The sequence below is a fragment of the Streptomyces sp. T12 genome (assembly GCF_028736035.1).
GTDB lineage: Bacteria > Actinomycetota > Actinomycetes > Streptomycetales > Streptomycetaceae > Streptomyces.
This window is the reverse complement of sequence record NZ_CP117866.1, coordinates 2,804,900-2,918,521: the sequence shown is the minus strand read 5'-3', so window position 1 is coordinate 2,918,521 and position 113,622 is coordinate 2,804,900. Positions and strand designations below refer to the sequence as shown.

Genomic DNA, 113,622 nt, shown 5'->3' with positions numbered 1-113,622 from the left:
CGATGTCCTCGGTGAGGGACGGCAGATGGGGGTTGAGGCGGCGCAGGTAGGCCTCCAGGCGCGTGAGGTTGTCGCCGATCCGGTCGCCGCGGCCGTCGAGGGCGGTGGCGAAGGCGGAGAGGGTGGCGTTGAGCTTGCCGGGCTGGACGGTTCGCAGCAGGGGCAGCAGGTCGTTCATCAGCTGCTGCACCTCGATGCCGACCCGGGTGCGGTCCTGGGTGATGACATCGCCGGCGCGGATCGGGCGGGCGGACGAGGACCCGGCGCCGGGGGGTGGCACGAGGTCGACGTACTTCTCGCCGAACAGCGTCTTGGGCAGCAGGCGCGCGTGCACGTCGGAGGGGATGTACGCGACGTGCTCGGGCTTCAGCGCGATGTCCAGCGTCGCCTTCGTCCCGTCCGCCCGCACCTCGCGCACCTCGCCGACCAGCATCCCGCGCAGCTTGACGTCGGCCCGCGGATCGAGCTGGTTGCCGAGGCTGTCGGCCTCCAGCGTGATCCGCACGACCGGCGTGAAGGCCTGCCGGTAGACGGCGACCGACAGGGACAGCAGCAGGGCGAGTACGGCGATGAAGACGATGCCGTACAACCGCAGTCTCAGTGCCTTCATCCGGCGGCTCACCCCGCGATCCGTACGGTCGTGCTGGCGCCCCAGATCGCGAGCGACAGGAAGAAGTCGAGGACGTTGATCGCCACGATCGAGGTCCGCACCGCACGGCCCACCGCCACGCCGACGCCCGCCGGGCCGCCGCTCGCGTAGTAGCCGTAGAAGCAGTGGACGAGGATGATCAGGACGGCGAAGACGAGCACCTTGCCGAAGGACCACAGCACGTCCACCGGTGGCAGGTACTGCTGGAAGTAGTGGTCGTAGGTGCCGGCCGACTGGCCGTAGTAGCCGGTGGTGATGGTGCGGGCGGCCAGGTACGAGGACAGCAGGCCGATCACGTAGAGCGGGATCACCGCGACGAACCCGGCGATCATCCTCGTCGTCACCAGGAACGGGAGCGAGGGCACGCCCATGACCTCGAGCGCGTCGGTCTCCTCGCTGATCCGCATCGCGCCCAGCTGGGCCGTGAAACCGGCGCCGACGGTCGCGGAGAGCGCGAGTCCCGCCACCAGCGGGGCGATCTCGCGGGTGTTGAAGTACGCCGAGAGGAACGCCACGAAGTTGGAGGTGCCGAGCTGGTTGAGGGCCGCGTAGCCCTGGAGGCCGACCTCGGTGCCGGTGAAGAAGGACAGGAAGGCGATCACGCCGACCGTGCCGCCCACGACGGCGAGGGCTCCGCGCCCGAAGCTCACCTCGGCGAGCAGCCGCAGGATCTCCTTCTTGTAGCGGCGCAGGGTACGGCCGGTCCACGCCAACGAGCGGCCGTAGAAGGAGAGTTGGATGCCCAGCGCTTCCAGGGAGCGCAGCGGGCGATCGAGAAGTCTCATCGGTTAAGCCCTCAACCCCTCTGCGGGACGACTTGGAAGTACACCGCGGTCATCACGAAGTTGGTCACGAACAGCAACATGAAGGTGATCACCACCGACTGGTTCACCGCGTCGCCCACACCCTTCGGGCCGCCCTTCGCGGTCAGCCCCTTGTACGAGGCGACGATCGCGGCGATCGCGCCGAAGACGAGTGCCTTGACCTCGGCCGCCCACAGGTCGGAGAGCTGGGCGAGGGTGGTGAAGGAGGCGAGGTAGGCGCCGGGGGTGCCGTTCTGCAGGACGACGTTGAAGAAGTAGCCGCCCGCCACGCCGACCACCGACACCAGGCCGTTGAGCAGCACGGCCACCACCATCGACGCCAGCACGCGCGGCACGACCAGGCGGTGGATCGGGTCGATGCCGAGCACCTGCATCGCGTCGATCTCGTCCCGGATCTTCCGCGCCCCGAGGTCCGCGCAGATCGCCGTGCCGCCGGCGCCCGCGATGAGCAGCGCGGTGACGATCGGCGAGGCCTCGCGCAGAACGGCGAGCACGGAGGCCGCGCCGGAGAAGGACTGGGCGCCGAGCTGCCGGGTCAGGCTGCCGATCTGCAGCGCGATGACCGCGCCGAAGGGGATGGAGACCAGGGCCGTCGGCAGAATGGTGACACTCGCGACGAACCACGCCTGCTGGATGAACTCCCTTGCCTGGAAGGGCCGTCGGGGAATCGTCCGGACGACGTCCAGCGCCATCGCGAACAGGCTGCCCGAGTGCCGCAGGGCTCCGGTGGGCGACAGTCTCATGCGTCCGCCACCACCTTGCGGTGCCTGAGCTCCGCCTCCCGCCGGGCGATCGCCTCCCAGCGGGGTGGCCGCGCAATACCTGGACCTGGCAGCAGGCGGGGAGTCAGAGCCTGGCTGCCGGGAGACCGGGTGCCCCTGCCGTCGTCGCCCAGGGCGGCCAGCTCCTGCTCGACCTGGGCGGCGTCCTTCTCCTCCGCCATGCCGATCGGGCCCTGCATGCGGCCGTTCAGGAACTGCCGTACGACGGGCTCGTCGCTGGTCAGCAGCTCCTCGCGCGGCCCGAACATGACCAGCTCGCGGCGGAACAGCAGCCCGATGTTGTCCGGCACCTGGCGGGCCGAGGCGATGTCGTGCGTGACGATCAGGAAGGTCGCGTCGATCTGGGCGTTGAGATCGACTATCAGCTGGTTGAGGTAGGCCACGCGGACCGGGTCGAGGCCCGAGTCGGGCTCGTCGAAGAGGATGATCTCGGGGTCGAGGACGAGGGCCCGGGCCAGTCCGGCCCGCTTGCGCATCCCGCCGGAGATCTCGCCGGGCAGCTTTCCCTCTGCGCCGATCAGCCCGACCATGTCCATCTTCTCCAGCACGATGCGCCGGATCTCGCTCTCGGACTTACGGGTGTGCTCGCGCAGCGGGAAGGCGATGTTGTCGTACAGGTTCATCGAGCCGAACAGCGCGCCGTCCTGGAACAGCACGCCGAAGAGCTTGCGCACCTCGTACAGGTCGTGCTCGCGCAGCCGTGTGATGTCCCGGCCCTGGATCGTGATCGAGCCGCGCTCCGGCTTCAGCAGTCCGACGAGCGTCTTGAGGAACACCGACTTGCCCGTGCCCGAGGGGCCGAGCATGACCGAGACCTCCCCGGCGGGCAGCGTCAGTGAGACGTCCTGCCAGATGACCTGGTGACCGAAGGACTTGGTCAGCCCTTCCACACAGATCTCGACACCCATCCGGTCCACCCTTCAGCCCGTGGAGCAGCTCCAGCAGCTCTGACATCTGCTCTACGGGGAGGGGCGGGGCGTCCGTCGTTTCGGTGGCGGATTTTTTTCGGGCGGGTTTCGAGGAGGGTGGTTTGCGTGGATTTACGGTAGTGGCGTCGCCGTCGGAAGGGGGAGCGAGGCGGAGGGTGTGACCGGCAGGTCGGTGACTTCGGGCAGCTCCGGGACGTCGGGCACCTGCGGGACCGCGACCTCCGGCGCCGACAGCACCGGCAGCGGCGACACGGAGACCTCCGGCACCGACACGTCCGGCACCGACACGTCGGGCGCCGACGCCTGCGGCAGCGACGGCACGGACAGCGGGAGGATCGATTCGCCGGACGGCGACTCGACCGCCTTCCGCTCGGCCGCTGTGGCCGTAGGCGCGTTCCGGTGAGGCGTACGGCCCTCACCACTGCCGTCGGGCCGCAGCGCCTCCGCGCCGTCCGGCGAGGCGACGGCGGGCCGAGGCGCCGTACCGCCTCCGTCCCCGCCCCCGTCGAGCGCGTACGGCAGCACGAACCCCGCCACCGCCAGCGTCGCCGCCGTCGAAGCCACCGCCACGGCCTGGACCCTTCCGCCGCCGCGCGGCCGCCCCCACCCGATCAGGAAGAGAGCGAACCCGAGCGTCGCGGCCAACGACTGCCGCAGTGTCCGCCTGGCCCGGGCCAGCAGCGACTCGACGGTCCGGTAACTGAGCCCCATCCGGACGGCGACCTGCCCGACGTCGAGGTCCTCCGACTTCAGCCGCAGCGCCTCGGCCTGCCGCTCGGGCAGCTCACCACTGCGCACCGCCAGCCACTTCGCCTCGGCCCGGTCGCACACCGCCTCCTCGACGGGCACGGGACCGGGGGCGATGAGCGTCGGGCTGGTGCGCACCTCGGCCTCACGGTTGACCTGCCGGTAGCGGTCGACGCACAGCCGCATCGTCACCGTCGTCAGCCAGGCCGCGAGCCGCTCGTCGTCCAGCTCGGGGCGTTCGGCGGCGCGCAGCATCGCCTCGTGCACCGCGTCCTCGGCGTCCTCCGCACTCATCGACCTGCGCCGGGCCACCTTGAGCAGCTGCTCGCGGTGGCTCCACATGCGCTGCCAACGTTCGTCGGAGGCGTCCCACTCCGCCGCTGTCTCTGCGGGCATGTCCGCAGGCATGTCCGTCGCCATGAGGGCCCCTTTGCGCTCACCGCCGGTCTCGTGCCGTCCGGCGGGGGGCGACATTACCGCCGAGTATCAGCGGTTGTGGAGGGGGTGGCGGCCATCGAGTCCGCGCTGTTACTGGTCAGCGAGTCGTCGCCGGACAGCAGGTCGTCGCCGGGGAGCTCGATGTCCGGGGCGGGGAGGGGGAGTTGCGGCTCCTGCGTCTCCTCGGGGGCGGTGGCGGCCGGACGGGACGGGGTGGGGGTCGGCGAGGCGGGGGTCGAGGGCGTGGGGGACGGGGTGGCGCTCGGACGCCGGGGCGTGGGCGCCGGTGCGGAATCGTCGTCCGGCGCCCCGGGTGACCGCGTCGGCTCGGGGCGGGCCGAGGAGCCGGCCGAGCTGTCCGGCACCACCCGGTGCCCGTCCAGGAAGTACGCGTACCAGGCCCTGACCGTGCGCAGATACGCCGTCGAGTGGTTGTAGCCGAGGATCGCCCGGTCCAGCTCGGCCGGGACGGACAGGTCCCGCCCGCCCGCGCAGAGATACCGTCCGGCGCCGAGCGCCGCGTCGAAGACGTTGTTCGGATCCGCCCGCCCGTCGCCGTTGCCGTCCGCGCCCCACCGGGCCCAGGTCGACGGGATGAACTGCATCGGCCCGACCGCGCGGTCGTACGTCGTGTCCCCGTCGTGGGCGCCGCCGTCGGTGTCCCGGATCAGCGCGAAGGCCACGCCGTCCAGCCGCGGGCCGAGGATCGGCGCCACGGTCGTACCGTCCGACGTCACCCGGCCGCCCCGCGCCTGCCCGGACTCCACCTGCCCGATCGCCGCCAGCACCTGCCACCGCAGGCGACAGCCGGGTGCCTCGCGCGTGAGGCGCTCCTCGGCCCGGCGGTAGGCGGCGAACACGCTCGCGGGCAGCGCGGCGCCCACCTGCGCGGAGGCCTTGTCGCCGGTCCCCTTGGCCGTCCGCAGCGGCGGCAGCTCGCTGCGGTACGGGGTGCCGCCGGACACGCTCGGTCCTTCCTCGGCCGGTGCCTGCCCCGGTGCCGGCGCGGAGGCCCGTGCCGGGACCGCCCCCGGCGCCTGTGACGCGGTGAGTGCCACCAGCGCCGCCAACGCGGCCGCCGTACCTCTGGTGGCTCTGACTCGGTGCCCTGCCACGTTCTTTTCCCCTCCCTGCAGACGACTGTCGTCTGCTCTACGGGGGAGGGCGGCGGGTCCGTCGCCGCCACGGGGAAAAAACACCGATCCGGGCCACTCAAGCCCCGCCCGGCCGTGACATCACCGTTCCGGGCTACTACCGGAGGCCGGACTTCCGCGCTTGCTCTACCCAGGAGTAGTGGACCCCGGCGCTCTGGAGGCAAGACGTGGACGACAACCGCAGACTTCCCCTCGTCTACGTCCGGGGGTACGCCGGCGGGACCCGAGGGATCGACAAGGCCGTGGACGACCCCTTCTACGGCTTCAACGAGGGCTCCGTGCACGTCCGCGTAGGCGCGCACAACCAGCCGCGCTTCCACCAGTTCGAGAGCCCGCTGCTGCGCCTGCTGCGGGAGGAGGGCTACGAACTGCTCGTGAAGGGCGACCAGAACGCCTATCTCGCCGACCATGCGGAGGTTCCCGCCCACACCATCTGGATCCACCGCTTCTACGACCGCTCGGCGACCACCTGGGGCGGCAGCCCGCAGGAGTACCAGCTGGAGCGCGCCGCCGCCGACCTGCTCGACCTGATCGACCGGGTGCGGGACAAGAGCGGGGCCCCCGCCGTCATCCTCGTGGCCCACTCCATGGGCGGCCTGATCTGCCGCTGCCTGCTGCAGAAGGTCCTGCCCGACCGGGGCCGCGCCGCCGCCGACTGCGTCGCGAAGCTCTTCACCTACGGCACCCCGCACGGCGGCATCACCTTCGACGTCGGCGGCGGATGGGCGGAGCGGATCCGGGACACACTCGGCATCCAGGGCGCCGACATCTTCGGCCCCCGGCGGATGTACGAGTACCTCACCCCGCAGGACCGGCTGGACCCCGACGGCCCGCCCGCCGACTGGGACGCCCGCGTGATGCCCACCGGGCCGGGCGCGCTTCCCGTCGAGCGGGTCTTCTGCCTGGTGGGGACCGACCCGGCGGACTATGACGTCGCCCTCGGGCTGTCCTCGGCCGCCGTCGGGCCGCACAGCGACGGGCTCGTGCAGATCGAGCGGGCATATGTGCCGGGCGCCCACCGGGCCTTCGTGCACCGCAGCCACAGCGGGCGCTACGGGATGGTCAACTCCGAGGAGGGGTACCAGAACCTGCGGCGGTTCCTGTTCGGGGACACCAGGATCGAGGCGTCGCTGGTCGACTACCGGCTGTCCGGCGACGAGGACGTCATCTGGCAGGCCGAGGCCCGGCTGTCGGTGCGCGGGCTGCCCGTGGTGATGCACGAGCGGCTCGCCGCCCACTGGTGCCCGATCCAGCTCGACGCGGCCCCGGACGGGCAGGAGGCGTCGGTGTCGCTGGCGACGACCTTCCTCAACAGCGGCCTGAGGCAGGCGACGGACGAGCCGATGCGGTTCATCCTCCAACTGCGGCTCATCTCCCTGCGCGAGCGGCACGGCATCCTCCGTCTCGGCGACCATCTGGAGCAGACCGCCGACTTCGCCGACACCCTCGTCATCGACGTGGGCACGCCGGAGGCCGGCCCCGGCATCTGGGCCGCCTGGAACTCGGACATCGAAGGTGCCATCCGCGACCACCGCGTCGCCGGAGAGCCCCGGGTCGACGAGGACCCCACTCCCGAGCGCTGGGTCGCGCACATCGAACTGCCCACCACCGCCGCACCCCTCGTCGGCGGCGCCGCGCGGATCCGGCTCGTCGCCACGCCCTGGACGTGACGCGGTGAGGCGACCTCGGCTGCGGTTACTTGCCCCAGGCAACCCCCAGGTGCTGCATTTTCCGGGGGATAACCCCCGGCCCCCCAGCAGAAAAGCAGGTCGGCCGACGTGACCGGCGCGGATGACGCGAGGCAGACCTGAGTAAAGTGACCGTATGCCGAAGCCGCCGTCGACCGACGCGGTACCGGATGTCCTGCTCGTCGCCGGTGACCCCCGTACCTCCGATCCGCTCTCCGCGATGCTGGAGCTCGCCGGCTACCGGACCGTCGTGGTGGACCGCGCCACCGAGGCCACCGTCCGGCTCACCGAGCGCCGGTTCGATCTGGTCATCCTCGATGTCACCCTGCCGGACACCGAGGCGCTCAGGCACAGTCGCCGTCTCCTGGCCCCCGACCGCCCGGCCGTCCTGCTGCTCACCGGGAGTGGAGAGTTCCTGGGCAGCCTCCCGGGGGGCGGTCCGGGCGCCGACGGGCAAGGGGGCAGGGCGGGGTCGGGCAGAGTGGCCGAAGTCCTCGCCCGCGCACGGCAGTTGGTGCGGAACGCGGAGCCCGCCGGATGGGACGGCGCACTGCGCTACGGCGACCTCGTGCTGGACCACGCCACCCGCCGGGCCCGGCGCGGTGAGCGCACCATCGCGCTCACGCCCGCGGAGTACCGCCTGCTGCGCCACCTGCTGGTGAACGCCGAACGCGTGCTGTCCAAGGAGCAGATCGGGCGGCACGTCTGGGACGACCCGCCCACCGACGGCGCGATCGAGCGGCTCGTCTCACGGTTGCGCCGCAAGGTGAACGGCGAACAGACGGCGCTGATCCACACCCGGCGGGGCTTCGGCTACTGGCTGGGCTGATCCGCTCAGCAGTACGGCAGTTGTGGTCTGACTCACATTGACCTGGTGTCCGGGAACTGTCTGGGAGCCGTCAGTCCTGTTCGCTTCACTGGTCCTCGACTTCCCCTGTCCCGGCCGTCCCCGCGGCCGGCCCCACGACCGAGGAGAGCATGCCGATGGAGCTGGACTTCGACCCCGAAGCCCTGCGCGCCAAGTACCGCGCCGAGCGCGATCGCCGGATCCGCCCCGACGGCGGCGCCCAGTACCGGCATCTCGCCGGCGAATTCGGCGTGGATGACCAAGACCCGTACGCCGACCAGGAGTTCACCCGCGCGCCGCTGCACGACCGGGTCGAGGCCGTGGTCGTGGGCGGTGGGTTCGGCGGGCTGCTCGCCGGGGCGCGGCTGCGGCAGGCGGGTGTTCAGGAGATCCGGGTCATCGAGCAGGGCGGGGACTTCGGCGGCACCTGGTACTGGAACCGGTACCCGGGCATCCACTGCGACATCGAGTCGTACATCTATCTGCCGCTGCTCGAAGAGCTCGGCTACGTCCCGCGGTGGAAGTACGCGCCGGGCGAGGAGATCCGGCAGCACGCCCAGGCCATCGCCCGGCACTTCGGCCTCTACGACCGGGCCTGCTTCCAGACCCAGGTCACCGAACTGCGCTGGGACGAGGAGCAGTCGGAGTGGATCGTCCGCACCGATCGTGGCGACGAGATGCGGGCACGGTACGTCGTCGTCTCCAGCGGCACCCTCAGCCAGGCCAAACTCCCCGGCATCCCTGGCATCGAGACCTTCCGCGGGCACACCTTCCACACCAGCCGCTGGGACTACGCCTACACCGGCGGCGACGCGAGCGGCGGCCTGACCGGGCTCGCCGACAAGCGCGTCTCCCTCATCGGCACCGGCGCCACCGCCATCCAGGTCGTGCCGCACCTCGGGGCCGACGCGGCGCAGGTGTACGTCTTCCAGCGCACCCCGTCCTCCGTCGACGTACGCGGCAACCGGCCCACCGACCCGCAGTGGGCGAAATCGCTGAAGCCCGGGTGGCAGCGGCTGCGCAGGGAGAACTTCCTCAAGGTCGTCACCGGCGTCCGCCAGGACGAGGACCTGGTGAACGACGCCTGGACGTCCAGCGCCCGGCTCCAGGAGAAGCTCATCCCGACCAACTCCTACGCGGACGTCCCGGCCGAGGAGCGCGAACTCGCCTACGAGATCGCCGACTTCCAGAAGATGAACGAGCTGCGCTCCCGCGTCGAGGCGATCGTCGAGGATCCCGAGACCGCCGAGAAGCTCAAGCCCTGGTACCGCTACATGTGCAAGCGGCCCACGTTCAGTGACACCTACCTGCCGACCTTCAACCGGCCGGGCGTCACCCTCGTCGACACCGCCGACACCCACGGCGTCGAGCGGATCACCGAGAACGCCGTCGTGGTCGGCGGTGTGGAGTACGAGGTCGACTGCATCATCTTCGCGACCGGGTTCGACGTCGGCAGGTCGGGCGTACTGTCCGGGAAGCTCCCGGTGTACGGGCGGGGCGGCGCCGGCCTGCTGGAGACCTGGATGACCAAGGGCTTCAAGACCCTGCACGGCTTCACCACCCGCGGCTTCCCCAACCTCTTCCTGCTCGGCTCGACGCAGAACGCCGCCGCCGTCAACTTCGTCCACATCCTCGACGAACAGGCCTCGCATGTCGCCGAGGTCGTGGCGCAGGCGCGGGGGCGGAAGGCCCGGTACGTCGAGCCGACCGCCGAGGCGCAGGACGCCTGGGTGACGACGATCCGCCAGAAGGCGGCCGACCTCTACAAGTTCCAGGCCGAGTGCACCCCCGGCTACTACAACAACGAGGGCAGCCCGCGGGAGCGCAGCGAGTCGTACGGCGACGGGCCGGTCGCCTTCCACGAGCTGCTGCGGCGCTGGCGGTCCGAGGGCGGCATGCGTGAGGTGCTGGTGGAGAGCGAGGGGTGAGCGCCGCGATGAAACCGAGCGAACCGAGCGAACCGAGCAGGTACGACGCGACCGGCAGGCCGAGTGCCACCAGCGCCCGTTGGGCACTTGAGCGGCTCAACCCGCCCAGTCGGCTGTGGGGTTCCAACGGTGTCGCGTTCGGGCCCGACGGGCGGCTGTACGTCGCCCAGTTCCTCGCCGGGCAGATCAGCGCCGTCGACCCGGCCGCCGGGGAGGTCGAGGTGGTCGTACCGATGGACAGCCCCGTGCAGTCGCCGGACGACCTCGCCTTCGGGGCGGACGGCTCGATGTACATCGCCGACCTGGTGCCGGGGCGGGTGTGGCGCCGCAGCCCGCAGGGGAAGTTCACGCTCGTCTCCGGCGACGTGGACAACCCCAACGGCATCACCTGCATCGGCGACCGGCTGTTCGTGAACGAGATGAAGCCCGACGGCCGCCTGATGGAGCTCTTCCCCGATGACCGGGACGGGCGTGACCCCGTGGTCCTCACCGCGGGGCTCGCCCTCGGCAACGCGATGCAGCGCGGCCCGGACGGCTACCTCTACTACCCGCACATGATGAGCGGCGAGAACCCCATGCTCACCGGCCAGGTCTGGCGGATCCCGCCGGACGGGGGCGCGCCCGAGGTGGTCGCGGACGACGTCCGCCAGCCGGTCGCCGTGCGGTTCGACCAGGGCGGGGTGCTGCATGTGCTGTCCCGGGGCCCGGAGGGCATCGTCACCCGCATCGACCTGCACGGCAGCGGCTCGCGGACGCTGGTCACCAGCGGCGTCGTCGGGCTGGACAACGCGGCCTTCGACGCCGAGAACCGCATGTTCGTCTCCAGCTACTCCAGCGGCGGCGTCACCGAGATGCATCCCGACGGCCGCACCCGCGAGATCGTGCCGCGCGGCCTCGACGGACCGTACGGCGTGACGATCGACCTGGGCGGCAGGGTGTACGCCGCCGACCACTACCGCGTCGCGCGCCCCGAACCCTCGCCGGAGGGCGGCGTCACGACACACTCCCTGCTGCACTTCTCGCACGGCATCGTGTCCGACGGCGAACTCCTGCACATCACCTCGCAGTTCGGGCAGATCCAGACGTACGACCCCGAGGCCGGGACGACGCGGGAACGGGCCGGCGGACTGCGGCGGCCGCTCGGCATCACGGTCGCGCCGGACGGCTCACTCGTGGTCGCCGAGTCGGACGCGGGGCGGGTCGTGGCCGTCGACGAGGCCGATGTCCTCACCGTGCTCGCCGACGGGCTTGACCGGCCCGTGGACGTGGCCTTCGACGCCGAGGGCCGCTGTTACGTCAGCGACGAGCGGCTCGGCGCGGTGCTGCGGCTGGAGGCGCAGGGGCCGCCGACGGTCGTCGTGGACGGGCTCGACGCGCCGCAGGGGCTCGCGGTCCTGGGCGACGAGCTGTTCACGGTGGAGACCGGTCAGCGCCGGCTGCGGGCGGTGTCCCTGACGACGGGGGAGAGCCGCACCGACGCCGAGAACCTGCCGGTCGGGCCTCCACCGGGGGTCGTACCGCGTACGGAGCCCGCCCTCTTCGCGAACGGGATGCCGGGCATGGCTCGCCGGTTCGCGGGCCTGGCGGCCGGACCGGACGGTTCGCTGCTGCTGTCGGCGAACGGAGAGGGGACCGTACTGAGGCTGGAGCCCGTCAGGACGCCGGACCCAGCGAGCGCTCCTTCACCCGCGCCAGATGCCGGGTGAAGACCTCACGGGCGTCGGGGGTCAGTGTGCGCAGGGCGACGAGTGCGGTGATCACCACGTCGCACAACTCGCCCTGCACATCCTCCCAGCTGTGCGTGACACCCTTGCGCGGGTTCTGACCGGTCGCCCCGATGACCGCCTCGGCAACCTCCCCGACCTCCTCCGACAGCTTCAGCATGCGCAGCAGCATGCCCTCCTTGCCGCCGACGGGCCGGTCGGTGTCGAGCCAGGTCCACAGGTCGTCGATGGAGGCCCACAGGTCGGCGGAGGTGTCGGAAGGGGTGGCAGGGGCGGCCTGATCAGTCATGCGGGCAGCTTGGCACAGAGCCACCCGGGGCCCGGAAACTCCGTTGAGATGCCGCCGTACGTCGGGGAGGGTCTGGTGGCATGGAGTACTTCTGCTACCACCGCGATCGGCCCGGCTCGGTCACCTCGCGCGAGGAGCTGCTGGAAGAGCACTGGTCCTACATGGACCGGTACGCGAAGGAGCTGATCGCCCGCGGCCCCACCTTCGCCGACGACGGCGAGACGCCCACCGGCAGCGTGCACATCGTCGACCTGCCCGGTTCCGCCGCCGCCCGCGCGTTCGCCTTCGACGAGCCGAACTACCAGGCGGGCGTGTACCGGGACGTGCTGCTGCGCCGGTGGCGCAATCTGCTGGGGCGCACCATGTGGGACTTCCCCGGTGGCCGGACCGGCGGCCACCGGTACCTGGTGCTCGGCCTCGGCGCGGGAGAGCCCGCCGACCTCACCGTCCCGGCCGACCGGGACGAACTGATCGCGTACGGGCCCCTGCTGTCGGACGACGGCGCCGCCTGGCTGGGTACGGCCGTGCTGCTCCGGGCCCCGGACCCGGACACGGCACGTGCCGTGCTGACCCCGGACCGGTATGCCGACATCGAGGTCCATGACTGGGAGTTCGGCGGGCGGCGGTGATGGCCCCGCTTGGGAACCCACCCATGAAACCGCCCGTGAACCCACCTACTCCCCGAACAGAGCCTCCTGCTCGTCGAAGAGTTCCGCCCCCTCCTCCTTCTCCGCCTTGTCCAGCCTCTTGTTCCGCGCCCCCACGACCAGCGCCGTCACCGCAGCCGTCGCCGCGAGTGCCGTAGGAACCATCCAGCCGCGGTCGAGGACATGGCCGAGGGCGTGGTCGAGGGAGAGCCGGCCGGGGCCCGCGATGGCGAGGCCGGTCGCGGCCAGGGCGAGGGTGGCCGCGTACTCGTAGCCGCCCTCCTGGTTGAAGAAGCCGTTCGGGGCGTGCACCGCGGACGCCCCCGCCATCGCACCGGCCGCCGCCGCACCCGCTCCGGGCGTCGCGAGCCCCAGCGCCAGCAGTGTGCCGCCGCCGGTCTCCGCGAGGCCCGCCGCCGTCGCGCTCGCCTTGCCCGGCCGGTAGCCGACCGACTCCATGAACTGGCCGGTCCCCTCGATCCCGTGCCCGCCGAACCAGCCGAACAACTTCTGCGTACCGTGCGCGGCCAGCACTCCGCCGGCTCCCAGCCGGAGCATCAGCAGGCCCAGATCACGTCGGTCGTAAGCACTCACAGTGCCTCCCGGAACAGACAGCAGGAACAGACAGCAGGAACAGAAAGCAGGAACAGACAGCGGGAACAGACGGCAGGAAGGGGACCCTTGGAGTCCCTCCCGCCCCTCCCGCGTCTCCACCGTCGCACCGACGACACCCGGTCGGCCTGCCCGCGCCGCCGTTCGGGTGGCGGGCCGGCGGGGCCGGTGTGAGGCTGACCGGTATGACGATTCAGACGTCCAAACTCAGCGACCCCGCCGTCCGCGCCTTCGTCACCGCCGTCAACGCCCACGACCGCGAGGGCTTCCTGACCATCCTCGCGCCGGGCGCGACCATGGCGGACGACGGCACCGAGCGCGACCTCGCCGACTGGATCGACCGGGAGATCTTCTCCTCCAACGGCCACATGGAGGTCGACAAGGAGTCCAACCAGGGCCGCGACCTGCTCACCCACTACCGCAACGACACCTGGGGCGAGATGCGCACCCGGTGGCACTTCGAGGTGGAGGACGACGGCAGGATCTCCCGCTTCGAGACCGGACAGGCGTAGCCGGCCGCGGGAAGCCCAAGTCCGTCGACGGGCAGCCCCTCGGCCGGGGCAAGGTCGACGACGAGGAGTCGATCCGGGCGATCCGGCGCGCCCTCGACCTGGGCGTCACCTTCTTCCGCCGACCCGGAGCGCGCCGCCGAACTCCGTGACGCCTGCGAGGAGTTCGTGCGCGAGGGGCTCATACGCGCCTACGCCTGGAGCACCGACGACCCGTCCCGCGCCGCCCTCTTCGCGCAAGGAGGGCCGAGCAGAACGCGGGCGCGATGGCGAAGGGGCCGCTCAGCGCGGAGCAGATGGCAGAAGTCGACCGGATCCTCGGCCGCTGAGCACCGCGGCTGCAGGGACCGGGACTGTGCGGCAGCCGTTCCATGAACCGGTGCGTACCTCGCGGTCCCACGCGAAGTCCACCCCCACCCGGTTCGTGGAACGGCTGCCGCCTCCCCCCTCGGAGTGGTCTGCGGAAGCCCTGTGCTCCATATGTGAAGCTCTGGTGCAGAACGCGTTGAGCATATGCCTCCGATCGGCCCTGATATGTCGGACTTTCATATTCCGCTTGTGCAAGTTGTGGAGGTGAGGGAAGGACCGGGGGGATTTCAGCCACGCCCCACGTACGGCATCGCCGTCGCCAGCACCGTCGCGAACTGCACGTTCGCCTCCAAGGGCAGCTCCGCCATGTGCCGCACGGTCCGTGCCACGTCGGCCACGTCCATCACGGGCTCGGGCACCACCGAGCCGTCGGCCTGCAGGGCACCCGTCTGCATACGCGCGGTCATGTCGGTCGCCGCGTTGCCGATGTCGATCTGGCCGACGGCGATGCCGTAGGGCCGCCCGTCCAGCGACAGCGACTTGGTCAGGCCGGTCAGCGCGTGCTTGGTGGCCGTGTAGGCGACGGAGTGCGGGCGGGGCGTGTGCGCCGAGATGGATCCGTTGTTGATGATCCGGCCGCCCTGCGGGTCCTGCTCCTTCATCTGCCGGTACGCCGCCTGCGCGCACAGGAACGCCCCGTTGAGGTTGGTGTCCACCACGTGCCGCCAGGCGTCGTACGACAGCTCCTCGACCGGCACCCCGCCCGGCCCGAACGTCCCCGCGTTGTTGAACAGCAGGTCCACCCGCCCGAACCGCTCCACGGTGGCGGCGAACAGCGCGGCCACGTCCTCCTGCCGTGACACGTCCGTCCGTACGGTGAGGGCGGCGCCGCCGGGCACCAGCCCCGCCGTCTCCTCCAGCGTCTCGACGCGCCGCCCCGCGAGCGCCGCCGACCAGCCCGCGCGCAGCAGTTCCACCGCGACCGCGCGACCGATGCCGGAGCCCGCGCCGGTCACCACGGCGATCCTCGCGTCCGTCCTCGCGTCCGTTTGCCTGTCGTTCATGGGGCCGCAGCGTACGTGAGGGTCCGCCATCCGGAACTCATTCATCCGCCATCCGGGTGTTGTGTACGCGCCAAGCGAGTGTCGTCCCCGGCCACTCCAATGCCTCATGCATCCATCAGGCAGGGGAGGACCGGATGACCATCACCAGACACGCGCCCCAGCACGCCCCCGAACTGCGCACGGCCGCCCGCCACATCGGCCGCCGCAGCTTCCTGACCGTCACCGGCGCGGCCGCCGCGCTCGCCTTCGCCGTGAATCTGCCGGCCGCGGGCGCGGCGAGCGCCGCCGAGCTCGACGCCCGCCGCATCGACGACGACCCCTTCACCCTCGGCGTCGCCTCCGGCGATCCGCGGCCCGGCTCGGTCCTGCTGTGGACCCGCCTGGCCCCCGCCCCGTACCAGCCCGACGGGGGACTGCCCGCCGAACGGGTCACCGTGCAGTGGGAGCTGGCGCACGACGAGCGGTTCAGCCGGATCGCCAGACGCGGCACCGCCTTCGCGCACCCCGAGTTCCACCACACGGTCCACGTCCAGGTCGGCCGGCTCGACGCGGACCGCGTGTACTACTACCGCTTCCGCACCGGCACCTGGATCAGCGAGACGGGCCGCACCCGCACCGCGCCCGCGACGACCGGAGCGACAAGCTCGCTGACCCTCGCGGCCGTCTCCTGCCAGGCGTACGCCGACGGCTACTTCACGCCGTACCGCCATCTCGCGCAGGACGACGTGGACGTCGTCTTCCACCTGGGCGACTACCTGTACGAGTACGCGGTCAACTCCGTCGGCGGCTACCGCAACTACACCGACCGCACGCTCCCCGCGCTCTTCAACCGCGAGACGGTGACCCTGGAGGACTACCGCCTGCGCTACGCCCTGTTCAAGTCCGACCCCGACCTCAGGGCCGCGCACGCCGCACACCCCTTCGTCGTCACCTGGGACGACCACGAGACCGAGAACAACTACGCCGACGACACCCCCGAGAACAGCGTCCCGCCGGAGGAGTTCCTGCTGCGCCGGGCCTCCGCCTACCGCGCCTACTGGGAGAACCAGCCCCTGCGCAGCCCGCAGCAGCCCAGCGGCCCCGACATGCGGCTCTACCGGCGCCTGCAGTGGGGCCGGCTCGCCCAGTTCGACGTGCTGGACACCCGGCAGTACCGCTCCAACCAGGCGTACGGCGACGGCTCCCAGATCCCCGGCCCGGAGGTCGACGACCCGGCGCGCACGATGACCGGTGCGACGCAGGAGCGGTGGCTGCTGGAAGGGTGGCGCTCGTCGACGGCGCTGTGGAACGTCGTACCGCAGCAGGTCACCTTCTCCCAGCGGAAGTTCGACCTCACCGCGCCGTCCCGGGTGTCGATGGACGCCTGGGACGGCTACCGGGCCTGCCGCCGCCGGGTACTGGACGGGGCGAAGGCCGCCGGGATCGAGAACCTGATGGTGCTCACCGGCGACGTCCACGTCGGGTACGGCTTCGACATCAAGGACGACTTCGACGACCCCGACTCCGCCACGCTCGGCACGGAGATCGTGGCCACGTCGATCGCGAGCGGCCGGGACGGCGTCGACAAGCCCGCCAACTGGGACACGTACATGAAGGCCAACCCGCACATGAAGTTCTACAACGGACGGCGCGGCTATGTGACCGTCGCGCTGGGGGAGCAGCAGGCGCGGGCCGACTTCAAGACGGTGCCGTACGTGACCACGCCCGGGGCGCCGGTCACGACGGCGGCGTCCTTCGTCACCGAGGCGGGGGACCCGGGGCTCACGCCGGCGTGAGTTCGGGGATGCGGTCCTCGCCGGGGGCCTCGCCCGGGTAGCGGACGCCGACGCGGTCCCGGATCGCGTCGAGCGTCCGCATCACGGCGAGCGTGCCGTCGAGCGGGACCAGCGGGGACTCGGTCTCGCCGGCCCGCAGGGCGCGCATCACCTCGGCGGCCTCGTGCCGCAGGCTGCCCCGGGGTCCGTCGGCCGGGTCGGCCGTGAACTCCTCGGGGTCCCGGCCGTCTCGGTGCAGGACGAAGCGGTCCGGGAAGAAGAAGCCGTTCGGTACGTCGATACGGCCGCCCGAGCCGGTGACCGACGCGGCGGTCGCCGTACCGCCGACGATGGAGCAGTGCAGGGAGGCGAGGGCGCCGCCGTCCCAGGAGAGCAGGGCGCCCGTCTGCAGATCGACGCCCTCCGCGGACAGCACCGCACGCGCCGCCACGTCCGACGGCTCCCCGAGCAGCAGCTGGGCGAAGGAGACCGGGTACACGCCGAGGTCCAGCAGCGCGCCGCCGCCCTGCGCCGGGTCACGCAGGCGGTGCGAAGGCGGCAGTGTTCCATTCCTCGCCTCCGGCAAGAGGTGGCCGGCCAGCCCGAAGTCGGCCTGGACATGGCGCACTTCGCCGATCGCGCCGTCGTCCACCAGCGCCTTGAGCCGCCGGACCAGCGGGTTGCAGTACATCCACATGGCCTCCATCAGGAAGCTCCCGCGGGCCTTGGCCAGCGCGACGAGCTCCTCGGCCTCGCGCGCGTTCAGCGTGAACGCCTTCTCGCACAGCACGTTGTGCCCGGCCTCCAGGCACAGCCCGGCGGCGGTGCGGTGCGCCGAGTGCGGGGTGGCGACGTACACGACATCGATGTCGCCGTCCTGGGCGAGCGCGTCCCAGTCGCCGTACGCCCGCGGTATCCCGAACCGCTCCGCGAACGCGTCCGCCGAGGACTGGGACCGCGAGGCCACGGCCACCACCTCCGCGTCCGGCCCCGCGGCGGAGCCGCTCTTGGATGCAGTGATCAGGTCCGCCGTGAACGCGGCCGCGATCCCGCCGGTCGCCAGGATCCCCCACCGCACGCTCTGCTCCGCCATGGCGGCCCCACCCCTCGCTCATGCGACCCTCGGCACTCTGTACGAGCTGAGAGCATAGAGGGCGGATCACTCGGAGAGGGAGGGGCGCATGGCCGACAGCGGGGGGTCGACACAGGACGTGTCGCAGACAGCCAGATCGACGACCACCACGCAACCGCCCACCCGTTCCCTGCGCCGCACCGGCCTCCTCGTCACCCTCGTCCTCGGCGGCCTGACCGCCACGCCCCCGCTGGCGATGGACATGTACCTCCCCGCGCTCCCGGAGGTCACCCGCTCCCTGCACGCGCCCGCCGCGACCGTTCAGCTCACGCTCACCGCCTGTCTGGCCGGCATGGCGCTCGGGCAGCTGGTGGTCGGCCCGATGAGCGACCGATGGGGCCGCAGGCGCCCGCTGCTGGCAGGCCTGGCCGTGTACGTCGTCGCCACCGTGCTCTGCGCGCTCGCGCCCACCGTCGAGTTCCTGGTCGCCTTCCGGCTGGCGCAGGGACTCGCGGGCGCGTCGGCGATAGTGATCGCGCGGGCGGTCGTACGCGACCTCTACGACGGCGTGGCGATGGCCCGCTTCTTCTCGACCCTCATGCTGATCTCGGGCGTCGCCCCGATCGTGGCGCCGCTCATCGGCGGCCAGATCCTGCGGGTGACGGACTGGCGGGGCGTGTTCGTCGTGCTCACGGTGGTCGGGGTGCTGCTCGCCGGCGTCGTCTGGCGCAGGCTCCCCGAGACGCTGCCGCCCGAGGGCCGGCACAGCGGCGGGGTCGGCGAGGCCCTGCGCGCCATGCGCGGTCTGCTCGCCGACGGGGCGTTCGCCGGGTACACGCTGGCGGGCGGGTTCGCGTTCGCGGCGCTGTTCGCGTACATATCGGCGTCGCCGTTCGTGATCCAGGAGATCTACGGGGCCTCGCCGCAGACCTTCAGCCTGCTGTTCGGGCTCAACTCGGTCGGGCTCGTGGTCGTCGGCCAGATCAACGGCAAGGTGCTGGTCGGTCGGGTCAGCCTGGACCGGGTGCTGGGCGTGGGCCTGACGATCGTCATCCTGGCGGCGACCGCGCTGCTGCTGATGTCGCTCGGCGTCTTCGGCGAGGTCGGGCTGGCCCCCGTGGCCGCCGCGCTGTTCGTCCTGATGTCGGCGATGGGCGTCACCCTCCCCAACACCCAGGCCCTCGCCCTCCTGCGCACCAAGAACGCCGCCGGGTCCGCCTCCGCCCTCCTCGGTACCTCCTCCTTCCTCATCGGCGCGATCGCCTCGCCCCTCGTGGGCATCGCGGGGGAGGACACCGCCGTCCCGATGGCGGTCGTCCAACTGGCCGCAGCACTGGTGGCGCTGGCCTGCTTCATGGGAATGTGCCGTCCCTGGAACAGACGTACGGATGCGGAGGGAGCAGAGAACTGAGCGCGCCGAGACTGCGCGGGGACACGCCGGAAAGGGCCGGACTCGACCCCGAGGAGATCCGTCACCTCGTCCACGAGGTCCACGACCTCACCACCGGCCCGCGCCCCTGGGCGGCCGGGGCCGTGCTGGCCGTCGGGCGGGGGCCGTTCCTCGCCGTCGAGGAGGCGGCGGGCTGGGCCGTGCGGTACGCCTCCTACGACGAGGAGAAGGACATCGGGGTGGAACTGCCGCCCGAGGCACAAGTCCCGATGACCACGGACACCCCCTTCGACCTGGCCTCCCTCACCAAACTCTTCACGGCCGTCGCCGCCGTACAGCAGATCGAGCGCGGCACGCTCGGCATCGACGCGCGGGTCGGGGCGTACCTGCCCGACTTCCGCGGGGCCGCCCGGCACGACGTCACGGTGCGTCAGCTGCTCACCCACACCTCGGGGCTGCGCCCCGAACTCCCGCTGTACGACTGTGCCGACGACGCCGAGCGCCTGGAGAGGCTGCGGGCGGAAGTACCGGTCGGCGTGCCCGGCACGTACTGCTACTCGGACCTGAACTTCCTCCTGCTCCAGCACACCCTCGAACGCCTCACCAGCCGCACGCTCGACGTCCTGATCCACGACGGCATCACGCGACCCCTGGGCATGACGGCGACCCACTTCGGCCCGTGCCCGGGGGCGGCGGCCACCGAGGACCAGCGGCGGCCGTGGGCCAAGGCGGACCGGGGGATGCTGCGGGGTGCCGTGCACGACGAGAACGCGTGGGCGCTCGGCGGCGTCGCGGGGCACGCGGGCCTGTTCTCGACGGGCCGCGACCTCGCGGTCTTCTGCCGCGCTCTGCTCTCCGGCGGCGCCTACGGACCCGCCCGGATCCTCGGCCCCGATTTCGTGGAGCTGCTGCTGACCCCACCGGGGCTGGGCTTCGCGATCGACCAGCCGTGGTTCATGGGGGAGCTGGCGGGGCGGGGAGCGGCGGGGCACACCGGGTTCACGGGGACGTCGCTGGTGCTGGATCCGGCGACGGACACGTTTGTGGTGCTGCTGGCGAACACGGTGCATCCGCGCAGGCGTGCGCCGGACAGCCGGCCGAGGGCGCGGGCGGGGACGAGGGTGGCACGGGCGGTCCAGGAGCTGTAGCGGCGAGGAAACCGAGGCTCACCCCGACGCCGTGCACCCTCGTAGAATCGCCGGGTGAACGCCCCCGTATCCCCGGCAGACGCCCTGCGCAGCAGTCTCGCCACCCTCCTCGACGGCCTCCCGCCCCGCCAGGCCGCCCAGGCCGTCGACCGGCTGATCGCCAACTACCGGGGCGCCACCCCCACAGACGCCCCGATCCTCCGCGACCGCGCCGACGTGGCCGCCTACGCCGCCTATCGGATGCCCGCCACCTTCGAGGCGGTGCACTCGGCGCTGGAGGCGTTCGCGGCGGCCGTCCCGACATGGACCCCCACCAGCCACACCGACGTCGGCGGCGGGACCGGCGCCGCGACCTGGGCCGTCACCGCGACCTGGCCCGGCGAGCGCGGCGTCACCGTGCTCGACTGGGCCGAACCCGCCCTCGCCATCGGCCGGGAGATCGCCGCCGCCAACCCGGCACTGCGGGACGTCCACTGGCAGCGCGCCCGGATCGGCTCGGCGCTCACCCTCGACCCCACCGACCTCGTCACCGTCTCCTACGTCCTCAACGAGCTCACCGCCCCGGACCGCGCCGCCCTCCTCGACACCGTCACGGCCGCCGCCCAGGCCGTCGTGATCGTCGAACCCGGCACCCCCGACGGCTACACCCGCGTCATCGAGGCCCGCGACCGCCTGATCGCCGCCGGCTTCCACATCGCCGCCCCCTGCCCGCACAGCGCCGCCTGCCCCATCGTCCCCGGCACGGACTGGTGCCACTTCTCGGCCCGGGTCAGCCGTTCCTCCCTGCACCGCCAGATCAAGGGCGGCTCCCTCGCCTACGAGGACGAGAAGTTCAGCTACGTCGCCGCCACCCGCCTCCCGGTCACCCCGGCCCCCGCCCGCGTCGTGCGCAAACCCCAGATCCGCAAGGGCCAGGTGCTCCTCGACCTGTGCGAAACCGACCCCTCCCTGCGCCGCACCACGGTCACCAAACGGCAAGGTGACCTGTACAAGGCGGCCCGCGACGCGGAGTGGGGCGACGCCTGGCCGCCGGCGGCGCCGTAACCCTCCCGCCCCGCCCCGCGGCGAGACGTTCCGTCTTGTCTACCTGGTAAATTCGACCCATGGCAGCCCAGAAGTCCGCCCCGTCCGCCCAGCCCGCACCCAACTCCACCCGCCGCAGCGAGCGGTCCCGCCGGGCCATCTACGACGCCGCCCTCGCCCTCGTCGCGGAGGTCGGCTACCCCAGGACCACCATCGAGGGCATCGCCGCCCGCGCCGGCGTCGGCAAGCAGACGATCTACCGGTGGTGGCCGTCGAAGGCGGAGGTGCTGATGGAGGCGTTCCTCGACCTCGCGGAACAGGCCGCCCAGGAAGCCGGGCAGGAGCCGTACGTCATCCCGGACACCGCAGACCTCGCGGCCGACCTGAAGGCCGTACTGCGTCTCACGGTCGACCAGCTGAAGGATCCCCACTTCGCCGCCCCGTCCCGCGCCCTGGCCGCGGAAGGGCTGGTCAACGAGCAGCTCGGCCGGGAGTACGTGGCCAAACTCCTCGAACCCTCGCTCCAGCTCTACGTCGACCGGCTGCGCTCCGCCCAGGAGGCCGGGCAGGTGCGCCCCGACCTCGACCCGCGCATCGCCCTCGAACTCTTCGTCTCGCCGCTGGCCCAGCGCTGGCTCCAGCACACGGGCCCGATCTCGTACGAGTACACCGACACCCTCGTCGACTACGCCCTGTACGGCCTCGCCCCGCGCTGAGCCCTTGCGCCGGGGGCGGGTAAATCCCGCTAAAGCACCCCATGGCCCCTGATCCAGGTGCCGTGTACGCCTCGCCCCACCTACCCCGGTTGTCCGCTACGGCCCCCCGGAGCGCAGGATGGTGGGACCATAGGGCATGCTGTTCCGCACGACAGCGAGGCGAGGGGATAGATGAGCGCGGAGTTGGGCGGCCGGACCGGCCTACAGGGCAAACTCTCCCAGTGGCTGCGCGGACGCCGTCCGAAGGAGGCCGCCGACGAGGGCGGCCGGGAAGCCCTGCTGCTCGCCGCCGCCGCGACGGGACTGCCCCTCGCACCCGCCGCGCACCCGGCCGGCTACCGCTGTTCCTGTGACCGGGTCGGATGTCCCACCCCCGCCCGGCACCCCGTGTCCTTCGCCTGGCAGACGCAGTCCACCACCGACCGCGCCCAGATCGAGCGCTGGGCCCGCCACCAGCCCGAGGCCAACTTCATCACCGCGACCGGCATGGTGAACGACGTCCTCGACGTGCCGGTCGAGGCCGGGCGCGAGGCGCTGGAGCGGCTGCTCGCCGCCGGTATCGAGGTCGGCCCGGTCGCCGAGAGCGACGACGGTCGCCTGCTGTTCTTCACCCTCACCCGCGGCACCCCCGAGGACGAGGACGAGTGGTGGCCCTGCGAGCTGGACTGCCACCCCGAGACCATGGACGAACACCCCGGACTGCGCTGGCACTGCCGCGGGTCCTACGTCCTCGTACCCCCCGCGAGGCTGCCCGGCGAGGGCCAGAGCGTGCACTGGGTGCGTGGGCTCGAACACCCGCTGCCCGACCCGCTGAGCCTGCTGGAAACCCTCACCGACGCCTGCGCCCGCTACGCCGGCCAGGAGCCCGACCACGTCTCCGCGGCCTGGCCCCTGCGCCGCTGAGGCGTAGCGGCGGGCGGCGCTACTCGCCCTTCGCCGACGTCAGGCCCTGGGTCCGGCCGATGACCTGCACCTTCCCCGAGCCCTTCGGGTCCAGGGCCACCTCGTTGGAGATGATGTCCATCGTCAGCGACTGCTTTATCTCGCCCTTCGTCAGCGCCTCCACCGCCTTGCCCGGCGAGGGGACGCTGGTGCCCGCATAGGCCGTCCGCTTCTCGTAGTAGCGCGTGGTGAAGAACACCAGCGCGCCGCCGTCCGCGGTGCGCAGCGCCAGCGGGGCGTAGTCGCCGCTCGTCAGCGGCTCGTCGATGAACTGGCTGACCAGGCCCGGCCGCTTGGCGGCCTTCCTCCGGTCGGCACGCCACTCGCTGGTGTGGCGGCCGGGCGCGAAGACGCCCTTGCCGTCCTTGAGGTAGCCGGCGTACGACTTGCTCAAGTCCCCCGGCGGCACGGCCAGTTCGGTCGAGTTCGCGGGGATGGCCTCGGCCCAGCCGTCCTTGTCGGTCTTGAACTTCGGTACGTCGCCGGGGGCCACCAGCGTCAGATACGCGGCCTCCCACGGCTCGTCCAGGCCGCCCCGGGTGAACACGAAGATCCAGCGCGCGCTGCCGAACTTGTTGCCGGCTGCGTCGGCCACGAACCAGCGTGGCCAGCCTGCCTTCTTCGGGATCGTGTACGTGACGTCCGACAGCTCCAGCGGGGTGTGCGCCGCGTTGCCGCCGGGGTTGAGCGCCTTGCCCGCCTTCAAGCGGGCACTGTCGATGTCGCTCAGGGCGCCGGTGACGTAGTCGGCGTCGAGCGAGCTGTCGTACGCCTTGTCCGCCTTGTTGTACGCGCTTGTGAACTGCTGGAGGGCCTTGGCGGCCTCCGCCTTGGTGGCCGAGGGGAGTACTTCCTTCTCCCCGTGGACGACCACGCATCCGCTCGCCGTCAACGACAAAGCGGTCACGGAAGCCGCTATCAGTGCGCTCCGGTCAAGCCTGCGGAGCCTTCGAGGGCCGCGATCCCTGCTCATCAGGTGCCTTCACCTTCCCCTTCCCGGAGGCGAACCCTACCGGGGCCAGGAACAGCGCGAGCGTCGGGACCAGGTACAGCAGCCACACTGTGACCTGGAGGACGGTCGGGTCCGGCTGGAAGTTGAAGATGCCCTTCAGCAGGGTGCCGTACCAACTCGACGGATCGACGGTGTCGCTGATGTCGAAGGCCAGGTTCTTCAGGCCCGGCAGCCAGCGCGCCTCCTGCAGGTCGTGGAAGCCGTACGCCAGCACACCCGCCGCCACGACGACCAGCATGCCGCCGGTCCAGGTGAAGAACTTGGCGAGGTTGATGCGCAGGGCGCCGCGGTAGAACAGCCAACCCAGGACGATCGCCGTGACGATGCCGAGGGCCACGCCGATCAGCGGGCGCGGGGAGCCGTCGCCGGCCGCGCGCACCGACGCCCACACGAACAGGGCCGTCTCCAGGCCCTCCCGGCCGACCGCCAGGAACGCGGTCGCGACCAGCGCGCCCGTGCCCATCTGCAGGGCCGCGTCCAGCTTGCCGTGCAGTTCGGCCTTCAGATGCCGGGCGGTGCGCCGCATCCAGAACACCATCCAGGTCACCAGGCCCACCGCGAGGAGCGACAGGGAGCCGCCGAGCGCCTCCTGCGCCTCGAACGTCAGCTCCTGCGAGCCGAATTCGAGCGCGCAGCCGAAGCCCAGCGCGAGGGCGACGGCGACGCCGATGCCGATCCAGATGGGCTTCAGCGCGTCCCGGCGGTCCGTCTTGACCAGGTAGGCGATGAGGATGCAGACGACGAGGCTGGCCTCCAGCCCCTCGCGCAGTCCGATCAGGTAGTTGGAGAACACCTGCTACGCCTCCTTGCCGAACAGCGAGCTGCCCCACCAGTCGTCCTTGCCGCGGACGCCGGGCGGGACCGCGAAGAGCGCCGAACCCACGTGCTGGATGTACTCGTTGAGGGAGTCCAGGGCCAGGTTGCGCTGGATCTTGATGAACCCGGTGCGCGGGTCGCGCTGGTAGGCGAGGAAGAACAGCCCCGCGTCCAGGCGGCCCAGACCGTCGGTGCCGTCGGTGAAGGAGTAGCCGCGGCGCAGGATCGTCGCCCCGTCGTTGGAGTGGGGGTGCGCGAGCCGGACGTGCGCGTCGGGCAGCATCGCCTTCAGGAACGGCTCGTCGCGCTCCTTGGCCTTGCCGACCGGGGCGCCCTCGCCCTTGTCGCGGCCGATGATGTCCTCCTGCTCCTGCAGGGAGGTGCGGTCCCAGGTCTCGATGTGCATGCGGATACGGCGGGCGACGAGATAGGAGCCGCCGGCCATCCACTCGGGGCCCTCCTTCCCGTCCACCCACACGAACTTCTTCAGCCGGTCCGTCTCCGTCCCCGCGATGTTGCGGGTGCCGTCCTTGAAGCCCATGAGGTTGCGCGGGGTCTGCTCGTCGGGGGTCGTGGACGAGGTCTTCCCGAAGCCGAGCTGGGACCACTTGATGACGACCTTGCCGAAGCCGATCCGGGCCAGGTTGCGGATCGCGTGCACGGCGACCTGCGGGTCGTCCGCGCAGGCCTGGATGCACAGGTCGCCGCCGCTGCGGTTCTTGTCCAGGTTGTCGCCCGCGAACTTCGGCAGCTCGACGAGGGCTTCGGGGCGGGCGTCCGCGATGCCGAACTGCTCGCCGTACTTCTCGAACAGGGACGGTCCGAAGCCGATCGTCAGCGTCAGCCGCGACGGCTTCAGGCCCAGCGCCTCGCCGGTGTCGTCCGGCGGCGCCTCGGCCAGGCCGCCGAACGCGCCCTCGCCGACCGCCTGCCCGGCGGTCATCCGGCGCGCGGCTGCCGTCCAGTCCTTCAGCATCTGCACGAACTCGGCGCGGTCCTCGGTCTTCACGTCGAACGCGGCGAAGTGCAGCCGGTCCTGCACGGGCGTGGCGATACCGGCCTGGTGGTCGCCGTGAAAGGCGATGGCGGCGCCCGTCGCGGCGCCGGCCGGGGCGGCGTCGTCCGCGGAGTCGCCGTCACGGGCCATCGCCACGGCACCGCCGGCCGCGACGGCCCCGAGCGCGAGCCCGGCACCGCCCCAGCCGATCAGCGCACGTCGGGAGGGAGCGGCGGCCTCGGAGGAAGTCGCGGCTTCGGCAGAGTCGGTCATGACCGTGTTCTCCTGGGTCTCGCTACTTCACGACAACGGCTGCGGCGAGCTTGGACAGCGGCTCCGCGAGGGAGTTGACGCCGTCCGACAGGTCCTTGCGGTCGGCCTCGCCGACCTTGTCGTACGAGGTGAAGTCGTAGGACGACTTGTCCGCGCGGTACTTGTCGAGCAGCGTGTTCAGCCCTGCGAACTGCTTGTCGAGCTCGGTGACCAGCGCCGCGTCGTTCTCCTTGGCGACGGGCTTCAGCAGCTCGTAGGCCTGCTGGGCGCCCTCGACGTTGGCCTTGAAGTCGACGAGGTCGGTGTGCGAGTAGCGCTCCTCCTCGCCGGTGACCTTGCCGGTGGCGACCTCGTCGAGGAGTTCCTTGGCGCCGTTGGCCATGGAGGTCGGGGTGATCTCGGCCTTGCCGACCCGGTTCTGCCAGTCCTTCAGGTCGGTGATGAGCTGGTCGGCGAGGGTCTTGTCCTCAGCGGTGATCTTCTTGTCCTGCCAGAGGGACTTCTCCAGCCGGTGCCAGCCGGTCCACTTCTGGCCGCCCTTCAGACCGTCCTCGCGGAGGTCGACCTTCGGGTCGATGTCGCCGAAGGACTCGGCGACGGGCTCGGTGCGCTCCCAGCCGATGCGGGAGGGGGCGTAGGCCTTCTTCGCGGCCTCGACGTCGCCGTCCTTGACGGCCTTGGCGAACGCCTCCGCCTTCGGCAGCGTCTCGTCGGCCTGCGCCTGCGCGTACTCGCGGTAGGCGGCGACGGCCTTGTCCAGCCGCGGGTCACGCTTGGCGGCCGTGCCCTTGCCGGTGGCCTTGACGGCCTGCCGGATGCCCTCGCCCTTCATACCGGGCTTGCAGGCGATGGTGTAGTCGCCCGCCTTCACCTCGGCGGTGACGGTCTGCTTGGTGCCGGGGCCGATGTTCTCGCGCTCGGTGACGATGCGGTCGTCCGGGAAGAGGACGTAGACCTCGGTGACCTTGGAGCCCTTGTTCTCGATGGCGAGTTCGACGTGCCCGGCCGGAAACTCCTTCTTCGACACCTCGCACTTGTCGTCCGTCGCGGTCACGTTGACGACCCGGTCGCCACCCGCCGAGCTGCCCTTCTCGGTGCACCCCGTGACGGCGGCCAGAGCCGCCGCGGTGGCTATGGCAGTGGTGACGGAGAGTCTGGCTCGCATGAAGGCTCCAGGAGATGGCCGAAAGTGTGCGTGACGGGCCTCACATTGCAGCAAGGTGAGGCTTGCCTAACGCAGATAAGGATCGCCTAAGTGGCCAAAAACGTGCCCATGGATAAGTCAAAGGAAAGTCAAAGGTTGCGTAGCGGGGTCACCAATAGCCCTCCCGTTCGAGGGTGCGAAAGCACTTCGACCGGCTGGTCGTACACCTCCGACAGCAGCCGCTCGGAGAAGACCTCGGCGGGCGGCCCGTCCGCCGCGACCCGCCCGGCGCGCAGGACGGCGACCCGGTGCGCGTAGGCCGCCGCGAGCCCCAGATCGTGGAGGACGACCACGACCGCGTCCCCGGCCCGCGCCCGCTCCCGGCACAACCGCAGCACCAGTTCCTGGTGTTTGAGGTCGAGGGCCGCCGTCGGCTCGTCGAGCAGCAGCAGCGGCGCCCGCTGGGCCAGCACCCGGGCGAGCGCGACCCGGGCCCGCTCGCCGCCGCTGAGCGCGGAGAACGGCCGTACGGCGAAGGCGGTCACCTCGGTGGCGGCCATCGCCTCGGCCACGGCCAGGTCGTCCTGAGTGGGCGAGGTGGCGTGGGGCGCGCGGCCCATCCGTACGACGTCCTCCACCGTGAAGGGGAAGGAGAGCGTCGCCGACTGCGGCAGGACCGCACGGCGCAGGGCGAGCTCGGGGGCGGACCACTCGGCCACCGGGCGCCCGTGGACCCGCACGACGCCTTCGGTGGCCGGGAGGTCGGCGGCCAGCGCGCTCAGCAGGGTGGACTTTCCGGCGCCGTTGGGTCCGACGAGGGCCAGGACTTCGCCGGCGCGGACGGTGACGCAGACGCCGTGGAGCACCTCGCGGGCGCCGAGCCGGACGTGGAGGTCCTCGGCCTCGGCGAGGACGTCTCCGGGTTCGACGGGTGCGGGAGGGGTGGGGCGGGGGCGGAGGAGTCTCACGGCAGGGTTCCTTGAGGTGACGGGGGTGGGGGGCGCTGGACGCTGTTGGGCTAGGCCCAACCCCCTTGCCGGCGCCGAGTCCTGCGCAGCAGCCAGAAGAAGAACGGGCTGCCCAGCAGGGCCGTAAGGACACCGAGCGGCAACTCCGCCGGCGCCGCCACGGTCCGTGCGGCGAGATCCGCCGCGAGCAGCACCACCGCCCCGCCCAGCGCGCTGCCCGGAATGAGGAACCGGTGCCCGGGCCCCGCGGCCATGCGCAGCAGGTGCGGCACGACGAGGCCGATGAACCCGATGACCCCGGAGACACTGACCGCCGCGGCCGTCAGCAGGGCGACCACCAGGATCAGCGCGATCCGCATCCGCTCCACGTCCACCCCCAGATGCCGCGCGGGCCGGTCGCCGAGCGCGAGCAGGTCCAGGCGGCGGGCGTACAGCGGCGCCACCACCAGCCCCACGGCCGCGCAGGGCAGGACCGCCGTCACCTTGGGCCAGGTGGACTGGGCGAGGGAGCCGAGCTGCCAGAAGGTGATCTGGTTCACCGCGGCCGTGTCCGCGAGGAAGATGAACAGGCCGATGAGCGCCCCGGCGAAGGCGTTGACGGCGATGCCCATGAGGATCAGGGTCACGACCTCCGTACGGCCGCCCGAGCGGGACATCGCGTACACCAGCAGCACGGTGCCCAGCCCGGCGACGAAGGCCATCGCGGGGAGCGTCCAGTTGCCGAGGAAGGTCAGCCCGAGCGAGATGGCGGCCACCGCTCCGACCGCCGCGCCCAGGGAGACGCCGATGGTGCTCGGCTCGGCCAGCGGATTGCCGAACACGCCCTGCATCAGCGCTCCGGCGCAGCCCAGCGAGGCTCCGATGAGCAGCGCGAGCACGATCCGCGGGAAGCGGACGTTCCACAGCACCGACTCGGCGACCCGGTCCAACTCGCCGCCACCGAGGCCGACTCTGTGCTGCACGGAGGCGAGGACGTCCCCGACCGGGATCGGGTAGGCGCCGATCCCGGCGGCGACCGGGACGAGGGCGAGGAGGGCGGCGCTCATGCCGACGGTCAACAGCCAGGCGGTGGTGTGCCGTCTGCGGGGCGGCGGCGCTGTGGCCACGGCTTCGGGCGCGGCCTTCTCCAGTACGGTCATGCCGTATCCCCCTCGCAAGCTCCTGATGGGTAAAGATTAGGTTAGCCTTACCTTCTCTTGCCACCGTCCATGTCGACCGCGGGCAGCGGCGGCGGACGCAGGCGCCAGACTGTCCTCATGGACAGGGGGCACAGGGAACTGCTGGGGCCGGGACGGCTCGTGCTGAACGTGGAGGGCCGTACCGGCCCGTCGGCGTTGCGCTTCGAGACGGTGGGCGACGGCCGGATACTGCTGAGGCAGGGGGAGCGGCCCGTCCTGCTGGGCCGGTCGGCGGGCGAGGGCTGCTGCCCGGAGCTGTATCTGCACCGCCTCGACGGCTACCGCTCACCTTTGCCGCCGCTGCGTTCGGCGGCCATGCGATCGTCCGTCAACTGGCCGCACCAGTACGCACGTTGGCTGGAGGAGGCGGACGGGACGCCCTTGCGGGACGGACGCTGGGAGCTGGCCCGCCGGAACGGTTTCCCGCCGGGTATCTGGACCGAGGACTTCGTACGGGACTGGCCGGCCGGCCGTCTGGAGCTGTACTGCGGCGGCGGCTGGCACGGAGTTCTCCCCCTGCGCCCGCTCTCCCCACCGGATGCCGGGCGCGTGAAGGCGTACCGCAAGCACGCCCGGGAGGGCACGCTCGCGCCCGTCCTGCTGTGGTGGGTGACCTTCCTCGACGGCTGGCTGATCCTCGACGGCCACGACCGGGCGGTGGCGGCGCTCGCGGAGGAGCGGACGCCGCAGTGCGTGGAGCTGAGCCAGGTGTCCGACGAGGAGGACTGGCGGCGGGCGGCCGAAGAGGTGACCGAGGGACATGAGCACCGCATGCGACAGCTGACGGCGCGCCCCGACGATCCGGCCACGGAACGCCAACGGGCCACCATGGAACGGGCGTACGCCGACACGATCGCCTCGCTGCCCTACGGCGGGCTCCGCACTCCCCTCCTGCCTCTCCCCGGCGGAGCCGCCACCTGGGACGACCTCGCCGCCCGCGTGATGTTTCAATTCCCCCGTGACTGACTACGACGTCCTCCGCGTCTTCTGCGGGCCGAGCGGTGGATACGGCAACGAACTCGGCGTCGTCCGCGAGGGCTCCGTGATCCCCGAGCGGAGCGACCGGCAGGCGTTCGCAGGGAAGCTCGGCTTCAGCGAGACCGTGTTCGTGGACGACCCCGAGCGCGGGGTCATCGACATCTACACACCGACCCTGCGGTTGCCCTTCGCCGGTCACCCCTGCGTCGGTACGGCCTGGCTGCTCGACGTGCCCGAACTGGTCACACCTGCGGGCGTGGTGGGCGCGCGGCTGGACGGGGAGTTCAGCTGGATCGAGGCGCGTGCGGAGTGGGCCCCGCCGCGCACCCTGCGGCAGTACGCGACGGCCGCCCAGGTGGATGACCTGGACGTACCGCCACCTGGTGAGTGGATCTACGCCTGGGCGTGGGAGGACGAGGCGGCCGGACGTATCCGGGCCCGCGGCTTCCCCGGCCGGGACGACGGCATCGAGGAGGACGAGGCGACCGGCGCGGCGGCGCTGCTGCTCACCGACCGCCTGGGACGCGCCCTCAACATCACGCAGGGAGCCGGGTCCCAGATCCTCACGGCGCCGCAGCCGGGCGGGTGGGTCGAGGTCGGCGGGCGCGTGGTGCTGGAGCGCTGACACCTGGTGCGGACCACCGGATGCCGCCACACTGGGCCCGTTGTCGGGGCGGGCGCTGGGGGGAACCGGTGGACGGCTGGGTCGCGCTGCTGTTGTGCGTCGTCGTGGGCGGATTCCTCGTGTGGTACGCCCACTATCCGTTCCTCCCGAGCAAGTGGCGGTACGGCTGCCCCGACTCCAGGCATCGCCCGGAGCGGCAGGCGCTGGCCAAGGCGCGCAGAGCTCGGCGGACGGGGCGGGACACGGCCGCCCGCATCGTCGCGGAGGCCGAACGCGGCTTCGCGGACGGCATCGAGCCCTTCCAGCGGCGTGTTCAGGAACTGAGCAGGGCACGGGAGGAGCTGCCCCGGCAGGGCTCGGGCCAAGAGGTGAAGCCGGAGCTGTGGCTGTGGCCGCTGGGACTCCTTGAGCACGAGCTGTTGTTCCTGAAGGAGGAGGCCGCCGAGGGGCAGGGCGAGCCCAGGAAAGCGGTCGACGAGCGGTTGCCGCTGGCCGGCGTCACCGTGAAACTCGACTGCTCCCAGGATCACGTCTACATCCGGGTGGCACGGCCGGACGGCACCAGGCGAAGTCAGCCCTACCCACGGCACCAGGAGATCGCCGCGGACGCCCTGGTCGAGGCCATCCACAACCAGGTGGTGAAGCACGAGGAGTTCAGCCGGGACCTGCAGCGCCGCGACGCCGACCTCGTCGCGGAGATCAGGCGGGCCGAGGCCGACCTGGCGAAGGCCGAGGAGGCGGGCCGTCCCGCGCTCGACGGGGCCAAGGAGCGGGCGCGCACCGTACGGGCTCGGGCCGATGCCGGGCTGCGGACCGCCCGGGACACCTGGAGGACGGACGGCGGCGGTGTCCGGCCGCCGTGGTGAGAACGGCGGCGCCGGGCCTCACGCCGACAGCGGGAACTCCTCGCCCAACGCCCGGAACACCGCCGTGTTCAGCGCGAACGCCCTCTTGCACTCCGCCACGATCCGCTGCTTCTCCAGGTCGTCCGCCCGCACCGCGTCCAGCAGTTCGCGGTAACTCCGCTTGAACGCCGCCGGGTTGGCGATCTCCTCGAAGACGTAGAAGCGGACCCCGTCGCCCTTGCGTGCGAAGCCCCAGGTCTTCTCCGCCTTGTCGCGGATGATCTGGCCGCCGGAGAGGTCGCCGAGGTAGCGGGTGTAGTGGTGGGCGATGTACCCGGCCGGCCAGTCGTGGGCGCACTCCCGCACGCGGTCCGCGTAGGCCCGGGTCGCCGGCAGTGCCGACACCCCCGCCCGCCAGTTCGGACCCCGCAGATGCGCCAGGTCCCGCTCCAGTGACGCCAGCCGGAACAGCTTCGGCTGGATGAACGGACCGGCCACCGGGTCCGACGTCAGCCGCTCGGTGCCGGTCTCCAGCGCCTCGTACACGAACCACAGCTGCTCGGTGTAGCGCGCGTACGCGTCCACGCCGAGCCGTCCGCCGAGCAGGTCGCTCATGAACGTCGAGGTCTCGGCCTCCACGTGCTGTTCATGGGACGCGGTCCGGATGAGTGTCGAGAAGGACTCCATGGGACACATCCTCTAAGGTAAGCCTTACCTAAGTTAACAGCTTGCCGACACCCTGTCGGTAAAAGCGTACAAGAGAAAGCCCGCCCTGGCAGGGCGGGCTCGGTGATCGATGATCAGGGCAGCGTCAGGATCTCCGCCCCCGTCTCCGTCACCACCAGAGTGTGCTCGAACTGCGCCGTGCGCTTGCGGTCCTTCGTGACGACGGTCCAGCCGTCGTCCCACATGTCGTACTCGTGCGTGCCCAGCGTCAGCATCGGCTCGATCGTGAAGGTCATGCCGGGCTGGATCACCGTCGTCGCGTGCGGGCTGTCGTAGTGCGGGATGATCAGGCCCGAGTGGAACGACGAGTTGATGCCGTGGCCCGTGAAGTCGCGGACCACGCCGTAGCCGAAGCGCTTGGCGTACGACTCGATCACGCGGCCGATGATGTTGATCTGGCGGCCCGGCTTGACCGCCTTGATCGCGCGGTTCAGGGACTCGCGGGTGCGCTCCACCAGCAGGCGGCTCTCCTCGTCCACGTCACCCACCAGGTACGTGGCGTTGTTGTCGCCGTGCACCCCGCCGATGTACGCCGTCACATCGAGGTTGATGATGTCGCCGTCGCGCAGGACCGTGGAGTCGGGGATCCCGTGGCAGATCACCTCGTTGACGCTCGTGCACAGGGACTTGGGGAAGTTGCGGTAGCCGAGCGTGGAGGGGTAGGCCCCGTGGTCGCACATGTACTCGTGCGCCACCTTGTCCAGCTCGTCCGTCGTGACGCCGGGCGCGATCGACTTCGCCGCCTCGGCCATCGCCCGCGCGGCGATACGGCCGGCGACCCGCATCGCCTCGACGGTCTCCGGGGTCTGCACCTCCGGACCCGTGTACGGCGTCGGCGCGGGCTTGCCGACATACTCGGGGCGACGGATGTTTCCGGGCACGGAACGGGTGGGAGAGAGCTCCCCTGGTACGAGCAGCGACTGGCCAGACATGCCAGCGAGTCTAAGACAGCCGCCATGGGGGACCATGTCCGTGGCGATCCCAGGCGAGAGGAGCCGGTCATGGCCCTGTTCAAGAAGCGCACGGTCGGGAAGCCCGGCGAGTGGTACTACTGCCTCGTGCACAAGAAGGTCGAGGAGGGGCCGGAGTGCCCGGCCAAGGACCGCTTCGGGCCGTACGCCAGCCGCCCGGAGGCCCAGCAGGCGATGGACCTCGCGCGGGAACGCAACCTGGAGTGGGAGAACGACCCCCGGTGGCACGACGCCCCGACGGGTCCGGCGGACGACGACTGATCACCCCTCCGCGGGTGCCGACGCAGGAGCCGGTGCGGCCGCTGCCGCCGCCCGCTGCTCCCGCAGCCGTACCGCGTGCTCGTTCGTCCGCGCGTCGTACGTCATGAGCTTCGGCAGGCACAGCGCCAGCAGCCCCACCGCGCCCACGCACAGCAGCCCGCCCGACCAGATGGACGCCCGCACACCCTGCCAGGCCGCGACACCGCCCACGTAGGTCTGGCCGAGCTGCGGGCCGACCGAGTACGACAGCAGCTCGATCCCGGCGAGCCGGCCGCGCAGCTCGTCCGGGATCGTCTGGTTCCACATCACCCCGCGGAAGATGCCGCTGACCATGTCGGCGGCACCGCCGAGGGTCAGGAACAGCAGCACCAGCCATACGTCGCCGGAGACGCCGGCTGCCGCGATGGCCGTGCCCCACAGCGCGGCGGACAGGACCACGACCCGCCCGTGCCGGTGCACCCGCGAGGTCCAGCCGCTGGTCAGGCTCACCAGCATCGCGCCGGCCGGGACGGCGGCGTACATCAGGCCGAGCGACCAGGGGGCGTTCAACTCGTCCGCGAGGAAGGGCAGGACGGCGAGCGGCATCGCGAAGAGCATCGCCGCGATGTCGATGACGTACGTGCCGAGGAGTTCCTTGCGGCTCCAGGCGTAGCGGGCGCCCTCGGTGATGGCCTTGAGGGACGGTTGCGTGGCCTCGTGGGAGGCGGGGGAGGCGGCGATGCCGAGCGTGAGCAGGACGGAGACGACGAAGGTCAGCAGGTCCGCGCCGTAGGCCCAGCCGAGCCCCGCGTACGCGACGACCACGCCGGCCAGGGCCGGGCCCGCGACACCGCCGACCTGCCAGCGCAGCGCGTTCAGCGAGGCGGCGGCCGGGAGGTGGTCGTGGGCCACGATCCGGGGCAACAGGGCGTCCAGGGCGGGGCGTTGGACCGAGACGAGGGCGGAGGACAGGGCGGCCACGACGTACAGCGGCCAGACGGTGGGGCTCGGCAGCAGCGCGTTGACCAGCAGCGCCGCGCTCAGCACCGCCTGCCCGGCCTCCGTCCACACGATCAGCTTCCGCTTGTCGAGCGCGTCGGCGAGCGCACCGCCGTACAGCCCGAACGCGATCAACGGCACCAGCTCCACGGCCCCGATCGCCCCGACGGCCGCGGCGGACCCGGTCAGCTCCTTGATCTGCACCGGCAGCGCGACGAACGTCAGGAAGCTGCCGAACGAGGAGATCAGGCCCGCCAGCCACAGCCTCCGGAAGTCGGCGGAGGCCCGCCAGGGGGCGAGGTCGGGGAGAACGGCACGCAGGCGGGAGGGAAGGGGAGGGTGCGGGGGAGCAGGCGGGGGAGCCGGGGAAGCGGTGGGGGAGTCGTCCGTCACGACGGGTCATGCTCGGGTGGGGCGGTGTCGGAGGCAAGCGGTTTTGTGCGGGGGGGGGGGGGGGGGGGGGGGGCGGGGGCGGGTCCCGGCCAGGTCACCAGCGCGCAGGTGGCGGTGCCGTCAACGACTCCGCCAGGCGGGCCAGGCGGTCCCGCAAGCGGCGGCGGCTCCTCGGCGACGGCACCGCGTTCTCGCCGGCGGCCGCGCTGACCAGGTGCTGCACGGTGTCCAGGTCCAGCTCCGCGCCCTTCGGCACGGCCAGCGTCTCGTGGGCCATGGCCGTCAGCTCTCCCTCGTCGGCGCCGAGCGCCAGCACCGTCGCCCCGGCTCGCCGGACGTCGTGCACCCGTTCCAGGAGCGGCGCCCCGGGCTCGTCCGGCGACACCACCAGCAGCGTCTCCCCGCGCCGCGCCGCCGCCAACCGCCCCAGGCCGACGGCCAGATGTGCCGGATCCGAGGCGCGCGCGTCATGCCGTACGAGTGTCGGGGCGAGCTCCGGCGTCCCCGACCACGCGGCCTCGTCCACCAGATGAGCCGCCAGATGCCACGGCTCGTACGCCGGAGTGCCGACCAGCAGCAGCCCGCCCCCGTGCGAGACCGCCGACGACCGCAGCGCCCCCGCGAACCGCCGGGTGGCACCCAACCACTCGGTTCCGGCGAGCACTTCGCGCAACAACGCGACACGTACGGCGTCCATGCGACCGCATCCTGCCCTAGCCGACCACTCGTGACCCGGAGTTCACCACGAATTCGCCCAACCTGGGCAGAGGGATCCGTCATCCAACGGGTCACCGGTCATTCGAGGAGCCGCCATGACAGAGACCAGCGTCCCCTTCCGGGCCGGCCGCGAGGGCTACGCGAGTTTCCGCATCCCGGCCGTCGTCGCCACGTCCACCGGCACGCTCCTCGCCTTCTGCGAGGGCCGGGTCGACTCCGCCGCCGACCATGGGCACATCGACATCGTGCTCAAGCGGTCGAGGGACGGCGGGCGCACCTGGGGCCCGCTCGCGGTGGTCGCCGACAACAACTGGCACCTCGCCGGCAACCCGGCCCCCGTCGTCCTCGACACCGGCCGCATCCTGCTCGTCTACATCCGCAACCACGCCACCGCCACCGAGGCCGCCATCCTGCGCGGCGAGGTGAGCGACGCCGACGGCCGCCGGATCTGGGTGCGGTACAGCGACGACGACGGCGTCACGTGGTCGAGTTCGAAGGAGATCACCGCACAGGTGAAGCGGCCGGAGTGGCGCTGGTACGCCACCACGCCCGGCCATGCGATCCAGCTGAGCACCGGCCGGGTGGTCGTCCCCGCCAACCACACGATCCCGCCCACCGGCGACGACATCGGCACGGAGGCCAGGTACAACAGCGGTCACTGCCTGCTCAGCGACGACCGGGGCACCACCTGGCGCATCGGCTACGTCGACGAGAACACCGACGGCTACGTCAACGTCAACGAGACCACCGCCGCCGAACTCCCCGACGGCCGCGTCTACTTCAACACCCGCAACGACTCCCCGTCCCCCGGCAACCGCGCCGACGCCCACTCCGAGGACGGCGGCACCACCCTGGTGAAGCCCTTCCGTCCCCAGGCCGGTCTGACCGCCCCCATCTGCGAGGGCAGCGTCCTGCAGCTCCGCGACCCCGACGTGCTCCTCTTCTCGGGCCCCGCCGATCCCGCCGCCCGCGCCCTGATGACCGTCCGGGCATCCACCGACCACGGCGTCACCTGGCGGTCCGCGCACACGGTGAACGGTCTGCCCGCCGCGTACTCGGATCTCGTACGGGTCGACGACGCGACGGTCGGACTCCTCTACGAGACCGGCGACTTCGGCCCGTACGAGACCATCACCTTCCGGCGGGTGCCCGTGACGGACCTCACCTGAGCCGTGGGGGCGGGCGGGGGAGCCGTCAGTTCGGCCCACGTAAAGTCGGCCCATGACCTCTACCGACAGTGCACAGCAGCCCACCGACGCTCCCGCGAAGGCCCCGGCCAAGGACCCCTGGGACCTGCCCGACGTCTCCGGGCTCGTCGTCGGCGTGCTCGGCGGGACCGGGCCGCAGGGCAAGGGCCTCGCCTACCGGCTCGCCAAGGCCGGGCAGAAGGTGATCATCGGCTCGCGGGCGGCCGACCGCGCCCGGTCCGCCGCCGACGAGCTCGGGCACGGTGTCGAGGGCGCCGACAACGCCGAGTGCGCGCGGCGCAGCGACATCGTGATCGTCGCCGTGCCGTGGGAGGGCCACGGCAAGACGCTGGAGTCCTTGCGCGAGGAGCTGGCCGGCAAGCTGGTCGTCGACTGCGTCAACCCGCTCGGCTTCGACAAGAAGGGCGCCTACGCGCTGAAGCCGGAGGAGGGCAGTGCCGCCGAGCAGGCCGCCGCCCTGCTGCCTGAGTCCCGGGTGACAGCGGCCTTCCACCACCTGTCGGCGGTGCTGCTCCAGGACCCGGAGATCGACGAGATCGACACCGATGTGATGGTGCTCGGGGAGGTACGGGCGGACGTGGAGATCGTCCAGGCGCTGGCCGGCCGTATCCCCGGCATGCGCGGCGTCTTCGCGGGGCGGCTGCGAGGCGCCCACCAGGTGGAGTCGCTGGTCGCGAACCTGATCTCGGTGAACCGGCGCTACAAGGCGCATGCGGGACTCCGCGTCACGGACGTGTGAGGGATGGGGGACACTGGTCGCCGTAGCAGTGTCCCCCGAAGGAGCCGACCGAAATGCCCCGCCTTGGTGTCTACACCCTGATCGTCTGTCTGCTGGCCGTGGCCGCGGCCGTGATCTCCTTCGCGCAGGGCAGCTGGCTGGGGATCGTGTGGGTGCTGCTGGCCGGGCTGTCGTCGAACATGACCTGGTACTACATCAAGCGCGCCAAGGACGAGCGGCGGGACGGGCGGCGGGGCTCCGTCACGAGCTGATCGAGCAGTACTCGCTCGTGCCCTGCCAGAAGCGGTAGAGGTCCTGGCCGCAGTAGCGCTCCAGGCCGTGGACACCCAGGTTGTCCAGCAGCGTGTAGATCACCTGGAAGAACTCGCGGTTCACCGCGGGGAGCATGAGCACCACGAACACGAGCAGCAGGCCGAACGGGGCGAACGGCTCCACCTGGCGCTTGATGTTGTGCGACAGCCAGGGCTCGATCACGCCGTAGCCGTCCAGGCCCGGGACCGGCAGGAAGTTCAGGATCGCGGCCGTGACCTGGAGCAGGGCGAGGAAGGCGAGCGCGAACCGGAAGTCCCGGGGGACGCCGTCGAGCGCGTCCAGCCAGAACGGGGCGGTGCACACGAGCGCGAAGAGGACGTTCGTCAGCGGGCCTGCCGCCGAGATCAGACTGTGCCGCCAGCGCCCCCGGATCCGGCCGCGCTCGATGAAGACGGCACCGCCGGGGAGTCCGATGCCGCCCATGATCACGAAGACGACCGGGATCACGATGCTGAGCAGCGCGTGCGTGTACTTCAGAGGGTTGAGGGTCAGATAGCCCTTCGCGCCGATCGAGGTGTCGCCGCTGTGCAGGGCGGTACGCGCGTGTGCGTACTCGTGCAGGCACAGGGACACGATCCAGGCGGCGGTCACGAACAGGAACACGGCGAGGCCGGGCTGCTCGGCGAAGCCGGTCCAGGTGGCCCAGCCCGTCACCGCCGTGACGGCCAGGATCCCGACGAAGACGGGGCTGATCCGCCGGTCGCTGGGGCGGGTGATCGCGGTGGTCATGAGGAAGGGCTCCTGTGGGACGACGGGCGTACGGGGCGTCGGGCCTGCCCGACCGTACCGGGCGTAGGGGGAAAACGTCTCGCGGTGGGGTGGTGGTTCCGGGGAGGGTGGGGGCATGGGGCTTTGGCATGTGTTCTACGCGGACTGGCAGATGGAGTGTTGCGGTAAGCCGTTCAAGGTGGGGGACGAGGTGAGCTGGCCGCTGCTGTTGCAGTCCAGCGACGACGCCCTCGGCGGCGGCTGGCACGACCAGCTCACCAAGGTCACCGGTCCGGTGGAGGAGGGCACGGTGCGGGTCCTGCGGGAGGAGAGCGGGCTCGTGGTGGCCCTGCACCGGCATCCGGTCGACATGGTCGCGAAGGAGGATCTGGGCGGCGTGCGGCCGGGGGACCGGCTGCGCGTGGTCGGCCTCCTCACGGCCGAGTTCCACGGCGACCCCCACCTGCCCGAGACACGGGGCCGGGTACGGGCGATCCAGGTCCTTCGGCAGGGCTACGCCGAGATGGCGCCGGGTTCGCTCACGCGGGAGCCGGTCCCCGGGGACCGGTCGCTGCGGTCGGTGTGGAAGTGCCCGAAGTGGTTCGCGGACGCCGACGCGGGCGTGCTGGTGACCCTGGAGGTACCGGGCACGGACTCCTGGCTGTCACACGCGGTGCGCGAGGCCAGGGGCCTTCCGCACGAGGGCACGGCACCGGGCGCGGAGGTGACGGGCCTGGCGCCGGCCGCGCTGGCGGAGCTGCTTCAGACCCTGAGCACGGTCCCGAAACGGGGCTGAAGCCCCCGTCCGCTGCTCGCGCGCCGCGCCACGCAACCCTGTGACCGTCCCGAACCGACCGGAGACAATGGACCCCGTGCGCTATCGCATCCTCGGCACCACCCAGGTACTCCGCCCCGACGGCACCCCCGTTCCGGTGGGCGGGGCGCGACTGCGTGCCCTGCTGACCGTGCTGGCGTTGCGGGGCGGGCGGACCGTGCCCGCGAGTCTGCTGGTCGGCGAGGTGTGGGACGGGGATCCGCCCGCCGACGCCACGGGCGCACTGCAGGCGCTGGTCGGACGCTTGCGGCGGGCCCTCGGGGCGGGCGCGATCGTCTCGTCGGAGGGCGGGTACAGCCTCGCCGCCGCGCCCGACGACATCGACCTGCACCGGTTCGAGCGGCTGACCGGGGAGGGCACGCGCGCGTTGGCCGACGGCGACCCCGCCAAGGCCGCCGTCGTCCTCGACGACGCCCTCGCCCTGTGGCACGGCCCCGCCCTCGCCGACCTCCCCGACCGCACCGCCGAGGCGGCCCGCCAGGAGACCCGGCGCCTGGACGCGCTGCGCGCCCGCCACACCGCCGCCCTCGTCCTCGGCCACGCCGAACAGTCCCTGCCCGAGCTGACCGCCCTGTGCGACACCCACCCCCTGGACGAGCCCCTCCAGGCCCTGCGCCTGCGCGCCCTGCGCGACGCCGGCCGCACGGCGGAGGCACTGGCCGCCTACGAAGACGTACGCCGACTCCTGGCGGACCGGCTGGGCTCCGACCCGGGGCCGGAACTGCGCTCACTGCACGGAGAGTTGCTCCACCCGACGGAGCGCACGCACGGGGCCGGCACCGACCGCCCGCGCAGACGCGACGGATTCAGCTCCACCCACGACGCGATACGCACCACCCCTGGCAGCCACGCACCCCGGCCACCCGGCACCGCCGATGCGGAGGCCGACGGAGGCGAGCGGGGGCCCGGTTCCCCGACCAGCCCCGGCGTTCCCACGCACCCCGCTGCCGGCGCCGCGCCCACGCCCGGCGACCAGCACACCCCCGGTTCCCCGACCAGCCCCGGCGTCCCAGCCCACCCCGCTGCTCACACCACGCCCGCGCCCGACCGCGCCCGCACCCCCGAGGCCGCGACGGACCCCGGCATTCCCCCCGCCCCCGGCCTCACCGCCCGCACGGACCCCACCTCCGAGTCGCCCGGCACCCCCCGACCCACCGCCACCGCCACCGCCACCGCCTCCACCCTCACCCCCACTTCGCCCCCGCCCCCACCCACCGGCAACCTCCGCGCCCGCCTCACCTCCTTCGTCGGCCGGAAACCGGACATCGAAGCCATCCGGGGCGACCTCTCCACCGCCCGGCTCGTCACCCTGCTCGGCCCCGGCGGTGCCGGGAAGACGCGGCTGTCGCAGGAGGCCGCCGAGAGTGTGCGCGACGGTGCCCCGGACGGGGTGTGGCTGGCCGAACTCGCGCCGGTCGACGACCCCGAGGCCGTACCGGAGGCCGTGCTCACCGCTCTCGGCGCCCGTGAGACCGTGCTGTACGGCGCCGGCGCCGAGGCCATGCGGGCCGCGTCCGACCGGTACGGCGACCCCGTCGAGCGGCTCGCCGAGCACTGCGGCAAGCTGCGCATGCTGCTGATCCTCGACAACTGCGAGCACGTCGTCGAGGCCGCCGCCCGGCTCGTGGAGGAGCTGCTGGAGCGCTGCCCGCAGCTGACGGTGCTCGCCACCAGTCGTGAACCCCTCGGCGTACCGGGGGAGTTGCTGCGGCCCGTGGACCCGCTGCCTGAGCCGTTCGCGCTGCGGCTGCTCGCCGACCGGGGCGCCGCGGCCAGGCCGGGCTTCCGGGTCGCCGATGATCCGGAGGCGTGCGCGGAGATCTGCCGGCGGCTCGACGGGCTGCCCCTGGCCATCGAGCTCGCCGCCGCCCGCCTCCGTATGTTGACGCCACGTCAGATCGCTGACCGGCTCGACGACCGCTTCCGGCTCCTCACCTCGGGCAGCCGTACCGTGCTGCCCCGCCAGCAGACCCTGCGGGCGGTCGTGGACTGGTCCTGGGAGCTGCTGGACGAGGGCGAACGGGAGGTGCTGCGGCGGCTGTCCGTGTTCGCCGGCGGGTGCGATCTCGCCGCCGCCGAGGCCGTGTGCGGGCCCGTCGCGCTGGAGGCGCTCGGCTCGCTCGTGGACAAGTCCCTGGTGGTGGCCGCCCCTTCGGGGGACGGGGGCATGCGCTACCGGCTGCTGGAGACCGTCGCCGAGTACGCCGGCGAGCGGCTCGACGAGACCGGCCGGCGTGCCGAGGCGGCGCGCGCGCATCTGACGCACTACCGCGAACTCGCCCGCACCACCGAACCGTTGCTGCGCGGCTCCGGCCAGCTCGCCGCCATCCAGCGGCTCGAGCGCGAGAGCGAGAACATCCGCGCCGCCCTGCACCACGCCATCGCCGTACGCGACGAGCAGGAGGCGATGTGCCTGGTGCTGTCGATGGCCTGGTACTGGCAGATGCGCGACCAGCGCATCGTCGCCCGCAACTGGTCCCGCGAGGTCCATGACCTCGGCCCCGACCCCTTCGCCGAGCCCGTCCGGCCCGCCGCCCCGCTGTGGGAGCGCTGCACGGCCACGCCGCCGCCCTGGACCGGCGAGGTCCTCGCGGAGGCCCGGCGCGGCGTCCATCTGGTCCATCTGGCCTGCATGGACACCGAATTGGACCGCTGGCAGGCGCCCGAGGGGCAGCGGAAACTGCGCGCCGTCGGCGAGGCGTACCGGCCCGGACTCCCGCAGGGATGCCGGTTCCCCGGCTCCCTCTGGTTCTACGCCGTCCTGCTCACCGGGGACATCGCACGGGTGCGGACGATCGTCGACGCCGCTGTGGACACCTGTCGCGGCGTGCCCGGATACGACTGGGACCTCGCCGCCGCCCTCCATATGCGGGCCAATCTGCTCGCCAACCGCACCGAGTGGGCGGGCGACGCCACCCGAGACGCCGACGAGGCGCTTGCCATCTACGGCCGCCTCGGCGATCTGTGGGGCACCGCGGAGGCGTTCGCCGCGCGCGCCGAGGGGCGTGAGCGCAGGGGCGACTACCGTGCGGCCGCCGCCGACTACGAGGCGGCGATGGAGCACGCCGAAGGTCTCGGCGCCCGCGCCCAGATGGGCGTGCTCAGGGCCCGGCTCGGCAGCGTCCTGATCGAGGCGGGCGAGGCCGAGCGGGGAGAGCGCCTGCTGCGCGAGGTCATCGACCAGGCGGCCGGCCCGAACGACCAGTCGATGCCCTTCGCCCGGCTGATCCTGGCCGGCCGGCTCGGCATGAGCGACCGGATCCCCGAGGCGCGTGAGCAACTCCGGCTGCTGCGCGAGCAGTTCAAGATCGCCCACTTCGTCATCTTCGACGCCTTCATCCTCGGTGCGGAGGCCTGGCTGGACGCGGCCGACGGCCGCTACCCGCAGTCCCTGGACCGGATCAGGCGGGCGCTGGAACGCGCCGAGGACCCGCTGTCCGAGGCCATCGCCCCGCAGATGCGCTCGGCGTATCTGACCACCGCCGCGTACGCCCTCGCCGGCATCGACGGCGGCGGCCGGGCCCACGACGCCGCCCGCTGCCTCGGCGCCGCAGCCGCGCTGTTGCCACTCCGGCACGTCCCGACGTCCCAGGAGCGCGAGGTGTACGAACGGGCCGTGCAGCGCACGCGCGCGGCGCTCGGCGACGCGGCGTACGAGGCGGCGTACGCGGAGGGCGGCGGCCTCTCCGCCCGGGAGGCCGCCGCCCTGATCTGACGACACCGACTCCGACGCACACCGGGGCGGAGCCGGATACGTCAGCTCTTCGTCCGGAACTTGTGGATCGCGATCGGCGCCATCACCGCAGTGATCGCCACCGACCAGCCCAGCGTCACCCACAGGTCGTGCGCGACCGGCCCGCCCACCATCAGTCCGCGCGCGGCGTCGGCGAGCGTGGACAGCGGGTTGTAGTCGGTGAAGGCCTGCAGCCAGCCCGGCATCGACGTGGTCGGCGCGAAGATCGACGAGCCGAACTGGAGCGGGAACAGCACCAGGAAGCCCATCGCCTGCACGGACTGCGCGTTCTTCATGATCACGCCCAGGGTGAGGAACACCCACATGATCGACGAGGCGAACGCCGTGGACAGGGCCACGGTGGCGAAGAGCCCGGGCCAGTTGGTGATGTCGAACCCGACCGCCACGGAGACGATCATCAGCACGGTGGTCGCGAACAGCATCCGCAGCAGCTCCACCGAGATCTTCGCGAACAGCACCGAGCCGCGCCCGATCGGCAGGGACCGGAAGCGGTCCATGACACCGGAGTTGAAGTCCTGGCTGAAGCCGGTGCCGACGCCCTGGGACAGCGTCATGCTCATCATCGCGATCATGCCGGGGATCACGTACTGCACGTACTGGTCCTGCCCGCCACCCAGCGCCTGCCCGATCGAGCCGCCGAAGACGAACACGAACAGCAGGGTGAAGATGACCGGCATCAGCAGCGCGTCGGCCATCGACTCCGGGTCCTGGCGGATCCACAGCAGATTGCGGCGGACGAGGGCGCCGGTGTGCCGCAGATGCCCGCGCAGCGAAATGCGGGCGTCGTCGGTGGTCGCGGCGGTGGGAAGAGTGGTGGCGGCGCTCATACGGCGACCTCCTCGCGGTCGTCGGTGGGCACGGTGTCCTGCGGGGCACTGGCGCGGTGGCCGGTGAGGGAGAGGAACACCTCGTCCAGGCTGGGCAGTTCGGTGCTGATGGAGCCGAGCGTGATGCCGCGGGCGGTCACGGCGCCGACGACGGCGGTCAGCTGCTCGTCGCTGAGGATCGGCACGAGCAGGGTGCCGCTGTCGGTGTCCACGGTCGTGGTCGCGAGCCCGGTGATGCCGAGATCGTCGAGATAGCCGGCGAGCGGGCGCAGCTGCAGCGCGTCGACCGGCCGGATCCGCAGGGTCCGTCCGCCGACCTTGGCCTTCAGCTCCTCGATCCCCCCGCCCGCGATGACCTTGCCCCGGTCGACGACGGTCAGCTCGGAGGCGAGCTGCTCGGCCTCCTCCATGTACTGGGTGGTCAGCAGTACGGTCACACCGTCCCCGACCATGGCCTTGACCTCGTCCCACACCTCGTTGCGGGTGCGGGGGTCGAGCCCCGTGGTCGGCTCGTCGAGGAACAGCACGGCCGGCCGCCCGATCATGGAGGCCGCCAGGTCGAGCCGCCGCCGCATACCGCCGGAGTACGTGCTCGCGGGCCGCTTGGCGGCCTCGGTCAGCGAGAACCGCTCCAGCAGTTCGTCGGCACGCGCGCGTGCGTCCTTGCGGGGCAGGTCCAGGAGCCGCCCGATGAGATAGAGGTTCTCCCACCCGGGGAGCTTCTCGTCGACGGAGGCGTACTGCCCGGTCAGTCCGATCACCCGGCGCAGCTGCCGAGGCTGCCGTACGACGTCGTATCCGACGACGGTGGCCTGCCCGGCGTCGGGTGCCAGCAGTGTGGACAGGATCCGCACGAGGGTCGTCTTGCCGGCCCCGTTCGGCCCGAGCACTCCCATGACGGTGCCCTCGCGGACGTCCAGGTCCACACCGTCCAGAGCCTTGGTCTCGCCGTAGTGCTTGACCAACCCCCGCACAGAGACGGCGGTGCTCACGCCGCTCGGCTTCTTGTCGATTCGCGTCATGGGGATGACGGTGTCAGGGCGCACCGACAAACGACCGACAGATCACCGACAGGGCCGACAGATCACCGACAGGCCCCACGGATCACCGACAGGACGTGCAGGTTCAGACGAAGGGGCGCCCGGTGATACCGGGCGCCCCTTCGCCGTAGGTCTCGCAGAGCTCAGTACCGGACCGTCTCGGCCTGCTGCGGAACATGCCCCGCGACCACGCGCTCCCGACCGGCCCGCGGAGCGACCCGGCGCCGGTCCACCGCGTACGCGGCCCCCGCGACGCCGAGCCCGAGCACGGCCAGTGCCGCGCCGGCCAGGGCCGGGGACGTCACGCCGAAGCCGGCCGCGAGGGCGAGGCCGCCGATCCAGGCGCCGCCCGCGTTGGCGAGGTTGAAGGCCGCCTGGTTGGCGGAGGAGGCGAGGGACGGGGCCGACGACGCCTTCTCCATCACCATCAGGTTGAGCGGGGAGCCGGTCACGAACGCCGCCATGCCGAGCAGCGTCACCGCCAGGGCCGCGCTCCACGCCGTGGACATCAGCAGCGGGAACAGGGCCAGCACCGCGGCCAGGGAGAGCAGGCCGCCGAACAGGGTCTTGCGCATCGAGTGGTCCGCCAGACGTCCGCCCAGCAGGTTGCCGATGGTCGCGCCCACGCCGAACAGCGCCAGCAGCAGCGTCACGCTGGCGTCGGCGTACCCGGCGGAGTCGGTCAGCATCGGCGTGACGTAGCTGTACGCGGCGAAGAGCGCGCCGAAGCCCGCGACCGTCGTGCCGAGGGCGAGCCACACCGGCAGGGAGCGCAGAGCCGCCAGCTCACCGCGCAGACCGACGGGCTGAGCGGCGTCCGTCTCGGCGCGCGGGATCAGCAGCGCCAGCGACGCCATGGCCGCCAGACCGATCGTGCTCACACCGAGGAAGGTCGCCCGCCAGCCCAGGTGCTGTCCCATCAGGGTGGCCACCGGCACGCCGGCGACATTGGCCACCGTCAGGCCCAGGAACATCAGCGACACGGAGCGGGCCTTGCGCTCCGGCGCGACCATGTTCGTCGCCACGACCGCGCCGACGCCGAAGAAGGCGCCGTGCGGCAGTCCGCTCAGGAAGCGGGCGGCCACCAGCCAGTGGTAGTCGGGGGCGAAGGCGGACAGCGCGTTGCCCGCGACGAACAGGGCCATCAGGCCGATCAGGACGGTACGGCGCGGCATGCGTGCCGCGACCGCCGCCAGCAGCGGGGCGCCGATCACGACGCCGAGCGCGTACGCCGAGACCAGATGCCCGGCGGTGGGGATGGATATGTGCAGGTCGTTCGCGACTTCGGGCAGGAGGCCCATCATCACGAACTCGGTGGTACCGATGCCGAAGGCGCCGACGGCGAGGGCGAGCAGGGCCAGGGGCATGAAAGCAGCCGTGCCTTTCGAGGGATCGAGGGTGAGAGCAGTTCCGGACGAAGCTTATGTTCATCGTCGGAACAAAGGCTCTCAGCCCCAGTATTCCCTCTGGTTACGAGGACGTGTCGACCTTCACACGAGCGGCCACCGGGAGGTGGTCACTCCCCGTCTCCGGCAGCGTCCACGAGCTCTCCGGCTCCAGGCCCTTCACCATGATCTGGTCGATCCGCGCCATCGGGAACGACGCCGGCCAGCTGAACCCGAACCCGCTGCCCGCCGCGCCCTGCGTGGAGCGCATCTGGGCGGTGACGGCGTTGAGCGCGCGGTCGTTCATCGTGCCGTTCAGGTCGCCGAGCAGGATCACCTTCTGCAACTGCTCGTGGGCGATGGCCTCGCCCAGCGCGTTGGCGCTCTTGTCGCGCTGCCGGGCGGTGAACCCGGCCTCCACCTTCACCCGCACCGACGGCAGGTGGGCGACGTACACCGCGACCTGCCCGGACGGCGTCGTCACCGCGGCCCGCATGGCACGGACCCAGCCCAGCTTGATGTCGACCGGCTTGACGCCGCTCAGCGGGTACTTGCTCCACAACCCGACGGTGCCCTGCACCGAGTGGTACCTGTACGTCGAGGCCAGCGCCTTCTCGTACGTCGGGACCGCGCCGGCCGTCAGCTCCTCCAGGGCCACCACGTCCGCGCCGGACGCGGCCACGTCGCGGGCGGTGCCGGACGGATCGGCGTTGTCCGCGTTGACGTTGTGCGTGGCCACCGTGAGGTCGCCGCCTGCGCCAGTCCGGTCGACGAGGAGGCCGCCGAAGAGGTTCAGCCACACGATCGCCGGGAGCAGCACGGCGATGAGCGCGGTCGCGGACTTGCGGACCAGGGCCAGCAGGAGCAGCACCGGGACGAACAGGCCCAGCCAGGGCAGGAACGTCTCGGTCAGGCTGCCGAGGTTGCCGACCACGTTCGGGATCTGCGCGTGCAGCAGCATCACCAGGGCGAGCATCACCGCGAGGGCGGCCACCACGATGCCGCGCTGCCAGATGCGCGGGTCGCCGCGCCAGCCGGCCACCAGGCCCTTCAAGCGGTTCGTCAGGCGCCGAAGCCCAGATTCCCGGCGCTCGGGCCCCGAGCCGCCGTTGTCCGTCTCCGTCACGTACGCCTGCTGCGCCATACCGTCGCCTCACTACCTGCCGTGCACACCGTCGTCCCCCCGCGCCCAAAGAAACCCTAGGGGATGATCGGCCTCGTTCCTGCCGTACTCATGACGGCCGTACGGGGGCGAGGACGTACAAGTCACCTTCACGAGTTCCGGCTACGGCGAGGGAAAGCGCGCTCTGTGACGAAACGCGCACATGCGATCTACGGGGTGCGTGAACTGACGGGCCGTAGACCTTCGAGCACGGCGTCGACCATCTGCTCCGCCAGTCCCTGCGGAAGGTCCGCGTCCGGGCGCATGACGGCACGCACGAGCATCGGGCCGAAGATCATGTCGTTCATCACGTCGACGTCGATGTCCGTGCGCAGCTCGCCCCTCTCCTGCCCGCGGCGCAGGATCTCGTGCTGTTTCCTGCGCCGCGGCTCGACGACGATCGCGTGATAGGCGTCCCAGATCTTCGGACTGCTCTTCATCTGGGCGATGACGTTGTGCAGGAGCACCGACGAACGGGTCATCAGACCGCGCCTGCGCAACTGCTCAAGAAGCGTCACGAGGTCGTCGCGCACGGAGGTGCCGGGCAGTTCGGGGTCCGGGGGTTCGGCGGCCCGCACGACGTCGACGAAGAGCTCCTCCTTGCCGCTCCAGCGGCGGTAGATGGTGGCCTTGCCGACGCCGGCGGTGCGCGCGATGCGCTCGATGGACAGCTCCGCGAGCGGCACGCCGTCCTCCAGCAGCTTGATGACGCCCTCGATGATGGACCGCTCCACGGACTCGCTGCGGGGGCGGCCCCGGGCGGGGCCGTCCTGCCGGGGCTGGCTGTCGGCGAGGGGCACTTGGGTCGGTCCTTTCGATGGGCTGTGCTGATTCTCCCTGGTGTACGGCGGTGTACGGCGACGGCGGGTACGAAGCGTGTCGGCGTGTGCCCACTGCGCTCCTACTCCGCGGCCGCCAACTCCCGCTCCGTCTCTCCCTCCTGAGGCGCCGTCGGCCGCCCCGGCAGGAACAGCGCCACGACCACCGCGCCGAGCACCGCGACGCCGGCACCCCACAGCGCGGTGACGTGCATGGCGTGCAGGAAGGCGTCGTGGGCCGGTCCGACGAGTGCCTCGCCCCGCGCGCCGAGCCGGTCGGCGACGCCGAGGGTGGCCTCGATGGACTCGCCCGCCGTGTGCCGTACGCCCTCCGGCAGCACCGTGAGCCGGTCCTCGATGCCGCTGCGGTACGCGGTCGACAGGACCGAGCCCAGTACGGCGATGCCGAGCGCGCCGCCGACCTGGCGGAAGGTGTTGCTGAGGGCGGAGGCGGAGCCGGCCTTCTCGCGGGGCATGGCCTGCATGATGACCACGCTGATCGGGGTCATGATGTGCGCCATGGCGGCGCCCATCAGGAAGAACACCACCTCCAGGAGCCAGATCGGCGTGTCCGCCTCGAACGTGGCGAACGCGGCCAGGGTGGCGGCGATGAGCAGCATGGCCCCGGTGGTGGTGGCCCGGTTGCCGAACCGGTCGACGACGAGCCGGGCGCGTGGCGCGAAGATCATCTGGGCGGCGGCGAGCGGCAGCATCAGCAGGCCGGTCTGCAGGGGCGAGTAGCCGCGCACGCTCTGGGTGTAGAAGACCGAGAAGAAGGTCACGCCCATCAGGGCGAAGAAGACCAGCGCGATGACGCCGATCGCGGCCGAGAAGACCTTGTTCTTGAAGTACGTGACGTCGATGGACGGATGGTCGCTGCGCTTCTCGAACACGACGAAGGCGACGAGGACGGCGAGTCCGGCGGCGATCGTCGCGAGGACCGTGGCGTCGGTGAAGTCGGCGAGCTGGCCGCCCTTGATGATGCCGTAGACGAGCAGGACCAGGCCGACGACGGAGAGCACCACGCCGATGGGGTCGATGCGGCCGGGCTTCGGATCACGGGAGTCCGGGACCAGCCACAGCATCAGCGCGAGCGCGAGCAGCACGATCGGCACGTTGATGAGGAAGACCGAGCCCCACCAGAAGTGGTCGAGGAGGACACCGCCGGTGATCGGGCCGATGGCGATGGCGAGTCCGACGCCGCCCGCCCAGATGCCGATGGCCTTGGGCTGCTCGTCGCGCTCGAAGACGTTCATCAGGACGGCGAGGGTGGCCGGCATGACGAAGGCGGCACCGAGGCCCATCACCGCGCGGAAGGCGATGAGCTCGCCGGGCGAGCCGGAGAACGCGGCGAGGGCGGAGCCGACGCCGAAGACCGCGAGGCCGCCGAGCAGGACCTTCTTGCGGCCGAGCCGGTCGCCCAGGATGCCCGCGCTGAACAGGAGGCCGGCGAAGACGAGGGTGTAGGCGTTGATCGCCCACTCCAGCTCGCTCTGGGTGGCGCCCAGGCCGGTCGGGGCCGGGGTCGAGATGGTCTTGATGGCGACGTTCAGGATCGAGTTGTCGAGGACGACGATCAGCAGGCTCAGCATCAGCACGCCGAGGATCGCCCAGCGGCGCCGGTGCACGGCTTCCGGTATGCGGGGGCCGGTGTCAGGGGCGAGTGAAGTCATGCCGTCGAGCGTAGGCGATTTACGATACGGCACCGTCTCGTATCGAAAGTTTTTGCCGAGACCTTACGCGGGGCGAACGCCAGGGCGACTCGCGGGGCGGAACTCACACGGGGTGATCCAAACGACAGGGCCTAGCCCTCCCTGGCACGAAGTGCCACCATGGAGGGGATCCGGGGACGCCGTCAGGGCGCCTCGAGATGACAGAAGGAGCCGTTGCAATGACGCAGCTTTCGGCTGCCCAGACGCCTCAGGCGAAGCCCTCCGACGGCAGCAAGGCGCTGTACGGGGGGAAGGGCACCCGCCGCATCACTGTCCGGGACATCGCCCTCGCCAAGGAGCGGGGCGAGAAGTGGCCCATGCTCACCGCCTACGACGCGATGACCGCGTCCGTCTTCGACGAGGCCGGCATCCCGGTCATGCTCGTCGGCGACTCGGCGGGCAACTGCCACCTCGGCTACGACACCACGGTGCCCGTCACGCTCGACGAGATGACCATGCTGTCGGCGGCCGTCGTACGAGGCACCTCGCGCGCCCTGATCGTCGGCGACCTGCCCTTCGGCTCGTACCAGGAGGGCCCGGTGCAGGCGCTGCGCTCGGCGACCCGGCTGGTCAAGGAGGCGGGCGTCGGCGCCGTGAAGCTGGAGGGCGGCGAGCGCTCCCACGACCAGATCCGGCTGCTGGTCGAGTCCGGCATCCCGGTCATGGCCCACATCGGCCTGACCCCCCAGTCCGTCAACGCCATGGGCTACCGCGTCCAGGGCCGCGGCGAGGAGGCCGCCCAGCAGCTGCTGCGCGACGCGAAGTCCGTCCAGGACGCGGGCGCGTTCGCGGTCGTCCTGGAACTGGTCCCGGCGGAGCTCGCGGCCGAGGTCACCCGCGTCCTGCACATCCCGACGGTCGGCATCGGCGCCGGAGCCGAGACGGACGCGCAGGTCCTGGTCTGGACGGACATGCTGGGTCTGACCGGCGGCCGCGTCCCGAAGTTCGTGAAGCAGTACGCCAACCTCCGCGAGGTCATGGGCAACGCGGCCAAGGCGTTCGCGGAGGACGTGGTCGGCGGAACGTTCCCGCTGGAGGAGCACTCCGTGCACTGAGCCCGGCCGGGCTCGGAACCCCCTGAACCACTGCGGCACCAAAAGCGCCCCGCCGATCTTCCCCCGTCGGCGGGGCGCCTCTTTGTGCGGCCGAGCCGGTGGTCAGCGGCGGCGGTACGACTCCACGTAGCCGCTCGCCGGCGTGCCCACGCCCGTCACGTCGTCGTAGCCCTTCACGGCCTGCAGGGAGCTGTCCTTGCCCAGGCTGCGTACCGATGTGGTCAGGCCGTCCGTCGCGTCATAGCCGTTGACGAAGTCGACGCGTGCCACCGCGAGCCCGGATCCCGTCGGGTTGTCCGTGACGTCGTGGTAGGCCTTCGAGCCGTACCGCGCGTAGATCGACGGGTTGGCGAAACCGATCGGCTTCCCGCCGCGCGCCTCCTGCGCCAGGGCCTGGACGGCCGCGATCACCGGCGCGGCGAGCGAGGTGCCGCCGAGGCGGTACTCGTCGTAGGCCTGCGTCCTGCCGTCCGGCATGGTCTGCGTCTGGCCCACCAGGAACCCGGTGTTCGGGTCGGCGATCGCCGCGATGTCCGGGACGACGCGGTTGCCGGCGGCGTCGTTGGCCTTGGCCAGCGCGTCCGGCACGACGCCCTGCTGCCAGTACGGCTCGGCAACCGTCCTGCTGGTGCCGCCGCCCGCGCCGGAGTTGAAGGCGCCGGGGAAGTCGACCCAGCTCTTGCCGTCGCCCGACAGAACCGCCTTTTCCGTGCCCCAGCCGGTCTCCCACAGGTACTTGTCACCCTTGCCGACCGCCAGCGAGGTGCCGCCGACCGCCGTCACCCACGCCGAACTCGCCGGGATGTCGACCTGCTTGGTCCCGCTGCTCGCGACCTCGTCGCCGTCGTCGCCGGAGGAGTAGTAGAAGCCGATCCCCTCGACCGCGCCGAACTGGAAGACCTGGTCGTAGGCGGCCGCGAGGTCCGGCGTCTGGGCTGCCTCCACCTCGCCCCAGGAGTTGGAGACGACGTCGGCGAGATGGTTGTCGACGATCTTGCTGAGCGAGTCCAGCAGGTCCTCGTCGTAGCAGGAGGCGGCGCCCACGTACGTGATCTGCGCGCCGGGCGCGACCGCGTGCACGGCCTCGACGTCGAGGGTCTCCTCGCCGTACCAGCCGGCCGCCGAGCACTCGTCGGTTCGCGTGTACTTCGCGGGCAGGACCTGGCGCAACTGGCCGCTGGTGTAGGCCGCGTCGCCGTTCCGCTTCGCGTAGGTGGCCGCGTCGAAGGCGATGGTCGGGGAGGCGTACGCGTCGGTGATGGCGATGCGCACGCCCTTGCCGGTGCGCGTGCCGGCGCCGTACGCCGCGCGCAGCTGCTTGCCGGTGTAGCCCTTGACGGCGTACGGGATCTTCGTGCCGTACGCGTCCGGCAGCGTGCTCGCCACGTTCGAGCCGTGGTACGTCGAGAACGGCCCGGCGTTGCGGAACACGGTCTCCGGCGGCGGGAGCTGGTCCTGGTGGCTCGCCAGGTGCGGCGCGTTGTCCAGGCCCGTGACGGTCAGCACGGCGTCCTTCACGCTGTCGGGCACCGAGGCGGCCGTCGTGGGAGCGCGGTAAGTCCTCGCACCCTTGGTGTAGTTGTGCAGCTGCGTGCCGAACGCCTTCTCCGCGGCGGCCACATCGCCGGTGACGGCGACGTAGTGCTGCGTGACGCCCGTGACCTTCAGGCCCGCCGACGTCAACCAGCCCTTGACTGCCGCGACTTGGGCCTTCGTCGCGCCGAAGCGGGCCTGGGCCTGGTCGGCGCTCAGGTACTTGCCGTACGACGCCGAGCCCGGGTCCGACACGGCCTTCGCCCATGCGGCGAGACCGGCCGCGTCCCGGCCCCGGAGGTAGACGCGGGCGGAGACCTCGGCACGGTCCGAGGCCGAGCCCCGGTCGGCCTTGGCCGTGGCCCAGGCGGGCTTGGTGCCGGAGAGCGTGTCCCGGCCCTGCTGGTCCGCGGCGTGCGCCGCGGGTATGCCGAGCGCCAGCGCGCCGGTGAGCAGAGGCAGTGTCGCCGCCATGCTCACCGAGGCGCGCAGCGCGGCGCGTCGATATCTCATGGAACCCCCTGTGCGGTTCGTGTGTGCGAGTGGATCACCCGACGGTGGCCACTTAAGCGACGAACCGTTCACGCCAGGTCCATGCCCGGCCCAAGAAGGTCCCAACTAACCTAATGACAAAGCCATTTCACGAGCAGCCCAGGCGCTACGACCGCGGCTTCGCGCCCCGCTCCTTCAGCATGTCCGTCATCAGGTCGATCTCCGACTGCTGCGCGTCCACCATGCCCTGCGCGAGCCGCTTCTCCACGCCGACCGTGCACTTGTCGACACAGCCCTCGGCCATGTGGATGCCGCCCTTGTGATGGTCCGTCATCAGCTGGAGATAGAAGATCTCCGCCTGCTTGCCACTGAGGCCGTCGAGCTTCTTCATCTCCGTGTTGGTCGCCATGCCCGGCATCAGCGCGCCGTCCTTGCCGGAGGCCATGTCACCCATGCCCATCCAGGTCATCGGCGCGTCCGACGACACCTTCGGCAACCCCCACAGGTCCAGCCAGCCCAGCAGCATGCCGCGCTGGTTGGCCTGCGTCTGAGCGATGTCGTACGCGAGCCGCCGTACCTCTTCGTCCTTCGTGCGGTCGCGCACGATGTACGACATCTCCACGGCCTGCTGGTGGTGCACCGCCATGTCCCGCGCGAACCCGGCGTCCGCCGAGCCGGCGCTCGGCGTACTGCTCGAACCACCGTCCTCGGCGACCGCGTAGGTGATCGCGCCGGCCGCGACGAGCACTGCCGCCGCGGTTCCCGCTGTCCAGCCGACGTGCTGCCTCACTCCGACAGACCGCCTGTGCACGCCGCGCCGGGCTCGGGCGTCTGCTTGCCCTGGACGTACGTCTCGAAGAACTTGTTCACGTTCGGGTCGCTCGCGCTGGTCACCGTGCGCTGGTGGCCCCACGCGGTGAGCATGATCGGGTCCTTCTGCTTGTCGTCCGGGCTCATCAGCGTGTACGGCGTCTGCTTCACCTTCGCCGCCAGCGCCTCGACGTCGGCCTTGGACGCCTTGGAGGTGTACGTCACCCACACCGCGCCGTGCTCCAGCGAGTGCACGGCGTGCTCGTTCTTGAGCTCCTTGGTGTAGACGTCGCCGTTGCAGTTCATCCACACCTGGTTGTGGTCGCCGCCGACCGGGGGCTCCGAGGAGTACTTCACGCTCTTGGCGACGTGGGTGCGGCCCAGCTTCCCTTCCCAGGTCCGCACGCCGTCCTTGCCGGTCACGAACTTGCCGGTGGTCGTGGAGTCGGCCGCCGTGTCGCTCTTGTCGGACTGCGACCGGACGAGCACGACACCGCCGACGACGAGACCGGCGACGATCACCACGCTGGCCGCGATCGTGAGGATGCGGTTGCGGCGCTCACGGGCCTGCTCGGCACGCCGCATCTCCTCTATTCGCGCCTTGCGCGAAGCGCTGCTCTTGTTCTTGGCGGAGCCCATGAGGTGTGGTCCTTCTGGGGAAAGGGACGGTCGGGTCCGCTGATCGTAATGGGGCGGGTGTGCCCCTTCGTAGAGAGGGCACAGGAAAGTCCGGATCGGGACCACCCGTCCGACCGGCCGACAGCCGGCGGGCTGGGAGGCTGCGCCGGATATTTTGAACGGCGGATGCGCATTATCTACGCTGCCTCACATGCGGCTGTTGCGCTCCACCGACCTGGCACTGCGCCTCCTCATGCGGCTCGCCGTCCTGGGGGAGGCCACGCCGACGACCCGCGAGGTCGCGGCGGACATGGAGGTGCCGTACACGCACGCCGCCAAGGTCGTCGCCGAGTTGCAGCACATGGGCCTGGTGGACGCCCGCCGGGGCCGCGGCGGCGGGCTCACGCTCAGCGACAAGGGCCGTACCGCGTCGGTCGGCGCGGTCGTGCGCGCCTTCGAGGGGGACGGCGACGTCGTGGAGTGCGAGGGCGACCACCCCTGCCCGCTGCACTCCGGGTGCCGGCTGCGCGGCGCGCTGCGGCGGGCCCAGGAGGCCTTCTTCGCCTCGCTGGACCCGCTGACGGTGGCCGACGTGACCGCGGACCCCACCGGGCCGCTGCTGTTGCAGATCGGCCGCGTGCCCTGAGGCCCGGCCGCGTGCCCTGAGACCCGGCTCGGCTCAGCCCGCCTGCGCCAGCCACAGGTCCGGCCCGAACACCTCGTAGTGGATGTCGGCCGGGGCCACGCCCTGCTCGATCAGCTGCGTGCGCACCGCCCGCATGAAGGGCAGCGGACCGCACAGGTACGCGCGCGTGCCCTTCGGTACGGCGATGCCGGTGAGGTCGACCAGGCCGGTGCGGTGGGAGGCGTCGGTGTCGTCGGCGTCCGTCTCGTACCAGAAGTGGACCGACGCGTCAGGCAGCTTCCCGGCGTACGCCTCGTGGTCGGCGCGCAGGGCGTGGTCGGCGGGGGAGCGGTCGCCGTGCACGACGACCACGCGGCCCTCGTGCCCGGTGTCCGCGAGCTGACCCAGCATGGCGACCATCGGGGTCACGCCGATGCCGGCGGAGGCGAGGAGCAGCGGGGCGTCGGTGCCCGCGAGGATGAGGTCGCCGTACGGCGCCGACAGACGCAGCCGGTCGCCGACGTGCACGCGTGCGTGGAGGTGGTTCGAGACCTCGCCGTCGGGAGACGTGCCGCCGCGAGCCGTAGCGCCCTGCACCCGCTTCACGCTGATCTGGCGCAGGGGCGAGCCGGGCGCGGCGGACAGGCTGTACTGGCGTATCTGACGGGCCCCGTCCGGCAGCTCGATCTGGACGGAGACGTACTGCCCGGCCCGGAAGTCCGGCACCGGACCGCCGTCGGCCGGGCGCAGCCGGAAGGTGGCCACGTCGGCGGTCTCCTCGACGCGTGCGACGACCTCCCACTCCCGCCGTCCGCCCCCGTCGCGCTCCTCGTACAGCCGCTTCTCGATCGCGATCAGCGCGTTCGCCATCAGCCAGTAGACCTCGTCCCAGGCGGTCGCGACCTCGGGCGTGACGGCCTCGCCGAGCACGTCGGCGATGGCGGCGAAGAGGTGCTCGTGGACGAGGGCGTACTGCTCCGCCGTGACGCCCAGGGAGGCGTGCTTGTGGGCGATGCGGCCCAGCATCGCGTCGGGCCGCTCGTCGGGGTGGTCCACGAGGTACGTCGCGAACGCGGCGATCGACCCCGCCAGGGCCTGCCGCTGGGTGCCGGCCGCCTGGTTGCCGCGGTTGAACAGGTCGCGCAGCAGCTCGGGGCGGGCGGCGAACAGCCCGGCGTAGAAGCGCTCGGTGATCTCACCGATGGCCCCGCCGACGACGGGGAGGGTGGCGCGCACGGTGGCGGCGGACTGCTCGGACAGCATCGGATCTCCTCAGGTTCGACCGGGCGTGACCGGTCGCGGTCGGGGGCGGTACGGGGGCGACCGCCCACCCTCATTAAAACTTGCATCCAAGATGCAAATTAAAGTGGGGTGGGTCCTGTGGGGCCGGGCATTACGGATGTCGGTCCGAGCAGGCAAGATGGGCGGCAGAGCAGTTCACCGGGCACCATGGCGGGACACCCGCCGTTCGCCGGGCGTTCGACCCGAGCTCGCTTCGGCGATCAAGGTGCGCAACGCGCCTGAAATGGTGTTGTGGTGTGATGCTCAGGTGCCCGACCGCCTCCTGCGGTACCGGAGACAGGCGGCCTGACCAGCAAGGATGGGGAAGCGGAAGATGGACAAGCAGCAGGAGTTCGTGCTCCGGACGTTGGAGGAGCGCGACATCCGGTTCGTACGGCTGTGGTTCACGGACGTGCTGGGCTTCCTCAAGTCCGTGGCCGTGGCCCCCGCCGAGCTGGAGCAGGCCTTCGACGAGGGCATCGGCTTCGACGGCTCGGCGATCGAGGGCTTCGCCCGCGTCTACGAGTCCGACATGATCGCCAAGCCGGACCCGTCGACCTTCCAGGTCCTGCCCTGGCGCGCCGAGGCCCCCGGCACGGCCCGCATGTTCTGCGACATCCTCATGCCGGACGGCTCCCCGTCCTTCGCGGACCCGCGGTACGTGCTGAAGCGCGCCCTGGCGCGCACCTCCGACCTGGGCTTCACGTTCTACACGCACCCCGAGATCGAGTTCTTCCTGCTGAAGGACCGCCCCCTCGACGGCTCGCGCCCCACCCCGGCCGACAACTCCGGCTACTTCGACCACACCCCGCAGAACATCGGCATGGACTTCCGCCGCCAGGCGATCACCATGCTGGAGTCGATGGGCATCTCGGTCGAGTTCTCCCACCACGAGGGCGCGCCGGGTCAGCAGGAAATTGATCTCAGGTATGCGGACGCGCTGTCCACGGCGGACAACATCATGACGTTCCGCCTGGTCATGAAGCAGGTGGCGCTGGAGCAGGGCGTCCAGGCGACCTTCATGCCGAAGCCGTTCTCCGAGCACCCGGGCAGCGGCATGCACACGCACCTGTCGCTCTTCGAGGGCGACCGCAACGCGTTCTACGAGTCCGGCTCCGAGTACCAGCTCTCCAAGGTCGGCCGCTCCTTCATCGCGGGCCTGCTGCGGCACGCGGCGGAGATCTCCGCGGTCACCAACCAGTGGGTGAACTCCTACAAGCGCATCTGGGGCGGCTCCGAGCGCACCGCGGGCGCCGGCGGCGAGGCCCCGTCGTACATCTGCTGGGGCCACAACAACCGCTCGGCCCTGGTCCGCGTGCCGATGTACAAGCCCGGCAAGACGGGTTCGGCACGGGTCGAGGTCCGTTCCCTGGACTCCGGCGCGAACCCCTACCTGGCGTACGCCGTCCTGCTGGCCGCCGGCCTCAAGGGCATCGAGCAGGGCTACGAGCTGCCGCCGGGGGCCGAGGACGACGTGTGGGCGCTGTCCAACGCCGAGCGCCGCGCGATGGGCATCGAGCCCCTCCCGCAGAACCTCGGCGAGGCGCTGACCCTCATGGAGAACAGCGACCTGGTCGCCGAGACGCTGGGCGAGCACGTCTTCGACTTCTTCTTGCGCAACAAGCGCCAGGAGTGGGAGGAGTACCGCTCCGAGGTGACCGCGTTCGAGCTGCGGAAGAATCTGCCGGTGCTGTAAGCGCGGGCGGGGGCTCTCCCGCCTGGGCGGCCATTCGGGCCGACGGTGACTCAGCCGTCGGCCCGCTGCCGGCCTACCGCGCCTGCTGCCGCTTGGCGGCCAGATCCGCCAGGAGCCTGTGCAGGGGGTCGGTTGCCCTGCGCCGGTACTCCTGGATCGACCAGCCGTTGCCGTCCGGGTCCGTGAAGTACATGAACGTCGCGCCGTCGTCGGGGGAGTACTGGACCGGCTCCGACACCTCAAGGCCGCGCTCCACCAGCTCCGCGTGGGCCGCCTTGATGTCGGCGACGCACAGCTGGAGGCCCTGGTAGGAGCCGGGCTTGGGCGTGGTCGCGCCCTTGGTCAGTTCCCAGATGCTGTCGCCGAGCGCGATCGAACAGCCCGAGCCCGGAGGCGTGAGCTGGACGATGCGCATGCCGGGCATCACTTCCTGGTCGATGTCGACGTGGAAGCCGACCTTGTCCCGGTAGAAGTCGCGGGCCCGGTCGATGTCGCTCACGGGCAGCGGGATCACTTCGAGCGTGAAGTCCATCGCTAGTCCTCCAAGGTGAATCGCCAACGGGTCTGGCTGAACGGTTCACCCTTACCGAAGCCGAAAACGATGCTCTGCGCCACGTGAGGAGCAGGTTCCGCTACTTCCAAGGCACCGGCGTCGCTGCGGGCCCTGCTGGGGGCCTGTGGCCCCCAGACCCCCGCTTCGGCCCTGAAGGGGCCTCGTCCTCAAACGCCGGACGGGCTGAATTGCCTGGACCGGCATGGCGAAGTGGCCGCGAAGCCCCCCGGCACGTCCCCGACCCACAACGCGCTCGCAGGCGCTACGCGAACCCCCACCCCACCCGCACAGGCCGCCGCAGGCATCCCCGCCCCAAGCCCAGCGGCCCGGCGCTTTGCGCAGCCACTCCGGTTAGGCTCAGTCGCGTACGACCTTGATCGGGCGCGTGGGGCCCCGATCGGACGGGAGGCCGAGCATGACGGCGCCGGGGCGCAGGAGCAGTACCTTCAGCCGGCTGCTGCGGCACGGATTCACCGACCCCTCGGCCGCCGAGCGGCTCCTGGACAGCGCCGAGGTCGCGCCGATCAGGAACGACCCGGTGCTGCTGGAGGCCCTGGGCGCCACCGCGGACCCGGACCTCGCCCTGCACGGTCTCGTCCGGCTGCTCGAGGCACAGCCCGGCCCCGCCGCCCAGCGGGAACTGCTCGACACGGTGATAGCGGCCAAGCCCCTGCGCGACCGGCTGCTCGGCGTGCTCGGCGCCTCCGCCGCGCTCGCCGACCACCTCGCCCGGCATCCGAGCGACTGGCAGGCGCTGGTCATGTACGAGCCGCGGGATCTGCACCCCGAGGTGGAGGAGTTCGAGAGTGGCCTCGCCGAGGCCACCGACCCGGTGTCGCTGCGCGTCGCCTACCGGCGCTGTCTGCTGTCCATCGCCGCGCGTGACGTGTGCGGCACCACGGACGTGGCCCAGACGGCCGCCGAACTCGCCGACCTCGCCACCGCGACCCTGCGCGCGGCGCTCGCCATCGCCCGCGCGGCCGCCCCGCAGGACGCCGCGCAGTGCCGGCTCGCGGTGATCGCGATGGGCAAGTGCGGAGGCCACGAGCTGAACTACGTCTCCGACGTCGACGTGATCTTCGTGGGGGAGTCCGCCGACGGCGCCGACGAGGGCAAGGCGCTGCGGTCCGCCACCAAGCTCGCCTCGCACATGATGCGGATCTGCTCCGAGACCACCGTCGAGGGCTCGATCTGGCCGGTGGACGCCAATCTGCGCCCCGAGGGCAGGAACGGCCCTCTGGTGCGCACGCTCAGCAGCCACCTCGCCTACTACCAGCGCTGGGCCAAGACCTGGGAGTTCCAGGCGCTGCTCAAGGCCCACCCGGTGGCGGGCGACATCGAGCTGGGCGAGGAGTACGTCGCCGCGCTGGAGCCCCTGGTCTGGAAGGCCGCCGAGCGGGAGAACTTCGTCGCCGACGTGCAGAAGATGCGCCGCCGGGTCGTCGAGAACATCCCCGTGGCCGAGCTGGACCGCCAGCTCAAGCTCGGCCCGGGAGGCCTGCGCGACGTCGAATTCGCCGTGCAGCTGCTGCAGTTGGTGCACGGCCGGGACGACGCTTCCCTGCGCAGCGGCACCACCCTGGACGCCCTGCGCGCGCTAGCCGCCGGCGGCTACGTCGGCCGTGCGGACGCCGCGCAGCTGGACGCCGCCTACCGCTTCCTGCGCTCCATGGAGCACCGCATCCAGCTCTACCGGCTGCGCCGGACGCACTTGGTGCCCGAGGACGACGCCGATCTGCGGCGCATCGGCCGCTCCCTCGGCCTGCGCGCCGACCCGGTCGCCGAGCTGAACCGCGAATGGAAACGGCACGCGAGCGCCGTACGACGACTGCACGAGAAGCTCTTCTACCGTCCGTTGCTCGACGCGGTCGCCCAACTCGCCCCGGGCGAGGCGCGGTTGAGTGCCGAGGCGGCACGGGAGCGGATGGTCGCCCTCGGGTACGCCGATCCCGCCTCCGCGTTGCGCCACCTGGAGGCGCTGGCCTCCGGCGTCACCCGCAAGGCGGCGATCCAACGCACCCTGCTGCCGGTGCTGTTGGGCTGGTTCGCGGACTCGGCGGACCCGGACGCGGGCCTGCTGAACTTCCGCAAGGTGTCGGACGCGCTCGGCAAGACCCCTTGGTATCTGCGGCTGTTGCGGGACGAGGGCGCCGCCGCCGAGAACCTCGCCCGCGTCCTGTCGGCGGGCCGCCTCGCCCCCGACCTGCTGATGCGGGCACCGGAGGCGGTGGCGCTGCTCGGTGACGGCGACGGCGGCACCGGTCATCTGGAACCGCGCTCGCGCAGCCACCTGGAGCAGGAGATCCTCGCCGGGGTGGGCCGCGCGGCCGGTGCCGTACAGGGGGTCACGGCGGCACGCGGCGTGCGGCGGCGCGAGCTGTTCCGTACGGCCGCCGCCGACATCGTCGACTCCTACGGCACCGAGACGAAGCCGGCCGAGGCCGACCAGGGCGCTCTCGTGGACCGCGTCGGCGCGGCGGTGTCGGACCTGACGGCGGCGACGCTCGCGGGCACGCTCCGGGCCGTCGTCCGCGAGGGCTGGGGCGACACCCTGCCCACCCGTTTCGCGATCATCGGCATGGGCCGCTTCGGCGGGCACGAACTGGGCTACGGCAGTGACGCGGACGTCCTGTTCGTGCACGAGCCGCGGGAAGGCGTGGAGGAGCAGGAGGCCGCGCAGGCCGCGAACCGGGTGGTCGCGGAGATGCGCCGACTGCTCCAGATCCCGAGCTCGGATCCGCCCCTGCTGATCGACGCCGACCTGCGGCCGGAGGGCAAGTCGGGTCCGCTGGTGCGCACGCTGAACTCGTACGAGGCGTATTACCGCCGCTGGTCCCTGGTCTGGGAGTCGCAGGCGCTGCTGCGGGCCGAGGCGGTGGCCGGGGACGAGGACCTGGGGCGCCGCTTCATCGACCTGATCGCCCCCCTGCGCTACCCCGCGGAGGGTCTCGGCGAGGACGCCGTGCGCGAGATCCGCCGGCTGAAGGCCCGCATGGAGTCCGAGCGCCTGCCGCGCGGCACCGACCCCAAGCTGCACACCAAACTCGGTCCCGGCGGGCTCTCCGACGTCGAGTGGACCGTCCAGCTCCTCCAGCTTCAGCACGGCTGGGCCGAGCCGGGCCTGCGGACGACGCGGACGCGGGACGCCCTCGCCGCCGCGTGTGCGGCCGGGCTCATCCCGGCCGAGGAGGCGGCGATCCTGGACGAGGCGTGGGTGCTGGCGACGCGGGTCCGCAACGCCGTGATGCTCGTGCGGGGGCGGGCCGGCGACACCTTCCCCTCGGACCCCCGGGAGCTGGCGGCGGTGGGGCGCTATCTGGGGTGCGAGCCCGGTCACGTGGGCGACATGCTCGACGCCTACCGGCGCACGGCGCGTCGGGCGCGGAGCGTGGTGGAGGAGCTGTTCTACGGGGCGTGATGCCTCCGGCGGTCGGGCCGGGGTGCCTGCGGCGGCCCGTGCGGGTTCGGTGGGCGTGCGCGTCCATGCCTGCGGCGGCCTGTGCCGCCTTGTGGGGGTGCGCGTAGCGCCTACGGTTTGCGGGTGGGGCGGGGCAGCGCCGGGGGGTGTCCGTCCTCGGTCGGGCGGTCGCCGCCTCTCAAGAGGTGCTGTGTGTTGACGCCTGCCGCTGGGGGCGGACACCCCGCGGCACGTCCCGTGCTCGCCGTGGGCGGGTGCGCATGCGTGCGTGGTGGCGCCACTCGCCTTGGCAGTGCGTGCGGCAGCGCTCCGTACCAGAGCCACGCCACCGTGTAGCCGAACGCCAGGCACAGGATGCCGCCCACCGCGTCCAGCCAGAAGTGGTTGGCCGTCGCGACGATCACCAGCAGGGTCACCGTGGGGTACAGCAGGCCCAGGACGCGTACCCAGGGGATCCTCGCCAGGGCGAAGATCGTCAGGCCGGACCAGACGGACCAGCCGATGTGCATCGACGGCATCGCGGCGTACTGGTTCGACATGTTCTTCAGGTCGCCCGAGGCCATCGAACCCCAGGTGTCGTGGACCATCACCGTGTCGATGAAGCCGCCGTCGGTCATCAGCCGTGGGGGAGCGAGCGGATACAGGTAGTAACCGACCAGGGCCACACCTGTGGTGGCGAACAGGACCAGGCGGGTCGCCGCGTAGCGGCCGGGGTGGCTGCGGTACAGCCAGACCAGGACGGCCAGGGTGACGATGAAGTGCAACGTCGCGTAGTAGTAGTTCATGCCGACGATGAGCCAAGTCACCGAGTTCACGGTGTGGTTGACCGACTCCTCGACGGCGATGCCGAGGTGGTGCTCCAGCTTCCAGAGCCAGTCGGCGTTGCTGAGCGCCTCGGCCCTCTGTTCCGGTACCGCGTTGCGGATCAGTGAGTACGTCCAGTAACTCACCGCGATCAGCAGAACCTCGAACCAGAGGCGGGGGCGGCGCGGGGTGCGCACACGGCGCAGGGGACCCCGCCCCGTTTCGTCCGCGTCGTCCGCGACGGGGTGCGGAACGGCCGCTTCCCGGCCTTCCAGTGTCGTCACGGTGGTGTCACCCATGGGCACAGAGTCTGCCAGAAAAGACTTCCCCGACCGATCATCCTCCGGTTGGGTTCAGGATGCACGTTCTACGGCGGGCGGACCGCGCCGGTCTCCTACCGACGCAGGGCGGGATGCGGGGATTCTCCGCCCTACGGACGACTTAGTGATGGTTTCTGTTCCCTGGGGCCGAAGCCGTCGAACCGCGCACCACCAGCTCCGGCATGAACACGAACTCGCTGTGGGGCGCCGGAGTCCCGCCGATCTCCTCCAGCAGCGTGCGTACCGCGGCCTGGCCCATCGCCGGGACCGGCTTGCGGACGGTGGTGAGGGGCGGGTCGGTGAAGGCGATCAGCGGGGAGTCGTCGAAGCCGACGACCGAGACGTCCTTCGGGACCTCCAGGCCGCGCTGCCGGGCCGCCCGTATCGCGCCGAGCGCCATCATGTCGCTGGCGCAGACGACCGCGGTGCAGTCGCGGTCGATGAGGGCCGTGGCGGCGGCCTGTCCGCCCTCCAGCGTGTACAGGGAGTGCTGGATCAGTTCTGTTTCTATGACGTTCGCCGGCAGGCTGAGCTGCTCCTGCATCGTGCGGACGAAGCCCTCGATCTTGCGCTGGACCGGAACGAAGCGCTTGGGGCCGAGCGCGAGGCCGATGCGGGTGTGGCCCAGGGAGACCAGGTGCGTGACCGACAGGCTCATCGCGGCGCGGTCGTCGGGGGAGATGAAGGGTGCCTGGACCTTGGGGGAGAAGCCGTCGACCAGGACGAAGGGGACGCCCTGGGCGCGCAGGCGCTCGTAGCGCTGCATGTCGGCCGTGGTGTCCGCGTGCAGCCCTGAGACGTAGATGATGCCGGCGACCCCGCGGTCGACGAGCATCTCCGTGAGTTCGTCCTCGGTCGAGCCGCCGGGAGTCTGGGTGGCCAGTACGGGGGTGTAGCCCTGCCTGGTCAGCGCCTGGCCGATGACCTGCGCCAACGCCGGGAATATCGGGTTCTCCAGCTCCGGGGTGATCAGGCCCACCAGGCCCTCGCTTCGTTGCCGCAACCGCACCGGGCGCTCGTAGCCGAGCACGTCGAGTGCGGCCAGCACGGACTGGCGGGTGGTGGCGGCGACGCCCGGCTTGCCGTTGAGGACTCGGCTGACGGTCGCTTCGCTCACCCCCGCCTGAGCAGCGATGTCGGCAAGCCGTGTGGTCACGGGACTGGACTGTACCGGCCGCATGTCGCCTTGCACACCAATCGGACGCCGTGGGCGACCTGGTGATCGGCCCGGTCCGGGTTGCTGCGTCATCGCGCTCCCTCGTGAAAGTGATGGCAAGAGCTTGCAGAGTCTTGCACAACCGGCCCCACTAGCGCTCCACCCGTGTAAACAAGCGTCTCACCGCGGTCGCCGAGAGGTCACACCCGGATAACTTCGAAGGCGTCTTGCACTTTTTTGCTGCAAGGTCTTTCGTAAGTCTTTCAGCGCTGTTACGTTCACGTCGCCCGGCGGCCGCAACGGCGCAGTCGGCAAGACAGCGAGGACAGGCAGACGGGGCCGTCCTTGCACCACACGGGCTTTCACCCTCAAGGAGAACTCATGCGGCGTGGCATAGCGGCCACCGCGCTGGTGGCGTCCCTCGCTCTCGCGGCGACGGCTTGCGGCGGGGACGACAGCAGCAGCGACTCGAGCGGGCCGGTCACCATCACCTGGTGGGACACCTCCAACGCCACCAACGAGGCGCCGACGTACCAGGCCTTGGTCAAGGAGTTCGAGGCCGCCAACAAGGACATCAAGGTCAAGTACGTCAACGTCCCCTTCGACCAGGCGCAGAACAAGTTCGACACGGCCGCCGGCTCCAAGGGCGCCCCGGACGTGCTGCGCTCCGAGGTCGGCTGGACGCCCGCCTTCGCCAAGAAGGGCTTCTTCGCGCCGCTGGACGGCACCGAGGCCCTCGCCGACCAGGCCAAGTTCAAGTCCAACCTCATCGAGCAGGCCAAGTACGAGGGCAAGACGTACGGCGTCCCGTTCACCACGGACACCCTCGCCTTCGTCTACAACAAGGACCTGTTCAAGAAGGCCGGCGTCGAGGCCCCCAAGACCTGGGACGACCTGAAGAAGGCCGCCGCCACGATCAAGGACAAGACCGGCGTCGACGGCTACTGGGGCTCCACCCAGGCCTACTACGCCCAGACGTTCCTCTACGGCGAGGGCACCGACACCGTCGACGCCGACGCCAAGAAGATCACCGTCAGCTCGGCCGCCGCCAAGAAGGGCTACGGCACCTGGCTGAGCCTCTTCGACGGCAAGGGCCTGCACAAGGCCGACACCACCGCCGACGCCTACGCCCACATCCAGGAGGCGTTCGTCAACGGCAAGGTCGCCGCGATCATGCAGGGTCCGTGGGAGATCACCAACTTCTACAAGGGCTCGGCGTTCAAGGACAAGGCCAACCTCGGCATCGCCACCGTCCCGGCCGGCTCCTCCGGCAAGGCGGGCGCCCCGACCGGCGGCCACAACCTCTCCGTGTACGCCGGATCCGACGAGGCGCACCAGAAGGCCGCGCTGAAGTTCGTGAACTTCATGACCTCGGCGAAGGCCCAGGAGACCATCGCGCTGAAGAACAACACGCTGCCGACCCGCGACGACGCCTACACCGCCGAGGTCAAGGCCGACCCGGGCATCGCCGGCTACCAGACCGTGCTGTCCTCCGCCCAGCCGCGCCCGGCCCTGCCCGAGTACAGCTCCCTGTGGGGCCCGCTGGACACCGAGCTGCTGAAGGTCGCCGGGGGCAAGGAGTCCCTGGACAAGGGCCTGAGCAACGCCGAAGTCGCCATCGCCAAGCTGGTCCCGGACTTCAGCAAGTGAACCCGAGTGGCCGCCGGAACTCCCTGATCATGGGGGGAGAGTTCCGGCGGCCACCGGCCTGTGCGCCGTACACCATCGAGCCGTACACCCCTTGACCTGCCGAATTTCGAGAAGGTTGTCGAACCATGACAGTCGCCATCGACCGCGCGACCGGCAAGCGCCGCGGTGACCGCGCGCCGCGCCCCGGGCTGGGCCAGCGCCTCAAGCACGGCTACCAGAAGCACTGGTACGCCTACGCGATGATCGCCCCGGTGGTGATCGTCCTCGGCGTCCTCGTGATCTACCCCCTGGTGTACGGCTTCTACCTCACCCTCACCGACGCCAACAGCCTCAACAGCGCCCGCACGATCGGCGTCAACCACATCGACGCCACCTACAAGTTCATCGGCCTCGACAACTACGCCGACATCCTGTGGGGCGAGACGGCGTACGATCGCTTCTGGTCGCACTTCATCTGGACGATCGTCTGGACCGCGCTCTGCGTCACCCTGCACTACACCATCGGCCTCGGCCTCGCCCTGCTGCTCAACCAGAAGCTGCGCGGCCGCACCCTGTACCGGCTGATCCTGATCCTGCCGTGGGCCGTGCCGACCTTCGTCACCGTCTTCGGCTGGCGGTTCATGCTCGCCGACGGCGGCATCATCAACTCGTTCCTGGAGACGCTCCACCTGCCGACGCCGCTGTGGCTGGAGGACACCTTCTGGCAGCGGTTCGCCGCGATCATGGTGAACACCTGGTGCGGTGTGCCGTTCATGATGCTCTCGCTGCTCGGCGGGCTGCAGTCCATCGACTCCTCGCTGTACGAGGCCTCGGAGATGGACGGCGCCAGCAAGTGGCAGCAGTTCCGCTACGTCACCCTGCCGGGCCTCAGGTCCGTCAGCTCCACCGTCGTACTTCTCGGCATCATCTGGACCTTCAACCAGTTCGCCATCATCTTCCTGCTGTTCGGCGACACCGCCCCCGACGCGCAGATCCTCGTCACCTGGGCCTACTACCTCGGCTTCGGACAGCAGCCGCGCGACTTCGCGCAGTCGGCCGCCTACGGCATCCTGCTGCTGGCCATCCTGATCGTCTTCACCTCCTTCTACCGCCGCTGGCTGAACCGCAACGACCAGCAGCTCGCGATCTGAGGCAGGAGTCCCCATGAGCACCGCAACGCCCCCTGAGATCAAGGACGACCGCCCAGTGACCCCGCAGGTCCTCGCCTCCTCCCGACTGCGCCCGCGCGGCCGCGGCGAGAACAGCCGCGCCACGTCCCTCGTCTCCCACGGCATCCTGATCGTCGCGAGCCTGATCGCGCTCTTCCCGGTGGCCTGGCTGGTCTTCCTGTCCCTCGGCCCGGACAAGGACGACTACCTCCACCCGGGTGGCATCTGGAGCAAGATGTCGCTCGCCAACTACTCCTTCGTGCTGAAGGAGACGAAGTTCTTCGACTGGCTGCTGACCACGGCCGTCGTCACGCTCGGCACCACGCTCATCGGCGTGATCATCGCCGCCACCACCGGCTACGCGGTCTCGCGGATGCGTTTCCCCGGCTACAAGAAGTTCATGTGGGTCCTGCTGGTGACCCAGATGTTCCCGGTGGCCGTCCTCATGGTGCCGATGTACCAGATCCTGTCGGACCTGCAGCTTATCGACACCTACCCCGGTCTGATCCTCGTCTACTGCTCCACCGTCGTCCCGTACTGCGCGTGGCTGATGAAGGGGTACTTCGACACGATCCCGTTCGAGATCGACGAGGCGGGGCGCGTCGACGGGCTGACCCCCTTCGGCACCTTCGCGCGACTGATCCTGCCGCTCGCCAAGCCGGGCCTGGCGGTCGCCGCGTTCTACAGCTTCCTCACGGCCTTCGGCGAGGTGGCGTTCGCGTCGACGTTCATGCTGTCCGACACGAAGTACACCTTCGCCGTCGGTCTGCAGACCTTCGTCAGCGAGCACGACGCGCAGCGCAACCTCATGGCCGCCACCGCGGTGCTGATCGCCATACCGATCTCCGCGTTCTTCTACTTCGTGCAGAAGAACCTGGTGACCGGGCTCACCTCGGGCGGAACGAAGGGCTGAGCCCAGGGCTCACCACGACTCCCGCGCGCCTCGTCGCGCGGGTGGCGGCCGCGGTGCCCATCCGACCCCGCTGTCACCGCGGCCGCCTCACATCCGTGCGCCGAAGAATTCCGAGGGTTCCGTAAACCGCCGAAAACCTGCAAGCCGCACCATTCATCCATGACTCGAACTCCGTTACGTACCAAGGACGCCATGAGCCAGCACTCCGCAGCCCCGGCCCCGACCCCCACCTCCGCAGCGGCCGTCGCCACCGTCGCCAAGCGCCGTGACTGGTGGCGGGACGCGGTGATCTACCAGGTCTATCCGCGCAGCTTCGCCGACAGCAACGGCGACGGCATGGGCGACCTGGAAGGCGTACGCTCCCGCCTGCCGTACCTGCGCGACCTCGGTGTGGACGCCGTGTGGCTCAGCCCCTTCTACGCCTCCCCGCAGGCCGACGCCGGCTACGACGTCGCCGACTACCGGGCCGTCGACCCCATGTTCGGCAACCTGCTCGACGCGGACGCGCTGATCCGCGACGCCCACGGGCTGGGGCTCAGGATCATCGTCGACCTGGTCCCCAACCACTCCTCCGACCAGCACGAATGGTTCAAGCGGGCGGTCGCGGACGGCCCCGGCTCCCCGCTGCGGGACCGCTACCACTTCCGCCCCGGCAAGGGCACGGACGGCGAACTGCCGCCCAACGACTGGGAGTCCATCTTCGGCGGCCCGGCGTGGACGCGGGTCACCGAGCCCGACGGCACGCCCGGCGAGTGGTACCTGCACCTCTTCGCCCCCGAGCAGCCCGACTTCAACTGGGAGCACCCGGCGGTGGGCGACGAGTTCCGCTCGATCCTCCGGTTCTGGCTGGACATCGGCGTCGACGGCTTCCGTATCGACGTGGCCCACGGCCTGGTGAAGGCGGAGGGGCTGCCGGACCTCGGATCCCACGATCAGGTCAAGCTGCTGGGCAACGATGTCATGCCGTTCTTCGACCAGGACGGCGTGCACGCCATCTACCGCCAGTGGCGCACGATCCTCGACGAGTACGCGGGCGAGCGCATCTTCGTCGCGGAGGCGTGGACCCCGACCGTCGAGCGCACCGCGAACTACGTCCGCCCGGACGAACTCCACCAGGCCTTCAACTTCCAGTACCTGTCGACGGACTGGGACGCCGCCGAGCTCCGCGAGGTCGTCGACCGCACCCTGGAGGCGATGCGCCCGGTCGGCGCCCCGGCGACGTGGGTTCTGTCCAACCACGACGTCACCCGCCACGCGACGCGCTTCGCCAACCCGCCCGGCCTCGGCACCCAGATCCGCACGGCCGGCGACCGCGCCCTGGGCCTGCGCCGCGCCCGCGCCGCCACCCTCCTCATGCTCGCGCTGCCGGGTTCGGCGTACGTCTACCAGGGCGAGGAGCTGGGCCTGCCGGACGTCGTCGACCTCCCCGACGAGGTCCGCCAGGACCCGGCGTACTTCCGGGGCGAGGGCCAGGACGGCTTCCGCGACGGCTGCCGCGTCCCGATCCCGTGGACGCGCGAGGGCTCGTCGTACGGCTTCGGCGCCGGCGGCAGCTGGCTGCCGCAGCCGGAGGGCTGGGGCGAGCTGAGCATCGAGGCGCAGACCGGCGACCCCGACTCCACCCTGGAGCTGTACCGCTCCGCGCTCGCCGTCCGCCGTGAGCAGCCCGACCTCGGCGCCGGCGAGTCGGTGGAGTGGCTGCGCGCACCCGAGGGCGTCCTGGCCTTCCGCCGCGGCGAGTTCGTCTGCGTCGCCAACACGAGCGGCGAGTCCGTGACGCTCCCGTCCCACGGCCGCGTGCTGCTCACCAGCGGCGAGATCACCGAGGCGGACGGCGAGACGAAGGTGCCGGCGGACACGACGGTGTGGTGGACGACGGCCTGACGGCTGGTCCGCTCCGCAACTTCTTTCGTTGAATTTCACACGGCCCGCTGCCCTTTTGGGCAGCGGGCCTTTAACATCTGGCCACTGCAAGGTTTCTGAAATGTTGCAGCAAGAACCTTCAACGAAGAAGGACCCCACATGGCCAGCAACAGAACCCTCGCGAGCGCGCTCGCGCTCGCCGCGGCGGCAGCGGTCGCCGCGCCCGCCACCGCCCACGCCTCCCCGCCCGGCGCCAAGGACGTCACCGCCGTCCTCTTCGAGTGGAACTTCGCCTCGGTGGCGAGGGAGTGCACCAACACCCTCGGCCCCGCGGGCTACGGATACGTGCAGGTCTCCCCGCCCGCCGAGCACATACAGGGCGCGCAGTGGTGGACGTCGTACCAGCCCGTCAGCTACAAGATCGCGGGCCGCCTCGGCGACCGCACGGCCTTCCAGAACATGGTCAACACCTGCCACGCGGCCGGTGTGAAGGTCGTCGTCGACACAGTCATCAACCACATGTCGGCGGGCAGCGGCACCGGGACCGGCGGCTCGTCGTACACGAAGTACAACTACCCGGGCCTGTACTCGTCGTCCGACTTCGACGACTGCACGAGCCAGATCAACAACTACCAGGACCGCTGGAACGTCCAGCACTGCGAACTGGTGGGCCTCGCCGACCTGGACACCGGTGAGTCGTACGTCCGCGGCGCCATCGCCGGCTACATAAACGACCTGCTCTCGCTCGGTGTCGACGGCTTCCGCATCGACGGGGCCAAGCACATCGACACCGCCGACCTCGCCAACATCAAGTCCCGGCTGAGCAATCCGTCGGCGTACTGGAAGCAGGAGGTCATCTACGGCAGCGGGGAGGCCGTCCAGCCGACCGAGTACACGGGCAACGGCGACGTCCAGGAGTTCCGCTACGCCTACGACCTCAAGCGGGTCTTCAACAACGAGAACCTCGCCTATCTGAAGAACTACGGCGAGGGCTGGGGCTACATGAGCAGCGGCGTCTCCGGTGTCTTCGTCGACAACCACGACACCGAGCGCAACGGCTCCACGCTCAACTACAAGGACGGCGCCAACTACACGCTGGCCAACGTCTTCATGCTCGCCTACCCGTACGGCGCCCCGGACATCAACTCCGGCTACGAGTGGTCCGACGCGGACGCCGGACCGCCCAACAGCGGCTCGGTGACCGCCTGCTGGCAGGACGGCTGGAAGTGCCAGCACGCCTGGCCGGAGATCATCCGCATGGTCGCCTTCCGCAACGCCACCCGCGGCGAGTCGGTCACCAACTGGTGGGACAACGGCGGCGACGCCATCGCGTTCGGGCGGGGCAGCAAGGGCTACGTGGCCATCAACCACGAGTCGAGCAGCCTGACCCGCACCTACCAGACGTCCCTCGCGGCGGGCACGTACTGCAATGTGCAGAACAACACGACGGTGACCGTGAACTCGAGCGGCCAGTTCACCGCCACCCTGGGCGCCAACACCGCCCTGGCGATATACACCGGCAAGTCCAGCTGCTGAGCTGTGCCCTCAACCCCTCGTGTGCCGTGCGGTACGCGAGGGGTTGACGTGTTCCGGGCATCGCCCTACCTTCCGCCTCGTATATGGGAGCGCTCCCACGATTGGCGGACCATGACACGCAGACTCAGAAAGTGGGCAGTGACGTCGCTGTCCGTCCTCCTCACCGCAGCCGGCTTCACCGCCACGGGCACCCCGAACGCCTGGGCCGCCACCACGGCCACCATCAACGCCTCCACCACCTACCAGCCCATCGACGGCTTCGGCTTCTCCGAGCACTTCGGACGGGCCGACATCATGCGCGGCTCGCAGGGCTTACCGGCCCAGAAACAGCGCGAGATCCTCGACCTGCTGCTCAACCGCACCACCGGCGCCGGCCTCAGCATCCTGCGCCTCGGCATCGACTCGGGCATCCAGCCCACCGACCCCGGCGGCCCGAACGCGACCCCGAAGTACGTCTGGGACCGCCAGGACAAGGGCCAGGTGTGGCTCGCCCAGCAGGCCAAGGCGTACGGCGTGAACCGCTTCTACGCCGACGCGTGGACCGCCCCCGGCTACATGAAGACCAACGGGACGGACGCGAACGGCGGGACCCTGTGCGGGCTGAGCGGCGCCTCCTGCGCGAGCGGCGACTGGCGCAGGGCGTACGCGAACTTCCTGGTCCAGTGGGCGAGGTTCTACGGCCAGGAGGGCATCCAGGTCACCGACCTCGGCTTCACCAACGAGCCCGACTGGACGGCGACGTACGACTCCATGCGGCTCACTCCCGCCCAGGCGGTCGAGTTCACCAAGGTCTTCGGGCCGATCGCGAACGCGGCCGGGTACAAGGTCGCCTGCTGCGATTCCCTCGGCTGGAACCAGCAGAAGGCCTACACGAGCGCGATCGAGGCCGACGCGACGGCCCGGAACTACGTGGCCACCCACACCGGCCACACCTACGCGAGCCCGGTCGACGGCCCGCTGCCGACCCAGAAGCGCACCTGGATGTCGGAGTGGTCGCCCAACGGCACCACCTGGAACGAGAACTGGGACGACGGCAGCGGCTACGACGGGTTCACCGTCGCCTCCGCCGTCCACGACGCCCTCACCAAGGGCAACACCAGCGGCTATGTGTACTGGTACGGCGCCTCGGTCGGCGCCACCCGCGGCCTGATCCAGATGGACGGCGCGAACTACCACGTGTCGAAGCGGCTCTGGGCGATCGCCAACTACAGCCGCTTCATCCGCCCCGGGGCCACCCGCATCGCCGCCACGACCCCCGACGCCAACCTCAGGCTGTCGGCCTTCCGCAACACCGACGGCACGCTGACCGTCGTCGCGCTCAACGCGGGTACCGGCGCCCAGCAGGTGTCGTACGGCCTGCAGAACACCGGCATCACGACCGGGACCGCGACGCCGTACCTCACCAACGGCTCCAGCAGTACCGCCCCACAGGCCGCCGTCCCCGTGAGCGGGGGCGTGCTCACGGCCACGGTTCCGGCCCGTTCCCTCGTCACCTACACCATCAAGCGATAGGAGTTGCCGTGCGCGTGACAAGGATGACATCAGCCACGGCGAGATGCCCTGGAAGCCCGGTCTGCTGACGCAGAGCAACTCCGCCTGCTGAGCACCCGACTGAAAAGTCTTACCGATGGTTTCAAGCCTCTTGCTGTAAGGCTTTCGACGGCGATACGGTCACGCGGGGTCGGACCCAAGAGAGCCGCAATCGCAAGGAGTCCATCTGTGATACCGAGATGGCCGACGCCGTCGAGGCGCCGAACCGCTCATGCCGGACGGGTCGCCGCGGTCACCGTGACCGCGCTGGCCGCAGCACTCGTCCAGCCTCTCGCGGCGGGGGCGGACACTCCGCCTCCGCCCCCGTCCGACGCCAAGCTCGCCGCCGAGCCCGCCCGGCACGACGCCACCCGCGAGCAGTTCTACTTCGTCCTGCCGGACCGTTTCGCCAACGGCGACGCGAGCAACGACAAGGGCGGCCTCACCGGCTCCCGCCTCTCCACCGGCTACGACCCCACCGACAAGGGGTTCTACCAGGGTGGCGACCTCAAGGGCCTGACCAAGAACCTCGACTACATCAAGGGCCTAGGCACCACCTCCATCTGGATGGCGCCGATCTTCAAGAACCAGCCCGTGCAGGGGACGGGGAGCAACGCCTCCGCCGCCTACCACGGTTACTGGATCACCGACTTCACCCAGGTCGACCCGCACTTCGGCACGAACAAGGACCTGGAGAACCTCATCTCCAAGGCCCACGCCAAGGGCATGAAGGTCTTCTTCGACGTCATCACCAACCACACCGCCGATGTCGTCGACTATGAGGAGAAGTCGTACGACTACCTCTCCAAGGGCGCCTTCCCGTACCTGACGAAGGACGGCGAGCCCTTCGACGACGCCGACTACGCGGACGGCAAGTCCAAGTTCCCCGCGGTCGACACCGATTCCTTCCCGCGCACCCCGGCCGTCGCCGCCGCGAAGAAGAACGTCAAGGTCCCGTCGTGGCTCAACGACCCGACGATGTACCACAACCGCGGCGACTCCACCTTCGCCGGTGAGAGCTCCACGCACGGCGACTTCGGCGGCCTCGACGACCTGTGGACCGAGCGTCCCGAGGTCGTGTCGGGCATGGAGAAGATCTACCAGCGCTGGGTCAGGGACTTCGACATCGACGGCTTCCGGATCGACACCGTGAAGCACGTCAACACGGAGTTCTGGACCCAGTGGGCCACGGCCCTCGACTCCTACGCCGCCCAGCAGGGCCGCGACGACTTCTTCATGTTCGGCGAGGTGTACTCCGCCGACACGAACATCACCGCCCCGTACGTCACCCAGGGCCGCCTCGACGCCACGCTCGACTTCCCCTTCCAGGAGGCGGCACGCCAGTACGCCTCGCAGGGCGGCAGCGCGAAGAAGCTGGCGGGCGTCTTCGGCGACGACTACAAGTACACGACCGACAAGGCCAACGCCTACGAGCAGGTCACCTTCCTCGGCAACCACGACATGGGCCGCCTCGGGTACTTCCTGAACCAGGACAACCCGAAGGCCACCGACGCCGAGCTCCTCGCCAAGGACAGGCTCGCCAACGAGCTGATGTTCCTCAGCCGCGGCAACCCGGTCGTCTACTACGGCGACGAGCAGGGCTTCACCGGCGCCGGCGGCGACAAGGACGCCCGCCAGACCATGTTCGCCTCCAAGACCGCCGACTACCTCGACGACGACGAGATCGGCACCGACCGCACGCACGCGAGCGACGCCTACGACACAAGTGCGCCGCTGTACCAGCAGATCAGCGCCCTCGCCAAGCTCCGCAAGGCCAACCCGGCCCTCGCCGACGGCGTCCAGACCGAGCGCTACGCGGCCGACGGCGCCGGGATCTACGCCTTCTCCCGCACCGCCGCCAAGTCGGGCACCGAGTACCTCGTCGCCTTCAACAACGCCGGCGACGCCAAGACGGCGACCGTCCCGGTCGGCTCCGCGGACATGACGTACACGGGCATCTACGGCACCCGGGCGAAGGCGGAGTCCGACGCCGACAAGAAGCTCACCGTCACCGTCCCGGCCGGCTCGGCGATCGTCCTCAAGGCGGCCGGCAAGCCCGCCGAGCCGACCACCGAGCCGACGCTCACCCTCAAGGCCCCCGCCACCGGCGCCACCGGCACGGTGGAGATCGGCGCCGACGTCGACGGGGGACAGCTCAACCGCGTCGTCTTCGCCGCCCAGGTCGGAGGCGGCAAGTGGAAGACCCTCGGCTCGGCCGACCACGCCCCGTACAAGGTTACGCAGGCCATCGGCAAGGACGTACCGGCCGGCACCGCCCTGCGCTACAAGGCGGTCGTGATCGACTCCGCCGGCCGCACGGCGAGCGCGACGGCCGAGAGCACCACCGGCACCCCGCCCGCTCCCGAGATCCCCTCCGCCGCCTCCCGCGACTACGCGGTCGTCCACTACAAGCGCACCGACGGCGACTACGCGAACTGGGGCCTGTACGCCTGGGGCGACCTCGCCGACGGCGAGTCCACTAACTGGCCCGACAGCCACCCCTTCGTCGGCCGTGACGCCTACGGGGCCTTCGCCTACGTCAAGCTGAAGCCCGGCGCCTCCAGCGTCGGCTTCCTCGTCATCGACAAGGACGGCAACAAGGACGTCTCCGCCGACCGCACGATCGACGTCACCAAGACCGGCGAGGTCTGGATCGAGCAGGGCAAGACGGACGTACGCACGGAGAAGCCGGCGGCCGACTACCCGGCCCCGGACAAGACCAAGGCCGTCCTGCACTACCACCGCGCCGACGGGAACTACGACGGCTGGGGCCTGCACGTCTGGACGGGCGCCGCGAACCCCACCGACTGGTCGAACCCCCTGAAGCCGGTCAAGACTGACAGCTATGGCGCAGTCTTCGAGGTACCGCTCACCGACGGTGCCACCAGTCTCAGCTACATCCTCCACAAGGGCGACGAGAAGGACCTGCCCACCGACCAGTCGCTCGACCTCACGGCGAACGGCCATGAGGTGTGGCTGTTGAGCGGCCAGGAGAAGTACCTGCTCCCGCAGCCCGCGGGCTCCGCGGCCGCGCTCGACCTGAGCACCTCCAAGGCGGTCTGGATCGACCGGAACACCCTCGCCTGGAACGGCTCCGAGGCCGCCGCCTCCACTCAGCTGCTCTACAGCCGCAGCGGCTCCATCGCGGTGAAGGACGGCGCGCTGACCAGCGACGACGAGCGCTGGCTGCGGCTGTCCAAGACCAGCTTCACCGACGCCCAGAAGGCGAAGTTCCCGCACCTGAAGGACTACACCGCCTGGACCGTCGACCCGCGCGACCGCGACCGGGTCCGCGAGGCCCTCGCCGGCCAGGTCGTCGCCTCCCAGCGGGCCGCGAACGGCGCCGTGCTCGCGGCGACCGGAGTCCAGATCGCCGGCGTACTCGACGACCTCTACCCCGGCGCGACCAAGGCCGACCTCGGGCCGACCTTCGACAAGAGCGGCCGGCCCACCCTGGCCGTGTGGGCGCCGACCGCGCAGAGCGTCGCCCTGGAGCTCGACGGCTCCACAGTGCGGACGAAGCGCGACGCCGCCACCGGTGTCTGGTCCGTCACCGGCCCCAGGTCCTGGAAGAACAAGCCCTACCGGTACGTCGTGAAGGTCTGGGCGCCCAGCGTCCAGAAGGTCGTCACCAACAAGGTCACCGACCCCTACTCGGTCGCCCTGACCACCGACTCCGAGCGCAGCCTCGTCGTCGACCTGGACGACAGGTCCCTTGCCCCGAGCGGCTGGTCCTCGTACACCAAGCCCAAGGCCGTACCGCTGAAGGACGCGCAGATCCAGGAGCTGCACATCCGGGACTTCTCGGTCGCCGACAAGACGGCCAGGGACCGGGGCACCTACCTCGCCTTCACCGACAAGGACAGCGACGGCTCCCAGCACCTGCGTGAGCTGGCGAAGTCGGGCACGTCGTACGTCCACCTCCTGCCCGCCTTCGACATCGCCACGATCCCCGAGAAGAAGTCCGACCAGGCGGTCACCGACTGCGACCTGGCCTCCTTCCCCGCCGACTCCGACAAGCAGCAGGAGTGCGTGGCGAAGATCGCCGCGAAGGACGCCTTCAACTGGGGCTACGACCCGTACCACTACACGGTCCCCGAGGGCTCGTACGCCACCGACCCCGACGGCACCGGCCGCACGGTCGAGTTCCGCAAGATGGTCAAGGCGCTCAACGACGACGGCCTGCGGGTCGTCATGGACGTCGTCTACAACCACACGGCGGCCAGCGGGCAGGCGGACACCTCCGTCCTGGACCGGATCGTCCCCGGCTACTACCAGCGGCTCCTGGCCGACGGCTCGGTCGCGAACAGCACCTGCTGCTCCAACACGGCCACCGAGAACGCCATGATGGGCAAGCTGGTCGTCGACTCCATCGTCACCTGGGCCAAGGAGTACAAGGTCGACGGCTTCCGCTTCGACCTGATGGGCCACCACCCGAAGGCCAACATCCTGGCGGTCCGCAAGGCCCTGGACGCGCTGACCCTCGCCAAGGACGGCGTCGACGGCAAGAAGATCATCCTGTACGGCGAGGGCTGGAACTTCGGCGAGGTCGCCGACGACGCCCGCTTCGTGCAGGCCACCCAGAAGAACATGGCCGGCACCGGCATCGCGACCTTCTCCGACCGCGCCCGGGACGCGGTGCGCGGCGGCGGGCCCTTCGACGAGGACCCCGGTGTCCAGGGCTTCGCCTCCGGGCTGTACACCGACCCCAACTCCTCCAAGAGCAACGGCACTTCGGCCGAGCAGAAGGCCCGCCTGCTGCACTACCAGGACCTGATCAAGGTCGGGCTCTCCGGCAACCTCGCGAAGTACCGCTTCACCGACACCGACGGCAAGGAGGTCACCGGGGCCGAGGTCGACTACAACGGGCAGCCCGCCGGGTACGCGGACGCGCCGGGCGACGCCCTCGCCTACGCCGACGCCCACGACAACGAGTCGCTCTTCGACGCCCTCGCCTTCAAGCTGCCCGCCGGCACAAGCGCCGCCGACCGCGCCCGTATGCAGGTCCTCGCCATGGCCACCGCCACCCTCTCGCAGGGCCCGGCCCTCTCCCAGGCCGGCACCGACCTGCTGCGCTCGAAGTCGCTGGACCGCAACTCCTACGACAGCGGCGACTGGTTCAACGCCATCCACTGGAACTGCGCCGACGGCAACGGCTTCGGACGTGGACTGCCGATGGCGGCCGACAACGCGTCCAAGTGGCCCTACGCCAAGCCCCTGTTGGGCACCGTGCAGGTCGGCTGCGGGCAGATCGAGGGCGCCTCGGCGGCGTACCAGGACCTGTTGCGGATCCGTACGACGGAGGGCGCGTTCTCCCTCGACTCGGCCGACCAGGTGCAGTCGAAACTGTCCTTCCCGCTGTCCGGCAAGGACGAGACGCCCGGTGTGATCACCATGCGGCTCGGTGACCTCGTCGTCGTCTTCAACGCGACGCCCGAGAAGCAGGAGCAGCGCATCGCCTCGCTCGCCGGGGAGGGCTACCAGCTGCATCCGGCGCAGGCCTCAGGGGCAGACCCTATCGTCAAGTCCTCGTCCTACGAGCAGAAAACGGGCACCTTCGCCGTTCCGGGGCGCACTGTCGCCGTCTTCGCACGGGCCCATTGATGCGGCGCTAACTTGAGTGGGGCGGACCCGGTCACGGGTCCGCCCCACTCACGTGTATCCGAGGGCTGCGGACGATGGACGGTTACGGCAGGCAGTCCGGCGCGACGGTGATGGTCGTCGACGACGTCTCGGCCAGCCGCTACGCCATGGGCGCCGTGCTGCGTCGTGCGGGACACGATGTCGTGCCGGTCGCGAGCGCGGGCGAGGCGCTGAGCGAACTCGACGTACGGCTGCGCGCGGGCGCCCTGCCCGACGTGGCCCTCGTCGACGTGGGGCTGCCGGACATGAGCGGCTTCGAACTGTGCCGCCGGGTCAAGGCCCGCCCGTCCACGGCCGCGCTGCCCGTCGTCCACTTCTCGGCGACGGCCATGGAGGCGGGGGACCGGTGCCGGGGGCTCGACGCGGGCGCCGACGCCTACCTGACCGTGCCGGCCGAGCCCAGGGAGATCCAGGCCGTCGTCCAGGCCGCGGTGCGCAGGGCGCGCCGGCGCACCGCGGCCGAGGCGCTCGCGCACCGGCTGACGCTGTTGTCCGAGGCCATCGTCACCGTGCAGACGGCGCGCTGCCTGGGGGAGCTGGCCGACGCGGCCGCCGCGGGGGCGGCCCGGCTCAGCGGTACACCCGCCGTCGTCTTCGTCATCGGCGCGGACGGCGAACCGCACTGGGGCAGCTCGCCGAGCTCCCTCCACCTGCCCCGGAGCCACGGCTTCGCCCGCCCGGCGGGAACCCCCACCGCCCTGCCCGAGACCGCCCCGCACGTGGTGGCGGCACGGCTGATCACCCGGATCGCGCAGGAGCGGAACGGGCGGACCGGAGTGCACAGCACCGTCGTGCCCGCCTCCCTGTGGCCCGCCGGTTTCTTCCGGCCCGGCGTCCGGGAGGACGCCCGCCTGGTGCTGGCGCTCACCAAGGAGGGCCGGACACCGGTGTGCGTCGTCACGCCGACATGTTCGGCTGCCGTACCGGACCCGGCGTACCAGCCCCCCGCGGTCCGGCTCTCGCAGGCCGAGGCGCTCACCGAACACGACCCGGTGTACGACCCACTCGCGCCCCGGCTTCCACCGGCCACGCCGCTCCCCGCGCAGGACCCCGCCGACGCCCTCCTCGCCCGGCTCGCCCAGGCCACCGCGCTGGCCGCCGAGCCGCTGCTGATGTACCAGGCGGAGCGGGACATCGCCCTCACCCTGCAGCACAGCTTTCTGCCCCAGCCGCACCGGCTGCCCGCGCTGCCCGGTGTGGAGGTAGTCGTCCGGTACGTGCCCGCGTCCCGGCGGGCCGAGATCGGCGGGGACTTCTACGCCGCCCTGCGCGCCGAGGGCGGGGTGCTCACCGCGGTCGGGGACGTCGTCGGGCACTCGCTGGACGCGGCCACCGTGATGGTCGAGATCCGGCACGCGCTGCGCGCCTACTGCGTCGAGGAGAGCGACCCCGACGCGCTCGCGGCACGGCTGGACCGGATGCTTCAGCACTACCACCCCGATGTCACCGCCACGGTCTGCCTGGCCCTGGTCGACCCCGCCACCGGACACACCCGGATCGCCAACGCGGGCCACATTCCGCCGCTGGTCGTGCGGGACGCGGGCGACGCCGAGTACGTCCCGGTGGACGGTCCGCTGCTCGGGCTGGCCCTCGACCGGCCCGAGCCCAGCGAGCTGGTGCTGACCCCGGGGGACCGTCTGCTCATGGTCACCGACGGCCTCATCGAGACCCGCGGCATCGACCTCGCCGCCTCCATGGAACAGCTGCGCACGGCCGCCGCCGAGACACCGGTCGGCCTCGACGCGCTGTGCGACACGCTGCTGGGCTGCTTCGGGCGGGGCGGGGAGGACGACATCGCGATGCTGGCGCTGCGGTTAGGGTGAGTCCGGATGCCGCCGTAGAACAGGAGTGCCCATGCCGCAGATCACCGTCGACTATTCCGGCGTACTGGCTCACGCCTTCGACCGGGAGGGTTTCGCGCGGGCGCTGCACTCCGCCACGGTCGAGATCGCGGCGGCGAAGCCGGAGGCGTGCAAGACGCAGTTCCGGCGGAGCGAGTACACGGCGTTCGGCTATGAGGACCCCGAGGAGCAGGGCCACGCGATCGTGCACGTCACGCTCGGACTGCTCGCCGGCCGCACCGAGGAGACGAAGGCGAGGCTGACCGAGGCCGTCCTGGAGCTGCTGCGCAAGCACGTGGAGGAGGACGAGTTCGTTCTGCACGCCTCCGCCGAGGTACGCGACCTCGACCCCTCCTACCGCAAGTTCGAACGCTAGGACGCCAGTGAGATCAGCCGGGCGATCAGGTCGCTGAACGGATCGTCGGCCGGCTCCTCCTTCAGCATGCGGCGCAGCAGCGCGCCCATCTCCTCGTCGTAGGCGGCGCTGACCGCGGCCAGCGCGGCGAAGTCGTGCACCAGCTGGGCCTCCAGCTCGGCGCGCGGGATGCGCCGCCCGTCGAGCCAGATCAGCGCCGTCGACTCGGCGAGCGAGATCCAGGAGCGGATGACCAGTTCCAGGCGCGCGGGCGGGTTGTCCACGTTCAGATGCGAAAGGATCTGGACATACGCGGCCTGCCGCACGGAGTCGATGAGCGCGTTCGTCGCCGTCGAGCCGACGGCCGGGCCGCCGCGCATCAGGGCGGAGAAACCGGGGCCGTGCTCGTCGACGAAGTCGAAGTACCGGCGCATCACCCGCAGCAGCCGCGCCCCCAGCGGCCCCTCCTGCGGTTCGACGAAACGGGCCGCGAGCTCCTCCGAGGCACGCTTCAACGCGGCTTCGTACAGGCTGAGTTTGCCGGGGAAGTAGTGGTAGACCAGCGGACGTGAGATGCCCGCCGCCGACGCTATCTCGTCGATGGAGACATCGTCGGGCGAGCGCTGGCTGAACAGTTCGAGGGCGACGCCGATCAACTGCTGCCGTCGCTCCTCGACTCCCATTCTTCGGCGTACCCCGGTAGTCATGCGAACACCTTACCGATCGAATCCGGCCCCGAACGGACCGGACCGGCCATCGGTGTTCACATATCCAGTACGAGTCGATCACCCCGCGCCCGCGACACACAGATCAGCATGGAGTCGGCCCGCTCCGCATCCGTCAGCAGTCCGTCCCGGTGGTCCACCTCGCCCTCCAGCACCCGCTGTTGGCAGGTCCCGCAGAACCCCTGCTCGCAGGAGTACGCGGTGTTCGGCAGCTCGGCTCGTACGGTGGCCAGGACGGTCGAGTCCTCCGCCACGGTCAACGTCCGCCCGCTGCGCCGGAGTTCGACCTCGAAGGCACCGCCTCCCGAGACGCGGGGCGTGAACCGCTCCAGCCGGACCCGCGGGAACCGCTCCTGCACCGCCGCCATCAGCCCCTCCGGCCCACAGCAGTAGACGGCGGCACCCTCGGGCACGTCCGCGAGGACCGCGTCGAGATCCGGCCGCCCCTCCACGACGGTCACCCGGTCCCCGCCCCCCAGCTTCCCGACCTCCTCCAGGAACGGCATCGAGGCGCGGTCGCGCCCGCAGTACAGCAACCGCCACTCGGCGCCGTCGGGCAGCGCCCGCAGCATCGGCAGGATCGGGGTGATCCCGATACCGCCCGCGACGAACACGTACGACGACGCCTCGACGAGCGGGAAACGGTTCCGCGGCCCCCGCACCTCGAGCTCCATCCCCTCCCGCACCTGCTCGTGCACCTCGCGCGAGCCGCCCCGCCCGTCCTCGACCAGCCGGGTCGCCACGGTGTACGACGAGCTGTCCTCCGGATCCCCGCACAGCGAGTACTGCCGCACCAGCCCCGACGGCAGCACGAGATCGAGATGCGCGCCGGCCTCCCAGCGCGGCAAGTCGTGGCCCTCCAGGCGGAGTTGTACGACCCCCTCGGCGACCGTCTCCCGTGCGGTCACCGTCAGCCGCAGCGCCCGCGACCGGGGCCGCCCGGAGACCGGCTCCTCCAGCGCGGGCCACGGCCACAGCGGCGAGGCCTGGATACGGCGGCGCATCGCCCTCCGGGTGAGCAGCGCGGCACCGGCGACGACCGCGACGGTCAGCGGCTTCGGCATCAGGAGGAGCCATTCTCTGCGGCCATGGCGGCGGGGGAGGAGGCCAGATAGGCGACGGCCTGCGCGGTGGAGCCCTCCTGCGAGGGGTGGTAACTCCGGCTCAGATAGCGGGGGATGGACCGTGCCATGTCCCCGGTCGTCGGCAGCAGCCCCCGCCGCCCACGGACGTAGAACTCCTTGAAGCTCGCCTTCCCGTCGACGAGCGTCGGATCGTTCTCCATGAAGAACCGTGTCCCGCGCTGCCAGAGGAACACCAGCGTGGCGAAGGCGGTGGCCCAGGTCCGCGCCCGCCGCCCGTAGTTGCCGTCGACGTGCATGAACAGCTCGAAGGCGACCGACCGGTGCTCGACCTCCTCCGCGCCGTGCCAGCGCAGCAGGTCCAGCATGGTCGGGTCGGCGCCGCGGTCGTCCAGCTCCTCGGCGTTCAGCACCCAGTTGCCGAGGAACGCCGTGTAGTGCTCGATCGCCGCGATGAGGGCGACTCGCTCCATCAGCCACCACCGCCGCGCCCGGCCCGGCGGGAGGGTACGGTCCCCGAGCAGCTTCTCGAAGAACCAGTCGACCTGCGCGGTGTACGGCGTCGGATCGAGCCCCTGCTCCCGCAGGTGCGGCAGCACCTCGTCATGGGCCTGCGAGTGCATCGCCTCCTGCCCGATGAACCCGATGACGTCCTCGCGGAGCCGCTCGTCCCGGATGTAGGGCAGCACCTGCTTGTAGACGTGCACGAACCACCGCTCACCGGCAGGCAGGAGCAGATGCAGCACGTTGATGGTGTGCGTGGTGAAGGGATCCCCGGGCACCCAGTGCAACGGGGTGTCGTCCCAGGAGAAGGACACCTTGCGGGCCTTGAGGGGTATCCGGTCCTGCGTATTAGACATGGCGTCAATGTACTGACGGGTAAGCCCGCGGTGAACCCCCGTGCACGCCCTTATTTACATGTCCGTCAGCAAGGCGCTCGACCGGGTGTCACCGCAGCCCGCTGATCGTGCGCCCGCTCTCCAGCGTGCCCTTCAGCTCGGCCCGCGCGCCCTGCTCGGCCCGCGCCGTGAGCAGGCTGCCCTCGGCGCTGCCGCGGACCCCGCCGGTGGCGCGGATCGACTCCGTGTCCCGGGCGCCCGCCGCCAGCAGGTACCAGCCGCCCGTGTTCGCCTTCCACAACACCCCGGCCAGCACGTGCGGATCCCGCGCCCCGCACGCCGATACGTTCTCGGCCTTCGCCGCCACCGCCGCCTGCGTCGCGCCCGGCGTCCGGAACTGGGCCAGCACCCGCTCTCCGCCGCCCCGCCAGGTCTCGGTGCGCGTGCACACCCAGTCCGCCGAGCCGGTCCCGTCGGGCAGCGCCTGCCGGGCGAACGCCCAGGCGTTGACCGTGCGCACGCCCGCGGAGCGCATCTGCCCCAGCCAGCATGAGTACGGCGCCCAGGTGCGCAGCGCCGCCGGGCCGGACGCGTCCTTGACCGCCCCGGGACGGCCGGTGGTGAGGCGGGCCGGGACCAGCTCGGAGAGGTCGGTCAGCAGGCGGGTGCCGGTGCTGTCGGTCAGCTGCAGGACGTTCCACGACGTGCACGGGCCGGCCTGCTGGACGGCCGGGCTCGCCAGCGGCGAGGTGATGCCGTCGGTCAGGGTGAGATCCATCGCCCCGGTACGCGGCTTCAGCAGATCCCGCTCGGCCGCCTTCTTCACCCAGGGCGCCACCAGATAGCGGACGTTGCCGTCGGCCCGGCTCAGCACCACCGCGCTCGCCTCCGCCCTGGTCGCGCCGTCGACCCGGGAGAAGTCCAGGGCGGCGCCGGCCGTGCCCTCCTTCGGTTCGGCGTAGCGGACGATGCGCAGGCCGTCGTGGAGGATCACCACGTGCGCGTTGTCGACGGTCCCGGCGTACAGCAGCTGCGGCGCCCCGGGCGGGCCGCCCGACGGGGTGCCCGGGGTCGCCGAGACCGCGACCGTCTCGCCGGGGCGGGCCCAGACGGCGAGGGCGCGGCGCAGCAGGGCCGAGTCGTCGGTGAGGTCGCCGCGCGCGGGCCACACGGAGAAGTCGGTGCGGGCCGAGGACTGCCAGGCCAGGGCGGGGACCTTCGTCAACTGGGCCGGGTCGAGGGCGGCCTCGGCCGCCGGGTTCTGCGCGTACGAGGGGGCGGCGGCACTGCCCGGGCCCCAGCCCTCGCCGGGCAGGCCGAGCAGTGCCCCGCACACCAGCAGGGCGGCCCCGGCGGCGAGCGCGGCCTTCGTGTGCTGCCTGCGCCGCATCAGGTCGGTGGGGCGGGCCTGCAGTGAGCAGGGGTCGAACTCGGGGGAGTCGAGCAGCGCGTACTGCGCGGCCACGGTCTCGACCTCGTCGAGCGCGTCGTCCACGTCCTCGACGCCGGCCGCCGTCAGGACCTCGCGTACGTCGCCGTCCTTGAGCTTTTCCAGGCCGCGCAGGACGTAGGCCGCCCGCGCCGGGCCGGACAGCGCCGACAACTGCTGGTCCAGGGCGAGTTCGTCGGCGCCGCCCGACCGGGGGAACAGGCGCAGGCCCCACACCTGGGGCAGCAGGGGCGGCAGCTGGGAGCGCTTGGGCCAGGCCAGGCGCCGCAGTGGCAGCCCCGCCTCCAGCGCCGTACGCAGGACCCGCAGGCGCACGAAGGCATACCCGGGGTCGCCGTCACGGCCGGTCGACTGGGCCGGGATCGCGGGCGACGCCGCCGCCCGGCCCCGCGGCAGCGCGCGCTGGGTGAGGGAGTGCGCGGTCACCACGCGCCGGTTGCGGCCGAGGCTCGGCGGCAGCACCAGGTAGGCGAGCCGGACGAGGCGCGGGTAGTGCTCGACGAGCGCGGCCTCGGCCCGCTCGATGTCGACGACCGGGTCGGCCGAGGCGGGTGCGGGGCGCGGGGCGACATCCTGTGACTGCACGTTCAGCAGAACGAGCGAATGGTCAGTTGGTCACCGTTACCCGGACCACCCCGGGCGCGGTCCCGAGACGGCTCAGTCCGCCGACTCCAGCAGCGCTCGGGCGTAATTCGCCATCGACCGCTGATAACGCGGCAAATGCGGCGCGAGAGCGCCCAACACCAGGGACAGCCCCTCGCGGTCACGCCCGAGGCTCGACAGGCACAGCGCCAGCGTCGCCCGTACCGCGTCGTCCAGCTCGTCGGAGGGCGCGTCAAGCTCGGGTGTCAGCAGCTTGACACCCTCCTCGGCCTGCCCGACGTTCCTGAGCGAGCTGGACAGCTGGATCTTGGCCCGCCGCCCCTTGTAGCCGCTCACGTCACTGAGCCCGCGCGCCAGCGCCTCCCGGTACAGCGGCACCGCCCGGTCCGAGTGGCCCGTCGAGTCCCAGGCACACGCCTGCTCGAAGGGGCCCAGGGGGCTGTCGTCCGGCAGCTCGGCGACGAGGGCGTCGATGACGGCGCGGAAGTCGGCAGCCTCCTCCTCGGAGTAGGTGTCGAACGTCGCCCACGCGGCGGTCACGCGGTCTTCCCAGTCCTGGTTCATCGGCTCACACTCGCACACCCGTGCCCGTGAGAGCCTCGTATTTGAGCGCATCGCATGCCACAGCCGTATGGGAGACGAGGGCCCCGCCGGGGCTCTGTGCGGCATGGACCGGAGGAACAGATGACTTTGACCCGACCGATGCTCGCGCTGACCGGCGCGGTGGCGGTGCTCGCGCTGGCCGGCTGTGGCTCAGGCGGCGACAAGGAGGCCGAGGTGCCCAAGACGGCGACCGGCAGTCTGGAGCATCTGGCGGCCGTGGCGAAGTGCGACCCGAACATGCAGACCGACGCCGACGAGATCCGCCAGGCCATCTGCAAGACCGGCAAGGAGAAGTACGTCCTCGCCACCTTCGCCACCGACCGCGGCCAGGCCGAGTGGCTGAGCGGCGCCAAGGACTACGGCGGCTACTACCTCGTCGGCCGCAAGTGGGTCGCCGTAGGCCAGGAGAAGACGGTCACGACGCTGCAGAGCAAGCTCGGCGGGACCATGGAAGAGGGGTCCGAGCACATGAACCCCGGTGGCAGCCACAACAGCGGCAGCCACCACGGTTGAACCCCGCTGGTCAATGACGAGACGAAAGCCGGCGGTGGGTTTTCCCACCGCCGGCTTTCTGCTGTTTCTACCGGATCAGGACTACTGGCAGTCCTGGCCACTGTTGATGCAGTTGACCACCTCGTTCATCACGTTCTCGTCGAAGAAGTTGATGAAGTCGTTGTGGTCGGTGATCGCCTTGTGCAGCTGGTCCGGGAAGGAGTCCACCGCGTAGGCGTTCTGGACCTGTCCGTTCTGGATCTGCGGGGCCTGCACGTCGTAGACCAGACGGACCTGGAGCTGGGGGATCGCCTGGAAGTTGTTGGCGCAGGTGCCGTCGGCCTGAACGAACGCCACGTGGGTGCGGTGGTTGGCGCTGTCGATGTTCTGGCCGTCCCAGCAGCTCTGGAAGTTGCTCGTCCGGACCACCGAACTGCCCTCGGGGCAGATCGGGAGCTTGTCGTGCAACTGCACCTTGTCCTCGAAGCCGGTGCAGCTCCAGTTGGCATTGGCGTTCGCGTTGCCGTTGACGAAGGACTTGGCGTCACCGGTGATGATGCGCAGTGCCGTCGGCATCGCGACGACATCGCTCGTCTTGTTGCCGACGAACTTCAGCTGTGCCTCGCTGGCCTGGATGATCGTGCCGACGTTGCCGTCCTGACCACCGCCGGGGGCGTTCGCGTCGATGTCGTTCTGACCGTCCTGCACGCGCAGCACCGGCCAGAAGTACGACGATTTGTCGCCCTGGTTCTGGCAGGTCGTGTCGCCGTTCGCCAGGTCCTGGTCGCTCGCGAACGCGTTGTTGGCCTGGTTGCCGACGTAGTCGTGCTGGTGCTGGGCACCGTTGGAGACACCGGGGGCGACGATCACGTTGTCCGAGTTGCGGTTCTCGTTCTCGTTGGTACCGCAGTTCGTGGTGAAGCTGCCCGTCGAACCGGAGTCCCCGTTCGCGGGAAGTCCGTTCGCGCCGACGCCCAGCTGGGCGTTGGCCTGGACCTGGGTGATGTCCACGAAGTCGTCCGCCGACGGGCCGTTGCCGGCCTGGCCGCCGTTGCCCTGGTCCTGACCGTCCTGACCGTCCTGGTTCTGGTCCTGACCGTCTTGGTTCTGGTCCTGACCGTCCTGGTTCTGGCCGTCCTGGTTCTGGTCCTGGCCGTCCTGGTTCTGACCGTCGCCGGCGCCGCCGTCGTTGGTCTGCGGCTGCTCGGCCGGGACGCCCTGGCACTGGGCGAGCTGGTCGAGGCCACCCGGCGCGGTTCCGCCCACGCGCCGGATGTTGATGCCGATCCGGTCGAGCGTGGCCGTCCGCTTGGACTTCAGCGGACCGAGGATCGCGTTGTTGACGAAGCCGGCGTCCCCCGCCTGGGCCTGGCGCGTGTCCGCGAGACGCTTGTAGGCCTCCGTGATCTGCCGGTCGAGCAGCGCCAGCTCCTTGGCGACGCCCGCCCGCGCCTTCTCCGGCACGTCACTCAGCTGCTGGCCGACGTCCGGGCAGTCGATCGTGGCGACCTGGGCGTTCGTGGACTTCGTCTGGTTGTACCCAGAGTTGTCCTCGTGTGCCGAAGCATAGAAGTTGGCCCAGACAAGCCCGCCCCCACCGAGCGCTAGGGCCGCCGATGCGGCTATGGCCTTGGTGGCCAGCGGCGTACGGCGTTTTCGAATGTTGCGTCCCATGGAACTCCTCTGACTTCCTTTTTCGGGGCATCGAGGCGCCCGACAGGAGTGAAGCGGCTCCCTTTCATACGGAGGGCGTCCCAGGGGTGTTCAGTCGCCTCGGAAATTGTTGAGAGATTCGTGAGAACGCCGTGTGCTCAACAGCCCCATAAACACCGGGAGTTGTTGATCCCGCACGGCGGGTGCATGGCCGGGTCCGATTTCACCGGCCGTGGTCGAGATACGCGAGAACCGCCAGCACGCGACGGTTGTCGTCGTCCGACACCTCCAGGCCGAGTTTGGCGAAGATATTGGCGGTGTGCTTGGCGATGGCCCGTTCCGTGACGACCAGCCGCTCGGCGATCGCCGCGTTCGTCCGCCCCTGCGCCATCAGCTCCAGCACCTCCGTCTCGCGGGGCGTGAGCCGCGCCAGCGGCTGGTCGTCGGCCGCGCGCCGGGTCAGCAGCTGCTGGATCACCTGCGGGTCCATCGCGGTCCCGCCCGCCGCGACCCGCCGTACGGCGTCCACGAACTGGTCCGCGTCGAACACCCGGTCCTTCAGCAGATACCCCACCCCACCGCTGCCGTCGGCGAGCAACTCCCGTGCGTACAGCTGCTCCACGTGCTGCGAGAGGACCAGCACCGGCAGCCCCGGCTTCCTGCGGCGGGCTTCCAGCGCGCACTGCAGCCCCTCGTCGGTGTGCGTCGGCGGCAGGCGTACGTCGACGACGGCGACGTCCGGCTCCAGCTCGGCCAGCGCCCGGGCCAGCTCGGGGCCGGTCTCCACGGCCGCCGCGATCTCGAAGTCGTAGGCCTGGAGGAGCCGGACGAGTCCGTCGCGCAGCAGGAACAGGTCTTCGGCTAGGACAACGCGCAAGGAATCTCCATGGTGACCATGGTGGGGCCGCCCGCGGGAGAGCTGACGGCCAGGACGCCGTCGAATGTACCCAGTCGCCGCTCGACTCCGGCGAGGCCGGAGCCGGCCCCGATCGCCGCGCCGCCCTTGCCGTTGTCGGTGACGGTGATGCGCAGCATGTCGTGCGTGTGGTGCAGGTCGATCCAGATGCGGTCGGCGCCCGCGTGCTTTACGGCGTTGGTGAGTATCTCGCTGACCGCGAAGTACGCCGCGGACTCCACGGGCGCCTCCGCACGCCCGGGCAGCTCCACGGTCACCTCGGTCGTGATGGGCAGCCGCAGCGCCAACGCCCGCACGGCGTCGCCCAGTCCGCGCTCGGCGAGCACGGGCGGGTGGATGCCGCGCACCAGGTCGCGCAGCTCGGCGAGCGCGTCGACGGAGGACTTGCGGGCCTGGGCGAGCAGCTGCTTGGCCTGCTCGGGGTCCTTGTCGAGCAGCATCTCGATGGTCCCGAGGTCCATGCCCATCGCCACCAGCCGCGCCTGCGCCCCGTCGTGCAGGTCCCGCTCGATGCGGCGCAGCTCGGCGGCGGAGGTGTCGACGGCGTCCTGCCGGGTTTCTGTCAACACCCGTACGCGCTCGGCGAGTTCGGCCTGGCTGGGGGTGAGGACGCCCCGGGTGAGGCGGAAGTGGAGCTGGAGGGCGCTCACAGTGTACCGGTGGGCGACGACGAGGAGGACGGCACCCAGCGCGCCGGCTCCGAGCGCGGACGCCTGATCGCTGACCGGCACGAACCCGTACCAGTACGGCCCGTATTCGACGTACGGCCCGCCCGTCATGGTCCGCCACAACCCGGCCGCCAGCGCGAACCCCTCCAGCGGGTACAGCAGGAGGACCGCAGGCAGCAGTGCGGTCACGAAGCCCGCCGTCATGTCCACCGGCAGCCAGCGCAGGTCCCGCCAGGTCGCCGGGTCCCGGAGCATCGCGAAGGTGCGCGTCCACGGGTTGGCCTCCCGTGGGATCGGCCGGTACGCCGACGGGATCTGCACCCCTCCCCACTGCGCGGCGAGGAGCCGCCGCCAGTCCGCGAACGCCCGCACCCCCGTGAGCACCCATGGCGTCGTGACGATCCCGACCCCGATCGGGATCAGTGCGATGGACACCAAGGAGAGCGTGAAGCAGAGCACCGCCCCCGGCAACAGCACCAGCGCCAGTCCCAGTCCGCGCACCCCCGCCAGCCCCATGCCCCGCGCCCTGCTGCCGCTCTTCGTCTCTGTTGTCGTCATGCCCGCCAGTCTGGACGAGCCGGGGGAGAGGGGCACGGGGCCGAGCCCCCGGATCAGGAGGTGGTGCCAGGTACACCCCCGCCGGGCGCATCCGCGCCGGCCGCCAGCACCTTCGCCTCCACCTCCGGATCGAGCCCCTTCGATGTCCGGTCCGGCCGCATCGGCGCCGTGCCCCCGATGTCCGTCAGCCACCGCCAGGTGTCGGCGACGGTCTCCGCGACGGGACGGCAGCGCAACCCCGTCGCGACGGCCCGGGACACATCCGCGCTGTGCAGGGCGTCGTGCATGTCGCTGCCCGGCGGCACCCACACCGGCAGCTGGGTCCACGGCTCGATGCCCGCGTCCAGGATCACTTCCGGTTCGGTCCAGCGCAGTTCGGCGTCGGCGCCGACGGTGGCGACACACGCGTCGAGGAACTCACCCATGGTGGTGTGCCCTTGCCGGCTCGTCAGGTTGTACGGCCCGCTGAGCTCCCCCTCCACCGCACCGAGGGTCCACTCCGCGAGGTCACGGACATCGACGTACTGGAGCGGAAGATCCCGCGGCCCGGGCGCGAGGACGGGCCCGCCGCGCGCGATACGACCGAGCCACCACGGCAGTCGGCCGACGTTCTCGTACGGCCCGAGGACCAGCCCCGCCCGCACGAGCACCGAGCGATCCGCCCCGAACTCCTCGACGGCGGCCAGCTCGCCGCCCCGCTTGTCCCGCAGGTAATCGGTGTGGTCCGCACCGGCCTCGGCGCCTTCCACCAGCGGCGCGTCCTCGCCGTACCCGGCGGGCGGTGCCCACGCGTACACCGAGCGGCTCGACACGTACACATACCGCCCTGCGCGGCCCTGCAGCAGCCGCGCCGCGTCCCGCACCGCGCGGGGCGCCGCCGACCAGGTGTCGACGACGGCGTCCCACTCGCCGGGGTGCTCGGCGAGGGCGGCGAGCCCGTCGGACGCGGTGCGGTCACCTCGCAGCAACCGCACCCCGGCCGGGGGCTCGTGCCGCCCCCGGTTGAAGACGGTCACGTCCCAGCCGCGCCCGAGGGCCGCCTCCACGACGGCCCGCCCGGCGAACTCCGTACCACCCAGCACCAGAAGTCTCATGCCGCCGACTCTGCCCGGTGCGAGCGCGGGACGGAACAGGACTCTGCCGTCAGCAGAAGGCTCTCGAGGGAGCGGTCGGGCAGGTCAACGCCCGGCCGACGGGGCGTACTTGTACCCCACCCGACGCACCGTCCGGATGGTGTCCCGGTGCTCGGCGCCCAGCTTGCGGCGCAGCCGGGCGATGTGGACGTCGACGGTACGGCCGTCCCCCACGTGCCCGTACCCCCACACCGTGGTGACCAGCTGGTCACGTGTGTGCACGCGATGCGGGTTGGCCACCAGGTGGGCGAGCAGCTCGAACTCCAGGTAGGTGAGGTCGAGTTCCCGCCCGTCGACCGCGGCGGTGCGCCGCACGGCGTCGACGCTGACGAGCGCGTCGCCGTCGACGGCGTGGGCCGGCGGAACAGGCGGAACCGGCGGCTGCTGGTCGGCCGGGACGAGCACCAGGTAGCCGATCATCGGCGGCTGCCCCGGGAGCGTGGGCAGGGAGTGCTGGGGAGCGGGCAGCCAGGTGGCGCCCGGCGGCAGAAGGCCCGCGACGTCGATCACCTCGTCCCGGTCCACGGCGCGCAGATGATGCCGTGAAGCGGTCGGGGCGGGGGAGTTGAGCGTGGCGGTGGAGAGAGAACGAGTGGTCGCCATGAGAGGTCAGCTCTTTTCGCGCGAGGAGTCCGTCGAGGAGTCCGTCGAGAAGTCCGTTGGGAGACGTACGTCGTTTCGCGCTGGCCGAAGGCCGGGGAAGTAACGGCTTTACAGGGCCCGCGCGTTCACCGCGCGGCAACACACCCGGTCGAAGTCGTCGTGCTGACGGGAAGGCCAGAAGGGCTCGAGGTCATGGCGACCTGTCGCGGAGTACTTCGGAAAGCTGGCCATGCCCCCATTGAAGCAGACACCGCCCACGGAAAGGACCCTCCTCTCACTGCTTGGACGATTCCTTGACGCCCACTGACCACGCGCGAAGGGGGCGCCCACCGTCCTGGTGGGCGCCCCCTTCGGGAGCTACTGGGCTCTGGGAGCCCCTGGGTGGATCAGACCTGGCCGGCCTTCTCCAGTGCGGAGCAGCAGGTGTCGACGATCAGACGCGTCACCAGGTACGGGTCGACGTTGGCGTTCGGACGGCGGTCCTCGATGTAACCCTTGCCGTCCTGCTCGACCTGCCACGGGATACGGACCGAGGCACCGCGGTTGGAGACGCCGTAGGAGTACTCGTTCCACGGGGCGGTCTCGTGCAGACCGGTCAGACGGTCGTCGATGCCGGCGCCGTAGTTCTTGACGTGGTCGAGCGGCTTGGAGCCCTCACCGAGCGACTCGCACGCGGTGATGATCGCGTCGTAGCCCTCGCGCATCGCCTTCGTGGAGAAGTTGGTGTGCGCACCGGCGCCGTTCCAGTCGCCCTTCACCGGCTTCGGGTCCAGCGTCGCGGCGACGCCGAAGTCCTCGGCGGTGCGGTAGAGCAGCCAGCGGGCGACCCACAGGTGGTCGGAGACCTCCAGCGGGGAGACCGGGCCGACCTGGAACTCCCACTGACCGGGCATGACCTCGGCGTTGATGCCGGAGATGGCGAGACCCGCCGCCAGGCAGTTGTCCAGGTGGGCCTCGACGACCTCACGGCCGAAGATCTCGTCGGCGCCGACGCCGCAGTAGTAGCCGCCCTGCGGGGCCGGGAAGCCGCCCTTGGGGAAGCCGAGCGGGTAGCCGTCCTGGAAGAAGGTGTACTCCTGCTCGATGCCGAAGATCGGCTCCTGAGCGGCGAACTTCTCGGCGACCTCGGTGAGCGCGGCACGGGTGTTGGACTCGTGCGGCGTCATGTCGATGTTGAGGACCTCGCACAGGACGAGGATGTCGTCGCCGCCGCGGATCGGGTCGGGGCAGGTGAAGACCGGCTTGAGGACACGGTCCGAGGAGTGGCCCTCGGCCTGGTTCGTGGAGGACCCGTCGAAGCCCCAGATCGGCAGCGCGTCCAGACCGACGGGCTCGCCCGCCATGATCTTCGTCTTGGAACGGAGCTTGGCGGTCGGCTGGGTGCCGTCGATCCAGATGTACTCAGCCTTGAAGGTCACGGGCCACTTCCTTCGGGGGTGTGTCTGACGCACTTGCGGGTGCTGCGGCGCTGCGGCACTGAGGCGCCGCTCTTGATGCCCGCGAGCCTGTCAACAGGCGATTTCCCGCCCGTTGCTCGAATGTGAACCCCGTGTTACCTGGTGGTGGTGTGGCGCGTTTCACGCTGTGAGCTGCGGTACGAAGTCGATACGGCGACATCCGGCGCCGCGGGCCGGCACGGTGCGGCGGCTCGTATGCGATGGGAGTGAGACACCAGGCCGCACGCACCGCCTGCCGCACGCGGGCCCTGCCGCACGCGGGCCCTGCCGCACGCGGGCCCTGCCGCACGCGGGCCCTGCCGCTCGTGGCCGCGAGCGGCAGGGCCTTCCCCCATCACGTACGGCGTGGTTACCCGAGCCTCACCCCACCTTCTCGATCACCGCGCGGCGGATCAGGAACTTGCCGGGCTCGCGTACCTGCTCGAAGGCCGCGTTGTTGAGCAGCACGCAGCTGCCGGAGACCGAAGTGACCTCCACCGTCGTGGACTTGTTGTTGTCCAGGTTGGTGACCTTCAGCTTCGTACCGGCCGGGAATTGGCTGCTGGACGCCGCCGGGGCGCCGCCCTCACCGGAGAGCGTGACCGTCGAGCCGTTGCAGACCTGCTGTCCCGAGGCCGCGGCATCGCCGCCGGTATTTCCCGCGTTCCCCGCGTTCCCCGCGTTCCCCGCGTTCCCCGCGTTCCCCGCGTTCCCCGCGTTCCCCGCGTTCCCTGCGTTCTCCGCGTCGCCGGCGCCCCCCGTGTCGCCGGCCTCCGCGGGAGCGGTCTGCGCCGGCTGCGAAGCCTGGGAGTCCTGAGCCGACTCCCCAACCGCACACCCGGACGCTTCCTGCTGAACCTTGATCTGCGCGATGACGGCCTCGCGGTTGGCGATCCGGGCCTCGGACTGCGCGTCCGGATCGGCCCGTTGACCGTCGATGAACTTCTGGTTGTTGCCGAGAGCGGTGGCGAGGCCTTGGCAGACGTTGGAGTCCGCGTCCGACAGGGTCCTGGGACTCTGCGAGGCGTTCGAGGTGTTCGCCATGACGAAGGCGCCGCCTGCGGCCACCGTCGCCGCACTCGCGAACAGCGCGAGTTTCTTCTTCGTGCTGAGACTTCTCCTACGCGACATGCGCGCCTCCTGAGAGGTAGGGGAGCGTACGCCGCTATGTACGAGATACCGAACGAGGTTACTCAGCGGTTACGGGAGTCACTGAAGTAACCTGCATCACACAGAGCTCAGCAGGGCAGGCCTTCTGGCAGGCCTTCAGCTCTCCCGGGACAGGGCATCCCGTACGGCGTCTTCGGTCCGCGCGACAACGGCCGTACCGTCGTCCGCGGTGATGATCGGCCGTTGGATCAGCTTGGGGTGCTCGGCCAGGGCCGTGATCCACCGCTCCCGCGAACCCGCGTCCCGGGCCCACTCCTTGACCCCGAGCTCCTTGGCGACGGCCTCCTGGGTCCGGGTGATGTCCCAGGGCTCGAGGCCGAGCCGATCGAGGACGTCCCGGATCTCGTCCGCGGTCGGCACGTCGTCCAGGTAGCGGCGGACGGTGTAGTCCGCCCCCTCGGCGTCGAGCAGCGTGAGGGCGCTACGGCACTTGGAACAGGCCGGATTGATCCAGATCTCCATGCCGCTCACGGTATCCCGACCGGCGCGACAGCCTCCGTCGACCGGGCGCCAGCCGCCTGTCGGACGCCCCGTGTTCGAATTTTCCGCCGCCTCACACACACCTCGCGACACCGGCGTGACACAGTGACAATTTCGTTGCTGACCAGGGCATTTCATGGACCTCCGGGACCCCCGGATTGTCAGTGCCGGGCAGTAAACTGTAACCAGTGTTCGAGAGCGTCGCCGGGGAACCCGACCGGCGCTCTACCGCGACAGGAGGATGCCTGTGCCCGCTGCCGCACTGAAGCAGAAGCCGACCCGCAAGCCGCTGCCCACCCAGTCCACCGCGCAGCACCCGGTGCTGCTCGACCTGCCGTACGCGCCGTTGGAAAAGCGGCCGTTGCCGCCGGGCCGTCCGCGCGAGTGGTACATCACCCACAACCGCCGCCTCAAGGCCATGCGCCTGGCGATCGCCCTGCTCGACTCGGGCGTCTTCATGCCCAACCAGGCCCGCAACGACACGATCCGAAGCACCGCGGAGACGATCGGCGTGCACCCGCCGTCGGACACGACGTGCCACATGGTGCGGGCGTTCATGAGGTATTCGAGGTAAGCCCCGAGGCCGGGTGCCCCCTGACCGAGGGCACCCGGCACTGCCTCTGCCCCTGCCCGGTGCGGGCACCCGGCACCGCCCCCTACGCCGACAACTCCCGCTCCAACGGCGTCCGAAACCGAGGCGTCACCCGAGCCGCCCCCACCCACCCCCGCAGCCGCTCCGCCTCCACGGCGACCGCGGCCTGAACCGCCCGCCGCTCCACGCCCCCCAGGTCCTCCAGCAACCGCCAGACGATCTCCCCGTCCCCGCGCTGAGCCCAGCCGCCCACCACACGCCCGTTCCACCACACCGTCGGCCCCACATTGCCGCTGCGGTCGAACAGCGACGGCCACAGCTCCGGCGCGAGATACCACTCCCGTCGCTGCCACCCCATCGCCGTGGGGTCGAGGGCGGGCAGCAGCGCCGCCCACGGCTCCGCGGGCTCGGCCACCGGACCGACGTCGCCGTCGACGACGTACCCCGTCCCCTCGTCGAGGGACACGGCCTGCGCCCCGATAGCCCCCAGCGCCCGGCGTACTTCGGTGACCTTCCACCCGGTCCACCACTTGAGGTCGGCCTCCGTCGCCGGCCCGCACACCGCGAGCCAGCGCCGCAGCAGCTCCGCCTGCGCCCCGGAAACGTCCAGCTCGGGATGGTCGGGCGCCACCGCCCACCGGAACTGCGAGGACGTCCAGGAGCCCAGCGGCTGCCCCCGCACCACCTTTCCCTCGACGCCCAGCACCCGCAGCAGCCGCGTCGAGACGGTGTGCACCCCCTCGTAGCTCTTGCCGGCCCCGTACACGAACCGCTCGCGCAACCGCGGCTCGTCCTCGGCGAGTTCGGCCGCCGTCGCCGGCCCGCGCCGGGCCAGCGCGGCCAGCGTCGACTCCTCGACCTCCGCCAGCCAGGCCGCGTCCGGCGCCCCCGCCGTCGCCATGGCCTTGACCAACGTGGCCCGCTCCCGGGCGGCGACAGCGAGGCCGGTCGAGGCGTGCACGACGGCCGTCAGGTGGGTGGGGAACACGAACACGGTGTGCCGCATGCCGTGCATCCGGACCAGCGCCCGGTCCTCGTACAACGCCCGCTCGGTCTGCCCGACGGTCTTCGCGGGCTCCGCCAGCCGCGCGCCCACGGCCAGGTACACGGTCGCCGGATCGGTGCCGTGCAGCGCGACCAGCGACTCGGCGACCTCGACCGGCCCTGCCGCCCGAGCGGCCCCGGCCAGCCGATGCCGCACCCCCAGCCGGGCCCGGCGCTCCGCCACCCCGATGTACCGCAGTCCGCCACTCATCCCGGCCTCCACCCGTCACGCCGTCACACCGTCACCTCGTCCGTGACCGCATCCTCCCCGACGCCACTGACAACGGCCTCCGCCCGCCCGACGGTCGCTGTCCGCCCGACCGCCCCGTCACCCGATCGCCGTACCCGGCATGCGCCCACCCCGCGCCCCGCCTTCACTGCGATCAGGAGGCGACGGACCCCGTCCCGAGCGGGCGTGGCAGCGGGAGGTGCGATGGACGGACACGGCATACGACGGCCGGCGCACGGGACGGCCGTACACAGAACCGTCTCCCCATGAAGACCCCCACCACCGCCCACATCACTCCCACCGCCCCCGCCGACCGAGCCCTCCGCGGCAAAGCCGCCCGCAAACAGGTCCCCCGCTCCGCGCACGCCGCCTGGATCCCCTCCGTGGACCGCCCCGACCCCGTCGCCGTACTGGAACGCCAGGGCCGCGACCGGCTGCCCGAGCTGCTGCCGATCAGGTACGGCCGGATGGCGGCGTCCCCGTTCGCCTTCCTGCGCGGCGCGGCCGCCGTGATGGCCGCCGACCTCGCCGCCGTCCCGCACACCGGCCTCACCGTGCAGCTGTGCGGCGACGCCCACCTGCTCAACTTCGGCCTGTACGCCTCCCCGGAACGCACCCTGCTCTTCGACCTGAACGACTTCGACGAGACGTTCCCCGGCCCCTTCGAGTGGGACGTCAAACGCCTCGCCGCCTCGGTCGCCGTGGCCGCCCGCGAGAACGGCCACCCGGAGGCCACGGTCGGCCGCGCGGCCCTGGCGACCGTGACCGCGTACCGCACCGCCGTCCGGCGGCTTTCCCGGCTCGGCGAGCTCGACGTCTGGTACGCGCGCATCGACGCCGAGCAGCTCCTGCCCCTGGCCCGCTCCGCCCGCAACCGCCACCGCGTCGAGTCCAGCCTCGGCCGCGCCCGTCGCCGCACCAGCCTGCAGGCCTACGGCAAGCTCACCGACGTCGTGGACGGACGCCGGCGCATCATCCACGACCCGCCGCTCCTCGAACCCGCGGGCACCTCCGACATGGCCTCCCTGCGCAAGATCTTCAGCGACTACCGCTCGACCCTCGCCGAGGAGCGCCGCCTGCTCCTCGACCGCTACCGCTTCGTCGACGCCGCCCGCAAGGTCGTCGGGGTGGGCAGCGTCGGCCTGCGCTGCTTCATCGTGCTGCTCGCCGGGCGCGACACCGACGACCCGCTGTTCCTACAGATCAAGGAGGCGCGCCAGTCCGTCCTGGAGGAGCATCTGCCGAGTGGGCCGTACGCCCACCCCGGCCATCGCGTCGTCGCAGGTCAGCGTCTGTTGCAGGCCGCGAGTGACATCTTCCTCGGCTGGATGTCCGGCCCGCAGGGCCGTGCCTTCTACTGGCGTCAGCTGCGCGACATGAAGGGCTCCGCGGACGTCGCCGGGATGAGCCCGGACGACCTTCTGTCCTACGCCCGCCTCTGCGGCACCGCCCTCGCCCGGGCCCACGCCCGCTCCGGCGACCGGATCGCCATCGCCGGCTACCTCGGCAGCGCCGACACCTTCGACCGCGCGGTCCGCGACTTCGCGCTGGCCTACGCCGACCAGACCGCCGCCGACCACACGACCCTGGGCGCCGCCGTCGCGGCCGGGGTGGTCAGGGCCGAGCCCGGGGTCTGACGCCGTCAGCCGTACCACTCCAGCAACCCGCCCACGTACGCCGCCAACCGCCCGCCCAGCACCTCCGGCGTCAGATCCGTCCGCCCCAGCTCACGCCACGGCCCCGCGAGCTTGGCAGCGTCGGGGGAGTAGGCCAGGGCGTCCAGCAGCCGCCAGTACAAGTGGTCGGCCGGAGCCGCGAGTCGGCGCCCGCCGCGTGCCTCGTACCGCTCCCGGAAGCCGAGCCCGTACTCGGGGCCGTGCAGCAGCGCGAGCGCCGTCGAGCAGTGGGCGACGTCGAGGTCGGCCGGGCCCCATGACGTCTCCACCCAGTCGACGACACCGTTGATCCGCAGCTCCGTGCCCGCACCGCTGAACAACACGTTCCCCGGGTGGAAGTCCCGGTGCAGGAAGCACCCCGCGTAGGCAGGGGGCTCGCGGCGGATCACGTCCACGGCCCGTTCCCAGAGCGCGCCGCCCGGCGTCCGCACCCGCTCCGGAGACGTCCAGGCCTGGTAGGCGCGCGGTCGTTCCTCCGGTACGACCCGGTGGACCCGGACGAGTTGGTCCGCGAGCAGATCCAAGCGCCGCTCCAGATCCTCCTCGTCGACCCGCACCCGGCCCGGCAGCAGGGACATCAGCAGTGAGGGGTGGTCGCAGTGCTCGGCCGTGGCGTCGACGGCGATCAACCGGGGTGCGGGAACGCCCTCCTGGGCGGCGAGCAGGGTGAGGACCGACGCCTCACGGGACAGCAGACCGGGCGCGTGTCCGCGGAAGAAGGGCTTCACGAACGTGCGCAGCGCGAGCTCGGCGCCGTCGTCGAGGGTGAGCCGCCGCATCTGCGAGCTCCAGCCGCCCTTCGCGAACGCGGTGCCGGTGACGGTCCGCCCCTGCGGCAGCTGCTTGGCCAGCCACGAGCGGGTGGCCGTCCAGCCCCGGTCGCCCAGGCCGGTCAGTACGGCCGTCACGAACTCCCGCCGGTCCTCGGCATGCTCCTGGAACCACAGCCCCAGCATGTGCTCCGCGTCCGGCACCTCGAACCGGGTGAACTGCGCGCGAGCGGCCAGCGCGTCCTGCACCGCCTCCGTCACGTCCGGCGGGATGATCGCGTCCGTCCCCGGCACCGCGAGCACCGCCCGCCCCTCGTACGCCCGCAGCACATCGAGCGCGGGAGCCGCCCGCCAGCCGTCCGGCCTGCGGATGATCTCGCTGAACCGTCCGTTGCCCTCGCCGAACGGCACGTCCCACGCCTCCTGCGCGTACACCGCGGGCGCGCACAGCCCCACCGCCGCCACGCGCTCCCCGTAGTGGCCGACGAGGTCCGCCACCGTCTGCCCGCTCATGCTGAACCCGACCACGATCAGCGGCCCGCCCGCCGGCACGCGCGCGTCGATGACGGCGACCGCCTGCTCCAGGCGCCGCCGCAGGCTCAACTCCCGCAGTTCGCCGGTGCTTTCGCCGTGCCCCGAGAAGTCGAAGGCGAGCCCACGGCAGCCACGGGAGACGAACTCGGCGAGCAGCGGGAGCAGCCGTTCCTTGCTGCCGTTGCCCGCGCCGTGCAGCAGGACGACGGTGGCTGTGTCCGGGCCGCCGCCGTCGTCACCGCCGTACATCCCGCTGAGCAGTTCACCGTCGTGGGCGCATGTGAAAGAGGAGAGCTCGGTCATGTGCCTCATTCATTCACGGCACTTGGGTCACGGGAAAAGGAGGTGCACGCCCGGTGACCGGATCCCTACGCTGGACACGCGTAATGGAGCAGCTCACGCCGCTTTGCGCAGGGCAGGCGCCACTCTGCGGGCTCGGGGCTACTCTCTACGCACCGACGGACGGTCGCCTTTCCCCCAGCGCCCCGTCGGAACATCGGTCACCGCTCCAGATCCAGAATCGACCCACGCTCACGGAGGCCCGTGATGGGCACCATCGTCATGTCCGGGACCGTCGTCCTGGTGATCCTAGGATTCGACAACCACCTCTACTGGCTGGCCGCCGTCGTGGTGCTCTTCCTCTACCTGCAGTACGGCCGGAACTCCTCTGTGCCGAGCGGCGGGCCCGGGGGAGGGTCCTCGTCGGGTGGTTCCATGCCCGCGGACTACCGCTCCTACCGTGACCGCCGCGACATGCAGGCCAAGTGGGAGCGCCGCTACCGGCGCGAGCGTCCCATGGAGGCCCGTCGCCAGGAGCGCGACAAGAGCAAGTGAGACCAGCTCGACTGGTAGCCCGAGGCGCCCCCGGTCACAGGCCGGGGGCACCCCAGACCGGGAACCAGCGGCCCAGGTCCTGCTCGATCCGCAGGTCGTTCGTGAGGACCGCCTTCACCCGCAGCTCCAACGGGTTGTCACGCCGGTCGGCGGTGCCGGCCAGCGGCGCGAACGGGTAGAAGGTGCCCCGCTTGTAGAGGTAGACGAGGGCGAGCCGTCTGCCCTCGTCGTCCCCGAACCCCGCCAGCGAGCACAGCAGCTGCGGCCCGAAGCCGTTGACCTCCATCGCGCTGTTCACCGCGTGCAGGTCGTTGACCAGCTCCGGCAGCTGCTCGGGCGTGCGCCGGGAGACCAGCCACGAGTAGCCGTATCCATCCCGTGTCAGCTCCACCGGCCGGCCCTCGCGCTCGGCGTCCGCGTCGAGCAGGGCCTGGACCTCGCGGTGTATCTGCTCGAAGACCGCGCCCTCGACCGGGGCGAAGCACACCGCTCCACTCCCGGTCGGCCGGAACCCGGCCGCCGCCTCCAGCGTCACCGCCGCCGACGGCAGCGCGAAGAGCTGGTCGAGATCGGGCGCGACCGGCTTCGTACGGCCGAGCAGGATGTCCAGCAGCCCCATCTCACGCCCCTCCGGGAGCCGTCGCCTCACCCAACTCGGCGGAGATCCGCCCCAGTTGGTCGAGCCGCTGCTCCAGACTCGGGTGGGTGGAGAAGAGCTGCGCGAGACTGGGCTCGCGGCCCAGCGCCGGAGTGAAGTAGAAGGCGTTGAAGGCCTGGGCCGTGCGCAGGTCCTTCGTCGGGATCCGAGCGATGTCCCCTGTCACCTTGGTCAGCGCGGAGGCCAGCACCGAGGGCCGCCCGGTGAGCAGCGCCGCGGCCCGGTCGGCGGCCAGCTCCCGGTACCGGGACAGGGCCCGGATCAACAGGAAGCTGATCGCGTACACGGCCGCCGACACGCCCATCACGGCGGCGAAGACGACCGCGGTGTTCTGATCCCGGCGCCCGCCGCCGAACAGCTGCGAGTAGAAGGCGAACCGCACGATCAGCCCCGCGATCACGCCGAGGAACGAGGCCACCGTGATCACGGCGACGTCCTTGTGCGCCACATGCGACAACTCGTGCGCGAGCACACCCTCCAGCTCGTCCGGCTCCAGCCGCCGCAGCAGCCCGGTGGTCACACAGACCACGGCATGAGCGGGATTGCGCCCGGTGGCGAACGCGTTCGGCATCTCCATCTCCGACACGGCGACCACGGGCTTCGGCATGTCGGCGAGGGCGCACAGCCGGTCGACGACCCCGTGCAGCTCGGGATACTCCTCCCGCTCCACGACCCGCCCGCGCATCGCGAACAGTGCGACCCGGTCCGAGAACCAGTACTGAGCCCCCAGCAGCCCCGCCGCCACGACCACGACGAGCACCCAGGACTTCAGCAACACGATCAACGCGGCGACGAACCCCACGTACAACAAACCGAGGAGAAACAGCGTGACGCCCATCCGGGCGGTCAACCGCCGATCACTCTTGAAGCGGCTCTGCATCTCGCATCACCCCGCGCGCACTCAGGCACTCGTCCCACTGCCCAGTGTGCACCCGGTGACCCCCATGAACGGGTCGTGATCGGCCCTAGGGCCAGCAAAGACCCGGTCTCAGTAGGTGCGGAAGTTGATGTAGCCCAGCAGGACGATCACCGCGGCGACGCAGCCGAGGACGATCGTCGTGGACACCCAGCCCGAGCGGCGATGCTGCCGTGCCACATGCTCGGGGTCGGCCCGGAACGGCACCGGACCGGGCGGGTTCTCCTTCCACCGCGCGGCGAGCATCCGGGCCCGGGCCGAGGGCTCCTTGTGCTCGGCCTGGTCCGCCCACCTGAGGTCGAACTCGCGCTCCTGGTCGTCCTGTTCGTGCTCGGGCATCCCATCCACCCCCGTGTCGTCTCAGCGACAGAAGAATAGAACATACGACCGCGCCCCCGCTGTCAGTACAACAGCGGGGGCGCGGTCGCCATGCCTCGGTCGGATACCGATCAGACACCCGATCAGAAACCGATCACACGTCGAAGTAGAGCTCGAACTCGTGCGGGTGCGGACGCAGCTGCAGCGGGGCGATCTCGTTCGCGCGCTTGTAGTCGATCCACGTCTCGATCAGGTCCGGCGTGAAGACGTCGCCCTGGAGGAGGAACTCGTGGTCGGCCTCGAGGGAGTCGAGGACGGCCGGGAGGGAGGTCGGGACCTGCGCGACGCCCGCGTGCTCCTCGGGAGCCAGCTCGTAGAGGTCCTTGTCGATCGGCTCGGCCGGCTCGATCTTGTTCTTGATGCCGTCCAGGCCCGCCAGCAGCAGGGCCGAGAAGGCCAGGTACGGGTTGCCGGAGGAGTCGGGCGCGCGGAACTCGACGCGCTTGGCCTTCGGGTTGGAGCCGGTGATCGGGATACGCATCGCGGCGGAGCGGTTGCGCTGCGAGTACACCAGGTTGATCGGCGCCTCGAAGCCCGGGACCAGACGGTGGTACGAGTTCACCGTCGGGTTGGTGAAGGCCAGCAGCGACGGGGCGTGCTTGAGGATGCCGCCGATGTAGTAGCGGGCGGTGTCCGACAGGCCCGCGTAACCGGCCTCGTCGTAGAAGAGCGGCTGGCCGCCGGTCCACAGCGACTGGTGGACGTGCATGCCCGAGCCGTTGTCACCGAAGATCGGCTTCGGCATGAAGGTCGCGGTCTTGCCGTTGCGCCAGGCCACGTTCTTCACGATGTACTTGAAGAGCTGCAGGTCGTCGGCGGCCGCGAGCAGCGTGTTGAACTTGTAGTTGATCTCGGCCTGGCCGGCGGTGCCCACCTCGTGGTGCTGGCGCTCGACCTTCAGGCCGGCCCGGTCCAGCTCCAGGGAGATCTCGGCACGCAGGTCGGCGAAGTGGTCGACCGGCGGGACCGGGAAGTAACCGCCCTTGTAGCGGACCTTGTAACCACGGTTGTCCTCGAGGGCACCGGTGTTCCAGGCGCCCGCCTCGGAGTCGATGTGGTAGAAGGACTCGTTCGACGTGGTGGCGAAACGCACGCTGTCGAAGACGTAGAACTCGGCCTCGGGACCGAAGTACGCCGTGTCGGCGATCCCGGTGGAGGCGAGGTAGGCCTCGGCCTTCTTCGCCACGTTCCGCGGGTCACGGCTGTACTGCTCGCCGGTGATCGGGTCGTGGATGAAGAAGTTGATGTTGAGGGTCTTGTCCCGGCGGAACGGGTCGACCCGGGCGGTCGACAGGTCCGCGCGCAGCGCCATGTCGGACTCGTGGATGGCCTGGAAACCACGGATCGACGATCCGTCGAAGGCGAGCTCCTCGTCCGGGTCGAACGCCTCGACGGGCACCGTGAAGTGCTGCATGACGCCCGGCAGGTCGCAGAATCGGACGTCGACGAACTTGACGTCCTCGTCCGCGATGAACTTCTTGGCCTCGTCGGCGTTCTGGAACATCCAGCTCCTCCTACTCCCGACCGTCCGCGCCGGGGTGGTAGTTCGTTCGTGCGGCCAGTGCGGTGGCACACGCTGTCTTCGACCCTAGGGACGGGTGATTTCTCGGGCGTGACCCATTTGTTTCACCCACGTTAACCGGACATCCCGTACCGCACCCCACCTGTCCGTATCGCAAAACGCGCCCAGTACCGTGGACGCGTGGACAAGAGGCAAGCAATCGGATCCTGGCTCTCGGGCCCCCGCGCGGCCGCCGAGGACGCCGGTGTCGACTTCGGATACCGGGGCGAACAGCTCGGGCTGCCCGAGGAGGGGCCGGGGTCGATCGCCCGCCCCGGCCGACGGCTCGGAGCACTAGCGGTCGACTGGGGTCTCTGCGTCTTGATCGCATACGGTCTCATCACCGACGGCTACGGCCAGGCGACCAGCAACTGGGCCCTGCTGCTGTTCTTCCTGATGAGCGTCCTGACCGTCGGCACTGTCGGCTTCACTCCGGGTAAGCGCCTCTTCGGCCTGCGCGTGGTCACCCTGGAGACCGGCACGGTCAACCCGCTGCGCGCCCTGCTGCGCTCGGCCCTGCTGTGCGTGGCGATCCCGGCCCTGATCTGGGACCGCGACGGCCGCGGCCTGCACGACCGGCTGGCTGCCACGGTCGAGGTCCGGATCTGACACCGACTCCTCGCGTACGAGGAATCCTCGCGTACGACGAAGGGGGCGCCCGGCAGGAACCGGGCGCCCCCTTTCTCGTACGAGCTGTCTCGCGCGAGGGAGATCAACGGGCCTTCGGCCCGCCCTTCGGCAGCTTCATGCCCTTGGGCATGGGCCCCTTCGGCAACGGCATGTTGCTCATGAGGTCGCCCATGGCCTTCAGCCGGTCGTTGGTGGCGGTCACCTGGGGACCGGTCAGCACGCGGGGCAGCTTCAGCATGGTGGTCCGCAGCTTCTTCAGCCCGACCTGGCCCTCACCGACGCCGACGATCAGATCGTGCACCGGCACGTCCGCGACGATGCGGTTCATCTTCTTCTTCTCCGCGGCCAGCAGGCTCTTCACCCGGTTCGGGTTGCCCTCGGCGACCAGCACGATGCCGGCCTTGCCGACGGCCCGGTGCACCACGTCCTGGCTGCGGTTCATCGCCACCGCGGGTGTCGTCGTCCAGCCCCGGCCGATGTTGTCCAGCACGGCCGCTGCGGCGCCCGGCTGGCCCTCCATCTGGCCGAAGGCCGCCCGCTCGGCCCGGCGCCCGAACACGATCGCCGACGCGAGGAAGGCGAGCAGCAGGCCCAGGATGCCGAGATAGATGGGGTGACCGATCAAGAAACCGATCGCGAGGAAGACACCGAAGGTGACGATTCCGACAGCCGCGAGTACAAGACCGATCTTCTTGTCGGCCTTGCGGGTCATCTTGTAGGTCAGAGCGATCTGCTTGAGTCGCCCGGGGTTCGCAGCATCCGCTGCCGTGTCCTTCCTCGCCATGCCACGAAGTCTACGTGGCCCGGGAGGCGTCGACGACGGCGGTGCCGTGGGCTGCATCGATATGCGGCTTTGCCGCGGGGGACGACGGCGTCAGGGGCGGAGGGTGGTGACCTCGTCCAGGACGCGCTGAGCCTCGACCCGGTCCTTGGCGCGACGGCGGTCCTCCAGCACGGACGTCCAGGCGTTGCGGCGGGCGGTGCGCTGACCGCTGCTCATGAGCAGCGACTCGACGGCACGCAGTGCAGTGGTGAACGACGGGATGGCGGTGGCGCGAACGGGCGCGGCCTGCATGGTGGAGGTCCCCCCTCGGGAATGGCGGCTTTGGTGAGTGGTGCACGGGGTGTACAACCAGCGTCACTGATTGGTGTTACCAGGGCGTGACCGACCGGTCAAACACCAATGAAGCCTTGATGCGCGGCCCAAAACACTTGACGCGGCCCTGACGGGCCCCCTATCTGCGGGGACGTCCAGGACCGCGTCAATCGGCGGCTACCGAGAGGTAGTTGCTTGTGCGCGGATTCACACGAGCAGAGTGGCACTCCGTGCCATCAGACGGCCTGCGAGGCGACGTAGGAGCCGCGCTTCTCGATGGCCATCTGGTAGAGCCGCCCGGCGCGGTACGAGGACCGCACCAGCGGGCCGGACATGACGCCCGAGAAGCCGATCTCCTCGGCCTCCTGCTTCAGCTCCACGAACTCCTGCGGCTTGACCCAGCGCTCCACGGGGTGGTGGCGCACGGACGGGCGCAGGTACTGCGTGATGGTCACCAGCTCGCAGCCCGCGTCGTGCAGCTGCTTCAGCGCCTCGCTGATCTCCTCGCGGGTCTCGCCCATGCCGAGGATGAGGTTGGACTTGGTGACCAGGCCGTAGTCACGGGCCTCGGTGATGACCTTCAGGGAGCGCTCGTAGCGGAAGCCCGGGCGGATGCGCTTGAAGATCCGGGGCACCGTCTCGACGTTGTGCGCGAAGACCTCGGGGCGGGAGGCGAAGACCTCCTGGAGCAGCTCCGGTACGGCGTTGAAGTCCGGGGCGAGGAGCTCGACCTTGGTGCGGCCGGCCTCGCGGGAGGCGGTCTGCTGGTGGATCTGGCGGACCGTCTCGGCGTACAGCCAGGCGCCGCCGTCCTCCAGGTCGTCGCGGGCGACGCCGGTGATGGTGGCGTAGTTCAGGTCCATGGTGACCACGGACTCGCCGACGCGGCGCGGCTCGTCACGGTCGAGCGCCTCGGGCTTGCCGGTGTCGATCTGGCAGAAGTCGCAGCGCCGGGTGCACTGGTCGCCGCCGATGAGGAAGGTCGCCTCGCGGTCTTCCCAGCACTCGTAGATGTTGGGGCAGCCGGCTTCCTGGCAGACGGTGTGCAGGCCCTCGCTCTTCACGAGGTTCTGCATCTTCGTGTACTCGGGACCCATTTTCGCCCGCGTCTTGATCCACTCGGGCTTGCGCTCGATGGGGGTCTGGCTGTTGCGGACCTCCAGGCGCAGCATCTTGCGTCCGTCCGGTGAGACTGCGGACACGTCGGCTCCCTGCTGATTGCTTTGAATGGTCTTCGATTCTTCGGCGTACACCAGGGTACGCCCGTGTTTACTGAGCCCTGCGGTCAGGCCAACCCCATCCCCGCACGGCGGATTCCCGGCCTCAGGCGGTCGCCTTCTCGATCTCCCGCGGCTTCAGGTCCGCGTTCTCCAGTACGTCCGTCAAGTGCCGCTCGACGACCGGCAGCACCTCGTCGATCGTGACGTCCCGGCCCAGCTCGTTCGCCAGGGAGGCGACGCCCGCGTCCCGGATGCCGCACGGGATGATCTTGTCGAACCACTTGTTGTCCGGGTTCACGTTCAGTGCGAAGCCGTGCATGGTCACGCCCTTCGCGACCCGGATCCCGATCGCCGCGATCTTGCGGTCCTCGCGCCGCTGGCCGGCGTTGGACGGGGCGTACTCGGGGCCGTTCAGACGCGGGTCGAACTCCTCGTCGGTGAGACGGGGGTCGAAGTCCAGGGACAGTCCGCCGAGGGCCGGACGCTTCTCGACGGGGTCGCCGAGGACCCATACGCCGCTGCGCCCCTCGACCCGGGTGGTCTCCAGGCCGAACTCCGCGCAGGTGCGGATCAGGGCCTCCTCCAGCCGCCGTACGTGGGCCACGACGTCCACGGGGCGCGGCAGCTTCTGGATCGGGTAGCCGACCAGCTGGCCCGGGCCGTGCCAGGTGATCTTGCCGCCGCGGTCCACGTCGATGACCGGCGTGCCGTCCAGGGGCCGCTCGCTGTCCGCCGTGCGCCGGCCCGCCGTGTACACCGGGGGGTGTTCGAGCAGCAGGACCGTGTCGGGGAGCTCGTCCTCGAACCGCGCCGCGTGCACCCGGCGCTGCTCGTCCCACGCCTCCTGGTACTCGACGGCGTCCGCGCCGAACCCCATACGGACGAACCGCAACTCACTCACGGCAAGCGCCTCCCTAGAAGCACCGGAAAGTCGTAAGGCACAAAGTGTGCCTACGCCACTGTACGACCGGCTTGTTCGGGTGATGTCTCACGGTCCGCGTCAGCCCGGTACGGCAATCCTCACACGATCGGATGAATGGGTGGGGAAATGTGCGATCGGCTGCTTACTCTCCGCTACATTCGCGCCGTTCGAGAGGCCAAAAGGGCAGCTCACCGGCAATCCGGGCACTCGGCGGCCGAACTCGCCCGCGAGGCCCGAAAGGCAGGAGACCGCACCGCAGATGACGGAACGACCCGCGCAGCGCACTCCCAACCGCCAGCTCGCCGCGCTCATCGCAGAAGCGGGATTCTCCAACGCGGGTCTCGCCCGCCGGGTGGACCAGCTCGGCCTCGAACACGGGCTTGATCTGAGATACGACAAGACATCGGTCACACGCTGGCTGCGCGGGCAGCAGCCGCGCGGTACGACCCCCGCCCTCATCGCCGAGGTCTTCACCCGCCGCCTCGGCCGCCGGCTCTCCGCCCAGGACCTCGGCCTCGACGCCTGCGCGCCCGTGTACGCGGGGCTGGAGTTCGCCGCCACCCCGGAAGAGGCCGTCGACATCGTCAGCGGCCTGTGGCGCAAGGACTCCGGCAGTCATGCCGAACTCCGCAAGATCGCCTTCACCCCGGCCGGCCTGGTCGTGCCCAGCCGGGACTGGCTGATCGGCCGCGCCGACGAGAAGGTGGCCCGCGGCGAGCCGATCGCCCGCATCCCGGCCCAGGGCCGTCCAGGGGCCGTACCCCGCCAACGCAGCCAGGGGGAGCGCGGTCCCGGTCAGAAGGTCACCGGCGGCGACATCGCCGCGCTGCGGTCGGTCGGCGAGCTGTTCCGCTCGCTCGACGACATGTACGGCGGCGGCCACGCCCGGCAGGCGCTCGTGCGCTACTTGGAGCACGAGTGCGAGCCGATGCTGCGCGGCACCTACGGCGAGCAGACCGGCCGCAAGCTGTTCGCCGCCGCCGCGGACCTCACGAGGCTCGCGGGCTGGACGTCGTACGACATCGCGGCGCACGGGCTCGCCCAGCGCTACTTCGTGCAGTCGCTGCGCCTCGCGCAGGCGGCCGGCGACCGGGCGTACGGCTCCTACGTCCTGGTCACCATGAGCCGCCAGGCCGTCTACCTCGGGCACGGCCGTGAGGCCGTCCAGCTCGCGCGCGTGGCGCAGCAGGGCGTGGGGACCAGCGCACCGCCGGTCGTCCAAGCCCTGCTGCACGGGTGCGAGGCGCGCGGGCACGGCGTACTGGGCGAGGTGCGCGCCTGCACGGCCTCCCTGGTGCGGGCCGAACGCGCCCTCGAAGCGGCTCGCCCCGGCGATGACGTGCCGCACTGGGCGCGGTTCTTCGACGAGGCACAGCTCGCCGACGAGTTCGGGCACTGCCACCGGGACCTGCAACAGTTCCGCGCGGCGGCCCAGCATGCGGAGCGGTCGCTGCAGCTGCGTGCGCCCGCGTTTGCCCGCAGCCGCCTCTTCTGCCGCGTCGTCCTTGCCTCCGCCCGGTTGGGGCTCGGTGAGCTCGATCAGGCCTGTGCGCTGGGGGCGGAGGCCGCGTGTGCTGCCGCGGAGATGCGGTCCGTGAGGGCGATCGAGTACGTCAAGGACTTTGAGCGGAGGTTGGAGCCGTACCGGGATGCTGCGCCGGTGCGGGGGTATCGCGACAAGGTGGCGGCGTTGGGGTAGGGCTCGCCGTAACTCCGGCAGGTCGTATGCCGTGTGCGGCTTTCGTCGTGGCTGGTCGCGCCGACGCGGCGGAGCCGCATATCGACACAGCCCCGCGCCCCTTTGGGGGCGCGGGTGCCCCGCGCAACCTATGCCGCCGCCCTCAACGGCTCCGCCCGGTGCAGCGAGCCCGCCGCGCCCAGGTCCGCCAGGATCGCCGTGGCGGCGCGGTGGGCGGAGTGGAGGGCGCCCTGGACCGTGCTGGTGTCGCGGTGGTCGCCGCACACGTACAGGCCCGCCAGGAGGCGCACAGGGCGGCGCAGGTCGTGGGGTGGGCGCATCGCCGGGACGGCCTCGGGGGTGTGGTGCACGGCGAGGGTCTCCCAGCGTGCCGTGGACGTGCCGTAGAGGCGGGCCAGGTGCATCCGTACTGCTGTGTCGATGTCGGGCGGCGGTGTGCCCAGGACCGTCGACGAGACGAGTGCCCGGCCCGCCGGCGCGCGGCTCGGGTCGACCTGACTGATCACCGCGGTGTGCGCGACCGGGCCGCCCCGGTCGGCGTCGAGCAGGAGCGAGGCGCCGGTCGTCGGCGGTTCGTCGGTGGTGTGGTGGACGACCGTCACGGGGTGGAAGTCCGGTACGCGCAGGCCCGGCAGCAGCTCGGCGGCGGTCCGCGCGTCCGTCGCCAGCAGCACGGCCCGGCACCGTATCTCGCCGTGCTCCGCGGTCGTCACCGACGTCGTGGCGACCGAGGTGACCCGCACGCCGGTGTGCACGGTGCCCGGCGGCAACGTCCGCGCGAGCAGCTCCGGCAGCGCCTCGGCGCCGCCCTCGGGCACGCACAGACGCCCGCTCATGAAGGTCCGCAGCGCGAGATCCGCACACCGGCTGGACGTCGTCAGCTCCGGGTCGCACAGCAGCGCGGCGAGCAGCGGACGCAGGAAGCCGTCGATGGTCCGCGCGGGGACGCCCCGCGCCGCGAGGGCCTGCGCGGCCGGCAACTCGGGGCGGGCCAGCAGCCGTTCGACAGGCGAGGCGGCGAGGCGGGCCAGCGCGGCACCCAGTCGGGCCTGGTCGACGGCGGTTCCCAGGGGGGCACTCGCACGCACCCTCGGCAGGGACGTCTGGCCCGGAACACCCCGCACGGACGCCGCCCGAGGGGCGCTCGCCAGAGCGCGCACCGCATGCAGTGCGCCCCTCGTGCGCCTGGCGCTCATCGGCCTCGCCCACGCGCCCGCGCGGTGCCGGCGGCCGTCGCTGTGCAGCAGTACGCCCGGCGCGAAGGGGCGCAGCGCGAGCGTGTCGAGCGACGGAGTCAGACGTAGGTCGGGATATGCCGTCGAGAGGAGCTGGCCGATCCGGTCGAGCCGGAACCCGTCGATCTTCTCGGTCGACATTCGGCCGCCCGGGTAAGGGGCGGCCTCCAGGACCGCGGTCGTTACTCCTGCGCTGGTCAGTCGATGCGCCGCGGAGAGTCCGGCGACCCCGGCTCCCACGATGACGACGTCCGCCTGGTACGCGGGCTCAAGCACGTGCCCCTCCTCGAGGTTGCGCGGCCGGTGGAGACGTGATGCCCCCAACAGGCTCCGGGGATACCCGAGTTCGGGACGAGGTTAGGCCCGTGATCGGTCAGAAACAGTCGCGCATGGGCAGAGCACGGTCGCACAGTGGTCGCATGTGGACGTCCGCGCAGGGCGGGCCGTGACTCCGCTCCTGGGCTGTCTTTTACTCCGCTCCGGGTTGTCCTTTTACTCGGCCGCTTACTCGGCTGTCCTTTTGCTCGGCCGCCGCCCGGATTACTCGGCCGCCGCCCGGATCGCCCCCTCGATCTCCGGAAACGCGAAGGTGAAGCCCGACTCCAGCAACCGCTTCGGCAGCACCCGTTGGCTGCCCAGCACGTCCCCGGCCATCTCCCCGAGCACGGTTCGCAGGACGGGCGCCGGGACCGCGAAGAGCGTCGGCCGGTGCAGCACCCGCCCCATGACCTCGGTGATCTCACGGTTCGTCAGCGGCCGCGGCGCGGTCACATTGAACGGCCCGGACAGGTCGTCCCGGTCGATGAGATGCCGGATCGCGGCCACCTCGTCGTGCAGCGAGACGAACGACCAGTACTGCCGCCCGTCCCCCATGCGCCCGCCGAGCCCGGCCTTGAACAGCGGGAACAGCCGTCCCCAGGCGCCGCCCTCGCGGGCCACCACCAGCCCCGTGCGCGGGAACACCGTCCGTACACCGGCCTCGCGCGCGGGGGCCGCGGCGCCCTCCCACTCCGTGACCAGCGAGGGCAGGAAGCCCTGGCCGGGCGGGGCACTCTCGTCGACCTCCCGCTCGCCGGTCTCGCCGTAATAGCCGATCGCGCTGCCGTTCACAAAGACCCGCGGCGGCTCGTCCAGCGACGCCATCGCCTCGGCCAGCGCCGCCGTGCCCAGGACCCGGCCGCTCCGGAGCTTCGCCTTGTACGACTCCGTCCAGCGGCGCGAACCCACGTTCGCCCCGGCCAGGTTGACCACCACGTCGCACCCGGCGAGCCCGGCCGCGTCCACGTACTTCGCCTCCGGATCCCAGCGCACCTCCTCCGCGGACCTGGGTGCGCGGCGTACCAGCCGCACCACCTCGTGCCCGTCCGCGACCAGGGACCGCACCAGGGCGCTGCCGATGAGGCCGGAGGAGCCGGCCACCGCAATTCTTGAAAGTTGCATGACTTCATCCTGCCTCTGACCACATAAAACCCCGGTCGGATTCCCGCGCTCCGGTCATAGGGTGGCGCTCATGCCCGAGCCGTACCAGTCGCCGTTCATACGCGCCGCCTTGCCCGACGACGAGGAGGAGCTGTCCGTCCTCGACCGTGCCACGTGGTCGTACCTGCACGAGGTCATGCCGAAACAGCAGCCGCCGTACCGGCCGTTCTTTGACGAGCGCCACGCCGCCGACGACTGCCTGGTCGCCGAGCTCGGCCGCCGCATCGTGGGCTACATCCGCCTGGGCTTCCCGACCCCGCTCGCCGCCAACGCGCACGTGCGGCAGATCCAGGGCCTCGCCGTCGCCGGTGAAGCCCGTGGCCGTGGTGTC

The 113,622-nt window shown here is 71.0% G+C and carries 100 protein-coding genes and 1 pseudogene (2 of these 101 only partly in view); 42 read left to right on the top strand and 59 right to left on the bottom strand.

The annotated features are described in order from the left end of the window. From PBV52_RS12965 to PBV52_RS12940, 6 genes are all read right to left on the bottom strand, one after another. Nucleotides 1-610 carry the beginning of an MCE family protein gene (locus PBV52_RS12965; protein WP_274238499.1) on the bottom strand. 653 nt of this gene lie to the left of the window's left edge, so the window shows 610 of its 1,263 coding nt (coding positions 1-610); the start codon lies at nucleotides 608-610; its stop codon lies beyond the left edge, outside the window. Nucleotides 611-618: 8 nt separating this feature from the next. Then, nucleotides 619-1,434 (bottom strand): ABC transporter permease, encoded by an 816-nt coding sequence (locus PBV52_RS12960; RefSeq protein WP_274238498.1) that lies wholly within the window; start codon nucleotides 1,432-1,434, stop codon nucleotides 619-621. An 11-nt stretch (nucleotides 1,435-1,445) separates the two neighbouring features. After that, the gene (locus PBV52_RS12955; protein ID WP_274238497.1) at nucleotides 1,446-2,216 is read right to left on the bottom strand and encodes an ABC transporter permease; all 771 of its coding nucleotides are present in this window, start codon (nucleotides 2,214-2,216) and stop codon (nucleotides 1,446-1,448) included. Then, a complete protein-coding gene (locus PBV52_RS12950) occupies nucleotides 2,213-3,163 on the bottom strand; it encodes an ABC transporter ATP-binding protein (protein WP_274238496.1) in 951 nt (316 codons plus the stop codon). The genes PBV52_RS12955 and PBV52_RS12950 overlap by 4 nt, the downstream gene beginning before the upstream one ends. 132 nt (nucleotides 3,164-3,295) lie before the next feature. Then, nucleotides 3,296-4,327 (bottom strand): sigma-70 family RNA polymerase sigma factor, encoded by a 1,032-nt coding sequence (locus tag PBV52_RS12945; RefSeq protein WP_373921855.1) that lies wholly within the window; start codon nucleotides 4,325-4,327, stop codon nucleotides 3,296-3,298. 77 nt (nucleotides 4,328-4,404) lie between these two features. Beyond that, nucleotides 4,405-5,484, bottom strand: coding sequence for a lytic transglycosylase domain-containing protein (locus PBV52_RS12940; RefSeq protein WP_274238494.1), 1,080 nt, complete (start codon nucleotides 5,482-5,484; stop codon nucleotides 4,405-4,407). A 206-nt stretch (nucleotides 5,485-5,690) separates the two neighbouring features. Here PBV52_RS12940 and PBV52_RS12935 point away from each other — a divergent pair, with 206 nt between their 5' ends. The 4 genes from PBV52_RS12935 (at nucleotide 5,691) to PBV52_RS12920 (ending at nucleotide 11,692) form a co-directional block, all read left to right on the top strand. Then, complete coding sequence (locus PBV52_RS12935) at nucleotides 5,691-7,193, top strand: triacylglycerol lipase (RefSeq protein ID WP_274238493.1); 1,503 nt, start codon at nucleotides 5,691-5,693, stop codon at nucleotides 7,191-7,193. A 154-nt stretch (nucleotides 7,194-7,347) separates the two neighbouring features. Next, complete coding sequence (locus tag PBV52_RS12930) at nucleotides 7,348-8,040, top strand: response regulator transcription factor (RefSeq protein WP_274238492.1); 693 nt, start codon at nucleotides 7,348-7,350, stop codon at nucleotides 8,038-8,040. A 149-nt stretch (nucleotides 8,041-8,189) separates the two neighbouring features. Further along, nucleotides 8,190-9,986, top strand: a complete 1,797-nt coding sequence (locus PBV52_RS12925; protein WP_274238491.1) for an NAD(P)/FAD-dependent oxidoreductase — start codon at nucleotides 8,190-8,192, stop codon at nucleotides 9,984-9,986. Between the two features lie 8 nt (nucleotides 9,987-9,994). After that, entirely contained in the window at nucleotides 9,995-11,692 is a 1,698-nt protein-coding gene (locus PBV52_RS12920) for a hypothetical protein (RefSeq protein WP_274238490.1), read from the top strand. On the opposite strand, the gene PBV52_RS12915 is transcribed toward PBV52_RS12920, so the two are convergent. Then, complete coding sequence (locus tag PBV52_RS12915) at nucleotides 11,640-11,999, bottom strand: MazG-like family protein (RefSeq protein WP_274238489.1); 360 nt, start codon at nucleotides 11,997-11,999, stop codon at nucleotides 11,640-11,642. The genes PBV52_RS12920 and PBV52_RS12915 overlap by 53 nt on opposite strands. A gap of 80 nt (nucleotides 12,000-12,079) precedes the next feature. Between PBV52_RS12915 and PBV52_RS12910 the strand changes: the two genes are divergently transcribed. Then, on the top strand, nucleotides 12,080-12,628 hold the full coding sequence (locus PBV52_RS12910) for a YciI family protein (RefSeq protein ID WP_274238488.1): 549 nt from the start codon (nucleotides 12,080-12,082) through the stop codon (nucleotides 12,626-12,628). 45 nt (nucleotides 12,629-12,673) lie between these two features. On the opposite strand, the gene PBV52_RS12905 is transcribed toward PBV52_RS12910, so the two are convergent. Continuing rightward, nucleotides 12,674-13,240, bottom strand: a complete 567-nt coding sequence (locus PBV52_RS12905; RefSeq protein ID WP_274238487.1) for a DoxX family protein — start codon at nucleotides 13,238-13,240, stop codon at nucleotides 12,674-12,676. A gap of 203 nt (nucleotides 13,241-13,443) precedes the next feature. Between PBV52_RS12905 and PBV52_RS12900 the strand changes: the two genes are divergently transcribed. Next, entirely contained in the window at nucleotides 13,444-13,770 is a 327-nt protein-coding gene (locus tag PBV52_RS12900; RefSeq protein ID WP_274238486.1) for a nuclear transport factor 2 family protein, read from the top strand. Continuing rightward, nucleotides 13,710-14,010, top strand: a pseudogene (locus PBV52_RS12895) (hypothetical protein); the annotation flags it as partial. The gene PBV52_RS12900 and the pseudogene PBV52_RS12895, both read left to right, overlap by 61 nt. Nucleotides 14,011-14,363: 353 nt before the next feature. Here PBV52_RS12895 and PBV52_RS12890 read toward each other — a convergent pair. Further along, the gene (locus tag PBV52_RS12890; protein ID WP_274238485.1) at nucleotides 14,364-15,140 is read right to left on the bottom strand and encodes an SDR family oxidoreductase; all 777 of its coding nucleotides are present in this window, start codon (nucleotides 15,138-15,140) and stop codon (nucleotides 14,364-14,366) included. Between the two features lie 134 nt (nucleotides 15,141-15,274). On the opposite strand from PBV52_RS12890, the gene PBV52_RS12885 reads away from it, so the two are divergent. Next, nucleotides 15,275-16,915: an alkaline phosphatase gene (locus PBV52_RS12885; RefSeq protein WP_274238484.1), complete on the top strand. Its 1,641-nt coding sequence runs from the start codon at nucleotides 15,275-15,277 to the stop codon at nucleotides 16,913-16,915. Here PBV52_RS12885 and PBV52_RS12880 read toward each other — a convergent pair. Further along, entirely contained in the window at nucleotides 16,902-17,987 is a 1,086-nt protein-coding gene (locus PBV52_RS12880) for a Gfo/Idh/MocA family protein (protein WP_274238483.1), read from the bottom strand. The genes PBV52_RS12885 and PBV52_RS12880 overlap by 14 nt on opposite strands. A gap of 88 nt (nucleotides 17,988-18,075) precedes the next feature. On the opposite strand from PBV52_RS12880, the gene PBV52_RS12875 reads away from it, so the two are divergent. From PBV52_RS12875 to PBV52_RS12855, 5 genes are all read left to right on the top strand, one after another. Next, nucleotides 18,076-19,377: a multidrug effflux MFS transporter gene (locus PBV52_RS12875; protein ID WP_274238482.1), complete on the top strand. Its 1,302-nt coding sequence runs from the start codon at nucleotides 18,076-18,078 to the stop codon at nucleotides 19,375-19,377. Continuing rightward, nucleotides 19,329-20,504, top strand: a complete 1,176-nt coding sequence (locus PBV52_RS12870; protein ID WP_274238481.1) for a serine hydrolase — start codon at nucleotides 19,329-19,331, stop codon at nucleotides 20,502-20,504. The genes PBV52_RS12875 and PBV52_RS12870 overlap by 49 nt, the downstream gene beginning before the upstream one ends. A gap of 54 nt (nucleotides 20,505-20,558) precedes the next feature. Next, entirely contained in the window at nucleotides 20,559-21,548 is a 990-nt protein-coding gene (locus tag PBV52_RS12865) for a small ribosomal subunit Rsm22 family protein (RefSeq protein WP_274238480.1), read from the top strand. Nucleotides 21,549-21,607: 59 nt separating this feature from the next. Next, nucleotides 21,608-22,243 (top strand): TetR/AcrR family transcriptional regulator, encoded by a 636-nt coding sequence (locus PBV52_RS12860; RefSeq protein WP_274238479.1) that lies wholly within the window; start codon nucleotides 21,608-21,610, stop codon nucleotides 22,241-22,243. A 171-nt stretch (nucleotides 22,244-22,414) separates the two neighbouring features. Then, a complete protein-coding gene (locus PBV52_RS12855) occupies nucleotides 22,415-23,146 on the top strand; it encodes a bifunctional DNA primase/polymerase (RefSeq protein WP_274238478.1) in 732 nt (243 codons plus the stop codon). Nucleotides 23,147-23,165: 19 nt separating this feature from the next. On the opposite strand, the gene PBV52_RS12850 is transcribed toward PBV52_RS12855, so the two are convergent. The 6 genes from PBV52_RS12850 to PBV52_RS12825 all read right to left on the bottom strand — a co-directional run bounded on the left by PBV52_RS12850 (nucleotide 23,166) and on the right by PBV52_RS12825 (nucleotide 29,534). Next, entirely contained in the window at nucleotides 23,166-24,158 is a 993-nt protein-coding gene (locus tag PBV52_RS12850) for a hypothetical protein (RefSeq protein WP_274238477.1), read from the bottom strand. Further along, nucleotides 24,118-24,990 (bottom strand): iron uptake transporter permease EfeU, encoded by an 873-nt coding sequence (gene efeU / locus PBV52_RS12845; protein ID WP_274238476.1) that lies wholly within the window; start codon nucleotides 24,988-24,990, stop codon nucleotides 24,118-24,120. The genes PBV52_RS12850 and efeU overlap by 41 nt, the downstream gene beginning before the upstream one ends. A 3-nt stretch (nucleotides 24,991-24,993) precedes the next feature. Further along, a complete protein-coding gene (efeB, locus tag PBV52_RS12840; protein ID WP_274238475.1) occupies nucleotides 24,994-26,283 on the bottom strand; it encodes an iron uptake transporter deferrochelatase/peroxidase subunit in 1,290 nt (429 codons plus the stop codon). 22 nt (nucleotides 26,284-26,305) lie between these two features. Next, nucleotides 26,306-27,448: an iron uptake system protein EfeO gene (gene efeO, locus PBV52_RS12835; RefSeq protein WP_274238474.1), complete on the bottom strand. Its 1,143-nt coding sequence runs from the start codon at nucleotides 27,446-27,448 to the stop codon at nucleotides 26,306-26,308. A gap of 128 nt (nucleotides 27,449-27,576) precedes the next feature. Beyond that, a complete protein-coding gene (locus PBV52_RS12830) occupies nucleotides 27,577-28,395 on the bottom strand; it encodes a heme ABC transporter ATP-binding protein (RefSeq protein ID WP_274238473.1) in 819 nt (272 codons plus the stop codon). A 50-nt stretch (nucleotides 28,396-28,445) separates the two neighbouring features. Further along, nucleotides 28,446-29,534 carry an iron ABC transporter permease gene (locus PBV52_RS12825; RefSeq protein WP_274238472.1) on the bottom strand — a complete coding sequence of 363 codons (1,089 nt, stop codon included), beginning with the start codon at nucleotides 29,532-29,534 and terminating at the stop codon, nucleotides 28,446-28,448. 117 nt (nucleotides 29,535-29,651) lie between these two features. On the opposite strand from PBV52_RS12825, the gene PBV52_RS12820 reads away from it, so the two are divergent. The 3 genes from PBV52_RS12820 (at nucleotide 29,652) to PBV52_RS12810 (ending at nucleotide 32,042) form a co-directional block, all read left to right on the top strand. Next, a complete protein-coding gene (locus PBV52_RS12820; protein WP_274238471.1) occupies nucleotides 29,652-30,539 on the top strand; it encodes a hypothetical protein in 888 nt (295 codons plus the stop codon). After that, nucleotides 30,532-31,176, top strand: a complete 645-nt coding sequence (locus tag PBV52_RS12815) for a PhzF family phenazine biosynthesis protein (protein ID WP_274238470.1) — start codon at nucleotides 30,532-30,534, stop codon at nucleotides 31,174-31,176. The genes PBV52_RS12820 and PBV52_RS12815 overlap by 8 nt, the downstream gene beginning before the upstream one ends. Nucleotides 31,177-31,244: 68 nt before the next feature. Next, nucleotides 31,245-32,042 (top strand): hypothetical protein, encoded by a 798-nt coding sequence (locus PBV52_RS12810; protein ID WP_274238469.1) that lies wholly within the window; start codon nucleotides 31,245-31,247, stop codon nucleotides 32,040-32,042. A gap of 18 nt (nucleotides 32,043-32,060) precedes the next feature. Here PBV52_RS12810 and PBV52_RS12805 read toward each other — a convergent pair whose 3' ends face one another. Beyond that, entirely contained in the window at nucleotides 32,061-32,708 is a 648-nt protein-coding gene (locus PBV52_RS12805; RefSeq protein ID WP_274238468.1) for a heme oxygenase (biliverdin-producing), read from the bottom strand. 113 nt (nucleotides 32,709-32,821) lie between these two features. Then, entirely contained in the window at nucleotides 32,822-33,679 is an 858-nt protein-coding gene (gene map / locus PBV52_RS12800; RefSeq protein ID WP_274238467.1) for a type I methionyl aminopeptidase, read from the bottom strand. 69 nt (nucleotides 33,680-33,748) lie between these two features. Between map and PBV52_RS12795 the strand changes: the two genes are divergently transcribed. Beyond that, nucleotides 33,749-33,979 (top strand): hypothetical protein, encoded by a 231-nt coding sequence (locus PBV52_RS12795; RefSeq protein WP_274238466.1) that lies wholly within the window; start codon nucleotides 33,749-33,751, stop codon nucleotides 33,977-33,979. On the opposite strand, the gene PBV52_RS12790 is transcribed toward PBV52_RS12795, so the two are convergent. Continuing rightward, a complete protein-coding gene (locus PBV52_RS12790) occupies nucleotides 33,980-35,350 on the bottom strand; it encodes an MFS transporter (RefSeq protein WP_373921854.1) in 1,371 nt (456 codons plus the stop codon). A 94-nt stretch (nucleotides 35,351-35,444) separates the two neighbouring features. Then, a complete protein-coding gene (locus PBV52_RS12785; RefSeq protein WP_274238465.1) occupies nucleotides 35,445-36,047 on the bottom strand; it encodes a hypothetical protein in 603 nt (200 codons plus the stop codon). 115 nt (nucleotides 36,048-36,162) lie between these two features. Here PBV52_RS12785 and PBV52_RS12780 point away from each other — a divergent pair, with 115 nt between their 5' ends. Genes PBV52_RS12780 through PBV52_RS12770 form a run of 3 tightly spaced genes read left to right on the top strand, consistent with a single transcriptional unit; the run spans nucleotide 36,163 to nucleotide 38,265 of the window. Then, on the top strand, nucleotides 36,163-37,236 hold the full coding sequence (locus PBV52_RS12780; protein ID WP_274238464.1) for an exo-alpha-sialidase: 1,074 nt from the start codon (nucleotides 36,163-36,165) through the stop codon (nucleotides 37,234-37,236). 52 nt (nucleotides 37,237-37,288) lie between these two features. Continuing rightward, complete coding sequence (gene npdG, locus PBV52_RS12775) at nucleotides 37,289-38,014, top strand: NADPH-dependent F420 reductase (protein ID WP_274238463.1); 726 nt, start codon at nucleotides 37,289-37,291, stop codon at nucleotides 38,012-38,014. 53 nt (nucleotides 38,015-38,067) lie between these two features. Then, nucleotides 38,068-38,265 carry a hypothetical protein gene (locus PBV52_RS12770; protein ID WP_274238462.1) on the top strand — a complete coding sequence of 66 codons (198 nt, stop codon included), beginning with the start codon at nucleotides 38,068-38,070 and terminating at the stop codon, nucleotides 38,263-38,265. Here PBV52_RS12770 and PBV52_RS12765 read toward each other — a convergent pair. Continuing rightward, complete coding sequence (locus tag PBV52_RS12765; RefSeq protein ID WP_274238461.1) at nucleotides 38,255-39,055, bottom strand: site-2 protease family protein; 801 nt, start codon at nucleotides 39,053-39,055, stop codon at nucleotides 38,255-38,257. The two genes, PBV52_RS12770 and PBV52_RS12765, sit on opposite strands and share 11 nt — an antisense overlap. Nucleotides 39,056-39,170: 115 nt before the next feature. Here PBV52_RS12765 and PBV52_RS12760 point away from each other — a divergent pair, with 115 nt between their 5' ends. Together PBV52_RS12760 and PBV52_RS12755 are read left to right on the top strand one after the other, a co-directional pair. Beyond that, nucleotides 39,171-39,830 (top strand): DUF6578 domain-containing protein, encoded by a 660-nt coding sequence (locus PBV52_RS12760; RefSeq protein ID WP_274238460.1) that lies wholly within the window; start codon nucleotides 39,171-39,173, stop codon nucleotides 39,828-39,830. Nucleotides 39,831-39,897: 67 nt separating this feature from the next. Beyond that, a complete protein-coding gene (locus PBV52_RS12755) occupies nucleotides 39,898-43,584 on the top strand; it encodes a BTAD domain-containing putative transcriptional regulator (RefSeq protein ID WP_274238459.1) in 3,687 nt (1,228 codons plus the stop codon). 41 nt (nucleotides 43,585-43,625) lie between these two features. Here PBV52_RS12755 and PBV52_RS12750 read toward each other — a convergent pair whose 3' ends face one another. The 6 genes from PBV52_RS12750 to PBV52_RS12725 all read right to left on the bottom strand — a co-directional run bounded on the left by PBV52_RS12750 (nucleotide 43,626) and on the right by PBV52_RS12725 (nucleotide 50,528). Continuing rightward, nucleotides 43,626-44,450, bottom strand: coding sequence for an ABC transporter permease (locus PBV52_RS12750; protein WP_274238458.1), 825 nt, complete (start codon nucleotides 44,448-44,450; stop codon nucleotides 43,626-43,628). Further along, the gene (locus tag PBV52_RS12745) at nucleotides 44,447-45,472 is read right to left on the bottom strand and encodes an ATP-binding cassette domain-containing protein (RefSeq protein WP_274238457.1); all 1,026 of its coding nucleotides are present in this window, start codon (nucleotides 45,470-45,472) and stop codon (nucleotides 44,447-44,449) included. Before PBV52_RS12745 ends, PBV52_RS12750 begins: the two co-directional genes overlap by 4 nt. Nucleotides 45,473-45,633: 161 nt before the next feature. Further along, a complete protein-coding gene (locus tag PBV52_RS12740; RefSeq protein ID WP_274238456.1) occupies nucleotides 45,634-46,857 on the bottom strand; it encodes an MFS transporter in 1,224 nt (407 codons plus the stop codon). Between the two features lie 103 nt (nucleotides 46,858-46,960). Continuing rightward, nucleotides 46,961-48,019 (bottom strand): endonuclease/exonuclease/phosphatase family protein, encoded by a 1,059-nt coding sequence (locus tag PBV52_RS12735; protein WP_274238455.1) that lies wholly within the window; start codon nucleotides 48,017-48,019, stop codon nucleotides 46,961-46,963. A 188-nt stretch (nucleotides 48,020-48,207) separates the two neighbouring features. Beyond that, nucleotides 48,208-48,837: a TetR/AcrR family transcriptional regulator gene (locus PBV52_RS12730; protein ID WP_274238454.1), complete on the bottom strand. Its 630-nt coding sequence runs from the start codon at nucleotides 48,835-48,837 to the stop codon at nucleotides 48,208-48,210. A 101-nt stretch (nucleotides 48,838-48,938) separates the two neighbouring features. Then, on the bottom strand, nucleotides 48,939-50,528 hold the full coding sequence (locus PBV52_RS12725) for an MFS transporter (protein ID WP_274238453.1): 1,590 nt from the start codon (nucleotides 50,526-50,528) through the stop codon (nucleotides 48,939-48,941). A 218-nt stretch (nucleotides 50,529-50,746) separates the two neighbouring features. Between PBV52_RS12725 and panB the strand changes: the two genes are divergently transcribed. Beyond that, the gene (gene panB, locus PBV52_RS12720; RefSeq protein WP_274238452.1) at nucleotides 50,747-51,622 is read left to right on the top strand and encodes a 3-methyl-2-oxobutanoate hydroxymethyltransferase; all 876 of its coding nucleotides are present in this window, start codon (nucleotides 50,747-50,749) and stop codon (nucleotides 51,620-51,622) included. A gap of 102 nt (nucleotides 51,623-51,724) precedes the next feature. On the opposite strand, the gene PBV52_RS12715 is transcribed toward panB, so the two are convergent. The 3 genes from PBV52_RS12715 to PBV52_RS12705 all read right to left on the bottom strand — a co-directional run bounded on the left by PBV52_RS12715 (nucleotide 51,725) and on the right by PBV52_RS12705 (nucleotide 55,096). Further along, on the bottom strand, nucleotides 51,725-53,668 hold the full coding sequence (locus PBV52_RS12715; protein ID WP_274238451.1) for a protease pro-enzyme activation domain-containing protein: 1,944 nt from the start codon (nucleotides 53,666-53,668) through the stop codon (nucleotides 51,725-51,727). A 145-nt stretch (nucleotides 53,669-53,813) separates the two neighbouring features. After that, nucleotides 53,814-54,437, bottom strand: coding sequence for a DUF305 domain-containing protein (locus PBV52_RS12710; RefSeq protein WP_274238450.1), 624 nt, complete (start codon nucleotides 54,435-54,437; stop codon nucleotides 53,814-53,816). Continuing rightward, nucleotides 54,434-55,096, bottom strand: coding sequence for a DUF3105 domain-containing protein (locus PBV52_RS12705; RefSeq protein WP_274238449.1), 663 nt, complete (start codon nucleotides 55,094-55,096; stop codon nucleotides 54,434-54,436). The genes PBV52_RS12710 and PBV52_RS12705 overlap by 4 nt, the downstream gene beginning before the upstream one ends. Before the next feature lie 190 nt (nucleotides 55,097-55,286). On the opposite strand from PBV52_RS12705, the gene PBV52_RS12700 reads away from it, so the two are divergent. Beyond that, nucleotides 55,287-55,721 carry an Rrf2 family transcriptional regulator gene (locus PBV52_RS12700; RefSeq protein ID WP_274238448.1) on the top strand — a complete coding sequence of 145 codons (435 nt, stop codon included), beginning with the start codon at nucleotides 55,287-55,289 and terminating at the stop codon, nucleotides 55,719-55,721. Nucleotides 55,722-55,754: 33 nt separating this feature from the next. On the opposite strand, the gene PBV52_RS12695 is transcribed toward PBV52_RS12700, so the two are convergent. Further along, nucleotides 55,755-56,963, bottom strand: a complete 1,209-nt coding sequence (locus PBV52_RS12695) for a globin domain-containing protein (protein WP_274238447.1) — start codon at nucleotides 56,961-56,963, stop codon at nucleotides 55,755-55,757. A 352-nt stretch (nucleotides 56,964-57,315) separates the two neighbouring features. On the opposite strand from PBV52_RS12695, the gene glnA (PBV52_RS12690) reads away from it, so the two are divergent. Then, a complete protein-coding gene (glnA, locus tag PBV52_RS12690) occupies nucleotides 57,316-58,677 on the top strand; it encodes a type I glutamate--ammonia ligase (protein ID WP_128437205.1) in 1,362 nt (453 codons plus the stop codon). Nucleotides 58,678-58,750: 73 nt separating this feature from the next. On the opposite strand, the gene PBV52_RS12685 is transcribed toward glnA (PBV52_RS12690), so the two are convergent. Further along, a complete protein-coding gene (locus tag PBV52_RS12685) occupies nucleotides 58,751-59,209 on the bottom strand; it encodes a VOC family protein (protein WP_274238446.1) in 459 nt (152 codons plus the stop codon). Nucleotides 59,210-59,645: 436 nt separating this feature from the next. Here PBV52_RS12685 and PBV52_RS12680 point away from each other — a divergent pair, with 436 nt between their 5' ends. Continuing rightward, entirely contained in the window at nucleotides 59,646-62,648 is a 3,003-nt protein-coding gene (locus PBV52_RS12680; RefSeq protein WP_274238445.1) for a bifunctional [glutamine synthetase] adenylyltransferase/[glutamine synthetase]-adenylyl-L-tyrosine phosphorylase, read from the top strand. Between the two features lie 110 nt (nucleotides 62,649-62,758). On the opposite strand, the gene PBV52_RS12675 is transcribed toward PBV52_RS12680, so the two are convergent. After that, nucleotides 62,759-63,751: a phosphatase PAP2 family protein gene (locus PBV52_RS12675; RefSeq protein ID WP_274238444.1), complete on the bottom strand. Its 993-nt coding sequence runs from the start codon at nucleotides 63,749-63,751 to the stop codon at nucleotides 62,759-62,761. Between the two features lie 142 nt (nucleotides 63,752-63,893). Continuing rightward, nucleotides 63,894-64,928, bottom strand: coding sequence for a LacI family DNA-binding transcriptional regulator (locus PBV52_RS12670; RefSeq protein WP_274238443.1), 1,035 nt, complete (start codon nucleotides 64,926-64,928; stop codon nucleotides 63,894-63,896). A gap of 381 nt (nucleotides 64,929-65,309) precedes the next feature. Between PBV52_RS12670 and PBV52_RS12665 the strand changes: the two genes are divergently transcribed. From PBV52_RS12665 to PBV52_RS12625, 9 genes are all read left to right on the top strand, one after another. After that, nucleotides 65,310-66,578: an extracellular solute-binding protein gene (locus tag PBV52_RS12665; RefSeq protein WP_274238442.1), complete on the top strand. Its 1,269-nt coding sequence runs from the start codon at nucleotides 65,310-65,312 to the stop codon at nucleotides 66,576-66,578. A 125-nt stretch (nucleotides 66,579-66,703) separates the two neighbouring features. Beyond that, the gene (locus tag PBV52_RS12660; RefSeq protein ID WP_274238441.1) at nucleotides 66,704-67,708 is read left to right on the top strand and encodes a carbohydrate ABC transporter permease; all 1,005 of its coding nucleotides are present in this window, start codon (nucleotides 66,704-66,706) and stop codon (nucleotides 67,706-67,708) included. A gap of 13 nt (nucleotides 67,709-67,721) precedes the next feature. Beyond that, entirely contained in the window at nucleotides 67,722-68,639 is a 918-nt protein-coding gene (locus PBV52_RS12655) for a sugar ABC transporter permease (protein ID WP_274238440.1), read from the top strand. A gap of 192 nt (nucleotides 68,640-68,831) precedes the next feature. Then, the gene (locus tag PBV52_RS12650; protein WP_274238439.1) at nucleotides 68,832-70,523 is read left to right on the top strand and encodes a glycoside hydrolase family 13 protein; all 1,692 of its coding nucleotides are present in this window, start codon (nucleotides 68,832-68,834) and stop codon (nucleotides 70,521-70,523) included. 138 nt (nucleotides 70,524-70,661) lie between these two features. After that, entirely contained in the window at nucleotides 70,662-72,038 is a 1,377-nt protein-coding gene (locus tag PBV52_RS12645; protein ID WP_274238438.1) for an alpha-amylase family protein, read from the top strand. 111 nt (nucleotides 72,039-72,149) lie between these two features. After that, nucleotides 72,150-73,550 (top strand): glycoside hydrolase family 30 beta sandwich domain-containing protein, encoded by a 1,401-nt coding sequence (locus PBV52_RS12640; RefSeq protein WP_274238437.1) that lies wholly within the window; start codon nucleotides 72,150-72,152, stop codon nucleotides 73,548-73,550. Nucleotides 73,551-73,757: 207 nt separating this feature from the next. Continuing rightward, entirely contained in the window at nucleotides 73,758-79,172 is a 5,415-nt protein-coding gene (pulA, locus tag PBV52_RS12635) for a pullulanase-type alpha-1,6-glucosidase (protein ID WP_274238436.1), read from the top strand. A 74-nt stretch (nucleotides 79,173-79,246) separates the two neighbouring features. Next, complete coding sequence (locus PBV52_RS12630; RefSeq protein WP_274238435.1) at nucleotides 79,247-81,034, top strand: fused response regulator/phosphatase; 1,788 nt, start codon at nucleotides 79,247-79,249, stop codon at nucleotides 81,032-81,034. A gap of 31 nt (nucleotides 81,035-81,065) precedes the next feature. Further along, complete coding sequence (locus PBV52_RS12625; RefSeq protein WP_274238434.1) at nucleotides 81,066-81,428, top strand: 5-carboxymethyl-2-hydroxymuconate Delta-isomerase; 363 nt, start codon at nucleotides 81,066-81,068, stop codon at nucleotides 81,426-81,428. Here the strand turns inward: PBV52_RS12625 and PBV52_RS12620 are convergent. From PBV52_RS12620 to PBV52_RS12600, 5 genes are all read right to left on the bottom strand, one after another. Continuing rightward, nucleotides 81,425-82,114: a TetR/AcrR family transcriptional regulator gene (locus PBV52_RS12620; RefSeq protein WP_274238433.1), complete on the bottom strand. Its 690-nt coding sequence runs from the start codon at nucleotides 82,112-82,114 to the stop codon at nucleotides 81,425-81,427. The genes PBV52_RS12625 and PBV52_RS12620 overlap by 4 nt on opposite strands. Before the next feature lie 56 nt (nucleotides 82,115-82,170). Further along, nucleotides 82,171-83,196 (bottom strand): PDR/VanB family oxidoreductase, encoded by a 1,026-nt coding sequence (locus tag PBV52_RS12615; protein WP_274238432.1) that lies wholly within the window; start codon nucleotides 83,194-83,196, stop codon nucleotides 82,171-82,173. Beyond that, the gene (locus PBV52_RS12610; protein ID WP_274238431.1) at nucleotides 83,196-84,074 is read right to left on the bottom strand and encodes a metal-dependent hydrolase; all 879 of its coding nucleotides are present in this window, start codon (nucleotides 84,072-84,074) and stop codon (nucleotides 83,196-83,198) included. Before PBV52_RS12610 ends, PBV52_RS12615 begins: the two co-directional genes overlap by 1 nt. A gap of 88 nt (nucleotides 84,075-84,162) precedes the next feature. Then, complete coding sequence (locus tag PBV52_RS12605; protein ID WP_274238430.1) at nucleotides 84,163-86,088, bottom strand: hypothetical protein; 1,926 nt, start codon at nucleotides 86,086-86,088, stop codon at nucleotides 84,163-84,165. Between the two features lie 72 nt (nucleotides 86,089-86,160). Next, a complete protein-coding gene (locus tag PBV52_RS12600) occupies nucleotides 86,161-86,670 on the bottom strand; it encodes a tetratricopeptide repeat protein (RefSeq protein ID WP_274238429.1) in 510 nt (169 codons plus the stop codon). 120 nt (nucleotides 86,671-86,790) lie between these two features. Here PBV52_RS12600 and PBV52_RS12595 point away from each other — a divergent pair, with 120 nt between their 5' ends. Next, nucleotides 86,791-87,222, top strand: coding sequence for a hypothetical protein (locus PBV52_RS12595; protein WP_274238428.1), 432 nt, complete (start codon nucleotides 86,791-86,793; stop codon nucleotides 87,220-87,222). Nucleotides 87,223-87,303: 81 nt separating this feature from the next. Here the strand turns inward: PBV52_RS12595 and PBV52_RS12590 are convergent, their stop codons facing one another. The 8 genes from PBV52_RS12590 to PBV52_RS12555 form a co-directional block, all read right to left on the bottom strand. After that, nucleotides 87,304-88,875: a DUF1996 domain-containing protein gene (locus tag PBV52_RS12590; RefSeq protein ID WP_274238427.1), complete on the bottom strand. Its 1,572-nt coding sequence runs from the start codon at nucleotides 88,873-88,875 to the stop codon at nucleotides 87,304-87,306. Between the two features lie 202 nt (nucleotides 88,876-89,077). Next, nucleotides 89,078-89,731 carry a response regulator transcription factor gene (locus PBV52_RS12585; protein WP_274238426.1) on the bottom strand — a complete coding sequence of 218 codons (654 nt, stop codon included), beginning with the start codon at nucleotides 89,729-89,731 and terminating at the stop codon, nucleotides 89,078-89,080. Continuing rightward, complete coding sequence (locus tag PBV52_RS12580) at nucleotides 89,716-90,996, bottom strand: sensor domain-containing protein (protein WP_274238425.1); 1,281 nt, start codon at nucleotides 90,994-90,996, stop codon at nucleotides 89,716-89,718. The genes PBV52_RS12585 and PBV52_RS12580 overlap by 16 nt, the downstream gene beginning before the upstream one ends. A 53-nt stretch (nucleotides 90,997-91,049) precedes the next feature. Next, nucleotides 91,050-92,090 carry an SDR family oxidoreductase gene (locus PBV52_RS12575; RefSeq protein WP_274238424.1) on the bottom strand — a complete coding sequence of 347 codons (1,041 nt, stop codon included), beginning with the start codon at nucleotides 92,088-92,090 and terminating at the stop codon, nucleotides 91,050-91,052. An 84-nt stretch (nucleotides 92,091-92,174) separates the two neighbouring features. Continuing rightward, on the bottom strand, nucleotides 92,175-92,732 hold the full coding sequence (locus tag PBV52_RS12570) for a winged helix-turn-helix domain-containing protein (protein ID WP_274238423.1): 558 nt from the start codon (nucleotides 92,730-92,732) through the stop codon (nucleotides 92,175-92,177). 386 nt (nucleotides 92,733-93,118) lie between these two features. Then, a complete protein-coding gene (glnII, locus tag PBV52_RS12565) occupies nucleotides 93,119-94,150 on the bottom strand; it encodes a glutamine synthetase (protein WP_274238422.1) in 1,032 nt (343 codons plus the stop codon). A 399-nt stretch (nucleotides 94,151-94,549) separates the two neighbouring features. After that, nucleotides 94,550-95,299, bottom strand: a complete 750-nt coding sequence (locus PBV52_RS12560) for a hypothetical protein (RefSeq protein ID WP_274238421.1) — start codon at nucleotides 95,297-95,299, stop codon at nucleotides 94,550-94,552. A gap of 135 nt (nucleotides 95,300-95,434) precedes the next feature. Further along, nucleotides 95,435-95,800: an arsenate reductase family protein gene (locus PBV52_RS12555; RefSeq protein ID WP_274238420.1), complete on the bottom strand. Its 366-nt coding sequence runs from the start codon at nucleotides 95,798-95,800 to the stop codon at nucleotides 95,435-95,437. 265 nt (nucleotides 95,801-96,065) lie between these two features. Between PBV52_RS12555 and PBV52_RS12550 the strand changes: the two genes are divergently transcribed. Continuing rightward, nucleotides 96,066-96,392, top strand: coding sequence for a hypothetical protein (locus PBV52_RS12550; RefSeq protein ID WP_274238419.1), 327 nt, complete (start codon nucleotides 96,066-96,068; stop codon nucleotides 96,390-96,392). 82 nt (nucleotides 96,393-96,474) lie between these two features. Here PBV52_RS12550 and PBV52_RS12545 read toward each other — a convergent pair whose 3' ends face one another. Beyond that, nucleotides 96,475-97,665 carry a winged helix DNA-binding domain-containing protein gene (locus PBV52_RS12545; RefSeq protein WP_274238418.1) on the bottom strand — a complete coding sequence of 397 codons (1,191 nt, stop codon included), beginning with the start codon at nucleotides 97,663-97,665 and terminating at the stop codon, nucleotides 96,475-96,477. 284 nt (nucleotides 97,666-97,949) lie between these two features. Here PBV52_RS12545 and PBV52_RS12540 point away from each other — a divergent pair, with 284 nt between their 5' ends. Further along, nucleotides 97,950-99,320 (top strand): DUF2252 domain-containing protein, encoded by a 1,371-nt coding sequence (locus tag PBV52_RS12540; protein WP_274238417.1) that lies wholly within the window; start codon nucleotides 97,950-97,952, stop codon nucleotides 99,318-99,320. A 5-nt stretch (nucleotides 99,321-99,325) separates the two neighbouring features. Here the strand turns inward: PBV52_RS12540 and PBV52_RS12535 are convergent, their stop codons facing one another. Next, nucleotides 99,326-100,966, bottom strand: a complete 1,641-nt coding sequence (locus tag PBV52_RS12535) for an alpha/beta fold hydrolase (RefSeq protein ID WP_274238416.1) — start codon at nucleotides 100,964-100,966, stop codon at nucleotides 99,326-99,328. Between the two features lie 243 nt (nucleotides 100,967-101,209). Here PBV52_RS12535 and PBV52_RS12530 point away from each other — a divergent pair, with 243 nt between their 5' ends. Beyond that, nucleotides 101,210-101,497, top strand: a complete 288-nt coding sequence (locus PBV52_RS12530) for a hypothetical protein (protein WP_274238415.1) — start codon at nucleotides 101,210-101,212, stop codon at nucleotides 101,495-101,497. 34 nt (nucleotides 101,498-101,531) lie between these two features. Here PBV52_RS12530 and PBV52_RS12525 read toward each other — a convergent pair whose 3' ends face one another. The 4 genes from PBV52_RS12525 to glnA (PBV52_RS12510) all read right to left on the bottom strand — a co-directional run bounded on the left by PBV52_RS12525 (nucleotide 101,532) and on the right by glnA (PBV52_RS12510) (nucleotide 104,953). Beyond that, nucleotides 101,532-102,116, bottom strand: a complete 585-nt coding sequence (locus PBV52_RS12525) for a hypothetical protein (protein WP_274238414.1) — start codon at nucleotides 102,114-102,116, stop codon at nucleotides 101,532-101,534. A gap of 1 nt (nucleotide 102,117) precedes the next feature. Next, entirely contained in the window at nucleotides 102,118-103,035 is a 918-nt protein-coding gene (gene htpX, locus PBV52_RS12520; protein ID WP_274238413.1) for a zinc metalloprotease HtpX, read from the bottom strand. A gap of 108 nt (nucleotides 103,036-103,143) precedes the next feature. Beyond that, nucleotides 103,144-103,410, bottom strand: coding sequence for a hypothetical protein (locus tag PBV52_RS12515; protein ID WP_274238412.1), 267 nt, complete (start codon nucleotides 103,408-103,410; stop codon nucleotides 103,144-103,146). Nucleotides 103,411-103,543: 133 nt separating this feature from the next. Next, complete coding sequence (gene glnA / locus PBV52_RS12510) at nucleotides 103,544-104,953, bottom strand: type I glutamate--ammonia ligase (RefSeq protein WP_128437170.1); 1,410 nt, start codon at nucleotides 104,951-104,953, stop codon at nucleotides 103,544-103,546. A gap of 198 nt (nucleotides 104,954-105,151) precedes the next feature. On the opposite strand from glnA (PBV52_RS12510), the gene PBV52_RS12505 reads away from it, so the two are divergent. Beyond that, nucleotides 105,152-105,619: an RDD family protein gene (locus tag PBV52_RS12505; protein ID WP_274238411.1), complete on the top strand. Its 468-nt coding sequence runs from the start codon at nucleotides 105,152-105,154 to the stop codon at nucleotides 105,617-105,619. 103 nt (nucleotides 105,620-105,722) lie between these two features. Here PBV52_RS12505 and PBV52_RS12500 read toward each other — a convergent pair whose 3' ends face one another. From PBV52_RS12500 to lipB, 4 genes are all read right to left on the bottom strand, one after another. Next, nucleotides 105,723-106,424, bottom strand: coding sequence for a DUF4191 domain-containing protein (locus PBV52_RS12500; protein WP_274238410.1), 702 nt, complete (start codon nucleotides 106,422-106,424; stop codon nucleotides 105,723-105,725). Between the two features lie 90 nt (nucleotides 106,425-106,514). Continuing rightward, a complete protein-coding gene (locus PBV52_RS12495; RefSeq protein ID WP_274238409.1) occupies nucleotides 106,515-106,715 on the bottom strand; it encodes a hypothetical protein in 201 nt (66 codons plus the stop codon). 257 nt (nucleotides 106,716-106,972) lie between these two features. After that, a complete protein-coding gene (lipA, locus tag PBV52_RS12490) occupies nucleotides 106,973-107,938 on the bottom strand; it encodes a lipoyl synthase (protein WP_274238407.1) in 966 nt (321 codons plus the stop codon). 121 nt (nucleotides 107,939-108,059) lie between these two features. Beyond that, nucleotides 108,060-108,857, bottom strand: coding sequence for a lipoyl(octanoyl) transferase LipB (lipB, locus tag PBV52_RS12485; protein WP_274238405.1), 798 nt, complete (start codon nucleotides 108,855-108,857; stop codon nucleotides 108,060-108,062). A gap of 280 nt (nucleotides 108,858-109,137) precedes the next feature. On the opposite strand from lipB, the gene PBV52_RS12480 reads away from it, so the two are divergent. Further along, the gene (locus tag PBV52_RS12480; protein WP_274238403.1) at nucleotides 109,138-110,577 is read left to right on the top strand and encodes a regulator; all 1,440 of its coding nucleotides are present in this window, start codon (nucleotides 109,138-109,140) and stop codon (nucleotides 110,575-110,577) included. 128 nt (nucleotides 110,578-110,705) lie between these two features. Here PBV52_RS12480 and PBV52_RS12475 read toward each other — a convergent pair whose 3' ends face one another. Together PBV52_RS12475 and PBV52_RS12470 are read right to left on the bottom strand one after the other, a co-directional pair. Beyond that, on the bottom strand, nucleotides 110,706-112,088 hold the full coding sequence (locus PBV52_RS12475; RefSeq protein WP_274238402.1) for an NAD(P)/FAD-dependent oxidoreductase: 1,383 nt from the start codon (nucleotides 112,086-112,088) through the stop codon (nucleotides 110,706-110,708). A gap of 264 nt (nucleotides 112,089-112,352) precedes the next feature. After that, nucleotides 112,353-113,252 (bottom strand): TIGR01777 family oxidoreductase, encoded by a 900-nt coding sequence (locus PBV52_RS12470; protein ID WP_274238401.1) that lies wholly within the window; start codon nucleotides 113,250-113,252, stop codon nucleotides 112,353-112,355. Between the two features lie 70 nt (nucleotides 113,253-113,322). Between PBV52_RS12470 and PBV52_RS12465 the strand changes: the two genes are divergently transcribed. Beyond that, on the top strand, nucleotides 113,323-113,622 hold the 5' portion of the coding sequence (locus PBV52_RS12465) for a GNAT family N-acetyltransferase (protein ID WP_274238400.1). It continues 201 nt past the right edge of the window; only the first 300 of its 501 coding nucleotides appear in the window; its start codon is at nucleotides 113,323-113,325; its stop codon lies beyond the right edge, outside the window.

Bases quoted from the DNA above. Each gene is read 5' to 3' on its own strand.
- PBV52_RS12765 (WP_274238461.1), bottom strand. From the start codon at position 39,055: ATGACCACCGCGATCACCCGCCCCAGCGACCGGCGGATCAGCCCCGTC.
- PBV52_RS12600 (WP_274238429.1), bottom strand. From the start codon at position 86,670: ATGAACCAGGACTGGGAAGACCGCGTGACCGCCGCGTGGGCGACGTTC.
- PBV52_RS12780 (WP_274238464.1), top strand. From the start codon at position 36,163: ATGACAGAGACCAGCGTCCCCTTCCGGGCCGGCCGCGAGGGCTACGCG.
- PBV52_RS12880 (WP_274238483.1), bottom strand. From the start codon at position 17,987: ATGGCGGAGCAGAGCGTGCGGTGGGGGATCCTGGCGACCGGCGGGATC.
- PBV52_RS12915 (WP_274238489.1), bottom strand. From the start codon at position 11,999: ATGACTGATCAGGCCGCCCCTGCCACCCCTTCCGACACCTCCGCCGAC.
- PBV52_RS12515 (WP_274238412.1), bottom strand. From the start codon at position 103,410: ATGCCCGAGCACGAACAGGACGACCAGGAGCGCGAGTTCGACCTCAGG.
- PBV52_RS12555 (WP_274238420.1), bottom strand. From the start codon at position 95,800: ATGGAGATCTGGATCAATCCGGCCTGTTCCAAGTGCCGTAGCGCCCTC.
- PBV52_RS12615 (WP_274238432.1), bottom strand. From the start codon at position 83,196: ATGCCGAAGCCGCTGACCGTCGCGGTCGTCGCCGGTGCCGCGCTGCTC.
- PBV52_RS12640 (WP_274238437.1), top strand. From the start codon at position 72,150: ATGACACGCAGACTCAGAAAGTGGGCAGTGACGTCGCTGTCCGTCCTC.
- PBV52_RS12645 (WP_274238438.1), top strand. From the start codon at position 70,662: ATGGCCAGCAACAGAACCCTCGCGAGCGCGCTCGCGCTCGCCGCGGCG.
- PBV52_RS12770 (WP_274238462.1), top strand. From the start codon at position 38,068: ATGCCCCGCCTTGGTGTCTACACCCTGATCGTCTGTCTGCTGGCCGTG.
- PBV52_RS12745 (WP_274238457.1), bottom strand. From the start codon at position 45,472: ATGACGCGAATCGACAAGAAGCCGAGCGGCGTGAGCACCGCCGTCTCT.
- PBV52_RS12540 (WP_274238417.1), top strand. From the start codon at position 97,950: ATGAAGACCCCCACCACCGCCCACATCACTCCCACCGCCCCCGCCGAC.
- PBV52_RS12595 (WP_274238428.1), top strand. From the start codon at position 86,791: ATGACTTTGACCCGACCGATGCTCGCGCTGACCGGCGCGGTGGCGGTG.
- htpX (WP_274238413.1), bottom strand. From the start codon at position 103,035: ATGCAGAGCCGCTTCAAGAGTGATCGGCGGTTGACCGCCCGGATGGGC.
- PBV52_RS12715 (WP_274238451.1), bottom strand. From the start codon at position 53,668: ATGAGATATCGACGCGCCGCGCTGCGCGCCTCGGTGAGCATGGCGGCG.
- efeO (WP_274238474.1), bottom strand. From the start codon at position 27,448: ATGCGAGCCAGACTCTCCGTCACCACTGCCATAGCCACCGCGGCGGCT.
- PBV52_RS12560 (WP_274238421.1), bottom strand. From the start codon at position 95,299: ATGTCGCGTAGGAGAAGTCTCAGCACGAAGAAGAAACTCGCGCTGTTC.
- PBV52_RS12910 (WP_274238488.1), top strand. From the start codon at position 12,080: ATGGAGTACTTCTGCTACCACCGCGATCGGCCCGGCTCGGTCACCTCG.
- PBV52_RS12860 (WP_274238479.1), top strand. From the start codon at position 21,608: ATGGCAGCCCAGAAGTCCGCCCCGTCCGCCCAGCCCGCACCCAACTCC.
- PBV52_RS12650 (WP_274238439.1), top strand. From the start codon at position 68,832: ATGAGCCAGCACTCCGCAGCCCCGGCCCCGACCCCCACCTCCGCAGCG.
- PBV52_RS12725 (WP_274238453.1), bottom strand. From the start codon at position 50,528: ATGACTTCACTCGCCCCTGACACCGGCCCCCGCATACCGGAAGCCGTG.
- npdG (WP_274238463.1), top strand. From the start codon at position 37,289: ATGACCTCTACCGACAGTGCACAGCAGCCCACCGACGCTCCCGCGAAG.
- PBV52_RS12760 (WP_274238460.1), top strand. From the start codon at position 39,171: ATGGGGCTTTGGCATGTGTTCTACGCGGACTGGCAGATGGAGTGTTGC.
- PBV52_RS12655 (WP_274238440.1), top strand. From the start codon at position 67,722: ATGAGCACCGCAACGCCCCCTGAGATCAAGGACGACCGCCCAGTGACC.
- PBV52_RS12665 (WP_274238442.1), top strand. From the start codon at position 65,310: ATGCGGCGTGGCATAGCGGCCACCGCGCTGGTGGCGTCCCTCGCTCTC.
- PBV52_RS12740 (WP_274238456.1), bottom strand. From the start codon at position 46,857: ATGCCCCTGGCCCTGCTCGCCCTCGCCGTCGGCGCCTTCGGCATCGGT.
- PBV52_RS12945 (WP_373921855.1), bottom strand. From the start codon at position 4,327: ATGCCCGCAGAGACAGCGGCGGAGTGGGACGCCTCCGACGAACGTTGG.
- PBV52_RS12885 (WP_274238484.1), top strand. From the start codon at position 15,275: ATGACCATCACCAGACACGCGCCCCAGCACGCCCCCGAACTGCGCACG.
- PBV52_RS12750 (WP_274238458.1), bottom strand. From the start codon at position 44,450: ATGAGCGCCGCCACCACTCTTCCCACCGCCGCGACCACCGACGACGCC.
- PBV52_RS12785 (WP_274238465.1), bottom strand. From the start codon at position 36,047: ATGGACGCCGTACGTGTCGCGTTGTTGCGCGAAGTGCTCGCCGGAACC.
- PBV52_RS12680 (WP_274238445.1), top strand. From the start codon at position 59,646: ATGACGGCGCCGGGGCGCAGGAGCAGTACCTTCAGCCGGCTGCTGCGG.
- PBV52_RS12575 (WP_274238424.1), bottom strand. From the start codon at position 92,090: ATGAGACTTCTGGTGCTGGGTGGTACGGAGTTCGCCGGGCGGGCCGTC.
- PBV52_RS12660 (WP_274238441.1), top strand. From the start codon at position 66,704: ATGACAGTCGCCATCGACCGCGCGACCGGCAAGCGCCGCGGTGACCGC.
- PBV52_RS12920 (WP_274238490.1), top strand. From the start codon at position 9,995: ATGAAACCGAGCGAACCGAGCGAACCGAGCAGGTACGACGCGACCGGC.
- glnA (WP_128437170.1), bottom strand. From the start codon at position 104,953: ATGTTCCAGAACGCCGACGAGGCCAAGAAGTTCATCGCGGACGAGGAC.
- PBV52_RS12930 (WP_274238492.1), top strand. From the start codon at position 7,348: ATGCCGAAGCCGCCGTCGACCGACGCGGTACCGGATGTCCTGCTCGTC.
- PBV52_RS12805 (WP_274238468.1), bottom strand. From the start codon at position 32,708: ATGGAGTCCTTCTCGACACTCATCCGGACCGCGTCCCATGAACAGCAC.
- PBV52_RS12500 (WP_274238410.1), bottom strand. From the start codon at position 106,424: ATGGCGAGGAAGGACACGGCAGCGGATGCTGCGAACCCCGGGCGACTC.
- PBV52_RS12530 (WP_274238415.1), top strand. From the start codon at position 101,210: ATGGGCACCATCGTCATGTCCGGGACCGTCGTCCTGGTGATCCTAGGA.
- PBV52_RS12855 (WP_274238478.1), top strand. From the start codon at position 22,415: ATGAGCGCGGAGTTGGGCGGCCGGACCGGCCTACAGGGCAAACTCTCC.
- PBV52_RS12590 (WP_274238427.1), bottom strand. From the start codon at position 88,875: ATGGGACGCAACATTCGAAAACGCCGTACGCCGCTGGCCACCAAGGCC.
- PBV52_RS12960 (WP_274238498.1), bottom strand. From the start codon at position 1,434: ATGAGACTTCTCGATCGCCCGCTGCGCTCCCTGGAAGCGCTGGGCATC.
- efeB (WP_274238475.1), bottom strand. From the start codon at position 26,283: ATGACCGACTCTGCCGAAGCCGCGACTTCCTCCGAGGCCGCCGCTCCC.
- map (WP_274238467.1), bottom strand. From the start codon at position 33,679: ATGTCTGGCCAGTCGCTGCTCGTACCAGGGGAGCTCTCTCCCACCCGT.
- PBV52_RS12955 (WP_274238497.1), bottom strand. From the start codon at position 2,216: ATGAGACTGTCGCCCACCGGAGCCCTGCGGCACTCGGGCAGCCTGTTC.
- PBV52_RS12795 (WP_274238466.1), top strand. From the start codon at position 33,749: ATGGCCCTGTTCAAGAAGCGCACGGTCGGGAAGCCCGGCGAGTGGTAC.
- PBV52_RS12630 (WP_274238435.1), top strand. From the start codon at position 79,247: ATGGACGGTTACGGCAGGCAGTCCGGCGCGACGGTGATGGTCGTCGAC.
- PBV52_RS12625 (WP_274238434.1), top strand. From the start codon at position 81,066: ATGCCGCAGATCACCGTCGACTATTCCGGCGTACTGGCTCACGCCTTC.
- PBV52_RS12620 (WP_274238433.1), bottom strand. From the start codon at position 82,114: ATGACTACCGGGGTACGCCGAAGAATGGGAGTCGAGGAGCGACGGCAG.
- PBV52_RS12570 (WP_274238423.1), bottom strand. From the start codon at position 92,732: ATGGCGACCACTCGTTCTCTCTCCACCGCCACGCTCAACTCCCCCGCC.
- PBV52_RS12825 (WP_274238472.1), bottom strand. From the start codon at position 29,534: ATGACCGTACTGGAGAAGGCCGCGCCCGAAGCCGTGGCCACAGCGCCG.
- PBV52_RS12495 (WP_274238409.1), bottom strand. From the start codon at position 106,715: ATGCAGGCCGCGCCCGTTCGCGCCACCGCCATCCCGTCGTTCACCACT.
- PBV52_RS12545 (WP_274238418.1), bottom strand. From the start codon at position 97,665: ATGAGTGGCGGACTGCGGTACATCGGGGTGGCGGAGCGCCGGGCCCGG.
- PBV52_RS12700 (WP_274238448.1), top strand. From the start codon at position 55,287: ATGCGGCTGTTGCGCTCCACCGACCTGGCACTGCGCCTCCTCATGCGG.
- PBV52_RS12480 (WP_274238403.1), top strand. From the start codon at position 109,138: ATGACGGAACGACCCGCGCAGCGCACTCCCAACCGCCAGCTCGCCGCG.
- PBV52_RS12755 (WP_274238459.1), top strand. From the start codon at position 39,898: ATGGACCCCGTGCGCTATCGCATCCTCGGCACCACCCAGGTACTCCGC.
- PBV52_RS12735 (WP_274238455.1), bottom strand. From the start codon at position 48,019: ATGGCGCAGCAGGCGTACGTGACGGAGACGGACAACGGCGGCTCGGGG.
- PBV52_RS12900 (WP_274238486.1), top strand. From the start codon at position 13,444: ATGACGATTCAGACGTCCAAACTCAGCGACCCCGCCGTCCGCGCCTTC.
- PBV52_RS12950 (WP_274238496.1), bottom strand. From the start codon at position 3,163: ATGGGTGTCGAGATCTGTGTGGAAGGGCTGACCAAGTCCTTCGGTCAC.
- PBV52_RS12470 (WP_274238401.1), bottom strand. From the start codon at position 113,252: ATGCAACTTTCAAGAATTGCGGTGGCCGGCTCCTCCGGCCTCATCGGC.
- PBV52_RS12890 (WP_274238485.1), bottom strand. From the start codon at position 15,140: ATGAACGACAGGCAAACGGACGCGAGGACGGACGCGAGGATCGCCGTG.
- panB (WP_274238452.1), top strand. From the start codon at position 50,747: ATGACGCAGCTTTCGGCTGCCCAGACGCCTCAGGCGAAGCCCTCCGAC.
- PBV52_RS12695 (WP_274238447.1), bottom strand. From the start codon at position 56,963: ATGCTGTCCGAGCAGTCCGCCGCCACCGTGCGCGCCACCCTCCCCGTC.
- PBV52_RS12705 (WP_274238449.1), bottom strand. From the start codon at position 55,096: ATGGGCTCCGCCAAGAACAAGAGCAGCGCTTCGCGCAAGGCGCGAATA.
- PBV52_RS12875 (WP_274238482.1), top strand. From the start codon at position 18,076: ATGGCCGACAGCGGGGGGTCGACACAGGACGTGTCGCAGACAGCCAGA.
- PBV52_RS12525 (WP_274238414.1), bottom strand. From the start codon at position 102,116: ATGGGGCTGCTGGACATCCTGCTCGGCCGTACGAAGCCGGTCGCGCCC.
- PBV52_RS12685 (WP_274238446.1), bottom strand. From the start codon at position 59,209: ATGGACTTCACGCTCGAAGTGATCCCGCTGCCCGTGAGCGACATCGAC.
- PBV52_RS12850 (WP_274238477.1), bottom strand. From the start codon at position 24,158: ATGAGCAGGGATCGCGGCCCTCGAAGGCTCCGCAGGCTTGACCGGAGC.
- PBV52_RS12925 (WP_274238491.1), top strand. From the start codon at position 8,190: ATGCCGATGGAGCTGGACTTCGACCCCGAAGCCCTGCGCGCCAAGTAC.
- PBV52_RS12675 (WP_274238444.1), bottom strand. From the start codon at position 63,751: ATGGGTGACACCACCGTGACGACACTGGAAGGCCGGGAAGCGGCCGTT.
- PBV52_RS12580 (WP_274238425.1), bottom strand. From the start codon at position 90,996: ATGACGACAACAGAGACGAAGAGCGGCAGCAGGGCGCGGGGCATGGGG.
- PBV52_RS12610 (WP_274238431.1), bottom strand. From the start codon at position 84,074: ATGTCTAATACGCAGGACCGGATACCCCTCAAGGCCCGCAAGGTGTCC.
- PBV52_RS12535 (WP_274238416.1), bottom strand. From the start codon at position 100,966: ATGACCGAGCTCTCCTCTTTCACATGCGCCCACGACGGTGAACTGCTC.
- PBV52_RS12820 (WP_274238471.1), top strand. From the start codon at position 29,652: ATGGACAGGGGGCACAGGGAACTGCTGGGGCCGGGACGGCTCGTGCTG.
- glnA (WP_128437205.1), top strand. From the start codon at position 57,316: ATGGACAAGCAGCAGGAGTTCGTGCTCCGGACGTTGGAGGAGCGCGAC.